General features: G+C 69.3%; 109 protein-coding genes, 2 tRNA genes and 2 riboswitches (1 of these 113 running past the window's edge). Of the genes, 61 read left to right on the top strand and 50 right to left on the bottom strand.

All coding sequences use genetic code 11. The features are described 5' to 3' along the window. On the bottom strand, positions 1-698 hold the 5' portion of the coding sequence (locus CRT23_RS15740) for a polysaccharide biosynthesis C-terminal domain-containing protein (RefSeq protein WP_103710440.1). It extends 607 nt beyond the left edge of the window; only the first 698 of its 1,305 coding nucleotides appear in the window; its start codon is at positions 696-698; the stop codon falls past the left edge of the window. A 22-nt stretch (positions 699-720) separates the two neighbouring features. Further along, on the bottom strand, positions 721-1,722 hold the full coding sequence (locus tag CRT23_RS15735; RefSeq protein WP_103710439.1) for a GNAT family N-acetyltransferase: 1,002 nt from the start codon (positions 1,720-1,722) through the stop codon (positions 721-723). Between the two features lie 200 nt (positions 1,723-1,922). On the opposite strand from CRT23_RS15735, the gene CRT23_RS15730 reads away from it, so the two are divergent. Both CRT23_RS15730 and CRT23_RS15725 read left to right on the top strand, forming a co-directional pair. After that, positions 1,923-2,702 (top strand): polysaccharide deacetylase family protein, encoded by a 780-nt coding sequence (locus tag CRT23_RS15730; RefSeq protein WP_055948425.1) that lies wholly within the window; start codon positions 1,923-1,925, stop codon positions 2,700-2,702. Beyond that, positions 2,699-3,823, top strand: coding sequence for a glycosyltransferase family 4 protein (locus tag CRT23_RS15725; RefSeq protein ID WP_103710438.1), 1,125 nt, complete (start codon positions 2,699-2,701; stop codon positions 3,821-3,823). The genes CRT23_RS15730 and CRT23_RS15725 overlap by 4 nt, the downstream gene beginning before the upstream one ends. A gap of 13 nt (positions 3,824-3,836) precedes the next feature. Here the strand turns inward: CRT23_RS15725 and CRT23_RS15720 are convergent, their stop codons facing one another. After that, on the bottom strand, positions 3,837-4,661 hold the full coding sequence (locus CRT23_RS15720; RefSeq protein WP_181017362.1) for a WecB/TagA/CpsF family glycosyltransferase: 825 nt from the start codon (positions 4,659-4,661) through the stop codon (positions 3,837-3,839). Between the two features lie 26 nt (positions 4,662-4,687). Further along, complete coding sequence (locus CRT23_RS15715) at positions 4,688-5,953, bottom strand: glycosyltransferase family 4 protein (RefSeq protein ID WP_103710436.1); 1,266 nt, start codon at positions 5,951-5,953, stop codon at positions 4,688-4,690. 715 nt (positions 5,954-6,668) lie between these two features. On the opposite strand from CRT23_RS15715, the gene dps reads away from it, so the two are divergent. Continuing rightward, positions 6,669-7,223: a DNA starvation/stationary phase protection protein Dps gene (gene dps, locus CRT23_RS15710; protein WP_055948435.1), complete on the top strand. Its 555-nt coding sequence runs from the start codon at positions 6,669-6,671 to the stop codon at positions 7,221-7,223. Between the two features lie 311 nt (positions 7,224-7,534). On the opposite strand, the gene CRT23_RS15705 is transcribed toward dps, so the two are convergent. The 3 genes from CRT23_RS15705 to arsH all read right to left on the bottom strand — a co-directional run bounded on the left by CRT23_RS15705 (position 7,535) and on the right by arsH (position 9,737). Further along, positions 7,535-8,416 (bottom strand): hypothetical protein, encoded by an 882-nt coding sequence (locus tag CRT23_RS15705; protein WP_103710435.1) that lies wholly within the window; start codon positions 8,414-8,416, stop codon positions 7,535-7,537. Positions 8,417-8,559: 143 nt separating this feature from the next. Continuing rightward, positions 8,560-8,766, bottom strand: coding sequence for a DUF2171 domain-containing protein (locus tag CRT23_RS15700; RefSeq protein WP_055948942.1), 207 nt, complete (start codon positions 8,764-8,766; stop codon positions 8,560-8,562). Positions 8,767-8,954: 188 nt separating this feature from the next. Continuing rightward, the gene (gene arsH, locus CRT23_RS15695; RefSeq protein ID WP_103710465.1) at positions 8,955-9,737 is read right to left on the bottom strand and encodes an arsenical resistance protein ArsH; all 783 of its coding nucleotides are present in this window, start codon (positions 9,735-9,737) and stop codon (positions 8,955-8,957) included. A gap of 77 nt (positions 9,738-9,814) precedes the next feature. Here arsH and CRT23_RS15690 point away from each other — a divergent pair, with 77 nt between their 5' ends. From CRT23_RS15690 to CRT23_RS15675, 4 genes are all read left to right on the top strand, one after another. Then, positions 9,815-10,162 (top strand): metalloregulator ArsR/SmtB family transcription factor, encoded by a 348-nt coding sequence (locus CRT23_RS15690; RefSeq protein ID WP_103710434.1) that lies wholly within the window; start codon positions 9,815-9,817, stop codon positions 10,160-10,162. Then, positions 10,162-10,587, top strand: a complete 426-nt coding sequence (gene arsC / locus CRT23_RS15685) for an arsenate reductase (glutaredoxin) (protein ID WP_055948441.1) — start codon at positions 10,162-10,164, stop codon at positions 10,585-10,587. Before CRT23_RS15690 ends, arsC begins: the two co-directional genes overlap by 1 nt. 111 nt (positions 10,588-10,698) lie before the next feature. Beyond that, entirely contained in the window at positions 10,699-11,994 is a 1,296-nt protein-coding gene (locus CRT23_RS15680) for an arsenic transporter (RefSeq protein WP_103710433.1), read from the top strand. Between the two features lie 113 nt (positions 11,995-12,107). Then, complete coding sequence (locus CRT23_RS15675; RefSeq protein ID WP_146056403.1) at positions 12,108-12,404, top strand: hypothetical protein; 297 nt, start codon at positions 12,108-12,110, stop codon at positions 12,402-12,404. 2 nt (positions 12,405-12,406) lie between these two features. On the opposite strand, the gene CRT23_RS15670 is transcribed toward CRT23_RS15675, so the two are convergent. Then, positions 12,407-12,787 (bottom strand): TonB family protein, encoded by a 381-nt coding sequence (locus CRT23_RS15670; RefSeq protein WP_103710431.1) that lies wholly within the window; start codon positions 12,785-12,787, stop codon positions 12,407-12,409. A gap of 1,094 nt (positions 12,788-13,881) precedes the next feature. On the opposite strand from CRT23_RS15670, the gene CRT23_RS29125 reads away from it, so the two are divergent. Next, complete coding sequence (locus tag CRT23_RS29125) at positions 13,882-14,040, top strand: hypothetical protein (protein WP_245436273.1); 159 nt, start codon at positions 13,882-13,884, stop codon at positions 14,038-14,040. A gap of 279 nt (positions 14,041-14,319) precedes the next feature. Further along, complete coding sequence (msrA, locus tag CRT23_RS15660) at positions 14,320-14,838, top strand: peptide-methionine (S)-S-oxide reductase MsrA (protein ID WP_055948458.1); 519 nt, start codon at positions 14,320-14,322, stop codon at positions 14,836-14,838. A gap of 395 nt (positions 14,839-15,233) precedes the next feature. Here the strand turns inward: msrA and CRT23_RS15655 are convergent. After that, positions 15,234-15,309: transfer RNA gene (locus CRT23_RS15655), tRNA-Thr, on the bottom strand. A gap of 225 nt (positions 15,310-15,534) precedes the next feature. Here CRT23_RS15655 and CRT23_RS15650 point away from each other — a divergent pair. Genes CRT23_RS15650 through CRT23_RS15640 form a run of 3 tightly spaced genes read left to right on the top strand, consistent with a single transcriptional unit; the run spans position 15,535 to position 17,133 of the window. Next, a complete protein-coding gene (locus CRT23_RS15650; RefSeq protein WP_055956520.1) occupies positions 15,535-16,008 on the top strand; it encodes a TerB family tellurite resistance protein in 474 nt (157 codons plus the stop codon). Positions 16,009-16,021: 13 nt separating this feature from the next. Then, complete coding sequence (locus CRT23_RS15645) at positions 16,022-16,420, top strand: CidA/LrgA family protein (RefSeq protein ID WP_103710430.1); 399 nt, start codon at positions 16,022-16,024, stop codon at positions 16,418-16,420. Beyond that, positions 16,417-17,133 (top strand): LrgB family protein, encoded by a 717-nt coding sequence (locus tag CRT23_RS15640; RefSeq protein ID WP_103710429.1) that lies wholly within the window; start codon positions 16,417-16,419, stop codon positions 17,131-17,133. Before CRT23_RS15645 ends, CRT23_RS15640 begins: the two co-directional genes overlap by 4 nt. Before the next feature lie 3 nt (positions 17,134-17,136). Here the strand turns inward: CRT23_RS15640 and CRT23_RS15635 are convergent, their stop codons facing one another. Further along, positions 17,137-19,248 (bottom strand): ABC transporter ATP-binding protein/permease, encoded by a 2,112-nt coding sequence (locus CRT23_RS15635; RefSeq protein WP_103710428.1) that lies wholly within the window; start codon positions 19,246-19,248, stop codon positions 17,137-17,139. Between the two features lie 135 nt (positions 19,249-19,383). Beyond that, positions 19,384-19,677 (bottom strand): hypothetical protein, encoded by a 294-nt coding sequence (locus tag CRT23_RS15630; protein WP_103710463.1) that lies wholly within the window; start codon positions 19,675-19,677, stop codon positions 19,384-19,386. A gap of 195 nt (positions 19,678-19,872) precedes the next feature. Between CRT23_RS15630 and CRT23_RS15625 the strand changes: the two genes are divergently transcribed. The 3 genes from CRT23_RS15625 (at position 19,873) to CRT23_RS15615 (ending at position 22,401) form a co-directional block, all read left to right on the top strand. Next, positions 19,873-20,505: a 2OG-Fe(II) oxygenase gene (locus tag CRT23_RS15625; protein WP_055956504.1), complete on the top strand. Its 633-nt coding sequence runs from the start codon at positions 19,873-19,875 to the stop codon at positions 20,503-20,505. A gap of 467 nt (positions 20,506-20,972) precedes the next feature. Beyond that, the gene (locus CRT23_RS15620) at positions 20,973-21,896 is read left to right on the top strand and encodes an AAA family ATPase (protein WP_103710427.1); all 924 of its coding nucleotides are present in this window, start codon (positions 20,973-20,975) and stop codon (positions 21,894-21,896) included. Continuing rightward, a complete protein-coding gene (locus tag CRT23_RS15615) occupies positions 21,886-22,401 on the top strand; it encodes a hypothetical protein (RefSeq protein WP_103710426.1) in 516 nt (171 codons plus the stop codon). Before CRT23_RS15620 ends, CRT23_RS15615 begins: the two co-directional genes overlap by 11 nt. 108 nt (positions 22,402-22,509) lie before the next feature. On the opposite strand, the gene groL is transcribed toward CRT23_RS15615, so the two are convergent. Then, positions 22,510-24,153 carry a chaperonin GroEL gene (groL, locus tag CRT23_RS15610; RefSeq protein ID WP_056273599.1) on the bottom strand — a complete coding sequence of 548 codons (1,644 nt, stop codon included), beginning with the start codon at positions 24,151-24,153 and terminating at the stop codon, positions 22,510-22,512. 85 nt (positions 24,154-24,238) lie between these two features. After that, positions 24,239-24,526 carry a co-chaperone GroES gene (gene groES / locus CRT23_RS15605; protein WP_056094907.1) on the bottom strand — a complete coding sequence of 96 codons (288 nt, stop codon included), beginning with the start codon at positions 24,524-24,526 and terminating at the stop codon, positions 24,239-24,241. 213 nt (positions 24,527-24,739) lie between these two features. Between groES and CRT23_RS15600 the strand changes: the two genes are divergently transcribed. From CRT23_RS15600 to CRT23_RS15585, 4 genes are all read left to right on the top strand, one after another. Continuing rightward, positions 24,740-25,750 carry a magnesium transporter CorA family protein gene (locus CRT23_RS15600; RefSeq protein ID WP_103710425.1) on the top strand — a complete coding sequence of 337 codons (1,011 nt, stop codon included), beginning with the start codon at positions 24,740-24,742 and terminating at the stop codon, positions 25,748-25,750. A gap of 89 nt (positions 25,751-25,839) precedes the next feature. Next, a complete protein-coding gene (locus tag CRT23_RS15595) occupies positions 25,840-27,294 on the top strand; it encodes a lipopolysaccharide biosynthesis protein (RefSeq protein ID WP_103710424.1) in 1,455 nt (484 codons plus the stop codon). Between the two features lie 101 nt (positions 27,295-27,395). Beyond that, positions 27,396-28,583, top strand: a complete 1,188-nt coding sequence (locus tag CRT23_RS15590) for an FAD-binding protein (RefSeq protein ID WP_103710423.1) — start codon at positions 27,396-27,398, stop codon at positions 28,581-28,583. A gap of 161 nt (positions 28,584-28,744) precedes the next feature. Next, positions 28,745-30,127, top strand: a complete 1,383-nt coding sequence (locus CRT23_RS15585; protein WP_103710422.1) for a heterodisulfide reductase-related iron-sulfur binding cluster — start codon at positions 28,745-28,747, stop codon at positions 30,125-30,127. 7 nt (positions 30,128-30,134) lie between these two features. On the opposite strand, the gene CRT23_RS15580 is transcribed toward CRT23_RS15585, so the two are convergent. Next, on the bottom strand, positions 30,135-31,151 hold the full coding sequence (locus CRT23_RS15580) for an MBL fold metallo-hydrolase (RefSeq protein WP_103710421.1): 1,017 nt from the start codon (positions 31,149-31,151) through the stop codon (positions 30,135-30,137). A gap of 88 nt (positions 31,152-31,239) precedes the next feature. On the opposite strand from CRT23_RS15580, the gene CRT23_RS15575 reads away from it, so the two are divergent. After that, a complete protein-coding gene (locus CRT23_RS15575) occupies positions 31,240-32,079 on the top strand; it encodes an AraC family transcriptional regulator (RefSeq protein WP_103710420.1) in 840 nt (279 codons plus the stop codon). Here the strand turns inward: CRT23_RS15575 and CRT23_RS15570 are convergent. Genes CRT23_RS15570 through fumC form a run of 3 tightly spaced genes read right to left on the bottom strand, consistent with a single transcriptional unit; the run spans position 32,029 to position 33,924 of the window. Further along, positions 32,029-32,247, bottom strand: coding sequence for a ribbon-helix-helix domain-containing protein (locus CRT23_RS15570; protein ID WP_055956479.1), 219 nt, complete (start codon positions 32,245-32,247; stop codon positions 32,029-32,031). The two genes, CRT23_RS15575 and CRT23_RS15570, sit on opposite strands and share 51 nt — an antisense overlap. Positions 32,248-32,305: 58 nt before the next feature. Continuing rightward, on the bottom strand, positions 32,306-32,497 hold the full coding sequence (locus CRT23_RS15565; RefSeq protein WP_103710419.1) for a DUF4169 family protein: 192 nt from the start codon (positions 32,495-32,497) through the stop codon (positions 32,306-32,308). Positions 32,498-32,511: 14 nt separating this feature from the next. Further along, entirely contained in the window at positions 32,512-33,924 is a 1,413-nt protein-coding gene (gene fumC / locus CRT23_RS15560) for a class II fumarate hydratase (protein ID WP_055956474.1), read from the bottom strand. Between the two features lie 142 nt (positions 33,925-34,066). Here fumC and CRT23_RS15555 point away from each other — a divergent pair, with 142 nt between their 5' ends. After that, positions 34,067-35,521: a cytochrome P450 gene (locus tag CRT23_RS15555; protein ID WP_103710418.1), complete on the top strand. Its 1,455-nt coding sequence runs from the start codon at positions 34,067-34,069 to the stop codon at positions 35,519-35,521. Between the two features lie 255 nt (positions 35,522-35,776). Here CRT23_RS15555 and CRT23_RS15550 read toward each other — a convergent pair whose 3' ends face one another. Further along, positions 35,777-36,430, bottom strand: a complete 654-nt coding sequence (locus CRT23_RS15550; RefSeq protein WP_055956470.1) for a ClpXP protease specificity-enhancing factor SspB — start codon at positions 36,428-36,430, stop codon at positions 35,777-35,779. A 405-nt stretch (positions 36,431-36,835) separates the two neighbouring features. Between CRT23_RS15550 and CRT23_RS15545 the strand changes: the two genes are divergently transcribed. The 6 genes from CRT23_RS15545 to CRT23_RS15520 all read left to right on the top strand — a co-directional run bounded on the left by CRT23_RS15545 (position 36,836) and on the right by CRT23_RS15520 (position 43,114). Continuing rightward, positions 36,836-37,687, top strand: a complete 852-nt coding sequence (locus CRT23_RS15545; protein ID WP_245436271.1) for a CPBP family intramembrane glutamic endopeptidase — start codon at positions 36,836-36,838, stop codon at positions 37,685-37,687. 108 nt (positions 37,688-37,795) lie between these two features. Then, on the top strand, positions 37,796-38,590 hold the full coding sequence (locus CRT23_RS15540) for a thymidylate synthase (protein ID WP_103710416.1): 795 nt from the start codon (positions 37,796-37,798) through the stop codon (positions 38,588-38,590). Then, complete coding sequence (locus tag CRT23_RS15535) at positions 38,590-39,087, top strand: dihydrofolate reductase (RefSeq protein ID WP_055956465.1); 498 nt, start codon at positions 38,590-38,592, stop codon at positions 39,085-39,087. The genes CRT23_RS15540 and CRT23_RS15535 overlap by 1 nt, the downstream gene beginning before the upstream one ends. 259 nt (positions 39,088-39,346) lie before the next feature. Then, positions 39,347-40,519 (top strand): FtsH protease activity modulator HflK, encoded by a 1,173-nt coding sequence (gene hflK, locus CRT23_RS15530; RefSeq protein WP_055956462.1) that lies wholly within the window; start codon positions 39,347-39,349, stop codon positions 40,517-40,519. Next, entirely contained in the window at positions 40,516-41,469 is a 954-nt protein-coding gene (hflC, locus tag CRT23_RS15525) for a protease modulator HflC (RefSeq protein ID WP_055956460.1), read from the top strand. The genes hflK and hflC overlap by 4 nt, the downstream gene beginning before the upstream one ends. Before the next feature lie 106 nt (positions 41,470-41,575). Then, positions 41,576-43,114 (top strand): DegQ family serine endoprotease, encoded by a 1,539-nt coding sequence (locus CRT23_RS15520; protein ID WP_103710415.1) that lies wholly within the window; start codon positions 41,576-41,578, stop codon positions 43,112-43,114. Between the two features lie 143 nt (positions 43,115-43,257). On the opposite strand, the gene serB is transcribed toward CRT23_RS15520, so the two are convergent. Further along, the gene (gene serB / locus CRT23_RS15515) at positions 43,258-44,154 is read right to left on the bottom strand and encodes a phosphoserine phosphatase SerB (RefSeq protein ID WP_103710462.1); all 897 of its coding nucleotides are present in this window, start codon (positions 44,152-44,154) and stop codon (positions 43,258-43,260) included. 19 nt (positions 44,155-44,173) lie between these two features. Here serB and miaA point away from each other — a divergent pair, with 19 nt between their 5' ends. Next, positions 44,174-45,166, top strand: coding sequence for a tRNA (adenosine(37)-N6)-dimethylallyltransferase MiaA (gene miaA, locus CRT23_RS15510; protein ID WP_245436269.1), 993 nt, complete (start codon positions 44,174-44,176; stop codon positions 45,164-45,166). Here the strand turns inward: miaA and CRT23_RS15505 are convergent. Beyond that, complete coding sequence (locus CRT23_RS15505; protein ID WP_103710461.1) at positions 45,144-46,010, bottom strand: NAD(P)-dependent oxidoreductase; 867 nt, start codon at positions 46,008-46,010, stop codon at positions 45,144-45,146. The two genes, miaA and CRT23_RS15505, sit on opposite strands and share 23 nt — an antisense overlap. Positions 46,011-46,086: 76 nt before the next feature. Then, a complete protein-coding gene (gene moaA / locus CRT23_RS15500) occupies positions 46,087-47,124 on the bottom strand; it encodes a GTP 3',8-cyclase MoaA (protein WP_055956447.1) in 1,038 nt (345 codons plus the stop codon). Positions 47,125-47,349: 225 nt separating this feature from the next. On the opposite strand from moaA, the gene CRT23_RS15495 reads away from it, so the two are divergent. From CRT23_RS15495 to CRT23_RS15460, 8 genes are all read left to right on the top strand, one after another. Beyond that, positions 47,350-47,823 (top strand): DUF971 domain-containing protein, encoded by a 474-nt coding sequence (locus CRT23_RS15495; protein WP_055956443.1) that lies wholly within the window; start codon positions 47,350-47,352, stop codon positions 47,821-47,823. 87 nt (positions 47,824-47,910) lie between these two features. Next, complete coding sequence (locus tag CRT23_RS15490) at positions 47,911-49,284, top strand: MATE family efflux transporter (RefSeq protein ID WP_103710413.1); 1,374 nt, start codon at positions 47,911-47,913, stop codon at positions 49,282-49,284. Between the two features lie 186 nt (positions 49,285-49,470). Beyond that, positions 49,471-50,034, top strand: a complete 564-nt coding sequence (locus tag CRT23_RS15485) for an iron transporter (protein WP_055956604.1) — start codon at positions 49,471-49,473, stop codon at positions 50,032-50,034. Positions 50,035-50,039: 5 nt separating this feature from the next. After that, positions 50,040-50,381 (top strand): cupredoxin domain-containing protein, encoded by a 342-nt coding sequence (locus CRT23_RS15480; protein ID WP_103710412.1) that lies wholly within the window; start codon positions 50,040-50,042, stop codon positions 50,379-50,381. 34 nt (positions 50,382-50,415) lie between these two features. Next, positions 50,416-51,882 carry a 4Fe-4S binding protein gene (locus CRT23_RS15475; RefSeq protein ID WP_103710411.1) on the top strand — a complete coding sequence of 489 codons (1,467 nt, stop codon included), beginning with the start codon at positions 50,416-50,418 and terminating at the stop codon, positions 51,880-51,882. A 49-nt stretch (positions 51,883-51,931) separates the two neighbouring features. Continuing rightward, positions 51,932-52,756, top strand: coding sequence for an FTR1 family protein (locus CRT23_RS15470; protein WP_055956433.1), 825 nt, complete (start codon positions 51,932-51,934; stop codon positions 52,754-52,756). Positions 52,757-52,762: 6 nt separating this feature from the next. Beyond that, the gene (locus CRT23_RS15465) at positions 52,763-53,134 is read left to right on the top strand and encodes a tRNA-binding protein (protein WP_103710410.1); all 372 of its coding nucleotides are present in this window, start codon (positions 52,763-52,765) and stop codon (positions 53,132-53,134) included. Between the two features lie 44 nt (positions 53,135-53,178). Further along, positions 53,179-53,517 (top strand): hypothetical protein, encoded by a 339-nt coding sequence (locus CRT23_RS15460; RefSeq protein WP_055956428.1) that lies wholly within the window; start codon positions 53,179-53,181, stop codon positions 53,515-53,517. Between the two features lie 26 nt (positions 53,518-53,543). On the opposite strand, the gene CRT23_RS15455 is transcribed toward CRT23_RS15460, so the two are convergent. Next, the gene (locus CRT23_RS15455) at positions 53,544-53,873 is read right to left on the bottom strand and encodes a DUF167 family protein (RefSeq protein WP_055956425.1); all 330 of its coding nucleotides are present in this window, start codon (positions 53,871-53,873) and stop codon (positions 53,544-53,546) included. A gap of 206 nt (positions 53,874-54,079) precedes the next feature. On the opposite strand from CRT23_RS15455, the gene CRT23_RS15450 reads away from it, so the two are divergent. Together CRT23_RS15450 and CRT23_RS15445 are read left to right on the top strand one after the other, a co-directional pair. Next, a complete protein-coding gene (locus tag CRT23_RS15450; protein WP_103710409.1) occupies positions 54,080-54,964 on the top strand; it encodes a CoA ester lyase in 885 nt (294 codons plus the stop codon). Positions 54,965-55,071: 107 nt separating this feature from the next. Beyond that, complete coding sequence (locus tag CRT23_RS15445; RefSeq protein WP_055956416.1) at positions 55,072-56,178, top strand: alkene reductase; 1,107 nt, start codon at positions 55,072-55,074, stop codon at positions 56,176-56,178. Positions 56,179-56,521: 343 nt separating this feature from the next. Here the strand turns inward: CRT23_RS15445 and CRT23_RS15440 are convergent, their stop codons facing one another. Together CRT23_RS15440 and CRT23_RS15435 are read right to left on the bottom strand one after the other, a co-directional pair. Next, complete coding sequence (locus CRT23_RS15440; RefSeq protein WP_103710408.1) at positions 56,522-56,827, bottom strand: hypothetical protein; 306 nt, start codon at positions 56,825-56,827, stop codon at positions 56,522-56,524. Continuing rightward, the gene (locus tag CRT23_RS15435; RefSeq protein ID WP_103710407.1) at positions 56,824-59,121 is read right to left on the bottom strand and encodes an FdhF/YdeP family oxidoreductase; all 2,298 of its coding nucleotides are present in this window, start codon (positions 59,119-59,121) and stop codon (positions 56,824-56,826) included. Before CRT23_RS15435 ends, CRT23_RS15440 begins: the two co-directional genes overlap by 4 nt. Before the next feature lie 306 nt (positions 59,122-59,427). Between CRT23_RS15435 and CRT23_RS15430 the strand changes: the two genes are divergently transcribed. Further along, a complete protein-coding gene (locus tag CRT23_RS15430) occupies positions 59,428-59,739 on the top strand; it encodes a hypothetical protein (protein ID WP_103710406.1) in 312 nt (103 codons plus the stop codon). A gap of 76 nt (positions 59,740-59,815) precedes the next feature. After that, positions 59,816-60,017, top strand: a riboswitch (cobalamin riboswitch). Positions 60,018-60,310: 293 nt separating this feature from the next. Beyond that, positions 60,311-62,329, top strand: coding sequence for a TonB-dependent receptor (locus CRT23_RS15425; protein ID WP_103710460.1), 2,019 nt, complete (start codon positions 60,311-60,313; stop codon positions 62,327-62,329). Positions 62,330-62,343: 14 nt separating this feature from the next. Here CRT23_RS15425 and CRT23_RS15420 read toward each other — a convergent pair whose 3' ends face one another. Beyond that, positions 62,344-63,423, bottom strand: a complete 1,080-nt coding sequence (locus CRT23_RS15420; protein WP_103710405.1) for a quinone-dependent dihydroorotate dehydrogenase — start codon at positions 63,421-63,423, stop codon at positions 62,344-62,346. After that, entirely contained in the window at positions 63,420-63,794 is a 375-nt protein-coding gene (locus CRT23_RS15415; protein WP_103710404.1) for a DUF952 domain-containing protein, read from the bottom strand. Before CRT23_RS15415 ends, CRT23_RS15420 begins: the two co-directional genes overlap by 4 nt. Before the next feature lie 218 nt (positions 63,795-64,012). Here CRT23_RS15415 and CRT23_RS15410 point away from each other — a divergent pair, with 218 nt between their 5' ends. From CRT23_RS15410 to CRT23_RS15400, 3 genes are all read left to right on the top strand, one after another. After that, the gene (locus tag CRT23_RS15410; protein WP_055956401.1) at positions 64,013-64,645 is read left to right on the top strand and encodes a helix-turn-helix transcriptional regulator; all 633 of its coding nucleotides are present in this window, start codon (positions 64,013-64,015) and stop codon (positions 64,643-64,645) included. Between the two features lie 87 nt (positions 64,646-64,732). After that, positions 64,733-65,848 carry an ATP-binding protein gene (locus tag CRT23_RS15405; protein ID WP_103710403.1) on the top strand — a complete coding sequence of 372 codons (1,116 nt, stop codon included), beginning with the start codon at positions 64,733-64,735 and terminating at the stop codon, positions 65,846-65,848. Positions 65,849-65,963: 115 nt separating this feature from the next. Then, positions 65,964-66,974 carry a TIM44-like domain-containing protein gene (locus CRT23_RS15400; RefSeq protein ID WP_055956395.1) on the top strand — a complete coding sequence of 337 codons (1,011 nt, stop codon included), beginning with the start codon at positions 65,964-65,966 and terminating at the stop codon, positions 66,972-66,974. A 98-nt stretch (positions 66,975-67,072) separates the two neighbouring features. On the opposite strand, the gene rsmA is transcribed toward CRT23_RS15400, so the two are convergent. From rsmA to lptF, 5 genes are read right to left on the bottom strand one after another with little or no spacing between them, the layout of a single operon-like run. After that, complete coding sequence (gene rsmA, locus CRT23_RS15395; protein WP_103710402.1) at positions 67,073-67,933, bottom strand: 16S rRNA (adenine(1518)-N(6)/adenine(1519)-N(6))-dimethyltransferase RsmA; 861 nt, start codon at positions 67,931-67,933, stop codon at positions 67,073-67,075. Next, a complete protein-coding gene (pdxA, locus tag CRT23_RS15390; protein WP_055956389.1) occupies positions 67,930-68,952 on the bottom strand; it encodes a 4-hydroxythreonine-4-phosphate dehydrogenase PdxA in 1,023 nt (340 codons plus the stop codon). The genes rsmA and pdxA overlap by 4 nt, the downstream gene beginning before the upstream one ends. 35 nt (positions 68,953-68,987) lie before the next feature. Continuing rightward, the gene (locus tag CRT23_RS15385; protein WP_103710401.1) at positions 68,988-71,669 is read right to left on the bottom strand and encodes an LPS-assembly protein LptD; all 2,682 of its coding nucleotides are present in this window, start codon (positions 71,667-71,669) and stop codon (positions 68,988-68,990) included. Beyond that, positions 71,669-72,757 (bottom strand): LPS export ABC transporter permease LptG, encoded by a 1,089-nt coding sequence (gene lptG, locus CRT23_RS15380; protein WP_103710400.1) that lies wholly within the window; start codon positions 72,755-72,757, stop codon positions 71,669-71,671. Before lptG ends, CRT23_RS15385 begins: the two co-directional genes overlap by 1 nt. 15 nt (positions 72,758-72,772) lie before the next feature. Beyond that, positions 72,773-73,942: an LPS export ABC transporter permease LptF gene (gene lptF / locus CRT23_RS15375; RefSeq protein ID WP_103710399.1), complete on the bottom strand. Its 1,170-nt coding sequence runs from the start codon at positions 73,940-73,942 to the stop codon at positions 72,773-72,775. A gap of 282 nt (positions 73,943-74,224) precedes the next feature. Here lptF and CRT23_RS15370 point away from each other — a divergent pair, with 282 nt between their 5' ends. The 4 genes from CRT23_RS15370 to msrP all read left to right on the top strand — a co-directional run bounded on the left by CRT23_RS15370 (position 74,225) and on the right by msrP (position 79,291). Beyond that, positions 74,225-75,718 carry a leucyl aminopeptidase gene (locus CRT23_RS15370; RefSeq protein ID WP_103710398.1) on the top strand — a complete coding sequence of 498 codons (1,494 nt, stop codon included), beginning with the start codon at positions 74,225-74,227 and terminating at the stop codon, positions 75,716-75,718. A 5-nt stretch (positions 75,719-75,723) separates the two neighbouring features. Beyond that, positions 75,724-76,419 carry a hypothetical protein gene (locus CRT23_RS15365; protein ID WP_103710397.1) on the top strand — a complete coding sequence of 232 codons (696 nt, stop codon included), beginning with the start codon at positions 75,724-75,726 and terminating at the stop codon, positions 76,417-76,419. An 85-nt stretch (positions 76,420-76,504) separates the two neighbouring features. Then, on the top strand, positions 76,505-78,199 hold the full coding sequence (locus CRT23_RS15360; RefSeq protein WP_103710396.1) for an AMP-binding protein: 1,695 nt from the start codon (positions 76,505-76,507) through the stop codon (positions 78,197-78,199). Between the two features lie 135 nt (positions 78,200-78,334). Beyond that, complete coding sequence (gene msrP / locus CRT23_RS15355; protein WP_103710395.1) at positions 78,335-79,291, top strand: protein-methionine-sulfoxide reductase catalytic subunit MsrP; 957 nt, start codon at positions 78,335-78,337, stop codon at positions 79,289-79,291. A gap of 58 nt (positions 79,292-79,349) precedes the next feature. Here msrP and CRT23_RS15350 read toward each other — a convergent pair whose 3' ends face one another. The 8 genes from CRT23_RS15350 to carA all read right to left on the bottom strand — a co-directional run bounded on the left by CRT23_RS15350 (position 79,350) and on the right by carA (position 89,229). Further along, positions 79,350-80,240 carry a LysR family transcriptional regulator gene (locus tag CRT23_RS15350; RefSeq protein ID WP_055956592.1) on the bottom strand — a complete coding sequence of 297 codons (891 nt, stop codon included), beginning with the start codon at positions 80,238-80,240 and terminating at the stop codon, positions 79,350-79,352. A 251-nt stretch (positions 80,241-80,491) separates the two neighbouring features. Then, positions 80,492-81,466 carry a thioredoxin-disulfide reductase gene (trxB, locus tag CRT23_RS15345; protein ID WP_103710459.1) on the bottom strand — a complete coding sequence of 325 codons (975 nt, stop codon included), beginning with the start codon at positions 81,464-81,466 and terminating at the stop codon, positions 80,492-80,494. A gap of 14 nt (positions 81,467-81,480) precedes the next feature. Continuing rightward, entirely contained in the window at positions 81,481-82,506 is a 1,026-nt protein-coding gene (locus tag CRT23_RS15340; RefSeq protein ID WP_103710394.1) for a mitochondrial fission ELM1 family protein, read from the bottom strand. A gap of 50 nt (positions 82,507-82,556) precedes the next feature. After that, a complete protein-coding gene (locus CRT23_RS15335; RefSeq protein ID WP_103710393.1) occupies positions 82,557-83,105 on the bottom strand; it encodes a hypothetical protein in 549 nt (182 codons plus the stop codon). 7 nt (positions 83,106-83,112) lie between these two features. After that, positions 83,113-83,589, bottom strand: coding sequence for a transcription elongation factor GreA (greA, locus tag CRT23_RS15330; RefSeq protein ID WP_181017364.1), 477 nt, complete (start codon positions 83,587-83,589; stop codon positions 83,113-83,115). A gap of 126 nt (positions 83,590-83,715) precedes the next feature. Further along, on the bottom strand, positions 83,716-87,201 hold the full coding sequence (gene carB / locus CRT23_RS15325) for a carbamoyl-phosphate synthase large subunit (protein WP_103710392.1): 3,486 nt from the start codon (positions 87,199-87,201) through the stop codon (positions 83,716-83,718). 182 nt (positions 87,202-87,383) lie between these two features. Next, on the bottom strand, positions 87,384-87,761 hold the full coding sequence (locus CRT23_RS15320; RefSeq protein WP_055956358.1) for a hypothetical protein: 378 nt from the start codon (positions 87,759-87,761) through the stop codon (positions 87,384-87,386). 226 nt (positions 87,762-87,987) lie between these two features. Beyond that, positions 87,988-89,229, bottom strand: a complete 1,242-nt coding sequence (carA, locus tag CRT23_RS15315; protein ID WP_103710391.1) for a glutamine-hydrolyzing carbamoyl-phosphate synthase small subunit — start codon at positions 89,227-89,229, stop codon at positions 87,988-87,990. 224 nt (positions 89,230-89,453) lie between these two features. Between carA and CRT23_RS15310 the strand changes: the two genes are divergently transcribed. The 9 genes from CRT23_RS15310 to CRT23_RS15270 all read left to right on the top strand — a co-directional run bounded on the left by CRT23_RS15310 (position 89,454) and on the right by CRT23_RS15270 (position 99,904). Then, entirely contained in the window at positions 89,454-89,915 is a 462-nt protein-coding gene (locus CRT23_RS15310) for a GatB/YqeY domain-containing protein (protein ID WP_103710390.1), read from the top strand. A gap of 114 nt (positions 89,916-90,029) precedes the next feature. Then, positions 90,030-91,952: a DNA primase gene (gene dnaG, locus CRT23_RS15305; protein WP_181017361.1), complete on the top strand. Its 1,923-nt coding sequence runs from the start codon at positions 90,030-90,032 to the stop codon at positions 91,950-91,952. Between the two features lie 200 nt (positions 91,953-92,152). Further along, a complete protein-coding gene (rpoD, locus tag CRT23_RS15300; RefSeq protein ID WP_055956346.1) occupies positions 92,153-94,147 on the top strand; it encodes an RNA polymerase sigma factor RpoD in 1,995 nt (664 codons plus the stop codon). A 198-nt stretch (positions 94,148-94,345) separates the two neighbouring features. Beyond that, on the top strand, positions 94,346-95,593 hold the full coding sequence (locus CRT23_RS15295; protein WP_055956343.1) for an adenylate/guanylate cyclase domain-containing protein: 1,248 nt from the start codon (positions 94,346-94,348) through the stop codon (positions 95,591-95,593). 45 nt (positions 95,594-95,638) lie between these two features. Then, positions 95,639-95,767, top strand: a riboswitch (TPP riboswitch). Between the two features lie 101 nt (positions 95,768-95,868). Next, complete coding sequence (gene thiO / locus CRT23_RS15290; protein ID WP_245436275.1) at positions 95,869-97,050, top strand: glycine oxidase ThiO; 1,182 nt, start codon at positions 95,869-95,871, stop codon at positions 97,048-97,050. Next, the gene (gene thiS, locus CRT23_RS15285; RefSeq protein WP_103710387.1) at positions 97,047-97,259 is read left to right on the top strand and encodes a sulfur carrier protein ThiS; all 213 of its coding nucleotides are present in this window, start codon (positions 97,047-97,049) and stop codon (positions 97,257-97,259) included. The genes thiO and thiS overlap by 4 nt, the downstream gene beginning before the upstream one ends. A 34-nt stretch (positions 97,260-97,293) precedes the next feature. Further along, the gene (locus tag CRT23_RS15280) at positions 97,294-98,079 is read left to right on the top strand and encodes a thiazole synthase (protein ID WP_103710386.1); all 786 of its coding nucleotides are present in this window, start codon (positions 97,294-97,296) and stop codon (positions 98,077-98,079) included. Between the two features lie 37 nt (positions 98,080-98,116). Next, on the top strand, positions 98,117-98,758 hold the full coding sequence (locus CRT23_RS15275) for a thiamine phosphate synthase (RefSeq protein WP_103710385.1): 642 nt from the start codon (positions 98,117-98,119) through the stop codon (positions 98,756-98,758). 72 nt (positions 98,759-98,830) lie between these two features. Further along, complete coding sequence (locus CRT23_RS15270; protein WP_103710384.1) at positions 98,831-99,904, top strand: nitronate monooxygenase; 1,074 nt, start codon at positions 98,831-98,833, stop codon at positions 99,902-99,904. On the opposite strand, the gene CRT23_RS15265 is transcribed toward CRT23_RS15270, so the two are convergent. The 6 genes from CRT23_RS15265 to map form a co-directional block, all read right to left on the bottom strand. Continuing rightward, positions 99,905-100,657 (bottom strand): hypothetical protein, encoded by a 753-nt coding sequence (locus CRT23_RS15265; protein ID WP_056218845.1) that lies wholly within the window; start codon positions 100,655-100,657, stop codon positions 99,905-99,907. It abuts the gene before it with no gap. 31 nt (positions 100,658-100,688) lie between these two features. Beyond that, positions 100,689-101,516: a transglutaminase family protein gene (locus tag CRT23_RS15260; RefSeq protein ID WP_055956319.1), complete on the bottom strand. Its 828-nt coding sequence runs from the start codon at positions 101,514-101,516 to the stop codon at positions 100,689-100,691. Between the two features lie 37 nt (positions 101,517-101,553). Next, positions 101,554-102,498 carry an alpha-E domain-containing protein gene (locus tag CRT23_RS15255; protein WP_055956317.1) on the bottom strand — a complete coding sequence of 315 codons (945 nt, stop codon included), beginning with the start codon at positions 102,496-102,498 and terminating at the stop codon, positions 101,554-101,556. A 128-nt stretch (positions 102,499-102,626) separates the two neighbouring features. Beyond that, the gene (locus tag CRT23_RS15250; protein WP_103710383.1) at positions 102,627-104,066 is read right to left on the bottom strand and encodes a circularly permuted type 2 ATP-grasp protein; all 1,440 of its coding nucleotides are present in this window, start codon (positions 104,064-104,066) and stop codon (positions 102,627-102,629) included. 102 nt (positions 104,067-104,168) lie between these two features. Continuing rightward, positions 104,169-104,882: a DNA repair protein RadC gene (gene radC, locus CRT23_RS15245; protein WP_103710382.1), complete on the bottom strand. Its 714-nt coding sequence runs from the start codon at positions 104,880-104,882 to the stop codon at positions 104,169-104,171. 9 nt (positions 104,883-104,891) lie between these two features. Continuing rightward, entirely contained in the window at positions 104,892-105,722 is an 831-nt protein-coding gene (map, locus tag CRT23_RS15240) for a type I methionyl aminopeptidase (RefSeq protein WP_055956307.1), read from the bottom strand. Between the two features lie 213 nt (positions 105,723-105,935). Here map and CRT23_RS15235 point away from each other — a divergent pair, with 213 nt between their 5' ends. The 3 genes from CRT23_RS15235 (at position 105,936) to CRT23_RS15225 (ending at position 107,515) form a co-directional block, all read left to right on the top strand. Next, positions 105,936-106,190: a zinc-finger domain-containing protein gene (locus CRT23_RS15235; protein ID WP_055956304.1), complete on the top strand. Its 255-nt coding sequence runs from the start codon at positions 105,936-105,938 to the stop codon at positions 106,188-106,190. Between the two features lie 17 nt (positions 106,191-106,207). After that, the gene (locus CRT23_RS15230) at positions 106,208-107,392 is read left to right on the top strand and encodes an FAD-dependent monooxygenase (RefSeq protein ID WP_103710381.1); all 1,185 of its coding nucleotides are present in this window, start codon (positions 106,208-106,210) and stop codon (positions 107,390-107,392) included. A gap of 37 nt (positions 107,393-107,429) precedes the next feature. Beyond that, a tRNA-Leu gene (locus CRT23_RS15225) sits at positions 107,430-107,515 on the top strand. 96 nt (positions 107,516-107,611) lie between these two features. Here the strand turns inward: CRT23_RS15225 and CRT23_RS27835 are convergent. Genes CRT23_RS27835 through CRT23_RS15205 form a run of 5 tightly spaced genes read right to left on the bottom strand, consistent with a single transcriptional unit; the run spans position 107,612 to position 109,101 of the window. Further along, entirely contained in the window at positions 107,612-107,791 is a 180-nt protein-coding gene (locus tag CRT23_RS27835; protein ID WP_146056402.1) for a hypothetical protein, read from the bottom strand. Continuing rightward, the gene (locus CRT23_RS15220; protein ID WP_103710380.1) at positions 107,791-108,000 is read right to left on the bottom strand and encodes a hypothetical protein; all 210 of its coding nucleotides are present in this window, start codon (positions 107,998-108,000) and stop codon (positions 107,791-107,793) included. The genes CRT23_RS27835 and CRT23_RS15220 overlap by 1 nt, the downstream gene beginning before the upstream one ends. Then, positions 107,997-108,353 (bottom strand): hypothetical protein, encoded by a 357-nt coding sequence (locus CRT23_RS15215; RefSeq protein WP_103710379.1) that lies wholly within the window; start codon positions 108,351-108,353, stop codon positions 107,997-107,999. The genes CRT23_RS15220 and CRT23_RS15215 overlap by 4 nt, the downstream gene beginning before the upstream one ends. Next, the gene (locus CRT23_RS15210) at positions 108,350-108,580 is read right to left on the bottom strand and encodes a hypothetical protein (protein WP_103710378.1); all 231 of its coding nucleotides are present in this window, start codon (positions 108,578-108,580) and stop codon (positions 108,350-108,352) included. Before CRT23_RS15210 ends, CRT23_RS15215 begins: the two co-directional genes overlap by 4 nt. Then, a complete protein-coding gene (locus CRT23_RS15205; RefSeq protein ID WP_146056401.1) occupies positions 108,577-109,101 on the bottom strand; it encodes a hypothetical protein in 525 nt (174 codons plus the stop codon). Before CRT23_RS15205 ends, CRT23_RS15210 begins: the two co-directional genes overlap by 4 nt. A 151-nt stretch (positions 109,102-109,252) precedes the next feature. On the opposite strand from CRT23_RS15205, the gene CRT23_RS15200 reads away from it, so the two are divergent. Further along, entirely contained in the window at positions 109,253-109,471 is a 219-nt protein-coding gene (locus tag CRT23_RS15200; RefSeq protein ID WP_103710376.1) for a helix-turn-helix transcriptional regulator, read from the top strand. A 174-nt stretch (positions 109,472-109,645) separates the two neighbouring features. Continuing rightward, complete coding sequence (locus CRT23_RS15195) at positions 109,646-109,942, top strand: hypothetical protein (RefSeq protein WP_103710375.1); 297 nt, start codon at positions 109,646-109,648, stop codon at positions 109,940-109,942. Positions 109,943-110,189: the final 247 nt, after the last annotated feature.

Below are 110,189 nucleotides of genomic sequence, written 5' to 3'. Positions count from 1 at the left end.
CAGTGCCGACGCACCACGGGCTTCAGGCGCAGGGCGCGCCGGGGCGCGCGCCAGATGCCGTAGGCGACGGGGGCGGCGGTGACGAGGGCGGTCCCCGCCAGGGCCGCGGTGGCGAGGGCGGCGTCGAGGCGCAGGCCCGCCCACCAGGCGGCCCCGAGCACCAGGGGAAAGGCGACGGCCCGGGCGGTGTCCATCGCCACGGCGACGAGGCCGCGCCCCCGGGCGAACAGCGTCCGGCGCACGGTGAGCTGGAGGTTCTGCGCCACGGTGAGCCCGGCCCCCGCGACGACCACGCCGATCTCCACGGCATGGTGGCGCAGGGCGAAGATGCCCACGAGGGCGAGGGCCACCCCGGCGGCGGCGATGAGGGCGGCGAGCAGTGCGGCGGCCAGGACGGTGGCGTCGTAGGTCGCGGCCGACCGGCGCCCCTGCGCCGCGAGCGTCATCATCGGGGCCGTCACCAGGGCATTGTGCAGCCCCTGCGCGAAGGCCGTGACGATCAGGATCAGGACGAAGAGGCCGAATTCCTCGATGCCGACGAGGCGTGCGGTGACGATGCCGCTGACGAAGCCGAAGCCGCTGACCGCGGCCTGGTCGAGGAGCGAGGCCAGGGCCGGACGCCGGGCGAAGCGCCGCGCGCGGGCGAGGAGCCCGGCCTCGTCGCCGAGGGGCTGGATCACGGGGGCTTGCGGGACCATCGATCTCCGGGGGATGCGCCGGTCAGCGATAGGACAGGAACGCCGCCGCCGCATCCCGCAGGCGGGGGGTGCGGCCATAGATCCAGCGCGGGCCGCTGATGGCCGGCCTCTTGCTCAGGCCGTGCTTGAACTCGAACACGCCGCGATTGTTGGCCGGGTCGATGCCGCCGAAATCGAAGGTCTCGCGTCCCTCCGCATGGGCCTGCTCGACGAAGCGCCAGACCGCCAGGGTGGGCGCGGCGCAGGCGCGGGCCCGGTCGTTCGAGGCCGTGTAGAAATCGGTGAAGCGCCGGCCCGAGACGTGGGCGATCCGGATCAGCACGCGCTCGCCCTTCTCCCGCACCTCCAGGATGCGGTGATGGGGATCGCGCGCGACGAGGTCGCGGAACTGCGGCCCGTTGAGGCTGTCGCGGAAGCCCTTCTGGGCCTGCAGCGCGCCGTACATCTCCCAGAACGCGTCGAAGGCGGCCAGGCGCTCGTCGAGGTCGGTGAGGAAGCGGGTGGTGAGATCCGGGTTGCGCTCGGCCTTGCGCAGGGCCTTGCGCCAGCGCTGGTCCATCGCCTGCAGGATCGGCTCGGTGCCGCCCGTCAGGTCGAGCTCCAGGGTGAAGTACTTGGCCGATTGCGCCGGCACGAAGCCGTGGCCCAGCAGGGCGAGGACGATCGCGTCGGACTGGAAGTGCTCGAAGCTCACCGCCAGGAGATCGAGGCGCCCGAGGGCGAGGTGCTCCAGCAGCAGGGCGACCACCGCCTCGGCGTGCTTGTCGCCCTTCTCGGTGAGGAGCGGGCAGCCCTGGAGCAGGACGAACCGCACGAAGCCGCGGCGCTTCACCTGGTACTGGATCAGCGCCACCGGCGCCTCGCTGGCGTCGCGCACGATCAGGCGGGTCACGTCCCAGCCGACCTTTGCCTTGTAGGTGCCCCACATCCACGAGGCGAAGACGTTGCCGCGGGGCAGAGCCCAGACGGCCTCGTCCCAGACGGCGGACTCCAGGCAGGGACGGATGCTCAGTGCCGCGCTCATCGGAGCTTCCTGTCTCGTATCCTCGACGCATCCCTCGCGGGACGGGCCTTCCTACGGCGAAACGCTTGTCATCCCTCCCTGCGCACCGGAGATCTCCCGCCCAGACTGTGAAGATCCTTAATTTAACGCTGTTCGCGAATGCTGCCGGGGATCATCCACGGAGCCCGGCCGCTCGGGCGCGAAGCTGCTAACGTCCCGGCATGCCGAGGACGCTCGAACACTTTATCCGCGACACGCCCGTCCTGCGCGAGGCGGCCCTGCGGGTGCGGGCGCTGTCCCGCTCGCTGGCGGCCGCGCCGCCCGGGCTCTACACCCTCTGCTACCACCACGTCGCGCCGCGCGAGCAGGCGCGCTTCGCCCGGCAACTGCGCTTCCTCGGCCGCCACGGCACGTTCGTCTCGGCCGACCGGGCCGCCGACCTCCTCGCCGACGGCACGGCCGGGCAGGGGCGCCACTTCCTGGTCAGCTTCGACGACGGCTACGCCGACAACCACGCGGTGGCGCTTCCCGTGCTGCGGGCGCTCGCGATCCCCGCGATCCTGTTCCTCGTCAGCGACTGGGTGGACGCGCCCCCCGGCGGGGACCGGGCCGGTTACATGGACCGCGCCGCCGTGGCCGACTGGCTGGCCGCCGGGCTCGATGTCGGGTCGCACTCGACGCGCCACCGCAACCTCGGGCGCCTCACCGCGACGGAGGTCGCCGAGGAGCTGACCCGGTCGCGCCGGGACCTCGAGGCCCTGACGGGCCGGCCGGTCCGGCACTTCGCCTGCCCCTGGGGCGTGGCCGGCACCGACTTTGACCCGGGCCGCGACCCGGAGCTGGCCCGCGAAGCCGGCTATCGCAGCTTCCACACCACCCGCCGGGGCGTGGCCCGGGGCCCGGAGGACCTCCTGCTGATGCCCCGCCACGTCCTCGAACCCGCCTGGGGGCTCTACCAGATCGATGCCCTGGTGGGCGGGCCGACGCGCGCCGCCCGATGAGCCGCCTTGCAACCGGGCGCGGCGACGGACCCGTCGTGATCGTGATCGGCGCCCGCGCGCCCTACATGCACCGCCTCTACGAGCGCCTGGGGGCGGCCCTGGACCGGCCCCTCCACGTCCTCGCCTGCAGCGCCCGGGAGGCGGCGCGGCACTGGGAACTGCCCGAGCCCGAGGCCTACCGCTTCGCCGTGGTGCCGGGCCTGCGCTGGTACCGCAGCGCGGTGAGCAACCTCTACATCAACCCCGCCATCGTGCCGCGCCTCGCGGCCCTGCGTCCGAGCGTCGTCGTCGTCAACGACTTCGCCCCCACCATGCTGATGGCCGCCGCCGCGGCCCGTTGGCTCGGCGTGCCCTACGGCCTGCGCACCGACGGGGTGCCCGAGACCGATCCGGGCCGGCGCTCGCGGCCGCACCGGGCGATGCGGCGCCTGCTGGTGCCGGGGGCGCGCTTCGGCCTCGGGCCGAGCGCCGGCAGCCTCGCCCTCCTCGAAGGCTACGGCCTCCCCGCCGACCGCCTCGCCCTGGCGCCGCTCTTCCCCGCCTGGGAGCCCGGCCCGGCGGCGGCGACGCCGGAGGCGGAGCGTCCCTACGACCTGCTGTTCTGCGGCATCCTGAACGAGGACGTGAAGGGCGCGCGCTTCTTCACCGACGTCGTCCTCGCCTGCCAGGCCCGGGGCCGGAGCCTGCGGGTCCGGGTCGCGGGCGACGGTCCCCTGCGGGCGGAGATGGAGGATCGGCTGGCGGCGGCCGGGATCGCGGCGCAGTTCGACGGCTTCGTGCAGCAGGCCGAGCTCGGAGCGGTCTACGCCTCGGCCCGCCTCTTCCTGTTCCCGAGCCGGGGCGACGTCTGGGGCATCGTGCTGCAGGAAGCCCTGCAGAGCGGCGCGGCGGTGCTGGCCTCGCCGCATTCGGGTGCGGCGCGCGAGCTCGTCGCCGCCGGAGAGTGCGGCGCGGTCGAGCCGATGACGGTGGAAGGCTGGGCCGAGGCGGCCCTGGCCCTCCTCGACGACCCCGCCCGGCGGGCGACGTACCGCGCCCGCGCCGTCCCGGCCCTGGCGCGGTTCTCCCTCGAGGCCGCGACGCGGGCCTACCGCGCGGCGCTGGCCCCCGCCGCCGGCTGAGGCGCGCCCGGTCTCAGACCGAGCGCACCCCCTCCGGGGCCGGGACATGCTTGGCCCGCCGGGCCCGGTCGAAGGCCACGATGGCGAGGAAGCGCGGCACCACCTGGGCGTAGCGGGCGCGCAGGCGCCGGGGCTCCTGGATCAGCCGGTAGAGCCATTCGAGGCCGCACCGGGTCATCAGCCGCGGCGCGCGCGGGATCGTGCCGATGTTCACGTCGAAGGCGGCCCCGACCCCCATGGCGATGACGCCGGGCAGGGACGGGGTGTGCGCCTGCATGAAGAGCTCCTGCTTGGGCGTGCTCAGGCCGATCCAGAGGATCTGGGTGCCGTTGGCGCGCAGGCGCGCGTAGAGGTCCTGGGCCTCGGGCTCCGTCAGCGGACGATACGGGAGGGTCTCGGCCCCGGCCACGACGAGGCCCGGCGCCCGCCGGGCCATCTCGGCGGAGAGCTTGTCCGCGACGCCGGGACCGCCCCCGAGGAAGAAGTGGCGCCAGCCGGCCTCGACCCCGGCGCGGCACACCGCCTCGACGGATTCGATGCCCGGCACCTGCGCGATGGCCTTGTGGCCGCGCAGGCGCCCGACCCAGGCCAGCGGCCGCCCGTCGGCGCAGACCAGCAGGGCGGCGTCGTGGGCGGCCCGCACCTCGGGCTCGTCCTGCGCCCGCACGATGCCGTGGGCGTCGCGGAAGACCACGAAGGTCCCGGGACCCGGAACCGCCCGGCTCAGGCGGCGCCGAAGCGCGGCCACCAGGCCTCCCATGTCGGTGATCGAGACCGGGACGCCACCGAGAAGGAAGTGGGGGACGTCCGGGTCGTGGCCCCAGGCGCGCACGGGCATGGCAGGATCCGGAGTGAGGGGGCGCGTCATGCGGCAGCCCGGGGGGTGGCGGAGGAACGGGTGGCGATGGCTTCGCGGTAGATCGTGAGCGCGCGTGCGGTGACGGCGTCCTCGGTCCAGTCGCGCTCGTAGGCGAGGCGGGCGTGGCGCCCCATCGCCCGCGCGGCCTCGGGATCGTCGACGATCCGGTCGAGGGCCTGGGCGAGGGCGTGGGGATCGCGGGGCGGGACGAGGAGGCCGGTGCGGCCCTCCGTCACGAGGTCGGCGAGGGCGCCGATGCGCGCGGCGACCACCGGCGTCCCGAGGCTGAACGCCTCGGCGATCACCATCGGCAGGCCCTCGTACCAGTGCGAGGGCACCACCAGGGCGGCCGCCCGCGCCATCGCGGCCTGCACGGCCGCGGGGTCCTGCGGGCCGAGCAGGGTCAGGCCGGGCGCGCGGCCGAGGGCGTCGGCCTCGGGGCCCTCGCCGATGACGGTGATCGGCGCGCGCGTCAGGCGCGCGGCCGCCATCAGGGTGCCGACGCCCTTCTCGGGCACGAGACGCCCGACGAACAGGATGCCGGCCCGGGGGCCGTTTGCATCGAGGCTCGGATCGGCCAACCCGTTGGGCTTGATGCGGATGCGGCTGTCCGGAAGCCCGGCGGCGAGGAAGCGGGTGCGGGCGAAGGGCGTCAGCGCGATGAAGCGGTCGACGTCCCGTCCCCAGGTTCCGGCCCGCCGGTGCACGTCGATCATCCGCGCCACGGCCAGGGAGCCGAGCCGGGACCCGCGATAGCAGGCATGCCGCACCGCCCGGTAGGGCGAGCCGGTCACGCAGTCCTCGCAGGGGCGGGACTCGCGCATGAGGATGCCGTTGGCGCAGGTCACGCGGAAATTATGCAGGGTCTGCACGGTGGCGACCCCCTCGGCTTGGACCGCGGCGTGCATGCCCGGCGACACCTGCGGGAAGACGTTGTGCGCGTGCACCACGTCCGGGCGGAAGGCGCGGACGGCCTCCACCACGGCGGCGATCCCGCGCGGAGCGTGCGGCGCCTCGTAGGCCGTGCGCAGCCGGTCCCAGCCCGTCCGGATCGTGGCGTTGTCGAAGAACAGGGTCTCCACGACCTGTCCGGCGCGGCGCAGGCTCGCCACCTCCTGGGTCACCACCGAATCCTCGCCACCGCGCACCTGATAGCGATTGTGGACCACGAGGATGCGGAGCGGCGCGGCCGCGAAGGGGCCCGCGGGCGCCTCCTGCCGAGCCGGATCGCCTCCGGGCGGACGACGCTGTGCGACCTCTGGTTTTGTCATCGCAGCATGCCAAGCCTGGACGAATGGCAGCGGGGCTGCCGGCGAAGAGCGAGACGATCGTGACCCGACCGTCGACATTTTGCAAGAATAAGCGCGTGTCCTTTAAGATTTGACATCGCCTCTGGACAAGCATTGTGCACTGCCGTTCACCAACATCTTACCAAGTTCGTTTCCGTTGCCGCAGAACCCGTCGTCATTCAGGCATCGCCCCGCATACGGGCCGCGAGCGCCAGACGTTTCAAGGTCGGTGGAGCGACAAAGAGTCATCGTTAAGGAATAGTCAGGTGCCCTGGACTGTGGGCCGGGCGAGTCCGGGACCAACGCAGTTTAAGCGCGGCCGTTCGCGTCGGCATCGTCCAAGCCAATTTATGGTTGACGGTCGCCTGCCCGCGCCGCCTCGACTCCGATCTCGGGGATTTTCAGTCACGGGGAATGCGGTCCGGCCGGGACGGAAGCGGCCGGCGGCCATGACGGGCCGCGGGTTGCTGTCCACGCAGATCAGGCGCGCGCGACCACCGGGTCTGGAACACACGGGATCAGGAACATGGGCCGGGGCCTGTCGTTGATGGGGCAGACTGATCGCAGGGGCGGCGCACGCCGCCCGGGCGAGATCATGTTCCGCCGGCATCGAAGGCTCGGCGCCGCGACCGCGCAGGCTGCGGGATGAGCGACGCGCCTTCCGTGAGACTTGCCTGAGACTTGAAGGACGAACTGAATGGCCGATTCCAAGACCCAAGCCGGAAACCAGCGTCTCCACGAGACCCAGAACGGCACCAAGTCCAACGCGAAGAAGGTTTCGATCGAGGTGCTCAACGCGCGCCTGTCGGACGGGATCGACCTCGCCCTCGACGTGAAGCAGGCGCACTGGAACCTGAAGGGACCGCAGTTCATCGGCATCCACGAGATGCTCGACGGATTCCGGACCGAGCTCGACGACTACAATGACAAGGTCGCGGAGCGCATCACCCAGCTCGGCGGCACCGCCCGCGGCACCGCCCAGGCGGTCGCGTCGGCCTCGCAGCTCAAGCCCTATCCCCTCGATGCCTACGCGATCGCCGACCACCTGGCCGCGCTGATCGACCGCTACGGCGTCTACGCCAACGCGGTGCGCCAGAACATCGACGACACCGATGAGGCCGGCGATGCCGGAACCGCCGACCTCCTCACCGAGGTCTCGCGCGGCGTCGACAAGCAGCTCTGGTTCCTCGAGGCCCACGTGCAGGAGCCGACCGGCACCCTGCGCGACGGCGACCACGCCGGCCAGCGCTGAGCGCCCGCCAAGGTTTGACGGATCAGGGGACGCCGCGAGGCGTCCCCTTTTTCGTGGGCGGACGGCCCGTGACCGTCGATCGCTTCACTGCGGTCGTGACGAGATCGCTCCACCACCGTCACGGGACCTGTCGCATCTCACCGCGACCCGGCTGGGGCGGTCACACCGCCGCCGGAGGCGTCTCACGTCGCACCGGCTGTCGCCGTCACGCTGGCAGCGCGGGTCCCCCATCGGCAAGGCGAGGAACAGGGTGGGGTGTGGAGGGTGTCCGGAGAGGGAGCACCCCTCGCGACAGGGGATCGCGTGGCCGATCACGACCGTTCCTCGGGCGCCCCCGTCTCCAGGAACCCGCGCGCGATCCGCGAAAACTCCGGCGTGCGCAGGTAGCCGTAGGACTTGTGGTGGTTGGCCTCGCCCGTGGGCCGCCGGTAATCGTTCACCACCCTGTGGTCGTCGAGAACGACCCCGGTGTCGCTGGGTGCGTAATCGTCCGCGAGGGTGCCGGTCACCGTGACGATGTCGTTGCCGTCGGCGAGGTTGGTCCAATTCTTCACGTTGTTCGGCACCCGGGTGGCGCCGAATTCACTCTCGATCTTCATCTTCACTTTCGCGAGACCGAGGGGCGAGCCGACCGTGACCAGGTGGTCGACCCGGAGGTCCGGGGCGTCGCGCTCCAGCAGCCGCAGAACGTCGTAGGCGATCACCGAGCCCATGGAATGCGCCACGAGCAGGATACGGTGCCCGCGACATTCGGCGAGGCGCTCGCTCAGGCGCGCCCGGACCTCCGCCGCGAAGGCGCGCTCGCCGTGGTAGTGCCAGAGATCGTCGAAGCGATGCTCCAGGATCAGGTCGTCGACGAGGGTGATCCCCGTCATCTCCTCGACGCGGTCGATCCCGGCATAGAGGGTGGCCAGCACGTCCTGTCCCGTCAGGCTCGGCGCATCCTCCGCGCCGTGCAGGGGTTCGGAGGCCGGCTGGGGGCGATACGGCTCGGTGACGGCATCGCCGGCGAGGGGCGTCTCGTAGCGCAGGTCGGCCCAGTAGACGAAGCCGAATGTGAACGTGGCGCCGTCGAGTCCTTCGTTGCGCGACAGACCCTCGGTGATCGCGTCCCGCCACCAGCGCGTCTTCTCATCGACCGGCGGCTTGTTGGCCAAGCCGTGGATGCCGATGATGACGCTGGGCCGTTCCATGGAGTCCGAAGGTATCCTGTACGCGGGTGGCGCGGCTGCGCGCACTCAGTGCCGAATGGCTACGCTGCCGCGCCGACCGGGAATCTAGGGTCGGTGGCGACGGCGGCGACCGGGCGAAAGGTCGCCTGGAGGCGGAAGACTGCTCAGCCGGCATCTTCCCAGTAGCCCCGGACATCGGCGGCCGTGGCCGTGAGGTGGACGTGCTCGTCCACCCGCTCGACCCAGGAGAGCGGCAGCAGGTGGTGGCGACCGTGGGCCGCCGGATCGGTCCGTGTCAGCTTGATGAGGGTGTCGCCCTCCATGTGGTCGACCGTCCCGACATGCAGTCCATCCGACGACCGCACCTCCATGTGCGGCACGATCTGCTGCGGCGCGATCTCTTCGGCCACGACCTGTTGCGCCACAACCTCTTGCGCCACGAGCTGTTGCGCCTTGATATCCGATGGCTCTGCCATGTGGCCTTTCCGCTTGGGACCCTTCTGCCTCAACGGCCCTGCGCCGCCCTGGTTCGACGCCGCGGGCGCTTCGCCACGGGGCGTCAGGCGGGGCGCGGGGTGAAACCGATATCCGCCGCCACCGCCCGGAGCCGTTCCGGCTCCCGCTCCTTGCGCTCCGAGTACCGGTCGACGAGGTGGTCGGCCCGCTCGCGGGTCAGGAGCGTGAACTTCACCAGCTCCTCGCAGACATCGACCACCCGGTCGTAGAGCGGACCCGGGTTCATCCGGCCGCCTTCGTCGAACTCCCGATACGCCATCGGCACCGAGGACTGGTTCGGAATGGTGATCATCCGCATCCAGCGGCCCAGCACCCGCAGGCCGTTGACCGCGTTGAAGGACTGCGAGCCGCCGGAGACCTGCATCACCGCCAGGGTCCGCCCCTGGGTCGGGCGCACCGAACCCTCCGACAGGGGCAGCCAGTCGACCTGGGCCTTCATCACCCCGGTCATCGCCCCGTGGCGCTCGGGGCTGACCCAGACCTGGCCCTCGGACCAGATCGAGAGGGCGCGCAACTCCTGCACCTTGGGATGGTCGGCGGTGGCATCGTCCGGCAGCGGCAGCCCGTGCGCATGGTAGATCCGCACCTCGCCGCCCATGGCCTCCAGGAGGCGCGCCGCCTCGTAGGCCAGGAAGCGGCTGAACGAGCGCTCCCGCAGGGAGCCGTAGAGGATCAGGAAGCGCGGGGCGTGGCTGAAGGTTTGCGGTACCCCGAGCGCGGCGGAGGTCGGGACCGTGAAATGCGCTTCGCTCAGGGCCGGCAGGCTGTCGGCGAAGGGCTGCCGGGGCCGCTCGCGATCGGTCTGGTTCGGAGCGGTCTTGTCCAGATCGGTCTTGTCCGAATTTGTCTTGTCCAAGGCGTCGGCATCCTCTACGTTTCAATGATGTTTGAAATATTGACACCATGATGGACGAGGGGCAAGCCGTCGCCGCCTTCGCGGCCCTCGGCCAGGAGCACCGCCTGCGCATCGTGCGCCGTCTCGTCACCGCCGGGCCGGAGGGCTTGGCGGCCGGCCTGCTGGCGGAGGCGGTCGGCGTCTCCGCGACCAACCTGTCGTTCCACCTCAAGGAACTGAGCCGCGCCGGCCTCGTCACCGCGCAGCGCGAAGGCCGCTCGATCCGCTACCGCGCCGCCTATCCGGACCTCTCGGCGCTGATCCAGTTCCTGATGCGCGATTGCTGCCAGGGGCGGCCCGAGGTCTGCGCCCCCGCCGTCGCCGCCCTCGCGACCTGCTGCCCGGAGCCCGCCTGATGGACGTCGTCATCTACCACAACCCGGCCTGCGGCACCTCCCGCAACACCCTCGGCCTGATCCGCAATGCCGGCCTCGAGCCGCACGTCGTCGAGTACCTCAAATCGCCCCCCAGCGGCGCGCTGCTGCGCCGTCTGGCGGAGCGGGCTGGCCTCACCCTCCGCGATCTCCTGCGCGAGAAGGGCACGCCCTATGCCGAGCTCGGCCTCGACGACCCAGCCCTCGGCGACGAGCAGCTCCTCGACGCCATCGCGGCGCATCCGATCCTCCTCAACCGGCCCCTGGTGGTGACCCCCCTGGGCGTCGCCCTGTGCCGGCCCTCCGAGACCGTGCTCGCCCTGCTGCCGCCCCAGCAGGGGGCCTTCGCCAAGGAGGACGGTGCGCCGGTGGTCGATGCGCAGGGGCGGCCGGTCGCGGAGTCCTGAGGTCGCCCGGACGCGCGATCCCGCCTGAGAGCAAGCTCTCGCCCACGCCCGAGATTTCACCCGCGAACAAGATCTCGCAAGGTTTCGTCGCGACACGAACAGAAAAAGTCGATGCTTGCCCTCGCCATCTTCGTCGTCACCCTGGTCCTCGTCATCGTCCAGCCGCGGGGGCTCGGAATCGGATGGAGCGCCCTCGCGGGGGCCGCCGTCGCCCTGGCCACCGGCGTGATCCAGCCCGGCGACATCCCGGTGGTCTGGCACATCGTCTGGGACGCCACCTTCACCTTCGTGGCGCTGATCGTGATCTCCCTCCTCCTCGGCGGGGCGGGCTTCTTCCAGTGGGCCGCCCTGCACGTCGCCCGCTGGGGCGGCGGTCGCGGTCGCCGACTGTTCCCCCTGGTGATCCTGCTGGGCGCCGCCATCGCAGCGGTCTTCGCCAATGACGGTGCCGCCCTGCTGCTCACCCCGATCGTGCTGGCGATCCTGATCCGGCTCGACGTCCGCCCGGCCACCGCGATGGCCTTCATCGTCGCCTGCGGGTTCGTTGCCGATTCGACCAGCCTGCCGCTGGTCATCTCGAATCTCGTCAACATCGTTTCGGCGAACGTCTTCGGCATTTCCTTCAGCCGCTACGCCGCCGTGATGGGACCGGTGAACCTCGTCTCGCTGGCCGCGACCCTCGTGGTGCTGTGGCTGGTCTACCGGCGTGACCTCGACACGACCTACGCGGTATACCGTCTGGACCCGCCGCCCAGCGCCATCCGCGACATGGCCGTGTTCCGCGCGGCCTTCCCGCTCCTCGCCGTGCTGCTCGGCGCCTACTTCGTCACCGCCCCGTTCGGCGTCCCGGTCTCCGCCGTCACCGGCGCCGGCGCCCTCATCCTGCTCGCCCTGGCCGGTCGCAGCGGGGTGATTCCCCTGCGCAAGGTCCTGGCCGGCGCTCCCTGGCAAATCGTGCTGTTCAGCCTCGGCATGTACCTCGTGGTCTACGGCCTGAAGAATGCCGGCCTCACCGAGCTCCTCGCCCAGGGCCTGATCCGGCTCGCCCAGGCGGGCCCGGTGGTCGCCACCCTCGGCACGGGCCTCGCTGCCGCCCTTCTGTCCTCCGTCATGAACAACATGCCGAGCGTCCTGGTGGGAGCGCTGGCGATCCAGCAGGCCCCCGACCTGTCTCCCCTGACGCGCGAATTGATGATCTACGCCAACGTCATAGGCTGCGACCTCGGCCCGAAATTCACGCCGATCGGCAGTCTCGCGACCCTGCTGTGGCTGCACGTCCTCGCCGCCAAGGGCCACCGCATCACCTGGGGCCAGTACATGACGGTGGGCCTCCTCGTGACGCCGCCGGTCCTGCTGGCGAGCCTCCTCGCCCTGGCCCTCTGGCTCCCGCATCTCGGCCCGCCGTAAGCCGGCCACGACCCCCGCCGCCGCGCGAAATCGCCCGGCGATCAACAATCGTGAATGCGCACTTCGGTGCAATGCCGGACCCTGTCCGCCCACCGAGGCTCCGAGGGGGTCCCATGAGAGCGGCATTGGAGGAAGGGCTCGCGGCCCTGGAGCGGATCATCGCCGCGGCCGAGGAGCGCCGGATCGAGCAGATGATCCGGATCGCCGTTCTCCTGGCCGAGGAGCAGGACCCGAGTGACGCGCAGGAGGCCCTGCGGCGGACCGAACGCCTCCTCAAGATCATGCAAACACAGAGGATTCTGCTGATCGGCGTCCATCCGGCGCCCTCCGACACCGTCGGGACGCGCGAGACCTCCCCCGTGGCGGCGTCCCTCTCCGGCGCGGCGACGGCGCACGCTGCGCCGCTGTGAGCTCATCGGTCCAGCTGGAGTGGGAAGCTGAGATCCGTGGTGCCGGCCGGGGTCAGAAGCGGCGCCGGCGGCGGGCCGAAGGGGCCGGCCGCCCGGACCAGGCCCCGTGCCCGCTCATCGAGATCCGGCAGGCCGGAACTCCGCTCGATATCCACCCGATTGACGAAGCCGTCGGCCGCGATCTGGACCCGGACCACCACCGTGCGGCGCCCGCGCTTGCGCCCGGCAGCGGCCGGAGCGCCCTCGGCCGGATCGATCTTCGCGATCACCGCCGACACCCAGCCTGTCACGTCCCGGGAGGGTCGCTCCCGTGCCTGCAGCCCCGCCCCGCTCCAGAGCGTCGCGCCAACGCTGATCCAGCGGACGACCGAGCGCAGTCTCATCGGTGGTACTCCAGCACGCTGCCGTCACGAGGATCGACCGGTCCAGCCCGCCGGTCGATCCACCCCGCGGCGCCGAAAAACACAAACGGCGCAGGGCCTTGAGGCCACTGCGCCGCTGGTTCTGGCCGCCGAGGGGGCGATGGCGGCCGTTGATGTGATGCGCCTGGATCGCCGGCGCGGATGTGCGCCGAACACCGCCCAATGCGAAGAAGCCGATTGCGCCTGCCTCCAGGGAGGCTTCTCGGCCTGCCATTACGGGCCCCTGGGTGTGGTCGGACCGCTCCGCGTCGGGCGCGGCGGACGGTCGTTTAACGTTGCGTGCTGCGGACTGGGGTGTCGAACCTTGGACGGGCGTCCGTCCGCGCGCCTCCGCTGATCCGCCTCGGCCCGGGATGGTGGCGCGGCACCGGGTCGGGTCCAGTGAACGTCGGAGGCTTCGTCACACCAGCGGACCAGCTTCGGTATCGCCTGCCGGTGGGCACCGGCCAGGATGTACCGGCGCATGGCCGCTTCGTCGTCCCACAGCGGCATGGTCCAGAGGGTCCAGGCCCGATCGACCAGGATCGCCCCCGATCGGAGCGCTGCCGCCTTCCGCGCCTGCCTCTCTGTGCGAAGGGCTCTCTGTGCGAAGGGCATGGACGGCGAAGCCCGGCAGGAACCGAACCGACCGGATCCTGAGGCGCGTGATACCGACGAAAGGCACGTCATGCCGCCGCTGGCCACCTCCTGTGAGGGGCTCCGCAACCGCATGAGACCATCATCCGTTCGAGCCGGCGTTCGCATGCCGCACGGTCCACGTCTCAGGTTGCGAACCAACACGCTCTGCTTCGTCGGTCTCGATCCCTGCGCGCCAGTGATCAAGCTCTGACGACGTGCCAAACGGCACCGAGTTTCCGATTGTGGGATCCTAGATCAGCGTTACGCAACAAGTCACGGCCAGCCGCCACTCGACGGAGACCGCGCAAACCTAAGTGGATTGTGCCCTGAATACGCGTGTTGCTTCTATTGTTGCTGCAATTGTTTTCACCGCGAGCGCGTCTGCTACGCCCGTCCTGGCCCAGAGCAACACGGCACCGGCTGGCATCACCGCCGACGTGGCGTCCGGTGGGCATGGAACCCACGGCTACGACGACATCACCACCGGCTCCATCGGCTATGGCCGCCAGCCCTCCTCTGCACAGGAGGGCAATGCCGAGCAGAACAGCTTCCCCGTCTGGCAGTACGGCCGCACCTCCGGGGGGACGGCTCGGTAAAGTGCGATCGCCGGACAGGAGATACCGAGCGGCGGGGTGAAAGCCCCGCCGTTGCCTTCTCCAACACCGAGGTCCAGGGCGCCTTGGCCGGCCTTCGTTCAGAGGTCATGGGCGGGATGGGTCGAAACGCCCGGAACGACACCCGCCGGTGAGACCCGGCGGCAGGTGCAAACCCACCGCGAAGGCGTCCCGCGACATCATCGAACGGCGGCAAAAGGCGGTTCGGCTCCCTATCTATCGGGCAACGGCGTCACGCCTCGCTTCGGGAGAGATGGAACCATGAGTCATGAACGTGCAGTCCTCGCAGGGGGATGCTTCTGGGGAATGCAGGACCTCATCCGGCGGCAAGAGGGCGTCGTGTCGACCCGTGTCGGCTACACGGGAGGCGATGTACCGAATGCCACCTACCCCAACCACGGCACGCATGCAGAGGCGATCGAGATCATTTTCGATCCCGAGCGGACGAGCTATCGCCGGGTGCTGGAGTTCTTTTTTCAGATCCACGATCCGACAACGCTGAATCGGCAGGGGAACGATCGCGGCCTGAGCTATCGCTCGGCGATCTACTACACCGATGACGCGCAGCGGCAGGTCGCCGAGGAGACCATTGCCGACGTCGATGCATCCGGTCTCTGGCCCGGAAAGGTCATCACGGAATTGGCCCCCGCCGGGCCGTTCTGGGAGGCTGAGCCTGAGCACCAGGATTATCTCGAGCGCCGTCCCGACGGTTACACGTGCCACTTCATCCGCCCCAACTGGCGGCTTCCTGTACGGACCGCAGCCTCGCAAAGCGCCTGAGTGCCGCGATTCCCACGTTGCCCTGGCGGAAGTGGTCGGATCGATTAGTGGGATGTCTGGCCGTTTGTCGGATCGTAAGGTTCTCAAGGTGCCCAGCCTGACCCGTCAGGTAAGCACGACGATCCGTGAGATTGCGGCAGTTGCGAGCGCTCTCGTGGCCCAAGGACAGGCCAAGCTCGTCCTCAGGGTCTGAGATCGTCTCGCTGCCGCGCGGACGATCCTCTCGATCTCGGGGACGAGCGTCCCTTTGCGTTGTGGTGCGCTATCGGGTCTATCGCACCATCGATGGAAATGACCGTGCTCGGCCAATGCTCTCTTCCGAGCAGCCTCGAGCCATCACTCGGCGGTGCCGATCGACCGCGCGGCGTGGTTCTGAGGCTGTTTGGAAAACGGAATGGTGCCGCAAGAGGGATTCGAACCCCCGACCCCCTCATTACGAATGAGGTGCTCTACCAGCTGAGCTATTGCGGCGCGGTTCCGAAATGGACGCTGCTGTCCGACGGGACCGTTCGGGGGAGGGTCATATCGGTCGTGGCGCGGAATGGCAAGCTTCGACCGGCGTTTCGGGCGGTGGAATGCGCTCGGAAAAGCGATGCAGCACGGCCACGGTGCCGGGGCATCGTGACTGCGATGCGGCCGGTTGCTTGACGGCCCGGTGGTCGACCCCGAAGGATTCCGGGCGTTCCAAGGATCATCATGTCGCTGCTCGCTCGCCTTCGCGCCTATGCCGCTGAATCCTTTGGTCTCGGAGGCCATCCCTCGGTGGTCGAAGAGGCCGATGAGCGCCTGGCAGCGATCGCGCTCCTGGTGCACGTGGCGCGAGCCGACGGTATCCTCGCACCGGAGGAAACCGAGCGTCTCAGCCGTCTGGTCGAGGGCCGGTTCACCGAGACGAGGGCGGAAGCGGAGGCGCTGATCGCGCGGGCCGCCGCGTTCGACGCACAGACCCGCGACATGGCACAACTGGTCGAGATGATCGGGCACGAGGTCGGTCCGGATCGGCGCGCCCGCCTCCTTGCCATGGCTTGGTCGGTGGCCGGCGCGGATGGCAGCGTCCACGAGTTTGAGGAGGCCCTGGTCTGGCGCCTCGGCGGACTCCTCGGCCTCGACGAGGCTGCCATCGGTGAGGCCCGGCGCAGCGCCGCGGATGGGCAGGTTTCCCTGAGCTGAGCACGCTGCCACGATGATCCTCAGCCTCACCCTGATCCTCCTGGCACAGCTCATCGGCGAGGCGCTGGCGCGAGCGAGCAACCTGCCGGTGCCAGGTCCCCTGATCGGTATGGCGTTGCTGCTGCTGTTCCTGGTCGTGCGGGATCGGGCCTCCCGCTTGGCACCCCGCGTGTTGGCGCCGCCCCTGGTGGACGGCCGCCTGGAAAGCACCGGCAAGGGCCTTCTCGCCAATCTGTCGTTGATGTTCGTGCCGGCGGGGGCCGGCATCGTCGGACGCCTCGACGTTCTAGCGGTGCACGGAATCGCGTTAGCGGTGGTGGTCTTGGTCTCGACGGTCACGACCCTGGCCGCCACGGCGTTGACGTTCGTCGTGGTTTCGCGCTGGCTCGCCAAGCCGAAGGCACGGCCGTGACCGGCGACTTTGCCGTCTGGGTCTATCTCTCGCGGACACCGCTGCTGTGGCTGACCGTGACGCTGCTCGCTTACGTAATCGCCGACCGGATCGCTCTCGCGACCCGGCGCCATCCGCTCGCGAACCCGGTGCTCATCGCCATCGCGCTCACCGCCGCCGTCCTGGAACTCACGAAGACTCCCTACGCGACCTATTTCGAGGGCGCCCAATTCGTGCATTTCCTGCTGGGGCCCGCCACCGTGGCCCTGGCGATTCCGCTCTACGAGTATCGCGCCACGGTGCTGCGCTCTCTTGCACCGATGTTGGCAGCCCTCGGGGTCGGTTCGGTGGTGGCGCTGAGCTCGGCCCTGCTGTTGGGGCAAGCGTTCGGCATTCCCCGTGACGTCATCATCTCGCTGGCCCCGAAATCCGTGACCACCGGCGTCGCGATGGGCATCGCTCAGTCACTTGGTGGAGACCCGACGCTGGCCGCCGTCATCGTCATGCTCACCGGCATGACCGGCGGTATCCTCGTCACACCGTTGATGAATGCCCTGCGCATCCGGGATATGCGGGCCCGCGGCTTTGCGGCGGGTCTGGCCGCTCACGGCGTGGGCACAGCGCGGGCCTTCCAGGTGAACGAGGTAGCGGGCGCCTTCGCGGGCATCGCGCTCGGCTTCAACGCCTTCCTCACTGCGATCCTGGCGCCCATTGCGGTGACGTTCCTGCGCTGAGCTCTACTCGGCAGCCACGGGCGCCGGTACCTCACGCGGCACGAACCGACCATCATTGGCGGGCTGCATGTCGAGACGGCGTTCGTGCAGGGCATGCAGGGTCGACCGATGGCCGATGGAGACGATGGTGGTGCCGGGCAGGCGCTCGCGCAGCATCCGGTAGATCGCGGCCTCGCTCGGCTCGTCAAGCGCGGCGGTGGATTCATCGAGGAACAGCCAGTCGGGCTTGGCGAGAACAGCGCGGGCCACCGCCAGGCGCTGCTGTTCGCCGCCTGAGAGGCGCTGATCCCAGGCGTCCACCTCGTCGAGACGATCAACCAGCCCCGGCAGCTGGGCGGCCATCAGAGCGTCACGGATCGCCTCGTCCGGGAACATGTCCGTGGTGCTCGGGTAGACGACGGCGCCACGCAGCGTCCCCAGGGGGATGTAGGGGCGCTGCGGCAGGACCAGGGCCGACTGTCCCTTCGGCAGATCGATCCGTCCCTTGGCGAAGGGCCAGATGCCCGCAATGGCACGGAACAGGGTCGACTTACCGGAACCGGAGGGACCCGTCAGCAGCGTGGCGCCGCCCTTTGCAATCGTCAGGGCGTCTGCAGCCACGATCTCGCGTCCGTCGGGTAGGCCGAGGCTGAGCTTCGAGGCGGTGACGTCGCCCTTGGTGTCGTTGCCCTGGAACAAGCCTTCCCCGGTCCCTCCGATTGCCTCCGCCTTCGTCATTGCCTGCTTGAACGAGGAGAGTCGGTTGGTATTGGCGCGGTAGGCCGCGATGGTGACGTAGGAATTGATGAAGAACGACAGCGAGGATTGCACGCTGCTGAAGGCATCTCCGGTCTGCTGAAACTGCCCAAGTGTGATTTTCTTCAGGAAGTAGGACGGCGCAGCAAGGATATAGGGAAACACCACGCTGATCTGGCTGTAGGACAGCGTGAAGCTACCGAGCTTGATCCGCCGGACGATGATGTCGAGGTAGTTGCCGACGATCGCGTGGAACAGGCTGCTAAGGCGGACCGTCTCGGCGCGCTCGCCGCGCAGCAGCGCGATCTGCTCGCCGTAGATGCGGGTCCGGGCCAGGGAGAAGCGGAAATCGGCCTCCACTTTCTCCTGGCGGAAGTCGAGCCCGATGAGGGGGCGGCCGATGACGTGCGTCAGCCAAGTTCCAATGACCGCGTAGCCGACCACCAGCCAAACCAGGAAGCCCGGTACTACCGTATCGGTGAAGGGCAGCACGAAGTCGCGAGACAGGCCCCATAGGATGACCATGAAGGACACCAGGGTCGCGGCCTGAGACAGGAGCCGGATGGAGAGCGTCGTGGTCTGGGAGATGAAGAGATTGATATCGCTCTGAATGCGCTGATCCGGGTTGTCTGCGCTCTCCCCGGTGAAGGGGACCCGGTAATGCGTTCCGGCATCCAGCCAGCGACCGTAGAAGCTGCGGGTCAGCCAGGTGCGCCAGCGGATGTGAAGCGTGGCATCCACGAAGGTGTCGAACATGCCGACCACGACCCAGATGGTCGCGAGCGGCGTGAACACCCAGACCAACTGGTACCAGAAGGCGTCGGCGTTGTATTCCTGGAGGGCGTTGAACAGGTCGCGGAACCAAAAGTTCAGCCGCAACTGTAGGGCGACCTGCGCAAAGGTGATGAAGATCGACAGGGCAACGAGGCGTTGGCCGACCTTACCCTCGGTGCTGCCGAACAGGCGGAAAGGTCCAATCTCCCGTGTCGGCTTATCGGTGGTGGCGAAGTAGGGGTCGGCGATCAACGTGATCGCCCGGATCGGCTCGAGGTACGAGATCGCCAGGACGATGCCGGCAAACACCACGGCCCCCGTGGCCGCGAAGCTCGGCGGCAGGAGGGCGGCGAGCGTCGGGGGCAGGAAACCCATGACTGCCAGTTGCTTGGCCCCAGCCAGGAACAGGTAGCCGATGCCGTAGACCGAGACGAAGACCTTCAGGTAGGACGAGAGGCGCCCTGATGCGAGCAGAATGCCCGCCATGGCAAGGCCGCTGAGACTGACGTAGAGCGGCGCGCTAACGCCGGGTAAAAGCAGGAGGGCGAGGGCGAAGAGTGCCGTGACGGCGGCTTGCAGGCCGAGGCCTGTCCTCAATACGGCCACGCGCGTCTCCCCTCAGTTCTTGACTTCGTTCGGCGTCGCGCCCCGGGGGGCCGCCCATGCATCGGCATTGCAGGCGGGTCGTGGCGAGATCGTGGCGCACTCCTGCGGCCGACTATCCTCGCGCCGTTACGCGTCTCACCAGTCCCAGTCTCCGAATTCCGGCTCGCGACAGCGATAGCCGATCGGGCATTCCGGGTTGTCGCGCGTGGGCACGAAGCGGAGCTCGGCGATTTCCGTGAGATTGCATTGACCGCGGTCGCGAACGAAGCGCTCGGGCGCTCCGCCAGAACTGATCGAGACGGAGCCCCGGCTCTTCACCAGAGCCATCGCGTCGGCACAGGTCATGCGCTGGGTCGTCGAGAGGGGGCTCTGGGCACCGGCCGGCGTCGCCAGGGCGACACAGAAGGCGAGTGCGAGGCGTCTCGTCACGATACTCGGCGCCACTTCTCAGTTTCGATACGGTCAAGCATGGCAGTTTCCGCGTGGCGCGGAAAGGGCTTGCCGTCCGCTTGCCGCAATCGGGCGCTCTATCCACCGGGATTGCGCCCTCGCAGCGGCGCTGCAACCCAGTGCGTACCTGCTCGAACCCAGGCCGGTGCGCCCGAATGGACGAACGTCGAAGCCATGACGGGATTGTCGATCCTCAACCTTGATGCCGTGCGAGCCGCCCCTGTCTCGCGCGAGCCCTACAGCTTCTTTCTCGGCAACGACGTGCTCAAGCCCGAGGCCGTCGACGAGATCCGCCAGGATTTCCCTGCGATCGCCAAGCCCGGCTATCTCACGGTCGACGAAGTCGCCCTCAAGGGCCGCTTCAAGGCGCTGATCGACGAACTGGAGAGCGACGCGTTCTCGCGCATCATGGGCGAGAAGTTCGGCATCGACCTCGTCTCCTGCCCGCGCCTGACCACCATCATGAAGCGCAGTCAGCTCAAATACGGCTCGATCCACACCGATGGCCCGTCCAAGGTGATGACGATGCTCATCTACATGAACGACGCCTGGGATGCCCCAGCCGCCGGGCGCCTGCGGGTGCTCTACGACGGCAAGAATTACGAACCCTTCGCCGTCGAAGTGCCTCCCACCATGGGCACGATGTTCGCCTTCCTGCGCGCCGACAATTCCTGGCATGGCCACGAGCCGTTCGAGGGCGAGCGCCGCGTCGTGCAGGTGGCGTGGGTCAAGGACGCGAATGAACTGGAGCGCAAGAAGAAGCGCAATCGCACCGCCCAATTCCTCAAAGGCATCTTCGGGCGTTAAGTTCGCGCCGAAGCCCCGTTTGGCCCTGGTCCCAAGGGACCGGGGCCCGCCGCACGATCGACAGTGCCCCGACGGACCGATCGCGCGCCGAATATCCTCTCAGTCCGGGTCTGTTTCCCGTCGCCCACGCCCGGTTCTGTCGAATCGGTCTGCAGCGGAGTAGGGCCGGCTTTTTGCGGACCACCTCGGCCGTCCCTTCATGCGCGGCGAAGATTACAGGTGACGCAAGCGCGAGCCTGTCGACGCGGCCAGCGCGCACACGCTCTTCACGCGTCTTAGTCGATATTTCCAAGTCCTGACAACCGTGCATTGTTGTGACCGGCAGGGGATGCCTACCGGGCACTGACGTGCGACGCATCACGCTGAGCCGATCGCTTGATTCGCGCGTCCGGTTCGTCCGATCCCCGGTTCGCGGCTCGCCGTCCCGACCGACAGCGAGGGGAAACGACGTTGTGGGGGGAACGGGCATGAGCGAAGCCGCGCGCCGGCCACGGGGGAGCGGCCGGCTGATTGCCGTCGCGAATATGAAGGGCGGTGTGGGCAAGACCACAACGGTCGTCATGCTGGCTGAGGCTCTGGCCGCAGACGGAGCTTCGGTGCTGGTCGTCGATCTTGATCCGCAGGCCAGCGTCTCGGTCTGCCTCGCCGGGGAGACAGCGTTGGCCGAGATGATCGCCCGGGGTCGCACCCTCGAGGCTTATCTCGCGCTCAAGCTCGTGAGCCGCGAGAAGCCACTCTTGGCACCCCGCATCCAGAGTCAGACCGGCGTCACCATGCACCGGAACGCGCCGCTGCCACTCGCGCTGCTGCCGGCCGGTCCCTACCTTCGGCTGGTCGAGCGCGAGATCCTCTACGAACTCACCGCGCGCAACTTCTCGATGCGCGCCATCGACGGAAAGCTCCGAACGATCTTCGAGGACGAGTTCGTCCCGCTCGCGGAGCGCTTCGACTACATTCTTTTCGACTGCGCACCTGGCATCTCTCCGATGACCGAAGTTGCGATCCGCGGTGCTGACCTCGTCATTGTCACGTCGATCCCAGACTATCTCTCGACCTACGGGCTCGATGCTTTCATCCAAACGGTATGGGGCGACAAGGATCGACGGCACGACGCGGTCGTACCCGCGCGACAGCCCCATGTGCTGGTGACGCGGTATCAGCCACAGGTCCGCCAGCACCAGCACACGCTGGCGCGGCTCCAGGCGGAAGCGAATGCAGAGGATCCGGGGTTCCGCCTCTTCGCAACGCGCATACCCCAGGCAGCGGCGCTGGCTGGAGCGCTCATGCCACGTCGGGATTTGCCCACGTTCTCGGGCAAGTACGGCATCCATGTCTCCACGATCCTCATCCCGCTGGTCGCAGAAGTGAAAGGGGTCTTCGATGGCGCTTGACGTGGATGGTTTCGTTGCCCTCGGGGCGATCGCGCGTTCACCGGAGGTTTTTCCGGATATTCGGGCGGACCTCGCCAGGACCGTCCGGTCCCTGGTGCTAAAGCAGTTGAAGGTCAAGAATCTGACGCTCGATGGCCTACGCCGGGTGCGCAGATGTTTGGGCACCGAAACCTACGCTCTCATCATCGACGGCCTGACCGAGGCCGAGGCGCGGGCGTTGATCGGACGTCTCGACAAGCATCACGCAGAGGCGAAGCGCGCCAAAGCTGACTGGCTTCGATGCCGCTTGGCCGATCTTGCGGGTGGTGCCGAGCCCGCGGTCAGGACGGAAGCCTCTCCGCAGCGACGGGCCGGATCCGCCGCTGGGGCTCCGAGCCTCACGCGTGCCCTCGGAAGCCCTGCCTTTACCGCATCCTGGGACCGCAAGGATCATGATCGGACTGGGAAGGCCGGATCACAAGCGGTTGGTGCGAAGGCGGTGCGCGTCAAGAAAAAAGGCGCCTGATGCGCCGCCTGCGATCCTGACTGTTGCACTGCGATCGGCTGTCGCGCAGACGAAAAAGGGGTCGCCTTACGGCGACCCCCCATTCCGATTTGGTCCGGTTCGGACTTCTTAGAAGTCCATGCCGCCCATGCCGCCGCCGCCCGGCATCGCCGGGGCGCCGCTGTCCTTCTTCGGAGCATCAGCGATCATGGCTTCGGTGGTGACGAGGAGGCCGGCGATGGAGGCGGCGTCCTGCAGGGCGGTCCGTACGACCTTGGCCGGGTCGACAATGCCGGCCTGGATCATGTCGACGTACTCTTCGGTCTGGGCGTTGAAGCCGAAAGTGATCGAAGAGGTGTTGTCGGTGATCTTGCCGACCACGATCGAGCCTTCGACGCCGGAGTTGGCAGCGATCTGGCGGATCGGGGCCTCAAGGGCCTTCAGCACGATCTTGATACCAGCCTGGACGTCCGGGTTGTCGCTCTTGAGAGCACGGACAGCTTCACGGGCACGGAGGAGGGCAGTACCACCGCCGGGAACGATGCCCTCTTCCACCGCAGCGCGAGTGGCGTTGAGCGCGTCGTCGACGCGGTCCTTCTTCTCCTTGACCTCGACCTCGGTCGCGCCACCGACGCGGATGACCGCGACGCCGCCGGCGAGCTTGGCCAGACGCTCCTGAAGCTTTTCACGGTCGTAGTCCGAGGTGGTCTCCTCGATCTGCGCCTTGATCTGGCCGACGCGGGCCTCGATGTCCGCCTTCTCACCGAGACCGTCGATGATCGTGGTGGTCTCCTTCTCGATGCGGATGCGCTTGGCGCGGCCGAGCATCGGGAGGGTGACGTTCTCGAGCTTGATGCCGAGATCCTCAGCGATCATCTGACCCTGGGTCAGGATCGCGATGTCCTCGAGCATGGCCTTGCGGCGATCGCCGAAGCCCGGAGCCTTGACGGCCGCGACCTTGAGGCCGCCGCGCAGCTTGTTCACGACGAGCGTGGCAAGCGCCTCACCCTCGATGTCCTCGGCGATGATGACGAGCGGCTTACCGGTCTGCACCACGGCCTCGAGAACCGGCAGCATCGCCTGGAGCGACGAGAGCTTCTTCTCGTGGATGAGGATGTAGGGGTCCTCGAGCTCGGCGACCATCTTCTCCGCGTTCGTGATGAAGTACGGGGAGAGGTAGCCGCGGTCGAACTGCATACCCTCGACGACATCGAGCTCGGTCTCGGCCGTCTTGGCCTCCTCGACGGTGATGACACCCTCGTTGCCGACCTTCTGCATGGCGTGGGCGATCATCTCGCCGATTTCCTTGTCGCCATTGGCCGAGATGGTGCCGACCTGGGCGACTTCCTCGGAGGAGGCGACCTTCTTCGCGCGGCTGGTGATATCCTTCACGGCGGCGGTGGTGGCGAGATCGATGCCGCGCTTCAGGTCCATCGGGTTCATGCCGGCGGCGACGTACTTGGCGCCTTCACGAACGATGGCCTGGGCCAGCACGGTGGCGGTGGTGGTGCCGTCACCCGCGATGTCGTTGGTCTTCGAGGCCACTTCGCGCACCATCTGGGCGCCCATGTTCTCGAACTTGTCGGCGAGCTCGATCTCCTTGGCGACGGTGACGCCGTCCTTGGTGATGCGCGGCGCACCGAACGACTTCTCGATGACGACGTTCCGGCCCTTGGGGCCGAGCGTCACCTTCACCGCGTCAGCGAGGATATCGACGCCACGGAGCATCTTCTCGCGGGCGTCGGAGGCGAAGCGGACTTCTTTCGCTGCCATGTCAGATCCTTATCAGTGATGGGCCCCGAGGCGCCGGATGGCGCCCTCGAAGGGCTCGTGAAAGGGAGGAGAACCGAAAGCCGACTTAGGCGACGACGCCCATAATGTCGGATTCCTTCATGATCAGGAGGTCCTGACCGTCGATCTTGACCTCGGTGCCGGACCACTTGCCGAACAGGACGCGATCACCCGCCTTGACGTCCAGCGGGTTGATGCGACCGGCTTCGTCACGGGCGCCGGGGCCGACGGCGACGATCTCGCCCTCTTGCGGCTTCTCCTTGGCGGTGTCCGGGATGATGATGCCGCCCTTGGTCTTCTCTTCGCCTTCAATGCGGCGGACGACGACACGGTCGTGCAGCGGACGGAACTTCATGAGCTGCCCTCTTGCTTCAAATTCGTGGATGGCGTTGATGCGGCGCGGCAGCGCGCTCAACCCAGGTCGTTAGCACTCTCCTTGAGTGAGTGCTAACGATGGCGCCGAGTTAGGCGCGGGCGTTCCTTAAGTCAAGACTGTCGCAGGTTCGGACGACGATCCAGCGACAGGATCATCCCCCAATTCCACAACCCGACGGAAAGTCCTTCGCGGATGATCAAGCTTCATGGTCCGCAAGGCGCGGTCGAGCCCGCGGCGCAAGCAGCCGCGGAAGCATACCCAGTGGAAGTCGTGTGGATCGATCTCGATGATCCGAGCGCCGAGGAGGCCGAGCGGGTCGAGGCCTGCACCGGCATCCGGGTCCCATCGCGCAAGGCCCTCAGCGAGGTCGAGAATTCGAGTCGGCTGCGGCGCTTGAAGACCGGGTTCTCGCTCTCGACCCCGATGGTCACCTTCGACAAACTTGATACGCAGTTGAAGCCGTTGGGCTTCGTGCTCACCCGGGATCGCCTCGTCACGGTGCGCTTCCACGAGCTGCGGGCCTTCGCGGAGGTGAAGAAGCGCATCGATACCGGCGACGGGCCGGGCACCACCTCCACCGAGATCTTCCTTCTCCTGATGGAGGAGCTCGTCGACAGTCTCGCAGATTCCCTCGAGGACATGGGCGCGGACCTCGACGAGTTGTCCACGCGGATCTTCGATTTCGATGTCCGCGGCGGTGCACCGGCCGGGGACGCCAAGCCGCGCAGCCAGACGCCGCGTCGGCGCGACCTGGCACTGCGCCGGATCCTGCGCGGCATCGGACGCCGCGGGAAGACCCTCGGCAAGATCCGTTCGAGCCTCCTCGGACTGGAGCGGATCGTCCCCTTCGTGGCCAACGAGTGCGAGCACATCCTCGGCGAGGAACAGGTGCCGCGCTTCGAAGCCGTGCGGCGCGACATCGCCTCCCTCGACGAGTTCGAAATCCGCCTCTCGGAGAACGTCCAGTTCCTTCTCGATGCGACCCTCGGTCTGATCAGCATCGAGCAGAACAACACCTTCCGGGTTCTCACCGTGGCATCGGTGGTCGGCATCCCCCCGACCCTGATCGCCTCGATGTACGGCATGAACTTCAAGCATATGCCCGAACTCGAATGGGCCTATGGCTATCCCTACGGCTTGGCACTCATCCTCGTGAGCGCCATCATTCCGATCGTTTTCTTCCGCATCCGGGGGTGGTTGTGACTGGTTGACGGAATGTTTGGCTGCCCGCGCTAGAGCGTGGCGCGGCGATGCCCCGTCCAGCCGGCATCCGAGGATGACCCGTCCACACCATGGCCGTGATCGCTGCCTTCGTCCTGAATGCCGGCCTGAACTTCGTCCTCGGCCTCCTGATCGCCAAGCTGCTGGGACCGGCGGAGTTCGGTCTGTTCGCGCTGGCGACGGCCGGTGCGATCGTGGCCAACACCGTCCTGTTCGAGTGGCTGCGTCTCTCGGCGACGCGATTCTACTCAGCCCGGGTCCGTGTCGATGAACCTTGGATCCGTCAGGGCCTCGACCGGGCTTACATGGCCCTCACGCTCAGCCTCTTCGTGGCGGCCTTGTTCTGCGCAGGACTGGGATTCACGCTCGAGCCCAGCGCGGAAAGTCGTCTCGCGATCACAGCCGGCGCGGCGGTCGCTGCCTTGGGTATCGGCGTCTTCGACTATCATGCGGCGCTCGCCCGGGCGCGCTTCGACGGCCGGCTCTACTTCAACCTCGTAGCAGTCAAGAACGGCCTCGCCTTCGTGCTGATGGCCGGGGCCGCCTGGTTCTTCCCCCAGCCCGTCTGGGTCCTGACGGCGGCCGGGATCAGCCAGGGTTTCGCGATCCTGCTGCTGTATCGGCCGCTGCGCGATCCGGTCGCCCCGCGCGTGCGGCTGAAGCTGCGGGAAGCCTGGCAACTCTTCGTTGCCTACGGCCTTCCTCTCATTGCCGCCAATGCGATCTACCAGCTCCTGCCGTTCCTGAATCGGGGCAGTATCGCGTCGCATGCAGGACTCGCCGAGGCGGGCTACTTCGCCCTCGCCGCCGATGTGACCACTCGGAGCATCGGCACCCTCGGGACCGCCCTCGACCTGCTGCTCTTCCAACTTGCGGTCCGGGTCGAGGAGGAGCAGGGGCGCGCCGCGGCCGAGCGCCAGGTCGGGCTCAACATCGGCGTGGTGGTGGCCCTGCTGCTGCCCTGCGCCGTCGGGTTCTGGGCCGTGCTGCCGGCCCTCGAGGCGCTGGTGGTGCCGGAGGCCTATCGCGGCCCCTTCGCCGCCTATGCGGGGCTGATGGTACCGGGCTTCTTCTGCCTCGCGATGACCAATTTTGCCCTCAACCCGATCTTCCAGATCCGCCGGCGCACGCGCCCGGTGATCGCCGCCGCGCTGGTTGGGCTCGCCTTGAACGGGCTCGGGTTATGGCTCCTGCCGTCCCGGTACGGTCCCGAGGGCGTCGCGATCGCCCAGACCGTCGGCCTCGGGGCCGCCACCCTCGTCCTGGCTTGGCGGGCACTCACCGGACCCCAGCGGCTGCACCTGCCCTGGTGGGAGATCCTGGCCGCCAGTATCGCCTCCCTTGCCATGGCGCTCTGCCTGCTGCCCCTGCGCCATATCGAGCCGACCCGAGCGCTGCTGCTTTCCGTTCCCCTCGGCATGGTGGTCTACGGCGTGCTCGTCTGGCTCTTCGACATCGCGGGTCTGCGCGGCCACGTGGCGGCGCGTTTCACCCGTTCCCCACCCGGGACCGCACCGGCTGAATAGCCGATCCGAACCGGATGCCATCGGCACGAACCTCCTCTAAGGTGGCTTCACAGGAACAGGATCGAGGGCGCCGCAGAGTGCCCCGGATCGGGTAGGAAACGATGCGTACATATGAGCCTCAGGACGAGGGCGCCGCGGCCGAGATCGTCCGCGCGGCGGTCGGAAGCCCGGAGCGGCTCCGCCTCGTCGGTGGAGCGACCAAGGCCGGGATCGGACGTCCGGCCCAGGACGAAGCGACGCTCTCCAGCGTGGGCCTGAGCGGCATCACGCTCTACGAGCCCGCGGAGATGGTGGTCGCCGCCCGGGCCGGGACGCCCCTGGCCGAGGTTCAGGCCCTTCTCGCGGCCCGCGGGCAGATGCTGCCCTTCGAACCCATGGACCACCGCTCCCTGATGGGCACAACCGGAGAACCAACCTTCGGCGCCGTGGCGGCGGCCAACACTTCCGGACCGCGCCGGATCAACGCGGGCGCCGCTCGCGACAGCCTCATCGGGGTGCGCTTCATCAACGGGCGCGGCGAGGCGATCAAGTCGGGCGGGCGGGTCATGAAGAACGTCACCGGGCTCGACCTGGTGAAGCTGATGGCCGGGTCCTGGGGCACCCTCGGTCTCCTGACGGAGGTGACCTTCAAGGTGCTCCCTGTTCAGGAACGGGTCGCCACGCTCGCATTCCCGGACCTCGACGATGCCCGCGCCATCACGGCCCTGAGCGCCGCCCTCGGCTCACCCTTCGAGCTGACTGGCGCCGCCCACCTGCCGGCCGGGATCGAAGGCGGCGCGGCGCGGACGCTGATGCGGATCGAGGGTTTCTCGGAGTCGATCGATTACCGCCTCGGCGAATTGCGTCGTCTGCTCAAGCGCTTCGGCCAACCCGAGATCGTCGAGGGCGAGGCGGGAACGGCGCTCTGGACGCGTATTCGCGACGCTGCCGCCTTCGCCGAGCCGCGGAGTTCCGCGGTGTGGCGCATCTCCGTCGCGCCGACCCGCGGCCCCGCCGTCACCGCCGCGATCGCCGCCCGGCGCGACGCCTGCTGGTTCTACGACTGGGGTGGTGGGCTGATCTGGCTCGCGACCGATGCGGCCGGCGATGCCGGTGCCGAAGGCGTCCGCGCCGCCGTACGGGCGCAGGGTGGGCACGCGAGCCTTGTGCGGGCACCCGACGCCGTCCGGGCGGCCGTGCCGGTCTTCGAGCCGCTGGCCGAGCCCCTCATGCGGATCACCGCGGGCATCAAGGCGGCGCATGATCCGCATGGCCTGTTCAATCCGGGGCGGATGTACGCCGGTCTCTGAGCGGGGGCGGTGCGGGACGAGGTCGCGCCGCCCGCGCTGTTCGGAGCGATTCCAAGGCTCGGCAACCGGCGCGAGACCCTCTAAACAGGTGGGACCAAGAAGACGATGCCGACGCGGGCCGGACCCGATGGACGGCACGAGGGTGGACCCGAGGACTCACCGTGCAGACCAATTTCAGCCTGACGCAACTCGCCGATCCGGCCATGGCGGCGTCCGAGAAGATCCTCCGGACGTGCGTGCATTGCGGGTTCTGCACCGCGACCTGCCCGACATATCTTCTGCTCGGCGATGAACTCGATTCGCCGCGCGGGCGGATCTACCTGATCAAGGACATGCTCGAAGGCGGAAAGCCGGCGGTGCCGGAAGTCGTCAAGCATGTCGACCGCTGCCTGTCGTGCCTGTCCTGCATGACGACCTGTCCCTCGGGTGTGCACTACATGCACCTCGTCGACCATGCGCGGAGCTATATCGAGGAAACCTATCGGCGTCCGTTGAGCGACCGGCTCCTCCGCAGCGTGCTGGCCTTCGTGCTGCCCTACCCGAACCGCTTCCGCCTGGCCCTTCTGGGCGCGAAGATCGGGGCCCCGTTCCGGCCCCTGGTGGCGCGCTTGCCGCGGGTCGGCAACCGCCTGGCGGCCATGCTCGACCTCGCCCCGGCCCACCTGCCGAACCGCAACCCGACCGACCGGCCCGGCACCTTCCCGGCCGAGACGCGCGCCCTGGAAGCGAGCGCGGCGTTGCATGGGTATACCGCACCGTCGCGTCGAGGTCGCGTGGCCCTGCTGCGCGGTTGCGCCCAGAGCGTGCTCCGTCCCGATTTCAACGAGGCGGCGATCCGGCTCCTGACCCGGCACGGGGTCGAGGTGGTCCAGGCCGCGGGGGAGGGCTGCTGCGGCGCGCTCACCCATCACATGGGCAAGGCGGATTCGTCGCATGCCCAGGCCCAGCGCACCATTGACGCCTGGATCGCCGAGATGGACGGCGCCGGTCTCGACGCGATTCTCGTCACCGCCTCCGGTTGCGGCACGACGATCAAGGATTACGGCTTCATGTTCCGCGAGGACCCGGCCTATGCGGAGAAGGCGAAGCGGGTCTCCGCCATCGCCAAGGACGTCACCGAGTACATGGCCACCATCGGGTTGATGCCGCCGATCGTCGAGACCGACCTCGTGGTCGCCTACCACTCGGCCTGCTCGATGCAGCACGGCCAGGGCATCCGCACCGAGCCGAAGAACCTCCTGAAGACGGCGGGCTTCACCGTGAAGGACGTGCCCGAGGGCCACATCTGCTGCGGCTCGGCCGGCACCTACAACATCCTCCAGCCCGAGATCGCCAACCGGCTGCGGGACCGGAAGGTCGCCAACATCGAGCGGATGCGCCCCGACGTCATCGCCACCGGCAACATCGGCTGCGCCACCCAGATCGGGAAGGGCACGGCGATCCCGATCGTCCACACGGCGGAACTGCTGGACTGGGCGACCGGCGGCCCGAAGCCGGCGGCGTTGGCGGGATTGCCCGAGCGGGCGATGCTGGCGGCGGAGTAGGGACGCATCAGCGCCGGGGCCGCTCCGCCATCGGGCGCCAGCGGTACCCCAGTCCGTCGCGGATGACGTACCCCAGCGACGGGAAGGCGGTGTGGTAGCCGGCGACGAGGACGCGATCGGTGGCGGCCATGTCGTAGATCGTCCGCCGGGTGGCAGCGCCGGCCGCTTTGTCCATGTCGAACAGGGCGTGCCAGTTGGGCCTGGCCAGCGAGGCCACCTCGTGATGGGCGCAATCGCCCCAGACCAGCAGGCGCTGGCCCGCGCTCTCCACGTGGAAGGCGAGGTGCCCCGGCGTGTGGCCGAAGGCCGCCACGGCATCGATGCCCGGAACCACCGTCTGGCCCGGGGATACGAGGCGGATCCGGTCGGCGAGGGGAAGCAGGTGGCTGCGGAAGACGCGGGCCGACCGGTACGCGTTGCCCTCGGGCGCAGCCGCGAGGCGATCGTCATCCGTCCAGAAGGCGAATTCCCGTTCGCCCACGACGTAACGGGCGTTCGGGAAGAGCGGGCGCCCGTCCTCGAGGAGGCCGCCGATATGGTCGGTGTGGCAGTGCGTCAGGACCACGAGGTCGATGTCCTCCGGTGACAGCCCGGCCTGCCGAACCCGCTGCGCCAGCTGCCCGCCGGCCGGGCGCGGGATGAAGCCCACCGCACCGTTCCCGGTGTCGAAGAGAACGGTCTCGCGGCCGGTCCGGACCAGGATCGGCGTGAAGCCGGGGCTGAAACGGTCCGCCGAACGATGGTTCTCGCGCATCAAAGCCTCGACCTCCGCCTTCGGACGGTCCTCGCCCACGATCGGCCAGGGCCCGTCGATGACCGCGTCGGCATCGCGCAGGGCCGTGACGGTGAAGGTCCCGAGGCGTATCGGCTGCAGCCCATCGACCGGGACGTTTGGGGGCAGGACGTGCGGGGCCAAGACGTTTGGGGCCAGGTTCGGCGTGGACGTGCCAGCCAGGGCCGACCTCGGCAGGGAGAAGCCGGCGACCAGGGTCGTGGCGAGATGACGGCGGGTGAGTTCGGTCATCGCTGGGAGTTTCCCGAGAGGGCCGGTTCCGTCAGGATGGGTGTGGGACCGGTCGCCAACGGTCTATCGCGGCGGGAGGGCGCTCAGCTTGAACGAACGTGCTGCGCCGCCCGGCACCTCGCCCGTCCCGCTCTGGCATGTCGAGGGCGCGCATACGCTCTACGCGGGGCCGCTGACCAACCATGCCAGCCACCAGCACGGGGCCCCGGTCTACCTCGCCGGGCTCTACGAGGCCTTCCGCATCCGCTTCGCGCCGGGGGCGTGGATCACCTGCCGCACGGCCTTCATCCCGGCCGGGATGCCGCATGAGCTGGATTGCGCCGGTGCGCCCATCGGCGTCCTCTATCGCGAGCCCGATGCCGGAGCCTGGGCCCTGACCGGCCTGATGGGTCCGGCCGAGACGGTCGGCACCGCCCTCGTGGGCATGAGCGGGGAGATCGGCGCGCTGCGTTCGCTGTTCGAGCACCGCGACGCCTGCGATTGGGCCGGCGCGGCCGTCGCCGACCTGTCCGGCTTCGCGGCCCAGCGGGTCGATCGACCGGTCGATCCCCGGATCGCGGACATCCTCGTCGACCTGCGGGCCCGGCCGGAGGCCCGGATGAGCGCGGGACGGCTGGCCATGGCGGCGTCCCTGTCCTCGTCGCGGATGCAGCACCTCTTCAGCGCGACCATGGGCGTCCCCTTCCGGCGCTATCGCGGCTGGCTGCGCATGCGCCGCGCCATCGAGGCCGTCATGCGCGGTGCCAACTTCACCGGGGCCGCCCATGAGGCGGCGTTCGCCGACCAGGCGCATTTCGCCAACGCCTTCCGCCGGACCTTCGGTGCGCCGGCCTCCTACAGCCTGCAGGACATCCGCCGCCCGATCCCGTCGCGACGCTCAGGCGCGATCGCGCAGGCTGGTCAGGACGAACACCCGCAGGGCCGATGAGAGGTTCTGGCCCTCCCGGCCGGCATCGATGGCGCCGATCAGGGCCTGGACGGACTGGTCGCGGGCCGCCGCGATCTCCCGCAGGACCTCCCAGAACGGGTCCTCCAGGGAGACGCTGGTCCGGTGGCCGGCGATCATGACCGAGCGCTTGGTGATGCCGGTGGTCATTCCGATGCCCGACCCTCTGCCGCAGGAGGGAGAGGGAGATGCGCACCCGCCATCCCCATCACCCCTCGGAATCAGGCCCCACCAGCTTGTGGCCCTCGTGGCGGGCGAACGCGATCGCCTTCTTGGCCTCCGCCAGGGTCCTGGCCTTCTTCGGGCGGCCGAAGGCGATGCGGTTGTCCGCCGCCTGCGCCTCCTTGACGTCGCGGGCCTTGGCCTTGCGGGCCTGACGCAGGTTGATGATCTCCGCCATGCCGGTCGGCTCCCTCACTCGGCGCTGGGCGCCAGCATCGTCTCCGGGCGGACCACCCGCTCGAACTCCTCGGCCGTGACGTAGCCGAGGCGCAGGGCCTCTTCCTTGAGGGTGGTGCCGTTCTTGTGCGCGGTCTTGGCGATCTCGGCGGCCTTGTCGTAGCCGATCGAGGGGGCGAGCGCGGTCACCAGCATGAGCGAACGGCTCATCAGGTCGGCGATCTTGTCCTCGTTGGCCTTGATGCCGACGACGCAGTTGTCGGTGAAGCTCACGGCCGCGTCGGCCAGGATGCGGATCGACTGCAGCACCGCGTTGGCGATCACCGGCTTGAACACGTTCAGCTCGAAATTGCCCTGGCTGCCGGCGAAGCTCACGGTGGTGCCGTTGCCGATCACCTGGGCGCAGACCATCGTCAGGGCCTCGCACTGGGTCGGGTTGACCTTGCCGGGCATGATCGACGAACCGGGCTCGTTCTCCGGCAGCGAGAGCTCGCCGAGGCCCGAGCGCGGGCCCGAGCCGAGGAAGCGGATGTCCTGGGCGATCTTGAACAGGCCGGAGGCGAGCGCCGTGAGTGCGCCTTGCGTGAAGACCAGGGCGTCATGGGTGGCCAGGGCCTCGAACTTGTTGGCGGCCGAGGTGAAGGGCAGGCCGGTCAGCTCCGCGACCTTGGCGGCGAACTTCTCCGCGAAGGCGGGATGGGCGTTGAGGCCGGTGCCCACCGCCGTGCCGCCCTGGGCCAGCGCCAGCACGCCCGGCAGGGTTGCCTTCACGCGCTCGGTGCCGAGGGCGACCTGCGCCACGTAGCCGGAGAACTCCTGGCCGAGGGAGACCGGGGTCGCATCCTGCAGGTGGGTTCGGCCGATCTTGACGATGCTGGCGAACGCCTCGGACTTGGCCTGGAGCGCGTGCTGCAGGTGCTGGAGGGCGGGCAGCAGCCGGTCGTTGATCTCGCGCGAGACCGCGATGTGCATCGCGGTCGGGAAGACGTCGTTCGAGGACTGGCCGCGGTTGACGTGGTCGTTGGGATGGACCGGGGACTTGCCGCCGCGCTTGCCGCCGAGCAGCTCGTTGGCGAGGCTGGCGATCACCTCGTTGGCGTTCATGTTCGACTGGGTGCCGGAGCCCGTCTGCCAGACCGCCAGGGGAAACTCCTGGTCGTGCTCGCCCGAGACCACCTCGGCCGCGGAGGCCGCGACGGCCTGGGCCACCTTCGGGTCGAGGGCGCCGAGATCCTGGTTCACCAGGGCGGCGGCCTGCTTGACCATGCCGAGGGCGTGGACGAGGGGCGCCGGCATCTTCTCCGTGCCGATCTTGAAGTTCTGGATCGAGCGCTGCGTCTGCGCGCCCCAGTAGCGATGCGCCGGGACCTCGATCGGGCCGAAGGTGTCGGACTCGGTGCGGGTGGCGGGCGTCTCGGTGGGCGACATCGTGGCCTCTTCGTCTGGTTCAAGCGGACCCTACTTAAACCGCACGTGGTCGGAGCGCGATGGCGCAGGTCCAGCGGGCCGTGTGCCCGGCGCCGAATTGTCATGGTTTATCAGCCCGGAGCCCGGGCCCGGAGTGTCGTCGATGTCGAGTGCCGCCGCCCGCGTTGAAGCCCCGATCGACGAAACCCGGAGGGGCGACGTCCAGACCGGCCACGCCGGGGTCGACCCGGCCGCGCCGGTCCGCTTCCGGCCCGCGGTCCCGAAGCCCCTGCGCGAGCAGCCGGGCCTGTTCGGCTTCCTCAAGGCCGCCCGCGCCAACCCGCTGACGACCTGGCTCGACGTGCATTTCGAGAAGCCGGTGGTGGCCGCCGACGGCGCCCTCGGGCGCGTCACCGTGGTGAGCGACCCGGCCCTGATCCGCTACCTCTACGTCGAGAACGCCGCCAATTATCGCAAGGACGACCTGCAGCGGCGGGTCCTGGCGCCCGGCCTCGGCAACGGCCTGCTCACCGCCGAGGGCGAGGAGTGGAAGCTGCAGCGCCGGACCCTGGCGCCGATCTTCTCGGCCCGGCACGTGCTCGGTTTCAACGGAGCCATGAACGCCGCCGGTGCCCGCATCGCGCGCCGGCTGGCCCGCCGCGACGGCACCCGCATCGACGTCGCCCTGGAGATGACCCGCGTCACCCTCGACGTGCTGGAGCGGACGATCTTCACCAACGGCCTCGCCAGCGACCCCGACGCCCTGGGCCGCGCGATCACCCGCTTCCTCGAATCGGTCGGTCCGATCGACCCCCTCGACGTGTTCGGGGTGCCGGGCTTCGTGCCGCGCATCGGCCGCCTGCGGGCGCGGCCTGCCCTCCGCTTCTTCGCCGAGGTGGTGGACGAACTGATCGAGCGCCGACGCGCCCTGATCGCGCAGGGGACCGCGCCCGCCGACCTGCTGACGCTCCTCCTGAAGGCGCAGGACCCCGAAACCGGCAAGGGCCTCACCGACCTCGAGGTGAAGGCCAACATCGTCACCTTCATCGCCGCCGGCCACGAGACCACGGCCAACGCCCTGACCTGGGCGCTCTACTGCCTGTCGCAGGACCCCGCCGCCCAGGCGCGGATCGAGGCGGAGGTCGATGCCGTGCCGGCGGGCCAGGACTTCGACGCGGATGCGCTGCCCTACACCAAGGCCGTGATGGAGGAGACCATGCGGCTGTTCCCGCCGGTGCCCTTCCTGAGCCGGCAAGCCATCGCGGAGGACCGGATCGGCCGCATCAAGATCCCCAAGGGCTCCCTGGTGATGGTGGCGCCCTACGTGCTCCATCGCCACAAGACCCTGTGGCAGGAGCCCGGCGTCTTCATGCCCGAGCGCTTCCTGCCCGAGGCCCGGGCCGCGATCCCGCGCTTCGCCTACCTGCCGTTCGGGGCCGGCCCCCGCGTCTGCATCGGCCAGAGCTTCTCGCTGCAGGAGGCGGTGGTGGTGCTCGCCCACATCGCCCGCGCGGCGCGCTTCACCCTGGCCGACGACCACGCCCCGGTGGTCCCGCTCCACCGCGTCACGCTGCGGCCGGAGCACGGGCTGCACATGACGGTGCATCCGCGGGGGTGAGGGACGCGCTGTCCTGTCCGAAGGGCCGTCGTCTCGATCCAGGCGGTGTTGGGGGCAGTACCCGCGCGGCACCGCGTCAGCCCGGGGGCGCACGGCGCCGGGGATTCAGACCCGCACGGGGTGCAGGACTTGAAGCCCTCGGCGGTTCGGGCCTGCACGCCTCCGGCGCGCGCCTGCAGGTCCGGGCCCGCCTGCGGCGACCCGGACCGACGGTTCGGTTTTCCCGGTGAGCGTCCGCGTCGACGCTGCCTTCGGTCAGCTCTTCTTGCGGAAGGCGTCGAGGCTGACGACCTCGGCGCTGGTCTCGCTGCCGTCCTCGGCCTTCTTGGCCGCCGGCTTCGATTCGGACCCGTCCTCCGACTTCGCGGCCTGGGCGGCGGGGGCCGGTGCGGTGCCGGAGCCGATCTTGGGGACGGCGCTGCCGATGGTGGCGAGGCCCGTGCTCTTCGGCTTGATCTCGGTGGGCTCCGAGGCGGCGCCGCGGGGCGGGGTCTTGCCGGCCAGGGCCGGCGCCTCCTCCGAATCCTCCTCGGAGGCGGCCGTCTCCGTGCCCTCGCTGAGGTCGAACTTCAGGCCGAACTGGACGGAGGGGTCGAAGAAGCCCGTCAGGGCGTCGAAGGGCACCAGCAGGCGCTCGGGCACCCCGGAGAAGGACAGCCCGACCTCGAAGGTGTGCTCGTTGACGCCGAGGTCCCAGAACTGGTGCTGGAGCACGATCGTCATGTCCTGCGGGTATTTTTCGCGCAGGCGCTGCGACATGCGCACGCCCGGCGCCTCGGTGCGGAACGAGACGTAGAAGTGGTGCTCGCCCGCGAGCCCCTCGCGGGCCGCGTCGGTCAGCACCTTGCGCACCACGCCGCGCAGCGCGTCCTGCACCAGAAGATCGTAGCGGATCAGGTCGTCTGCCATCTGCGGTCGCTTATGCCCGGTCACTGCCCGCCGTCACACGCCGCGATGGCGCTCCGGGTCGGATGAAAATCGAATGGGAACGCCGATGCCCGGCCCTCCCAGAACCCTGCCTGAACAGCCGTCGCGGCCATCCGGGCTTCCGCCCCATCGGGGACGCCCGCCCCGAACGATCCGCGACGCGGCGGCTGCCCGGCGCGGCACTGACCGAGATCCCTGCAACGGACCGAGCTTCCGCCAAAACCCGGGGCCTGTCGAGCCTCGGACCCTTGCGTCCAAAAGCCCGTGGTCCGGAGAGGGGCTGCCGGGTTACCGTTCGGGTCTCGAAGCCGTTCCGGCACCGCCAGATCCCCGTCCTCGCCGAGCATTTCGGTCAACGCCTTGATTATAGTGGGAGTGCCGCAGCATTTGAAGCCCGATGATGGGGCGCCGATGCCCGAGGTGCCGGCAGGCGGGTCCGCCCCCGCACGGCCGCGGCCGTCCCGGGTCCGCACCGGCCTCGGCGCCGCGGCGGCGCTGGTCGGGCTGGCCTTCGCGGCGTTCCTGGCCCTGGCGGTGGCGACCCTCCTCGCCCTGGTGATCGTGCGGGTGGGCGGCGACTGGATCGACGGCGTCGCCGTCCTGGGCGGGGACCGTCCGCGCCTGCATCCCCGCCAGCTCGCCCTGCGGGAACTCTCCGTGGACGTGGTGCGGCAGCTGGTCCTCGCCCTCCTGGTCGTGGGGGCGGTGCGCTGGCGCGACGGCGCGGCCTGGCGCCGGACCCTGGCCCTGGTCCCGCCGGTGCCCCCGCCCTGGGGGCCCGGCGCCCCGGGCCTGTCGGTGCGCCGCTTCGCCGTGATCCTGCTGGTCTGGCCCGTGCTCCACATCACCTGGGTGACCGGCAGCGCCGAGCTGTTCCGGATGCCGATCGGCCGGCACACCGCCCTGTCGCCGGGCCTCACTCCGGCCGCGGCGGCCCTGTGGTTCGCCTACGTGCTCGTCCTGGCCCCGGTGGCGGAGGAGCTGCTGATGCGCGGGGTCCTGTTCGCCCGGGCGCGGGAGGCCTTCACGGCGCCGGGGGCGATCCTGGCGACGGCCCTGCTCTTCGCCGGCGCGCACCTCACCCCCGCGGGCTTCGCCCGGCCGGTCTCGCTCATCCCCCTGGCGCTCATCCTCGGCTGGGTGCGCTGGCGCAGCGGCCGGCTCTGGCCGGGTATCCTGCTCCACGCCTGGAGCAACCTCGCGATGATCGCCTACGTGCTGGGGCCGGCCGTCGGCTGAGGCCGGCGCGGAGGCGGGGCGATGGCACGACCTGTTGACGCCCCAGCCCGCCACCTCGCCAGCCAACGCGCTTCGGGGTATTCCGGGGACCCCCGCCTCGGAGCCGCGATGCACGCCTATCACCAGCTTCTCGAACGCATCCTGCAGGACGGGGTGCGCAAGGACGACCGGACCGGCACCGGCACCCTCTCGGTGTTCGGGCATCAGATGCGCTTCGACCTCGCGGAGGGCTTTCCCCTCGTCACCACGAAGCAGCTGCACCTGCGCTCGATCATCCACGAGCTGCTGTGGTTCCTCACGGGCGACACCAACGTGCGCGCCCTCCAGGCCAACGGCGTCAGCATCTGGGACGAGTGGGCGGATGCGAACGGCGACCTCGGGCCGGTCTACGGCCACCAGTGGCGCTCCTGGGCCAAGCCCGACGGCGGCAGCGTCGACCAGATCGCCTGGGTGCTCGACGAGATCCGGCGCAACCCGGATTCCCGGCGCCTCATCGTCTCGGCCTGGAACCCGGCCGACCTCGACCGGATGGCGCTGGCGCCCTGCCACTGCCTGTTCCAGTTCTACGTCGCCGAGGGGCGGCTCTCGTGCCAGCTCTACCAGCGCTCGGCGGACGTCTTCCTCGGCGTGCCCTTCAACATCGCGAGCTACGCCCTCCTGACCGCGATGATCGCCCAGGTGACAGGCCTGACGCCCGGCGACTTCATCCATACCCTCGGGGACGCCCACCTCTACGTGAACCACCTCGAACAGGCCCGGCTGCAGCTGACGCGGGCGCAGCGGCCGCTGCCGCGCCTCGTGCTCAACCCCGGCGTGACCTCGCTGTTCGACTTCCGTTTCGAGGACGTCGCGATCGAGGGCTACGCCCCCCATCCGGCGATCCACGCCCCGGTGGCCGTCTGATGCCGGCCCCCCGCATCACGATCATCGCGGCGGTCGCCCGCAACGGCGTCATCGGCCGCGACAATGACCTGATCTGGCGCCTGCGCAGCGACCTGCGCCGGTTCAAGGCCCTGACCATGGGCAAGCCCCTGCTGATGGGGCGCAAGACCTTCGCGTCGATCGGCAAGCCGCTGCCCGGCCGGCGCACCATCGTGCTCACCCGCGATCCCGGCTTCGCGGTGCCCGAGGTCGCGGTGGCGCATGACTGGGCGGGCGCCCTCGCGGCGGCCGAGGGCGCCGACGAGCTGATGGTGGCAGGCGGCGGCGAGATCTACGCCCTGGCGCTGCCCCAGGCCGAGCGCATCCACCTCACCGAGGTCGATCTGGCGCCCGAGGGCGACACGGTGTTCCCGCCGTTCGACCGCGGCCTCTACCGGGAGACGCACCGCGAGGCGCATCCCCCCGGCGAGCACGATGCCTGCGCGTTCAGCTTCGTCGATCTGGCGCGCACGGCGTGATGGCGCCGTAAACCATGGAAGCGCGACCCATTGCGCAATGGGCGCCGGTGCGGTTGTCTTTCCCGCGCCCGATGCCCAAGTGGCAATCTTGACAGGATCCCGGGCGCCCACGCAGGTGCCAGGGTCGGGTCACGACGAGATCAACACTCTTGTCCACGCGGGGGAGTTCCGGCCCGCCTCCTGAGGAGGCCGGGGCGGAGAGCGCGGGTGGGCTTCGTGCGCGGCGCAGACGCTGCTGGAACAGGAGAGATCGGCGAGCATGCCTTGGAGCAATCAGAGCGGCGGCGGTAGCGGCAACGGGGGAGGGCCCTGGGGCCGAGGCGGCGGCGGCAATGGCGGCGGGGGTGGCCCGTGGGGCGGTGGCGGCGGCGGTGGCGGCAAGACCCCGCCGGACCTCGAGGAACTCCTGCGACGCAGCCAGGACCGCCTGCGCGGCGTGCTCCCGGGCGGCTCCTTCGGCGGCGGCCGCGGCCTCCTGATCGCCGGCGGCATCGTGGTCGCCGTCTGGCTCGCGACCGGCTTCTACACCGTGGCGCCGCAGCAGGTCGGCATCGAGACGGTCTTCGGCCGCTACCTCAGCACCACCGGCCAGGGCCTCAACTACAACTTCCCGGCTCCCATCGGCGCCGTGACCAAGCCGAATGTCGGCCAGGTCAACAGCGTGCAGATCGGCTACCGCGCCGGGCTCGGCAACCAGAGCCGCACCGTCGACAAGCCCGAGGAGAGCCTGATGCTCACGGGCGACGAGAACATCGTCGACCTCGACTTCGAGGTGCAGTGGCGCATCAATCCCCTGAAGGCGTCCGACTTCGTCTTCAACCTCGAGAATCCCGAGGGCACGATCAAGGCCATCGCCGAGAGCGCGATGCGTGAGGTCGTCGGTCGTCGCAACATCCAGCCGATCCTCACCAACGAGCAGTCGAGCGTCGCCCAGGAGGTCCGCGAGATCACCCAGAAGGCCCTCGACGAGTACGGCGCCGGCGTGCGCATCGAGCTGGTCCAGCTCGTCAGCGTGCAGCCTCCGCCGGAGGTGCGGCCCGCCTTCTTCGACGTGAACGCGGCGCAGCAGGATGCCGAGCGCGCCAAGAACGACGCGCGCACCTACGAGAGCCAGAAGGTGCCGCTCGCCAAGGGTGAGGCCCAGAAGATCATCCAGGCGGCGGAAGCCTACAAGACGCAGTCGACGGCCGACGCGACCGGCCAGGCCGCCCGCTTCAGCCAGGTCTACGAATCCTACAAGGTCGCCCCGGTCATCAGCCGCGAGCGCATCTTCCTCGAAACGATGGAGCGGGTCCTGGGCTCGGTCAACAAGGTGATCATCGATCAGAACGGAGCCGGTGCCGGCCCGGGCGCCAGCGCGGCCGGCGTGCTGCCGGTGCTGCCGCTGACCGAGTTCGGTCCCCGCAACGCTGCCGGTGGAGTGGCCCGATGAACAACCAAGCCCTCCGCACCGGCCTGATGATCGTGGCCGCGGCCGTGGTCGTCGGCCTCTACGCCTCGGTCTTCACCGTCGGCCAGATGCAGCAGGCCCTGGTGCTCCGCTTCGGCGGCGTCCGCGCCGTCCTGAACCAGACCGGCACCGACAAGCCCGGCCTCTACTTCAAGCTGCCGTTCTTCGAGAACGTCGTCCTGTTCGACAAGCGGGTGCTCGACCTCGACCTGCCGGTCCAGACCCTGCTGACCACCGACCGCCAGAACCTCGAGGTGGATGCCTTCGCGCGCTACCGGATCATCGATCCGCTGAAGTTCTACCAGTCGGCCAACAACATCGCCCGCGCCAACACCCTGCTGGCCAGCTTCACCAATTCGGCCCTGCGCAACCTGCTCGCCCGCTCCACCCGCGACGCCATCGTCCGGACCCAGCGCGCCGAGCTGATGAACCAGATCCAGGCCGACGTGAACCGGCAGGCCAAGGAGCTCGGCGTCGAGATCGTCGACCTGCGCATGACCCGCGTCGACCTGCCGGCCCAGAACAGCTCGGCGGTCTACAAGCGCATGACGACGGAGCGCCAGCGCGAGGCGGCCGACATCCGGGCCACCGGCGAGCAGGCCGCGGTCACGATCAAGGCCAAGGCCGACCGCGACGTCACCGTGCTGCTCTCGGAAGCCAACCAGACGGCCGAGACCCTGCGCGGCCAGGGCGACGCCGACAAGAACCGGATCCTGGCGGAAGCCTACGGCAAGGACGCGGACTTCTTCAGCTTCTACCGCTCCATGCAGGCCTACGAGACCGGGCTGAAGGGCTCCGACACGCGGCTCGTGATCAGCCCGTCCTCGGACTTCTTCCGCTACTTCAGCGATCCGCAGGGCCGGACCCCGGCGACGCCGGCCGCCCGCACCCGGGCTCCGGCCGAGCCCGGGACGACGGGCAGCACCCGCTGACGAGACCCGATGACACGCCGGCGGCGGACCCTGGTTCGCCGCCGGACTCTTGATCGGGGACCGGCGCGGACGATCTAAGACCGTCCAGACACACATGAGGTCGACCATGCTTCCCGTTGCGAGCGCCGTCCGGGCGCCCCGTTCCCGAGCGCTCCAGCGCAGCCTGCGCTCCGCCCTCGCCGCCGCGGCGCTGGCGACCTCCCTCGCGGTGGCGGGCGTCCCGGCTCCGGCCTTCGCCAAGGGCCCCGAATCCCTCGCCGACCTCGCCGATCAGGTCACCGATGCGGTGGTGAACATCTCGGCCTCCACCACCGTCGATGCGCGCCCGAACACGCGCTCCGGCCCGCAGCTGCCGCAGGGGACGCCCTTCGAGGACCTGTTCGAGGAGTTCTTCAACAAGCGCGGCCAGCGCGGCGGCGGCGACCGCAGCGAAGCCGACCGGCCGAAGCCGCAGCAGCGCAAGTCGAACTCGCTCGGATCGGGCTTCATCATCGACGCCTCCGGCATCGTGGTGACGAACAACCACGTCATCGGCGACGCCAACGACATCCAGGTCATCCTGCACAACGGCACCAAGCTGAAGGCGGAGATCATCGGCAAGGATGCCAAGATCGATCTCGCGGTGCTGCGGGTGAAGCCCGAGGCGGGCAAGCCCCTGAAGGCCGTGCCGTTCGGCGATTCCGAGAAGATGCGCCCGGGCGACTGGGTCATTGCCATCGGCAACCCGTTCGGCCTCGGCGGCTCGGTCTCGGCCGGTATCGTCTCGGCACGGGGCCGCAACATCGAGTCCGGTCCGTACGACAACTACATCCAGACCGACGCGGCCATCAACAAGGGCAATTCCGGCGGTCCGCTGTTCAACATGAACGGCGAGGTCATCGGCATCAACACCGCGATCCTGTCGCCCACCGGCGGCTCGGTCGGCATCGGCTTCGCGGTCCCGTCGAACAACGCCTCCCAGGTCATCGACCAGCTGCGCGAGTTCGGTGAGGTCCGCCGCGGCTGGCTCGGCGTGCGCATCCAGAACGTCGACGAGACCACCGCCGAGGCCCTCGACATGAAGGATGGGGTCAAGGGCGCGCTGGTGGCCGGCGTCGACGAGAAGGGCCCGGCCAAGGCCGCCGGCCTCGAGATCGGCGACGTCATCGTCAAGTTCAACGGCACGGCGGTGAAGTCGTCCAGCGACCTGCCCCGGATCGTCGCCTCGACGCCGGTCGGCAAGACGGTGGACGTGCTGGTGATCCGCAAGGGTGCCGAGACCACGAAATCGGTCACCCTCGGCCGCCTCGAGGACACCGACAAGCCGACGCTCGCCAGCGTCAAGCAGCCGGAGCCCGAGAGCGCCGTGCGCCAGGTGCTCGGCCTCAACCTGTCGGGCATCACCGACGAGGCCCGCAAGCGCTACAGCCTCAAGGACGGCCTCAAGGGCGTCCTCGTCACCCGCGTCGATCCGAACTCCACGGCGGCCGACAAGCAGATCAAGCCGGGCGAGGTCATCGTCGAGGTCGGGCAGGAGGCGGTGAACGCCCCGGCCGATGTCAGCAAGCGCATCGACCAGCTCAAGAAGGACGGTCGCAAGTCGGTCCTGCTCCTCGTCGCCGGCGCCAGCGGCGACGTCCGCTTCGTGGCCCTCGGGATCGACTGATCCTGCCGAGCCGCGAGACGCTCTGAAGCCGCCGCCCCAGAGGGCGGCGGTTTCGTTTCGGCGGGTGGGACGCTGTCCCCCCGCACCGCCTGCGTGGCGGGGCGATCCGGCGGGATTGGTCTTCGTGCGGGGCGAGGCGCCGCTCAGCCCACGAATTCGGCCGAGGCATAGCCTTGGAGGTAGAGCAGGGCGGTCAGGTCGCCGTGGTCGATCCGCACCTGTGCGGCCGCCGCCACCTTGGGCTTGGCCCGGAAGGCGACGCCGAGGCCGGCCTCGCCGAGCATGTCGAGGTCGTTGGCGCCGTCGCCCACCGCCAGGGTCTCCGGGGCCTCGAGCCCGAAGCGGCTGCGCAGGGCGATCAGGGTGGCGCGCTTCGTCGCCTTGTCGACGATCGGCTCGATGACCTCGCCGGTGAGGCGACCGTCCCGGACTCCGAGGGTGGTGGCCTGGGCCTCGTCGAAGCCGATCCGGGCCGAGACCGGCCCGGTGAACAGGGTGAAGCCCCCCGAGATCAGGCAGGTATGGCTGCCGTGCGCCTTCATGGTCTGCACCAGGGTGCGGCCGCCCGGCGTCAGGGTGATCCGCTCGGCGATCAGCGCGTCGATCTTGTCCACCGGCACGTCGCGCAGGAGGGCGACGCGCTCGCGCAGGGCCGGGCCGAAGGCGATCTCGCCCCGCATGGCGCGCTCGGTGATCGCCGCGACGTGGTCCTTCAGGCCGATCGTGTCGGCGAGCTCGTCGATGCATTCCTGCTCGATCATGGTCGAATCCATGTCGGCCAGGAACAGGCGCTTGCGCCGGTGCGGCCCGGCGTCGAGGACGGCCACGTCGATCGGCTCGGAGGCCAGCGCCGCGCGCAGGCGGCGCGCCAGGGACGGCGCATCCGCCTCCGCGCCCGGGACCAGGACTTCGGCCGCGACCTCCCCGTGCAGGATGCGGGGCTGATGCTCGGTGCGCATCACCGCGCGGGTCTCGGCCAGGACCGCATCGGTGATGGCGGGGCGGCTCTCGTTTGCTATCAGGATCGCGACGAGGGTCATCCGGGAGCTTTCCACGCCAGTGCCGCCGGTCACGCAACGCACGCACGCGCCTCTTCTGCCGGCGGGCATCCTCATCGCAGGGCCGACCGCCTCGGGCAAGTCGGGCCTGGCCCTGGCGCTGGCCCGCGCCTTCGGCGGGGTGGTAATCAACACCGACTCGATGCAGGTCTATGCCGACCTGCGCCGGCTCTCCGCCCGGCCGAGCGCGGCCGAGGAGGGGCTCGCGCCCCACCGCCTCTACGGCCATGTCGACGGCGCGGTGAACTACTCCGCCGGGCACTTCGCCCGCGAGGCGGAGCCGCTGATCGCCGCGCTGCGCGACGCGGGCCGCTTGCCGATCTTCGTCGGCGGCACGGGCCTGTACTTCCGGGCCCTGGAGGAGGGGCTCTCCGAGCTGCCGCCGGTGCCGGACGACGTCCGGTCCGCCCTGCGCGCGCGGGCCGAGGGGCGGGCGACGGAGGACCTTCACGCCGACCTGGCCCGACGCGACCCCGCCGGGGCGGCGGCCCTGCGCCCGAGCGACCGGGCGCGGGTGATGCGCGCCCTCGAGGTGTTCGCGGCCACCGGCCGGCCGATCGCGGACTTCCACGGGGCGCGCACGCCCGGACCTCTGTCCGGCCTGCCGCTCCTGAAGCTGTTCCTGGCGCCCGAGCGCGAGGCCCTGCGCCGGGCCATCGATGCCCGCTTCGAGGCGATGATCGCCGAAGGGGCGCTCGGCGAGGTCGAGGCCCTGCGCGACCGGCGCCTCGACCCGCTGCTGCCGATCATGCGCGCCCACGGGGTTCCGGGCCTGATCGCCCATCTCGACGGGACGCTGTCCCGGGCGGAGGCGATCCGGCGTGGGCAGGGCGACACCCGGCGCTACGCCAAGCGCCAGTTCACCTGGTTCCGGCACCAGATGGGCACCGACTGGCTCTGGACGCCGCCCGAGGACGCCCTCCGGCGGGCGCGGGCGGCGCTGACGTCTCCGGGCCTGACGTCCCCGGGCCTTACTTCTCCAGGCGGGCGATGAGGGACGAGGTGTCCCAGCGCTTGCCGCCCATGCCCTGCACGTCGGCGTAGAACTGGTCGACCAGGGCGGTGACGGGGAGCTGGGCGCCGTTGCGCCGGGCCTCGGCGAGCAGGATGCCGAGATCCTTGCGCATCCAGTCCACGGCGAAGCCGAAGTCGAACCTGCCCGCGTTCATGGTCTTGCCGCGGTTCTCCATCTGCCAGGAGCCGGCGGCGCCCTTGGAGATCACCTCCAGCACGGCCTCGACGTCGAGGTTCGCCCGCTTGGCGAAGTGCACCGCCTCGGACAGGCCCTGGACCAGGCCCGCGATGGCGATCTGGTTGACCATCTTGGTGAGCTGGCCGGAGCCGGCCGGGCCCATCAGGCGGCTGGCGCGGGCAAAGCACAGGATGGCGGGCTCGACGGCCGCGTAGGTCTCGGTCTCGCCGCCGCACATCACGGTGAGCGCCGCGTTCTCGGCGCCCGCCTGTCCGCCGGAGACGGGGGCGTCGATGAAGCCGAGGCCGGCGGTCTTGGCGGCATCGGCGAGTTCGCGGGCGACCTCGGCCGAGGCGGTGGTGTGGTCGACGAAGACCGCGCCCTTCTCCATGCCCGCGAAGGCGCCGTCCGCGCCGAGGGTGACGCTGCGCAGGTCGTCGTCGTTGCCGACGCAGGCGAAGACGATGGCCTGACCCGTCGCGGCCTCGCGCGGGGTGGCCGCGAAGGCGCCGCCATGGGCCGAGACCCAAGCCTCGGCCTTGGCGCTCGTGCGGTTGTAGACCGTGACCTCGTGACCCTTGGCGGCGAGGTGGCGGGCCATCGGGCCGCCCATCACGCCGAGGCCCAGAAACGCGACCTTCGCCATCATCATCTCCGCTCGTATCCTGAATACGAACGGGGTCTAGGAGCGATACTTCCGAGCGTCAAACCGATGCGGAGACTTATCCGCCGGTGACGCTCATGTGGCGCGGCACCGCGGCCGGGCGCGCCCGCTCGATGACGAAGTCGTGGCCCTTGGGCTTGCGCGCGATGGCGTCGATCACCGCCTGGGTCACCAGGGCGTCGTCCGGGGAGGCGCGCAGGGCCGCGCGCAGGTCGGCGGCGTCCTCCTGGCCGAGGCACATGTAGAGCTTGCCCGTGCAGGTCAGGCGCACCCGGTTGCAGCTCTCGCAGAAGTTGTGGGTGAGCGGCGTGATGAAGCCCAGGCGCCCGCCGGTCTCGGCGATGCGGACGTAGCGGGCCGGGCCGCCGGTGCGGTCGGGCAGGGGGGTCATGGTGTAGCGCTGCTCGAGCCGGGCGCGGGCAACCGACAGAGGCAGGAACTGGTCGGTCCGGTCACCCTCAATCTCGCCGAGCGGCATGACCTCGATGAGGGTCATGTCCATCCCGTCGCCGTGGGCCCAGGCGATCATGTCGGCGATCTCGTCCTCGTTGACGCCCTTCAGCGCCACGGCGTTGATCTTGACCTTGATGCCGGCCTTGCGCGCCGTCTCGATGCCGTCGAGCACGACCTTGAGGTCGCCCCGTCGGGTCACGGCGCGGAACTTGTCCGGGTCGAGGGTATCGAGCGAGACGTTGACGCGACGCACGCCGAGTTCGGCCAGCTCCGGTGCGAAGCGGCCGAGCTGGGTGCCGTTGGTGGTCATCGTCAGCTCTTCGAGGGCGCCCGTGTCGAGGTGACGGGACAGGCGCCGGAACAGGTGCATGATGTCGCGGCGGACCAGCGGCTCGCCGCCGGTGATGCGCAGCTTGCGCACGCCGCGCTGGATGAACACGGCGCAGAGCCGGTCCAGTTCTTCCAAGGAGAGCAGGTCGCGCTTGGGCAAGAACTGCATGTCGTCGGACATGCAGTAGACGCAACGCAGGTCGCAGCGATCGGTCACCGAGATGCGCAGATAGGTAATCGCCCGCTGGAACGGGTCGATCAGCGGCGCAGGTGCGACCGGGGCAGCGTCGTTGGTGGCGCGGGGACCCCACATGCGGGATTCTATGCTCTGTTGGGGTGAGGAAACGTTGGGGCGGTCGCGTGACGAACCTAGCATGGCACGTCATATGAGGTCTCGCACCCTCGCGGGCAAGTTTGCGTCGGTCGCAGAGGTCATGCAAGGCCGGTCTCCTGCAAGGTCAGTCTCCTGCAAGGCCGGTGTGCTGCAAGGCCGGTCTCCTGCGATCCACGCGGCCGACGCGGCCGGAAGGAAGCCACCATGACTCAACAGGCTGTCGATCCGCACGCGGCCCCGGCCGCATCCGAGCGCTGGCCCACCGAGATCCGTCTCGCGGGCGACAAGCGCACGCTCAACGTCGCCTTCGAGGATGGCGGCCGCTTCGCCCTGCCGGCGGAGTATCTCCGGGTCTCGAGCCCCTCGGCCGAGGTCCAGGGGCACTCGCCCTCCGAGCGCAAGGTCGTCGGCGGCAAGCGCGACGTAGCGATCCTCAAGGTCGAGCCGATCGGCAACTACGCCGTCAAGCTGACCTTCGACGACATGCACGATACCGGGCTGTTCGGCTGGGGCTACCTCTACGATCTCGGGCGCGAGTACCGGAACCGCTGGGCGACCTACCTGTCCGAGCTGGAGGATCGGGGCCTGAGCCGCGATCCCGTCCGCCGGGCCGCGAAGCCGGCTCCCGCCCCGAGCGAGGGCGGCGGAAGCTGCGGCAGCGGCTGCGGCTGCCACTGAACCCATCGACCGCCGCCCGGAAGGCCGCCGCAGGACCCCATCGCCATGACGCCCTCGCCATGACTCCTTCGCCATGACTCCCTCGCCATGACGCCCTCGACCAGCCCGGCGACGAGCCGGCGCGTCCTCGCGCTCGCGCTGCCGATGACGCTCGCCAACGTGACGACGCCGCTCCTCGGCTTCGTCGGCGCCACCGTGATCGGCCGGCTCGGCGATGCCGCGCTCCTCGGCGCGATGGCGCTGGGTGCGGTGATCTTCGACGCGATCTTCTGGTCGTTCGGCTCGCTGCGCATGGCCACCGCCGGGCTCACCGCGCAAGCGGTGGGCGCCGACGACCCGGCCGAGGTCGACCGGACCCTGGCCCGGGCCCTCGCGGCCGCCGTCGTGGTCGGGCTGGTGATCGTGGGGCTGCAGGGGCCGATCGGCCGGGCGGCCTTCTCCCTCAGCGGCGCGAGCCCCGCGGTGATCGCCGCCCTGGCGGCCTATTTCCACATCCGCATCTTCGCCGCCCCCTTCACCCTGGCGAACTACGCCATCCTCGGCTCGGTGCTGGGGCGCGGGCGCACCGATCTCGGGCTGATCCTGCAGGTCGCCATCAACCTCACCAACATCGTCCTGACCCTGGCCCTGGTCCTCGGGGCGGACATGAGCGTCGCCGGAGCCGGGCTCGCCACCCTGATCGCGGAGGCGGCCGGTGCGGGCCTCGGCCTGGTCCTGCTGGCGCGGCTGGGCTCGCGGCCCTTCGCGGTGCCGTTCCGGGTGGTGCGCGATCCCCTGGCCCTCGCCCGGATGCTCAGCGTCAATGCCGACGTGATGATCCGGACCCTGCTGCTGGTGGGCTGCATCACCCTGTTCTCGGCGCTCGGCGCCCGCTCCGGCGACGTGGTGCTGGCGGCCAACGCCGTCCTGTGGAATCTCTTCATGATCGGCGGGTTCTTCCTCGACGGCTTCGCCACCGCCGCCGAGACCCTGTGCGGTCAGGCGGTCGGGGCCCGGGACGAGGCCCGCTTCCGTCGCGCCGCGCGCCTCAGCCTGCTCTGGTGCCTCGCCTTCGGCGGCGCCATCGCGGGCGGGTTTCTCCTGGCCGGAAACGCCTTCATCGACGCCGTGACCACGAGCCCGGAGGTGCGGGCCATGGCCCGGCTCTACCTGCTGCCGGCGGCCCTGGCGCCCTTCATGGCGGCGCTGCCCTTCGCCTTCGACGGCATCTATATCGGCGCCACCTGGACCCGGGCGATGCGCAACCTGATGCTGGTGGCGAGCGCGATTTACGGCGTGGCCCTCTTCGCCGCCCACGCGGCCGGCCTCGGCAATGGCGGTCTCTGGCTCTCGTTCCTGATTCTGCTGGCCGGGCGCGGGATCAGCCAGGCCCTGGCCTATCCCGGTTTGACGCGCCGGACCTTCGCACGAGCGGGCCAGATCCCTCTGGATAAGCGTGCGGGCGAATTCACGCCTGCGTGACGCGGCTCCGGCGCGATGCGCGCCGGCATTTGGCTTTTCGGAGACGTATAAGATCAGCGCCCTCGACCGCGCCGCAGATTTACTTGAAAGGTCAGGTAGAAGCTTAGTTTGGAATTGTTCTGATTAAGGAACGTGACGAAAAAGCCTCTTTGCTTGTTTTATCGTCTGGTCTACGCGCTAGCGACGATGCGCAAGAATCTCCGCTCCTCCCTCGCCCTGGCCCTCCTGTTCGCCGGCGCCGTCTCCCTCGGGAGCGGGGCCCAGGCGAAAGAGACGCCCATCGGCCCGCACGTGACCCAGAACGGGATCGAGGTGGGGGCGGTCTACCTGCAGCCGATCGAGATGGATCCGCCGGACATGATGCGCGCCGCAGCGGCGTCCGACATCCATCTGGAGGCCGACATCCACGCCGCGAAGGACAACCGCAACGGCTTCGCCGAGGGCGACTGGGTGCCGTCCCTGACGGTCAGCTTCGAGATCACCAAGCTGGAGGGCGAGGCGGCCACCGGGCCGAAGGTCACCGGTTCGCTGATGCCGATGGTGGCCAATGACGGCCCGCATTACGGCGACAACGTCAAGCTGTCCGGTCCCGGCCGCTATCGTCTCAAGCTCACCGTCGCACCGCCCGGTCCGCACAGCCATTTCGGCCGCCACGTCGACAAGGAAACCGGCGTCGCCGAGTGGTTCAAGCCCTTCGACCTGATTCAGGACTTCACCTTCGCGGGTATCGGCAAGAAGGGAGCCTACTGAGCCCCATGGCCGTGCTCCGCCGAACCCTGACCGCCGCCCTCGCGGCCGGTCTCCTCGCCGCCACCGGTCCGGCGCGCGCCGAGGATCTGCCGGTCATCAAGGTCGAGATGAAGGACGGGACCATCACCCCGAACGTCATCGAGGTGCCGGCCAACACCCGGTTCAAGCTCGAGATCACCAACACGGGCACCAGCCCGGTGGAGTTCGAGAGCCTGGAACTGAAGCGCGAGAAGGCGCTTGCCGCGGGCGCGACCTCCTCCATCGTGTTCCGCACCGTCGATCCCGGCAGCTACGACGTGTTCGACGATTTCCACCCCAACTCCAAGGCCACCCTGGTGGCGAAGTGAAGCGGCACCCGTAACCCTGGCGAACCCAACCGGAATGGCAGCCTCGACGTCCCTCAAGCCGCACGACGTCCGCCCGCCGCGCGAAACCCGCGTGCCGGGTGGCGCCCGGGACGCCTGGATCGACGCGAAGCTCGCGGATCTCGGGCAGTGGATGCAGCGCCATGGCGGTGCGATCCGCACCATCCAGTGGGGCGTGGTCGCCGTGTACCTGGTGCTGGTCGCCGTGCCGGCCTTCCTGCCGCTGCCCGACCGCAGTGCACACCTGTGGAACAACCTGACGGTCTTCGCCCAGTTCGCCTTCTGGGGCATCTGGTGGCCCTTCGTGCTGGTGAGCATGGTGGTGGTCGGCCGGGCCTGGTGCGGCATCCTCTGCCCCGAGGGGGCGCTGACCGAGTTTGCCAGCCGCTGGAGCCTGGGCCGCGCCGTGCCGCGCTGGATCACCTGGGGCGGCTGGCCCTTCGTGGCCTTCGCCGGGACCACGGTCTACGGCCAGATGGTCAGCGTCTACGGCTACCCCAAGCCCGTGCTGGCGGTGCTGGGCGGCTCCACCGTGGCGGCGGTCATCGTCGGGCTGCTCTACGGCCGCAACAAGCGGGTCTGGTGCCGCTATCTCTGCCCCGTGAACGGCGTCTTCGCAGTGCTCGCCAAGCTCGCGCCGGTGAGCTTCCAGGTCGATCACGCCGCCTGGGCGACGTCGGCCAAGCCCCGCGGGGCCACGGCGTCCAAGCCCCGTGGGGACGCCTTCAACTGCGCGCCGCTGGTGCCGGTGAAGACCATGAACGGCGCCGGCGCCTGCCACATGTGCGGGCGCTGCTCCGGCTATCGGGGCTCCGTGCGCCTCGCCCGGCGCTCCCCCACCCACGAGATCGTCCACGTGGCCGGCACCGAGCCGAGCCTCGACCAGACCATGCTGATCCTGTTCGGCATGATGGGTCTGGCCGTCGGCGCCTTCCAGTGGTCGTCGAGCCCCTGGTTCATCGACGTCAAGCAGGCCCTGGCCACCTGGCTGATCGAGCGCGGCACGACCTGGCCCCTTGAGACCACGCTGCCCTGGTACATCCTGACGAACTACCCCGAGCACAACGACGTGCTCAGCGTGCTCGATGGCGGGCTCCTGCTCGGTTACATCGCCGCCGCCGCGATCGTCCTCGGCCTCTCCCTCTCGGGCCTCGTGGCCCTGGCCACCCTGGCCCTCGGCTGGTCGCGTGCCCGCTTCCACCACCTGACCCAGACCCTGATCCCGGTGGCGGGCTGCGGCGTCTTCCTCGGCCTCTCGGCCCTCACCGTCACCTTCCTGCGCGGCGACGGCATCCTCATTCCCTACGTCTCGGAGATGCGCGCCGCGCTCCTCCTCGGCACCAGCCTTTGGAGCGTCTGGCTCGCCTGGTCGGTGGCCGGCCTCTCGGCGCGGGGCCTGCGCCGCATCGGCGCGACCCTCGGCATCGCCGCCGCCTGCGCCCTCTCGGTCTCCGGCTGGGTGCTGCTGTTCTGGATCTGGTAGGGCGGCTCCCAGGGCCGCGACCGCGAACCCACGAAAAGGAATCCTCCGCATGATCGGAGCCTTCGTCATCGCCTTCCGCGAAGTCATCGAGGCGGGCCTCATCATCGGCATCGTGCTCGCCGCCACCCGCGGCATCGCCGGGCGCGGCCGCTGGATCGCCCTCGGCGTCCTCGGCGGTCTCGCCGGCGCGGCCCTGGTGGCGCTCTTCGCCGAGCGCATCTCCGACGCCTTCGAGGGCGCGGGGCAGGAGATCCTCAACGCCGCCGTGCTCATCGTCGCGGTGCTGATGCTGATCTGGCACAACACCTGGATGGCCAAGCACGGACGCGAGCTCGCGGGCGAATTGCGGGCCGCCGGCGAGGCGGTGCGCACCGGCCAGAGCACGGCCGCCGGTCTCGCGCTGGTGGTCGGCGCCGCGATCCTGCGGGAGGGCGCGGAGCTGGTGCTGTTCCTCTACGGCCTCGTGGCCTCCGGCACGTCCGGGCCGGACATCCAGTTCGGCGCCCTGGCCGGCGTCGCCGTCGGCGCGGCAACCTCCTCGGTCAGCTATTTCGGCCTCGCCGCGATCCCGACCCGCTACGTCTTCTCGGTGACGAGCGGCCTCATCGTCCTGCTGGCGGCGGGCCTGGCGGCGCAGGCTGCTCAGTTCCTCACCAATGCGGGCCTGATCACCGTGCTCGACCGGCCCCTGTGGAATACCTCCGCCGTCCTGCGGGAGGACAGCCTCGTCGGCCGCGTGCTCCACGCCCTGGTGGGGTACACCGACCGCCCCAGCGCCATGCAAGTGCTGGTCTATCTCGGCACCATCCTGGTCATGGTCGCGCTGATGCAGGTCTCGTCGGCCGGCAAGCGCCGCCAGCTCCGCACGGCCTGAGCGCCCATGCACGTCACCCACGCCGCCGACGCGCCGGCCGCCCCGGCCATCACCTTCGACGACTTCCTGGCGGTGGACATCCGCGTCGGGACCGTCGTCTCGGCCGAGCCGTTCCCCGAGGCGCGCAAGCCGGCCCTGAAGCTGGTGATCGATTTCGGGCCGGCGATCGGCACCCGGCGCTCGAGCGCACAGATCACCGAGCATTACCGGGCCGAGGACTTGCCCGGCCGGCAGGTCGCCGCCGTGGTGAACTTCCCGCCGCGCCAGATCGGCAAGTTCCTGTCGGAGGTGCTCACCCTGGGATTTGCCGATCCGCATGGCGCCGTGGTGCTCTTCCGCCCCGATCAGGCCGTGCCGAACGGCAGCCGCCTGTTCTGAGGAGCGGGTTGCCGGACGGTCGGTTTTTCGCCATCCCTGTCCGCATGAGCGACCTCGGGCACGACGAATCCGGCATCGAGTGGGACGATGGGTTCGCCGATCAGCTGATCGGCGCGACGCTCTTCGTCGGCATCACCTATCTCGACCATGACGGAACCCTGATCCGTCGCGAGCAGGTCTTCGGCCGGGTCGAGACGGTGGATGCCGAGGCCGGGATCACGATCCGGCCGTTCGACGGCGCCGCGCCCTTCACCATGGTGCCGATCCTCGAGGCCATCGAGGCGGCCGACCCGGGATCGTATCAGCTCTCGCCCGACGACCCGGTTGTCGAGAACCCCGACTACACGGTGGTGTTCAGCCTCACTGCCCCGCTCCGCCACTAGGGGCGTCCGGCTCAGCGGCGTCCCGCTCAGCGGCGCAAGGGGGCACCCCGGGTCCAGTCGGCCAGTCGGGCGACCAGAGCCGGGCCGTCGCCGGACAGGGCGACGATCTTGAGGCGGGCGGTCTCGCCCGAGACGATCCGGATCTCGGACCGTCGGAGTTTCAGGGTCTTGGCGAGATAGGCGATCAGCGCCGCGTTGGCGGCGCCCTCGACGGGCGGCGCGGCCACGCGGACCTGCAGGGCGACCCGCCCCTCCGCATCCACCACCAGACCATCCAGCCCATCACGGCTCGCCCGCGGTGTCAGCCGCAGGGCGAGGCGCACACCGTCCGGGGTCACCTGGTAAGGCGCACTCATCCGTTTCCCATCCCCGCGGATTCGATCCGGGATCGCGTCCGATCCTCCGGCCCCCAGCCCGAGATCCGTGTCGAGGGACCGGGGCGAGCCGCTTGCGCCGCGTGCGTCGCAACAAAATCGCTGGAATGCCACGCCATTCCGGCCGTATCGGGGTGTCCCGCCCAGCGTGTTGCACTAAGCTTCAGTGAAAATCACGGGAACGCCAGATGTCCGACCTCCGCTTGCGCCGCAGCGTGCTCTATATGCCCGGTTCGAACCAGAGGGCGCTCGACAAAGCAAAGACCCTGGCGGCCGATTCGCTGATCCTCGACCTCGAGGATGCCGTGGCGCCCGACGCCAAGGACGTCGCCCGCGAGCAGGTCTGTGCCGCGGTGAAGGCCGGCGGCTACGGCGAGCGCGAGATCATCATCCGCGTCAACGCTCCCCAGACGCCCTGGGGCGAGGCCGACCTCAAGGCGGCGATCCAGGCCCGCCCCGACGCGATCCTGATGCCCAAGGTGTCCTCGCCGGCCGTGCTGGAGAGCATCGCCAACCACCTCGAAGCCCTCGATGCGCCCGAGAGCATCGCCGTCTGGGCGATGATCGAGACCCCGGCCGCGATCCTCAACATCCAGGACATCGCCAAGGCGCAGCGCGACCGGCGCACCCGCCTGACCTGCTTCGTGCTGGGCACCAACGATCTCGCCAAGGACACCTGGGCCCAGCTCGTGCCCGGCCGCGTGCCGATGCTGCCCTGGATGATGTTCACCCTGGCGGCCGCCCGGGCCGAGGGCCTGACCATCCTCGACGGCGTCTGGAACGACATCGAGGATGTGGCGGGCTGCCGGGCCGAGTGCCAGCAGGCCCGCGACCTCGGCTTCGACGGCAAGACCCTGATCCATCCCAACCAGCTGGAGCCGGCCAACACCTGCTTCGCCCCCTCCGATGAGGAGGTGCGCCGCGCCCGCCTCGTCATCGAGGCCTTCGACCGCGCCGAGAATGCCAAGCGCGGCGCGATCAAGATCGAGGGTCGCATGTACGAGCGCCAGCACATCGGCATGGCCCGCCGGGCCGTGAACTGGCGGGAGGCGATCGCCGCCAAGGGATATTGAAACCGCGTCCGGACCCCGGGGCGGAACACCGTCCGGCGCTGCTGCTTGTTCCGGCTGAAGCCCGGCGCCGCTGTGCGCCCGGTCCCATCCAGGACATTGACGACCGCATGAGCCCGATCCTCGCGCCCTTCACCCTGGGCGATCTCACCCTGAAGAACCGCGTCGTGATGGCGCCGCTCACCCGCAGCCGCTCCTCCACCGAAGGGGTGCCGCCCGACTTCGCGGTGGACTACTACGCGCAGCGTGCCAATGCCGGCCTCATCATCAGCGAGGCCACCAACATCTCGCCCCAGGCCGTCGGCTACGCCTACACCCCCGGCATCTGGAGCGACGCGCAGGTCGAGGCCTGGAAGCCGGTCACCGCCGGCGTCCACGCCAACGGGGGCCTGATCTTCCTGCAGCTCTGGCACACCGGCCGGATCTCGCATCCCGACGTGCAGCCGGACGGACAGCTGCCGGTGGCGCCCTCGGCGCTCAAGCCCGAGGGCACGGCCTTCACGGAATCCGGCATGCAGCCCCACGTCACGCCGCGGGCGCTGGAGACGGACGAGATCCCGGGCATCGTCGAGGATTACCGCCGGGCGGCCGAGAACGCCAAGCGGGCCGGCTTCGACGGCGTCGAGATCCACTCGGCCAACAACTACCTGCTCGAGCAGTTCGTGCGCGATTCCACCAACCACCGCACCGACCCGTACGGCGGCTCGATCGAGAACCGCCTGCGCTTCCCGCTGGCCGTGGTGAAGGCGGTGACGGAGGTCTGGGGCGGCGGTCACCGCGTCGGCATCCGCCTGTCGCCCGCGACCACCGAGCCCGGCAAGACCCCCCTCGACAGCGACCCGAAGGCGACCTTCGGCGCCTACGTGGAGGCCCTGAACGCCTTCGGCCTGCTCTACGTCCACACCATCGAAGGGGTGACGCAGCAGACCCGCGACGTGCCGGACTCGGTGGATTTCGGCCAGATCCGCGAGCGCTTCAAGGGCGCCTATATCGGCAACAACCAGTACACCCTGGAGCTGGCCGAGAAGGACCTCGCGGCCGGCCGCGCCGACCTCTTCAGCTTCGGTCGCCCCTACATCGCCAACCCGGATCTCGTGCAGCGGATGGCGAGCGGAGCGCCCCTGGCCGAGGCGCCCAAGCCCTACTGGTACGGCGGCGGCGCCAACGGCTACTCGGACTGGCCGGGCATGAACGGCCCGGTGGCGATCAAGCGCTGAGCGGGGCGTTCACCGCCCCTCGCGGGGGGAGCCGGGCTGGGCGTGATCGGGTGCCCCTCCGGTCGTGAGACCGGCGGTCGCGCCGACACGCCGCTCTGCCCCCGACACGGTCACGCGCAACGCTGCCGGCGCCACCGCCTCATTCCGCGGCGCCGCCGGCGAGGCTCGACACGAAGGCGCGCGCCCGCGGCGTGCAATCCAGGGCCGCGGGCAGCGCAGGATCTTACCCGGTCCGCGGTCCTGGATTCCGGGCTCCGCTGCGCGGCCCCGGGATGACGGAGGGTTGAGCCGAGCCTTTCGGCAGGCCTCTTGGCGCGTGTCGATACGCCTGGCGCGAGGGCGCTTACCGGTGCAGGTGCGCCAGCACCGCATCCCCGGCCGCGCTGGCGGCGTAGCGGGTGCGCTGGGTCCGCGGATTGCGGTCCTGCAGGGCGAGGAGGCCGGCATCGCCCGCCAGCGTCTCGACGGCGCGCAGCACCAGCGCGTGCTCCAGGCCGAAGACGCGGGCGAAGCTGCGGCTGTCGCGGGCAAGGTCGAGGTGGAGGGCGGCGAGGATGCCGGCCTCCAGGGCCGAGAGGCCGGGCTGGAGGGCGGCCACCGAGTCGGTGACGGCCAGGAAGGTCTCCGCGTCGGCCGGCGGTTCGCTCATGCGGCGGCCGGGGCGCGCAGGCGCACCAGCACCGACTTCGAGGTCGGCGTGTCGCTGCCCTCGCCGAAGGTGGACAGCGGCACGAGGACGTTGAGCTCCGGGTAGTAGCCAGCCAGCGATCCGCGCGGCATGTCGAAGGGCACGAGGCGGAAGTCCTCGGCCACCCGGGTCACGCCGTCGGCATGGGTGCCGACGATATCGACCCGGTCGCCGGTCCGGGCCCGGATCTCGGCCAGATCGTCCGGATGGGCGAACACCACGCGGCGCTCGCCGTAGACGCCACGGTAGCGGTCGTCGAGGCCGTAGATCGTGGTGTTGTACTGGTCGTGGCTGCGGAAGGTCTGGAGCACGAAGGTGTCCCCCGCGCGCTTCGCCTGCTGGTGCTCCGTCGCCTCCGGAAGCGGATCGGCGGAGAAGTTGGCGCGGCCGGTCGGCGTCTCGAAGCTGCGCTCGGCGGCGAGATTCCGCAGCATGAAGCCGCGCGGGCGCCGGACACGCAGGTTGTAGCCGGTGAAGCCCGGGATCGTGCGCTCGATCAGGTCGCGGATCCGATCGTAATCGTCGGAGAGGGCGGCCCAGTCGACCCGCACGGAGCCGACCGTCGCCGCCGCCATGCCGGCGATGATGCCGATCTCGGAGCGCAGCTCGGCGGAGGCCGGCTTGTTGATGCCGCCCGAGCCGTGGACCATGCTCATGGAATCCTCGACCGTGACGATCTGGGTCTTGCCCTTCGAATTCCGGTCGATCTCGGTGCGGCCGAGGCAGGGCAGCAGGTAGGCCACGCGGCCCGGGACGAGGTGCGAGTGGTTGAGCTTCGTCGCGATGTGGACGGTGAGTTCGCAGGAGGCCAGGGCCTTGGCCACCAGGGTGGTGTCCGGGGTCGCGCGGGCGAAGTTGCCCCCGAGCCCGATGAAGGCCTTCGAAGACCCGTCGAGCATGGCCCGGATGGCGGCGAGCACGTTGTGGCCGTGGGTGCGCGGGGCGGTGAAGCCGAATTCGTGCTCCAGGGCGTCGAGGAGGGCGGCTGGCGGCTTCTCGTTGATGCCGACGGTGCGATCCCCCTGCACGTTGGAATGGCCGCGCACGGGGCACAGGCCGGTGCCGGGGCGGCCGACATGGCCGCGCAGGAGCATGACGTTGGCGAGTTCGCGGATGGTGGCCACCGAGTGGCGGTGCTGGGTCACGCCCATCGCCCAGGTGCAGATCACCTTGTCGGCGGCGAGGTAGACCTCGGCCGCGACCTCGAGATCGGCCCGGGTCAGGCCGGACTGATCCTCGATGGTGTCCCAGCCCGTGGCGTCCACGGCGGCCCGGTAGGCCTCGTAATCCGCGGTGTGGTTGCGCAGGAACGTACGGTCGAGCAGCGACGGCTTTCCGGCCGCGCGCGCCGCATCGTCGGCCGCGAACACCGCCTTGGCGATGCCGCGGAACGCCGCCATGTCGCCGCCGAGGCGCGGCTGGTAGTAGTGGCTCGCCACCGGCGCGCTGGCGCCGCGCAGCATCTCCACGGTGTTCTGGGGGTCGGCGAAGCGCTCCAGCCCGCGCTCGCGCACGGGGTTGAACACCACGACCTTCGCGCCGCGCTGGGCCGCGCGCCGCAGGTCGCCGAGCATGCGCGGATGGTTGGTGCCGGGGTTCTGCCCGACCACGAAGATCGCGTCGGCCTTCTCGAAATCCTCCAGCAGCACGGTGCCCTTGCCGACGCCGATGGCCGCCTGGAGGGCGATGCCGCTGGCCTCGTGGCACATGTTTGAGCAGTCGGGGAAATTGTTGGTGCCGTAGTGCCGGGCGAAGAGCTGGTAGAGGTAGGCGGCCTCGTTGGAGGCGCGGCCCGAGGTGTAGAACTCGGCCTGGTCCGGGTGATCGAGGCCGCGCAGGGTGGCGCCGATCTCCGCGAAGGCGGCGTCCCAGGTGGTGACGACGTAGCAGTCGCTCGCCGCGTCGTAGCGCATCGGATGCGTGAGGCGGCCCTCGCCCTCCAGGGCGTAGTCGGTCCAGCCGCGCAGCTCGGTCACGGTATGCCTGGCGAAGAATTTCGGCGGGGTGCGCTTGTCCGTGGCTTCCCAGGACACCGCCTTCACGCCGTTCTCGCAGAACTCGAAGGAGGAGCCGTGCGCCGGATCCCCCCAGGCGCAGCCTGGGCAGTCGAAGCCGTCGGGCTGGTTGGCCTTCAGCATGGCACGGGCGCCCGACAGCGGCGCCCGGCTTCCCAGCAGGTGCTTGCCGCAGCTTTTCAGGGCCCCCCAGCCGCCAGCCGCGGAGGAGCGCTTCGGGGACGCGACCGGATGATCCATGAAGGGGTCCTGAGGGGCAGGGCTCGCGCGGCCGACGATCGGTCGCGAAGCGGAGCAGTCTCGCTTCAGCGATATCGCGATGCACCGTGCGCGCTCAATCGCGTGAAAACGCAGGCCAGTCATGCCGTTAGGGGTACCATGCGTTTTTTGCAGAGCCGATGAAGAGTGGGTTAAAACCGTTCCAGGCCGCGATGCGAAACATCAGGTGCTCGATCCCGAGGGCCGCGCTCTGGCGGAGGGCCGGCCGATCGCCTAACCCTCGCCCCGGATCGCGGCGGGGACGCGCGGCAGGCGGGAGCGCGGGAGATGAAGACGCCGGTGAGGATCTTCGCGGCGGCGGCCGTCGCCCTCGCGGTCGGCCTCGCGGTGATGGCGCATGATCGGCAGATGGGGGCCGAATGGGCCGTGTCCGCCGAGCAGATCGCCGACGCTCGGGCCTACGGAAAGCCCGGCGTGGAACTACCGCCGGGTCACATGGTGACCGAGCCCCAGCGCAGCGAGGGCGCGGACCGGCTTCCCCTGAAGTGGATCCTCCTCGGCCTGGTGGCCGGCGGCGCCGTGCTGGCCGGGACGGGCCACCGGCGCGAGCCGGCCCGGAAACCGGAGGGACGGCGCTGACGCCCGGCCCCTGTCGCCTGCCGGGCACACCGGCCTGAAAAGCCGCCGCGGCCATTGACGCCGTAGCCGCCGATCGGGCCTCCTGACCCCCGACGGTTCCTCAGGATCGAGGATCAAAAGGGAACGCGGTGAGGGCGAGCGCCCGAGGCCGCGGCTGCCCCCGCAACTGTAAGCGGCGAGCTCCTCATCAGCACGTCACTGGGTTCTCGGACCTGGGAAGACGATGGGAGGGCGGTGACCCGCGAGCCAGGAGACCTGCCGTCAGTCGTGGTCACACGCGAAACGCATCGGGCGGGGTGTCCTGATGGGTGTCGGGGTGGATGCCGCGTGGCATCCGTGCCGGCCTCGTTCGCGGTGACGTGCCACAGACGTCGCCCGAGGTCCCATGTCGTCCTCTGATTTTTGTTCGCCCTCTCGTTCTCGATCATCTCGGCGTTCTCGCGCGTTTCGCCGTTCACGGCTTTCCCGCCGATCCTGGCTCCTCGCCGCCTGCGCCGGTCTCGCCCCCTACGGCGCTGGGATTCCTGACGCCGTCGCCCAGAGCGCGCAGGCGGATCTCGCCGAGTTGTCCGTGACCGCGGAGGCACCGGCGGGCGGCGGGCGTGGACCGACCGCCAATGCGGGGTACGTCGGCGGCGTCACCGGCATCGGCGGCGGCCTCCGGACCGTCGATGCGGCGAGCGCCGGCGTGATCTCGGGCGCGGCGCTGAACAGCCGGCCGATCACCCGGCCCGGCGAGGTGCTGGAGAGCGTGCCCGGCCTCATCGTCACCCAGCATTCCGGGGAGGGGAAGGCCAACCAGTTCTTCCTGCGCGGGTTCAACCTCGACCACGGCACCGACATCGCCATCGCGGTGGACGGCATGCCAGTGAACATGCGCACCCACGCCCACGGCCAGGGCTATGCCGACCTCAACTTCCTGATTCCCGAGCTCGTCGGCGCGGTGGCGTTCCACAAGGGGCCGTACTTCGTCCGCGACGGCGACTTCGCCTCGGCCGGCTCGGTGCGGATCGACTATCTCGACACGGTGGAGCGCAACCTCGCGCTGACCTCGCTCGGCAGCTTCGGCTACAAGCGCGCCCTCAGCATCGCCTCCGCGGCCCTCGGCGAAGGCCGCCTGCTCGTGGCCGGCGAGGCCCAGACCTATGAGGGCCCCTGGGACGTGCCGGACCGCCTCGCCAAGCTCAACGCCGTCGTCCGCTACAGCCAGGGGACGGCCCTCGACGGCTTCGCGCTGACGGGAATGGCCTACTGGGCCAAGTGGAACGCCACCAACCAGATCCCCGAGCGGGCGGTGGCGGAAGGCCTGATCGGACGCTTCGGCTCCCTGGATCCCACCGATGGCGGCGACACCGGCCGCTTCTCCCTCTCGGGCCGCTGGAGCCGGACGAGCGACGCCGGGATCACCCGGGCGAGCGCCTACGTCATCCGCTACGGCATGAACCTGTTCAACGACTTCACCTACTTCCTCAACGATCCGGTGAACGGCGACCAGTTCCGTCAGCGCGACAGCCGCGTGCTCGGCGGCGGGGAGGTCAGCCATACCGTCCAGGGCAGCCTGTTCGGCGTGGCCATGGAGAACGAGATCGGCCTCCAGACCCGCACCGACAGCATCCGGGTCGGCCTGTTCAACACCACGAACCGGCAGTACCGCTCGACGGTCCTGGACGACCGGGTGCTGGAGGCAAGTGGAGCGTTCTACTACGAGAACCGCCTGCGCTGGACCGACTGGCTGCGCACCAGCGTCGGCTTCCGCGCCGATACCTATTACGCCGACGTGGTGTCCGATACGGCGGCGAATTCCGGCACGGCGCGCGACAGCATCGTCAACCCGAAGCTTGGCCTCGTGCTGGGCCCGTGGTTCGACACCGAGCTGTTCGTGAACTACGGCGGCGGCTTCCACTCGAACGACGCCCGCGGCGTCACCGCCACGGTGGATCCGACCAGCCCCCTGTTCACCATCAGCCGGTCGCCCTTCCTGGTGCCCTCGACGGGATCGGAGATCGGTCTGCGCAACCGCAGCATCGCCAGGCTGGAGACGGCCGTGACGCTGTTCCAGCTCGATTTCGCGTCCGAGAACCTGTTCCAGGGCGACAGCGGCACCACCGAGCCGAGCCGTCCCACCCGCCGCTTCGGCATCGAGTGGACCAACCGCTACGCGGTGACGCCCTGGCTCTCCCTCGAGGGGGACCTGACGGTGACCCATGCGCGCTTCGCCGACCGCGACCCCGTCGGCGACCGGGTCCCGGAGGCGCCGACCACCATCGCCTCGGCCGGGTTCACCGTCGGCGAGGGGCCGGGCTGGTTCGGATCGATGCGCCTGCGCTACTTCGGGCCGCGGCCGCTGATCGAGGACAATTCCGTGCGCTCGCGCCCGACCGCACTCGTGAACGGCCGGGTTGGCTACAATTTCGACAATGGGGTCAGCCTGTCCCTCGACGTGCTGAACCTGACCAACGCCAAGGCCGACCAGATCACCTACTTCTACGCCTCGCGCCTGCCCGGCGAGGCGGCGGACGGCGTCGCGGATCGGCACATCCACCCCGTCGAGCCGACCGCTCTGCGCCTGACCCTGGCGGGGCGGTTCTAGGCCCCGCGCACCCGTCAGCCCGTCAGCTTCGCCAGCGCGATGGCATCGCGCCCGACCAGGGGCGCGAGCTGCGGCTCGCCCTCGGCCTTCATCCGCTGCACCAGCCCGGCCTTGATCGCGGGGATCAGGCCGGGGCCTGCGTAGACGAGGCTCGAGTAGAGCTGCAGCAGGCTGGCGCCGGCCCGGATCTTGGTCCAGGCGGCCTCCGCCGAGTCGATGCCGCCGACGCCGACCAGGGGGAGCTTTCCGCCGACCCGGAGGTAGGTCTCCGCGAGGAGACGGGTCGCCGCGGCGAAGAGCGGCCGGCCGGAGAGCCCGCCGGTCTCGCGGGCGAGGCTCGCCTCGCGCAGGGTCTCGGGGCGGGCGATGGTGGTGTTGGACACGACCAGACCCTGGACGCCGCGCCGCAGGGCCGTGGCCGTCATCGCGTCGAGGGCGTCGAGGGTGATGTCGGGCGCGATCTTCAGCAGGATGGCGGTGGCCGGATGGGTCGCGTCCCGCGCCTCGACCACACGGGCGAGCAGTTCGTCGAGGAAGGCCTCGCCCTGGAGGTCGCGCAGGCCGGGCGTGTTCGGCGAGGACACGTTGACGGTGACGAAATCCACCAGCGGCGCCAGGGCACGGGTGCAGGTCACGTAGTCGGCGAGGCGGTTGGTCGACTCCTTGTTGGCGCCGATGTTGACCCCGACGCGTCCGGGCCGGCCCTGGCGGGCGGCGAGACGCCCACGCACCACCTCGAGGCCCTCGCTGTTCAGGCCAAAGCGGTTGATGACCGCCCGGTCCTGCGCCAGCCGGAAGACCCGGGGGCGGGGATTGCCCGGCTGGGCCTTGGGAACGACGCCGCCGACCTCGACGAAGCCGAAGCCGAGCCCGAGCAGGGCGTCGGGAACCTCGGCGCCCTTGTCGAAGCCCGCCGCGAGGCCGACCGGATTGGGGAAGCGGCGGCCCAGGACATCCACGGCCAGGCGGGCATCGTCGGCCGGCGGACGGCGCGGGGGCAGGGCGGCGAGGCCGCGCAGCGTGAGATTGTGCGCCGTCTCGGCATCGAGGCGATGCAGCAGGGGCTTGGCCAGGGGGAAGAGGGCGCCGATCATGCCGGGCGTCCTTCGACGATCGCTGCTGCGCCGAGATCACCCGGGAAGACGTGGCGTCCGTCGGCCCCGAGGGGCAGGTCGCTGACGGACCGGACGGCCTTCAGGTCCAGGTCGGCGTAGAGATGCGGGAACAGATCGCCCCCCCGCGACGGTTCGTATCGCAGGGCCGGTCCGAGATCTTCGGCCTCCACGGCGACGAGAACGAGGTCCTCGGCACCGGCGAAGTGACGGGCCGCGGTCTCCGCCACCTGGGCGGCGGTGGAGAAATGGATGTAGCCGTCGCTGCGGTCGATCGGGGCACCCTCGAAGCGGCCGATATCCTCGGCCCTGCACCAGAGGGCCCGGGGGGAGATCTTGTAGATGAGCGCCATGCCCGCTCCGTACCGGGTTTCGCGGGGCCGATCAAACACCGCCGGAGCGTCGGAAATCGCAACCTGAGGGACTAAGTTGACATCATGAGTTGCCAGGACCTCACGATGACCCGGCGGGCCGGATTGGCAGCCTTCGCACCATTGCTATCCGAGAAGAATAGTTCTACTTTCCTAACTCTAGGCTGGACGTCTTAACCGAAATACGCTTTGAGCTTTCGATGCTGTCTCATGAACAGATTTGGACCGCAATCGACCGCTTAGCGGAACGTCATGGATTCTCCGCGTCCGGTCTCGCGCGCCGCGCTGGACTGGATGCGACGAGCTTCAATCGCTCGAAGCGCATCGGCCCCGATGGTCGCAAGCGCTGGCCCTCCACCGAATCAGTCTCCAAGGTGCTCGCCGCCACCGGGGCGAGCCTCGACGAGTTTCTCCGGCTGATCGAGGCGCGCGACGGCCCGCCGCGCACGATGATCCCGCTGATCGGCATGACCCAGGCCGGCGCCGGGCGCCTCTTCACCGACGAGGGCATGCCCACCGGCGGCCCAGGCTGGGAGGAGATCGAGTTTCCGGATCTCGCCGACGATCGCGCCTTCGCCCTAGAGGTGCAGGGCGATTCGATGGCGCCGCTCTACCGCGACGGCGACGTGCTCATCGTCTCGCCGACGGCCGGGGTCCGAAAAGGCGACCGGGTGGTGGTGCGGCTGGTGGCCGGCGAGGTGCTGGCCAAGGAACTCAAGCGCAAGACCGCGCGCACCATCGAGCTCGCCTCGCTCAACCCGGAGCACGAGGACCGGGTCGTCAACGTCAGCGATATCGCCTGGATCGGCCGGGTGATGTGGGTGCGCCAGTAGCATCTCCGGCGCAGCTTTGCCGTTCCCCCGGTTGCGGCTATGCCTTGTGGCCGGAGGGGCCGCGCGCCCCGGATCGGCGGACAGGCCATGGCATTGCCCCGGACGGACGATCACGCTGCGGAAAGCGCACCTGAGGCCGGGCTCGCCCGACTGCTGAGCGCTTCGGCCGTGCCGGCCGCGCTGCTGGCGCCGGACGCACCTGGCGGCCGTCTCCTCCTCGCCAACCGCGCCCTCCGCGACCTCGTCCAGCGCCCTCCCGATGCGCCCTCCGACGGCGACCTGCACGACTGGCTCGGCCTCGGCGGCGACCGGGATTCCGGCTCCACCTTCGCGGCGGCCCTGGCCGACGGGGCGCCCGAGGGCGTCGAGGTGCTGGCACGTCCGGGCGGCGGCGCGGCCTTCTGGGCGCAGGTCTTCATCGTCCCGGTTCCGGAGACCCACTACCGGCTCGCGCAGGTCGTGGACGTCACCCGCCGCCACGACGCGGAGGGAGCCCTCGCGCTCTCCCGCCAGCGCGAGGCGCTGGGCCTGCTGACCAACAGCGTGGCGCACGAGTTCAACAACTTTCTCCAGATCCTCATCGGCTATATCGACGGGCTGAAGCGCCGTCTGGGCGACCGCGACGAGCCCTTCATCCAGCGCGCCATCGTCCGCTCCACGGATGCGGCCGAGCGAGCCACCACGCTGACCCGTCAACTCCTCGCCTTCTCGCGCCGCATCGCGCCCGATGTCCGCCCCGTCGACCTGAACCAGCTCATCGAAGCGTTCGGTGCGCGGATCGGCCCGACACTGCCGGCGCGGATCACCCTGGAGACCCGGACCATGCCGGGGCTCGCCTGCGGCCTCAGCAACCCGACGCAGATCGAACTCGCCCTGAACCACATCGTGGCCAATGCCTGCGAGGCCATGCCGGCCCCCGGGCGCATCGTGATCGCGACCTTCGCGGTGCCCCCGGGGGACCGCGCCCTTCAGCGGCCCGGGGACGGCGCCGTCGGCATCACGGTGACCGACGAGGGCCAGGGCATGTCCCCCGAGATGGCGGCCCGCGCCCTCGCGCCCTTCGTCACCAGCCGCGAGGCCGGCCGCGGTGCCGGGCTCGCCATCGTCCACGGCCTGGTGAAACGTCAGAACGGCACGGTGTCGATCGACTCGAAGCCCGGGGAGGGCGCCACGGTCCGGATGGTCTTCCCCGCGGCGCTTTGAGGAGAATCCAACAGGATTCTGTCAAGAACAGCGGACTAAAACTCCGGCGCGAACGTCACCATATCAGGAGCGGCGTCATCGCCGGACTTCCCAGTTGTTCACCAGAGGCGTTTTCATGCTCACCTCCACCACTCGCCGGAAGCGCGCGGCGTCCATCCTCGCGCTCGCCGCGACGCTGGTTCTCGCCGCGCCCGTCGTCGAGGCGCGTCCCGGTAGCGGCAGCAGCGGTGGCATGGGTTCGCGCGGCTCGCGCACCTACGCGCCGCCCTCGGCCACCACCACGGCGCCCGGCGCCCCGGCCCCGATCCAGCGCTCGCAGACTCAGCCCGGCCCGGCCATGGGCAATCCCGGCATGAACACGGCCGCACAGCCCGGCCGACGCTTCGGCGGCGGCTTCATGGCCGGCCTGCTCGGTGCCGGCCTGCTCGGCGCGCTCCTGGGCGGCGGCTTCTTCGGCGGCCTCGGCGGGATCGCCTCGTTCCTCGGCCTGATCCTGCAGGTCGGCCTCGTCGTCCTGCTGGTATCCTTCGCCGTCCGCTGGTTCCGCCGGCGCCAGGGCCAGCCGGCCGCGGCCGGCCTGTCGCGCTCGACCCTCGACGGCGCCGGTGCCAACCCGGGCCCGATGGGTGGCGCGCCGCTGGGTGGTGCGCCCGGCGGCGCCCCGATGGGCGGCGGCTACGGCAACGGCCAGCGCGGTCCCGCCCCGGTCCAGCCGGTGCAGGCGCGTCCGGTCCAGATCGGACCGGGCGATTTCCAGAGCTTCGAGATCGCGCTCAACGACGTGCAGGCGGCCTATGGCCGTGAGGACGTCGCGGCGCTGCGCAACCTCGCGACCCCGGAGATGGCCGGCTACTTCATCGAGGAGCTGCGGGCCAACGAGGCACGCGGCGTCGTCAACCGGATCTCCGACGTGAAGCTGCTGCAGGGCGACCTGTCCGAGTCCTGGGGCGAGGGCAATGCCGAGTACGCCACGGTGGCGATGCGCTACGCCATCAAGGACGTGACCCTCGACCGCCGCACCGACCGCGTCGTCGAGACCGGCGAGCCGGAGGCCGTGGAGCTCTGGACCTTCGTGCGGGAGCGTGGCGGCCGCTGGGTCCTCTCGGCGATCCAGCAGGGTCGCTGACGGTCGGCTTCACCCGGTATCGATCGAAAAGACAGGGCCGCGCGGAGAGATCCGCGCGGCCCTTTTCACGTCGTGAGAGGCTGAGGCGAGCCGGGGGCTCAGACGGGGCGGTAGGCCTGGGCCATCGCCACGAAGGCGGAGACCGGGACCTCCTCGGCCCGGGCGGTCTCGGGAATGCCGGCGGCCTCCAGGAGCCGGGCGGGATCCGGGACCGCCGCCTTGAGGCTCTGGCGCAGCATCTTGCGGCGCTGCCCGAAGGCCGCCCGGGTGATCGCTTCGAGGGCCTGGACCGAGCAGGGCAGGGGCGCGCGCCGGGGCGTCAATCGGACGACGGAGGACGTCACCTTCGGCGGCGGCACGAAGGCCGAGGGCGCGACGTCGAACAGGATGTGGGCCTCCGTGCGCCAGCCGCAGAGGACGCCGAGGCGGCCGTAATTCGCCCGGTCGTCCTCGTCCGCGACGATGCGCTCGGCGACCTCGCGCTGGAACATCAGTGTCAGGGAATCCCACCAGGGCGGCCAGGCCCCGCCGGTGAGCCAGCCGACGAGGAGGGGCGTGCCGATGTTGTAGGGTAGGTTCGCGACGATCCGCGCCGGTCCCATGCCGATCAGCGGCACCGGGTCGAAGTTCAGGGCGTCGGCATCGACCACCTCGAGGCGTCCCGGATGATGCGCGGCGATCTCGGCGAGCGCCGGCAGGGCTCGGGGATCGCGCTCGATGGCGATGACCCGTGCGGCGCCCTCGGCCAGCAGCGCGCGGGTCAGGCCGCCGGGGCCCGGTCCGATCTCCACGACGGTGACGCCCGCGAGCGGTCCGGCCGACCGGGCGATCCGCCCCGTCAGGTTGAGGTCGAACAGGAAGTTCTGTCCGAGCGCCTTCTTGGGCTCCAGGCCGTGCCGGCGCACCACCTCCCGCAGGGGCGGCAACCCGTCGATGCTGACGCTCCCGTCCTCGCTCACGCGCCGGCCTTCACGAGACGGGCGGCGAGGCGGAGCGCCGCCATCAGGCTGTCGGGCCGTGCGATGCCCTTGCCGGCGATGTCGAAGGCGGTGCCGTGGTCCGGCGAGGTGCGGATGAAGGGCAACCCGAGGGTGACGTTCACGCCCTCGTCGAAGGCCAGGGTCTTGATCGGGATCAGGGCCTGGTCGTGGGTCGGCGTCAGGGCCACGTCGTAGGTCTCCCGCGCCCGCGCATGGAACAGGGTGTCGGCGGGCAGGGGCCCGCGGATGTCGATGCCCTCGCTCTGCAATCGCAGCACCGCGGGCTCCAGCACGTCGCGATCCTCCGTGCCCATGGTGGCGTTCTCCCCCGCATGCGGGTTGAGGCCGGACAGCACCAGGCGCGGCCGGGCGATGCCGAAGCGCCGGCGCAGGTCCTCGGCCACGATGCGGGCGGTGCGCAGGACGAGATCCTGCGTCAGCAGGTCGGGCACCCGCCGCAGGGCGACGTGGATCGTCACCGGCACCACCGCCAGGGTCTCGCTCCACAGCATCATCACGGGGAGCGGCGGGGTCTCGCCGGGCTCCACCGCGCAGGCGGCCAGGAACTCGGTGTGGCCCGGATGCGCGAAGCCGACCTGCGTCAGGACGTACTTGGCGATCGGGTTGGTGACGAGGGCGGTCGCCGCCCCGGAACGGACGAGGGTCACCGCCGTGGTGATCGATTCCAGCGTCGCACCGGCATTGGCGGAATCGGGCCGACCCGCCACCGCGTGGATCGCGGCGCCGCTCGGCAGGGCCATCACCGGCAGGGCGCGCCCGAAGACTTCGGTTGCGAGGTCCGGGCCGACATCCGCGATGGGAACCTGAAGGTTCAAGTCGCTCGCCCGCCGCTCGATGAAGGCGGGATCGCCGATCAGGAAGAACGGCGGCAGGCCGGGCCCGGCATCCCGCAGGCGCCAGGCCATGAGGGCGAGTTCCGGCCCGATGCCGGCCGGATCTCCGAGCGTGAGGGCGATCGGCCCGTGCAGGCTGCTCACCGCATCACTCCGCGTCGTTCGAGGGGTGGGCCGCCTCAGCGGACCGTCGAGATGCCGTCGGCCGTGATGGCCGTGTTCAGGTTCTGGCGGAAATCCGCCTCGCCCAGGGTCTTCAGTTCGAGCCGGAGCAGGACGGTCCGGTTGCGCTCGCTGGTGCCGAGCGCGGCCGCCACCGGCGAGACGATGTAGTTGACCGACACCGTCGTGCACTCGTCCTGGTAGCCGCCGCCGATGCTCATGCCCGACAGGTAGGCGCGCCCCGGGTTGCGGTAGACGGGGGCGTCCCCGACGGGGTTCGCCAGGTAGGAGGCGTAGGCGGTCTGGAAGTTGTCGCGCACGTCGAGGTAGTGCGACAGGTCCACCAGGGCCGAGCCCGTGACGAACCAGTTCGGGGTCACGTGATAGGTGGCCGAGGCGGTGATGCCCTCGCGGCGGTTGGCGAAGCCGAGGGCCGGCTGGGCCTTGTAGTAGGAGTAGAACGCCGAGAGATCGATCGGCGCGAAGGGGGCGAGGCGGGCGATCACGCCGGTCTCGACCCGGTTCACCCCGAGGTCGGCGTGATCGAAGCGTCCGCGGGTGATGAAGGTGATGTGCTGGTTCGGCGAGAGCTGGAACCGGCCGACAAAGTCCGAGGCCCGGGTGTCGAGGCCGGAATCGAGGCCCACATTGGCGATGTCGCCGCGGCGGAACGAGTTCACGCCGGCGATCTGGATCGACTCGCCGAACATGACGTTCGCGTACCAGCCGGCCGGGGTCACGACGGAGTACTGCGCGCCGAGATTGGTGCGCACGCCGCCCTCGACCCGGTCGTAGCCCGAGAACTTGTCCCACTCGAACAGCGAGGTGTCGTCGAAGATCAGGCTCTGGGCATCCTCGTTCGGCAGGCGGCCGATATGGGTCTCGCTCGGCCGCGCGATGACCTGCGCGATCGGCTCGATCGTGTGCACGCCGAGCGGTCCGAAATTGCTGACGAACGGGTAGCGGTAGTCGATGCCGACGGCGGGCAGCACCCGGCCCGAGAAGTCCGCGTCCTGCGTCGCGATGTTGGCGGACAGGGCGTTCTGGTAGCCGGAGGTGCGCGGGTCGACGAAGAAGGCGTCCGTGCGCAGGTAGGCGAAGGGCGTGAAGACCTGGCCGACGTCGTCGATGAAGCTGCGGCGCCAGGAGAGCTGGGCCGAGGCGCGGGTGTTCGTGCCGGCGAGGCCCCGGATCACGCACTGGCCGCGCGAGAAGGACGTGCAGGTCTCGTAGAGGTAGTAGGTCCTGCCGTTGATCGTCGGCGTCTGCAGATAGGCCGTCGGGCTCTGGACCGCCTGGAAATCCGTCGCCTGACGGGTCAGGCTGGTGATGTTGGCCTCGAACCGGACCTCGCCGCCGAGGAAGCCCGGCCCGTTGATGCGCTTGTCGTAGTCGATCACCGGCGCGACGAAGGGCTGCTCCTTCTGCCAGTCGAAGCTCGACAGGCCCTTGAAGTAGTAGCCCCGCGCCTCGAACCACGAGCGATCGCCCTGACCGATCAGGTAGGCCGTCGAGACGGCCTCACGGAAGTAGTCCGTCGTGATGCTCTGGTTGCGGATGCGGTAGTTGTCGAGGAACCACTTGTCGGTGACGCCGACGATGTCCCAGCCCGTGCGCCAGCGGTCGTTGATGTAGAACTGGCCCTTGGACTCCACCGAGCCGCGGAAGTCGCGGTCGCCTGCGCCGAGCGGGCCGGGCAGGAAGGCGCTCGGCGTGGTCTGGAAGATTCCGGAGAGGCGCAGGTTGTAGGAGCCCGTTTCCAGGCGATGGCGGAACTCCGCCTGGCCGAGGACGCCCTGGTTGCTGAGGAAGGCCGGCGACAGCGTCAGGTCGTAGTTCGGCGCCAGGTTGACGAAGAACGGGGTCGCGAGGCCGGAGCCCAGGGCCGTCGAGGTGAGGAAGCGCGGCGTCAGGAAGCCGGTCTTGCGCTTCACCGTCGGGTCGGCGGTCTCGAAATAGGGCAGGTAGGCGACCGGGATGCCGCCGATCTCGAGGGTCGATTCCTCGAACGCGACGGTGTGGGTCTGGTTGTTGTGGATGATCTTGGTGGCGCGGATCTGCCAGAGCGGCGGCGTCTCCGGATTGTTCTTGCACGGCTCGCAGGCGGTGTAGGTGCCGTATTCGAAGCTGGTGCTGTCGCCCTCGATCCGCTCGGCGCGGGGCGCCGAGAAGCGGGTGCGGACGGTCTGCCCGTTGAGCTCGACGCTCTGCTGCACCCGGAGCGCGTCGATGAAGCCGTTCTTGAAATCGTCGGTGAGCTCCATCTTGGAGCCCGTGACCACGGCGCCCGACGCCTCCGTCAGGCGGACGTTGCCCTCGGCGAAGACGCGGCTCACCTTGCGGTCGTAGATCACCCGATCGGCCTGCAGGGTGCGCGGGCCGTAATGCAGCTCGGCATTGCCGCGGGCCGTCACCGTGTTGCGGTCGTTGTCGTAGACGAGCTCGGAGGCTTCCACGAGGAGGCGCTCGGCCGGCTTGGCCGAATCCAGTTTGCCCGAATCCGGCTTGCCTGCCGCCGACTTCGCCGCAGCCGTCTTGGGGACACCCTGGGCGAGCGCCTGCCCGCCGGGCGCCGCGGGGGCGACGGCCGTGAGCAGCACCACGAACCCCGTGGCCAACGTGATGTCGGCGACCTTACGCAACGCCAGTCCCAACTCCTGCCAAGGCTTGCGCCCCTTCGCCACCACCGAGTCCGACATCAGCCGTCCTCCTGATAGAGAAGCGTGAGCGTACCAAGGAGACTCCCTACCACGGCCGGGAACCACGCCGCCACAGCCGGCGTCACGATTCCCGAGGCACCGAGGCCTTCCAGCACCTGTCGGGCGACGTACAGCACGAACCCCGCCGCAACGCCGCCCAGCACCAGTTTGCCGACACCACCAAAGCGGAAGAACCTTAAGGAAACGCTGGCCGCCACCAGCACCATGGCCAGGAACAGGACAGGCCGGGCCAGCAGCACGTCGTATTGCAGGCGGTACCGCGTGGCATCGAGGCCGGCCCGCTCGGAGCGCGAAATGGTCTCCGGCAGTTGCCAGAAAGGCACGGATTCCGGCGGCGTGAAGCGCTGGCGCACCTGGGACGGCACCAGCGTCGAGGCGATCAGGTAGGTGTCGAAGCTTTCGGCCGGCTGGCCCTTGGCCATCACCCGGGCCTGGCTCAATTCCCAGTAGCCGTCGTGGAGGCTGGCCTTGGCCGCCTCGATCTGCGCGGTGAAGATGCCGGCCTCGTCGAAGGTGAAGACCGAGACGCCGGCCAGCGTGGTGGTGCCCTCCACCGCGGTGTCGGCCCGGATGATCGCCTGCCCGTCGAGGCTGCGCTGGCGGATCCAGAGGTCCTTGCCCGAATTGGCCTTGGTCGAGCGCGAGAAGATCTTCGCCTCGATCTCGGTGGAGCGCTGCTTCATCAGCGCCGAGACCGGATTGTAGACCCCCACGGTGAAGGCCCCAATGGCGAGGGCGACGAACACGCCCGGCTGCAGGAACTGCCAGGCCGAGATGCCGGCGGCCCGGGCCACCACCAGTTCGAGCTTGCGTGAGAGCTGGAGCAGGGCGGCCATCGAGCCGAACAGGATGGCGAAGGGCAGCACGCCCTCGGCCACCGCCGGGGTGCGGTAGAGCGAGAGCTGCGCCATCAAACCTGTGGACGCGCCCTCGGCATCGCCGGCGCGGCGCAGGAGCTCGACGAAGTCCAGGGTGTAGACAAGCGTGAAGACCGTGAGGAACACGCCCAGGATCGTGCGCACGAAGCGCATCGCGAAGTAGCGGCCGAGGGTGGCGCCGATCAGCATGGCGTCAGCTCCGCCTCACCGCACGCCGAGGCGCGGACGCCGGCCGAAGCGGCCGACGAACCCGGTCGCGGCCCGAGCGACCCGGGCGTTCCAGTCCCGCATCACCCCGCCATTGAAGATCACCATCGCGGAGATCAGGATGGCGAGGAGGGGCACGGCGTAGACCGCAACGACCGCGCCCTGGCTGCGCGCCGCGGCGCTGGAGGCCGCGAAGCCCCCGATGCGCACCACCACCACCGCGAGGACGGCGCCGGCCACCGCGAGGCCGCGCCCCTGGCGGGTGGTGCGCGGGTCGCCGAGCGCCGCGAAGGCGATGAAGGTGAGCGCCAGCGGGTAGAGCCAGGACGAGAGCCGGTCGTGCAGCTCGGCCCGGAAGCGGCCCTTCTGCTGCTTGTAGTAGGTCTCGCTGGTATCGGGGAACAGCAGCTGCGCCGTGGCGCGCTCGCGCGGCTTGTAGACCAGTTCCGCATCGGGGGGCGTGAAGGCGGCGAGGTCGACGGTGTAGCGCTCGAAGGTGATGATCGAGGCGTCGCGGGACTCCTTCTGCTGCCGGTGGATGCTCCCCTTCTCGAGGGCGAGGTAGCTCTGGCCGCCGTATTCCAGCGCCTGTCCGCGCTCGGCGAGATAGACCACCGACTTGCCGGCCTCGCGCTTGTCCTGGATGAACAGGCCGAGCAGGGCGCCGCCCGGGCCGCGCTCGCGGAAGTGGAAGGTGATGCCGCTGTCGAGGCTGGTGAACTGGCCCTCCTTGACCACGTTCGCGATGAAGTCGCCGCGCACCCGGGTCAGTACGTCGCGCAGTTCCTGGAACGACGACGGCATCACCTGGATCGTCAGGAAGGCCACCGCGAGGCTGACCGCGAGGCCGAGGCTGAGGAAGGGGCGCAGGATCTGCCGCGGCCGCATCCCGGCCGCCGACATCACGATGAGCTCGGAATCCCCGTTGAGCTTGTTCAGGGCGTAGACGACGGCGATGAACAGGGCCACCGGGGCGATCACGGTGATCAGCGTCGGCAGCGACAGGCCGGTGATGAGGAAGAAGATCACCAGGGTCTGGCCCTTGGCGGTGATGAGGTCGAGCTCGCGCAGGGCCTGCGTCACCCAGATCGTGCCGGTCAGGCCGACGAGGCAGGCGAAGAAGGCCCCGAGCGCGATTTTGAAGATGTAGCGCTCGATCTGCGTCATGGGTTCTCGTGGATCGGCGTCTCGCGGATCGCCCCCCGCATCGCCCGGCGAGGCCTCGGCCCCGCCCGTTTCTACCCGTCCCGCCCCCCGGCCGTCGACTCCGATCGGGGCGCGCCGATTCGGGCGCTTTCACGGCCGTCCGGTCGCGTTGCGTTCTGTGCCTCAACAGGTACACAGAAGCGCCGGGGGTGGCACGTCCAATGCCGTGCCGCTCCGCACATCCTGCACGCACCACTTCGAACGCATGGTTCGTTCGAGCCCAATCCTCGGAAAGCTAGCGTCATGGCGGACGGAATCACGATCGCGTTCGGGCCCCTCGGCCCGGTGGGCCAGGGCGACGTCGTCCTCTTCGTCGGCGACGACCTCGCCGTGGCTCCGGCCGTGGCCCAGGCGATCGGCGGCGTGGCCGATCTAGTGGCGCGCGCGGCCGCCAGCGAGCGCTTCAAGGGCAAGTCCCTGTCGGCCCTGGCGCTGCCCGCGCCCGCCGGCCTCGACGCGGACCGCCTCGTGGTGATCGGCCTCGGCTCGGAGAAGGACCGCGCCAAGCTCGATTGGCCGGCGCTCGGCGGCTTCACCGCCAGCAAGGTCTCGGGCCGGAGCGCCCGGGCCGCGCTGATCCTCGCCGGCCTCGACGTCACCGCGGCGAACGCCGCCGACTTCGCCCTCGGGGCCCGCCTGCGCCACTACAGCTTCGACCGCTACAAGACCAAGAAGAAGCCCGAGGGCGAGGAGGCCAAGGGGACCGCGCTGACCCTGATGGTGGCCGATGTCGCCGCCGCCGAGGCCGCGGCGAAGGTTTCGGAGGCAGTCTCCGACGGCGTCATCCTGGCGCGCGAGCTCATCAACGAGCCACCGAACGTCCTCTACCCGGAGGAGTTCGCCCGGCGCGCCGAGGCCCTGACGCAGCTCGGCGTCGAGGTCGAGGTTCTCGGCCCCGGCAAGCTGGAGGCGCTCGGCATGCGCGCCCTCCTGGCCGTGGCGCAGGGCTCGACGAAGGAGGCCCGCGTCGTGGTGATGCGCTGGAACGGCGCCGCCGACCCGGCCGAGGCCCCCCTGGCCTTCATCGGCAAGGGCGTCTGCTTCGATTCCGGCGGCGTCTCGATCAAGTCCGCCGGCGGCATGGAGGACATGAAGGGCGACATGGGGGGCGCCGCCTGCGTCGTCGGCACGATGCACGCGCTCGCCAGCCGCAAGGCGAAGGTGAACGTAGTCGGCGCCATCGGCATCGTCGAGAACATGCCGGACGGCAACGCCATGCGCCCGAGTGACATCATCACCTCGATGTCGGGCCAGACCATCGAGATCATCAACACCGACGCCGAGGGCCGCCTCGTCCTCGCCGACGTGCTCTGGCACATCCAGAGCGCCTACAAGCCGAAGTTCATGATCGACCTCGCGACCCTGACGGGGGCGATCATCGTCGCCCTCGGCCAGGACATCGCCGGGATGTTCTCCAACGACGATGCCCTCTCGGCCAAGATCACCGCGGCCGGCGAGGCGACGGGGGAGGCCGTGTGGCGGATGCCGCTGATCCCGGCCTACGACAAGGCGATCGACTCGAAGTTCGCCGACATGAAGAACTCCGGCGGCCGCCATGGTGGCGCGGCCACGGCGGCGTCCTTCCTGAAGCGCTACGTCAACGACGTGCCGTGGGCGCATCTCGACATCGCCGGCGTGGCGATGTCCTCGTCGGCGAGCGAGATCAACCGGAGCTGGGGTGCGGGCTGGGGCGTGCGCCTGCTCGACCGTCTGGTGCGCGACAACTACGAGGCCTGAGCCGCGTGCTGCCGGCTTTGCTTCCGCTGGCAGCAGCGCTCCTGGCGATCGCGCTCACCTTCGCCACAGGCTTCGACCAACGGGTGGCCCTGCCGCCCGAACTCGACGCCCGCTTCTACGGCTTCTTCCTCGATCGCTACCCGCTCTTCGCGGTGGCGATCGTCTACGGGCTCGCCTGCCTCGCCCTGCGGATCCTGCGACCGGGTCCCGCCGGCTGGTTCCGCCGGCTCATCGGCGGGGCCCTGGCCCTGGCGCTGTTCTTGGCGGCCTGCCTCTATCCCACCTTCGGCGGCGTGGCCCTGCGCCTAGCCTTCGCCAGCGGTGGTACCGCCTTCATCACGCAGCAGCCGATGCCGGCGGCCTACGCCCTCGGATCGGCACTGGCCGCGACGGTGTTCGGGAGCGTCCTGGCGATCGGCGCCCTGCTCATCGGCAACGGTCCTTCCCGCCGATCCCAGTCCCGGCGCTGGCTGCGGGCCGCTGCCGACGTCCTGGTTCGTTGCCTCGCCCTCTGGTTCGCCCTCGCCGTACTCGGCCTCGCCCATACGGCGGGTTTCGGCCTCTGGCCGCGGCGATCGATGACGATCGGGGATGCCCTGTTAGCCTGCTCCCTGGCCGGCATCGCGTTTCTGCCGCACCTGAGTTGCAACGGTCTCACGACGGGGCCGGATCGTCGGCGCCCGTCCCGCGCCGCCGCTTGATCCCGCCGCCGGGATGGCCGAGGATGGTTTAGATGTGAACTAAGGAGGCAGGAAGCCGCCGGGTCGCATCGCAGGGAGGATCGACATGCCCGAAACCCGGAGCGCCGCGCGCCCGTGGCTGTCCGCATATCCGCCGGGCATCCCGGCCGAGCTCGACATCGACGGCCTCGGGACGCTGGTCGACCTGTTCGAGGAGTGCATGACGCGCTCGGCCATGCGGCCCGCGCTGGAGAGCTTCGGCGCCCGCATCTCCTACGCGGCGCTCGGGGCGTCGTCGGAGGCGATCGCCGCGTGGCTGGTGGCGCAGGGCCTGACCAAGGGTGACCGCGTCGCGATCATGATGCCGAACGTCGCGGCCTATCCGGCGGCCATCTTCGGCGTGCTGCTCGCCGGCTGCACCGTCGTCAACGTCAACCCGCTCTACACGCCGCGCGAATTGACGGCGCAGCTGAACGACTCGGGCGCGCGCATCCTCTTCGTCCTCGAGAACTTCGCCCACACGGTGGTGCGCGCCCTGCCGGACCTGACCCTCGACCGCGTGGTCCTGGCCGGACCCGGCGACGGCCTCGGACTGAAGGGGCGCCTGATCACCCTGGCGTCGCGCCATCTGAAGAAGGCGGTTCCGGCCTACCGCTTCCCGAACGGAGTCGCGGTCCGCTTCGACGCGGTGATCCGCGCGGGCACCGGCAAGCCCAAGGTTCGGGTTCCCATCGGGCAGGACGACCTGGCCTTCCTGCAATATACCGGCGGGACCACGGGGGTCGCCAAGGCCGCGATGCTGACCCATCGCAACATCATGGCCAATGTCGAGCAGAGCCGGATCTGGTTCCGCGTCTCGGCCGAAGACGGCGCGGCGCGCGTCATGGTCACGGCGCTGCCGCTGTATCACATCTTCGCCCTGACCTGCTGTTTCTTCTTCTTCATGAAGGTCGGGGGCTGCTGCCTGCTGATCGCCAACCCGCGCGACGCGGACGGCTTCATCAAGACCCTCAAGGGCACGCCCTTCACCCACTTCTCGGGGGTGAACACCCTGTTCAACCTGCTCATCAACCACCCGAAGATCCGCGAGGTCGACTTCTCGAAGCTCGACTTCGTCATCGCCGGCGGCATGGCGGTGCAGGCGGCCGTCGCCGAGAAGTGGAAGGCGATCACCGGTCGCGCCATCGTCGAGGGCTACGGCCTGTCCGAGACCTCCCCGGTGGTCTGCGTCAACCCGCCGGACCTCGCCGCGTGGAGCGGCACCATCGGCTATCCCTTGCCCTCGACCGACGTCTCGATCCGGGGACTCGACGGCCGCGAGGTCGACACCGGCGAGCCCGGCGAACTCTGCGTCCGTGGCCCCCAGGTCATGGCCGGCTACTGGAAGCGCCCGGACGAGACCGCCCGCGCCACCACCGCCGACGGCTACTTCCGCACCGGCGATGTGGCGGTGCTGAACCCCGATGGGCAGGTCCGCATCGTCGACCGGATGAAGGACATGATCCTGGTCTCCGGCTTCAACGTCTACCCGAACGAGATCGAGGACGTGCTCGCGAGCCATCCGGGCGTGCTCGAATGCGCGGTGGTCGGCGCCGTCAACGACGAGACCGGCGAGATGGTCGTCGCGCACGTGGTGCGCAAGGACGGCGCGATGACCACCGACGCCCTGCGGACCTTCGCCCGTTCGCAGCTCACCGGTTACAAGGTCCCCCGCCGGGTCGTCTTCCACGACACCCTGCCCAAGACCAACGTGGGCAAGGTGCTGCGCCGGGCCCTGCGCGACGATCCGCCCCCTCCGTGATTGCGGTCCCACCGTAACCTGCGGCCGCCCATCGACGAAGGGTGACATCGAGACGGCTTGCGCGCTCGCCGCGTCCGGCCAATGTCAGGGCAACAGGCTGGCGTGCCGCGATTCGCGCCGAACGGAGGGAACGACATGCACATCAAACGCACCCATTCTTGGGAGATCCCGGAGCATCTCGCGACGCCGGAGGGCATCTTCCTGGATCGTCGGCGCCTGCTTGGAGGCGCCGCGGGCTTGGCGGCCGCCTCGCTGATCGGGACGGAGAGCGCCCGGGCGGCGTCCGACCCCACCGGCGACCTCTATCCGGCCAAGCGCAACGAGGCCTACACCCTCGACCGCCCGCTGACCCCGGAGAAGTTCAGCGCCGACTACAACAACTTCTACGAATACGGCACCTCGAAGTCGGTGCTCCCGGCCGCCAACGCCCTGAAGACGCGGCCCTGGACGGTGGCCATCGACGGCCTCGTCGAGAAGCCGATGACCCTCGGAATCGACGACCTCATCCGCAAGATGCCGCTGGAGGAGCGCCTCTACCGGCACCGTTGCGTCGAGGCCTGGTCGATGTCGGTGCCCTGGACGGGCTTTCCCCTGGCGAAGCTCGTGGCCCTGGCCAAGCCGACCTCGGGCGCGAAGTACATCCAGATGCAGACCTTCCTCGACCGGTCGATGGCACCGGGACAGAAGTCGTTTCTGTATCCCTGGCCCTACACCGAGGGGCTGACCCTCGAGGAGGCGGGCAACGACCTCGCTTTCGTCGCCACCGGTGTCTACGGCAAGCCGCTCGCCAACCAGTTCGGCGCACCGATCCGCCTCGTGGCGCCGTGGAAGTACGGCTTCAAGTCGGTGAAATCGATCACCAAGATCTCGTTCGTGGCCGAGCGTCCGAAGACCTTCTGGGAAGGGCTGCAATCGGCCGAGTACGGCTTCTGGGCCAATGTCAACCCGGCGGTCTCGCATCCGCGCTGGAGCCAGGCCACGGAACGGGTCCTGGGCAGCGAACAGCGCGTGCCGACCCTGATCTACAACGGCTACGGCGAACAGGTGGCCGGCCTCTACAAGGGGCTGGAGAAGGAGCGCCTGTTCGTCTGACGGGACGCGCGGCGGGGCAGGAGGCTGCCCCGTCCGCTCCGCGAGGCCGGCGCGGGTCCTAGTAGGTCCAGCGCTGGGCCTTGGCGACGAGGAAATCGCGAAAGGCCTGCACGCGGGCGACGGAGCGCATCTCCTCGGCATAGACGAGGTAGCTCTCCATGTGCGGCATCTCGGTCTCGCGCATGACCTGCACCAGGCCCGCCTGACCCTCCGCCGCGTAGTCGGGCAGGATGCCGATGCCGGCGCCGGTGTCGATGGCCTGCTGCAGGGCCGTGATGTTGTTGACCGTGAAATGGATCGTCCGCCGCTCCTGGCCTTCGCGGCCAACGGTGGAGAGCCAGTGCGTCGCAAGCAGGTAGGACGGCTCGTTGCCGCCGAACGAGACCAGGCGGTGATTGTCGAGGTCGGCGATGGATTTCGGCTCGCCGAAGCGCTTCACGTAATCCTGCGACGCGAAGGCGTGATAGTGGACCGTGAACAGGCGCCGCTGGATCAGGTCCGGCTGAGCCGGGCGCCGCATCCGGATCGCCACGTCGGCCTCGCGCATCGCCAGGTCGAGTTCCTCGTTGGTGAGGATGAGCTCGACCCGCACGTCCGGATAGAGGTCGAGGAATTCGGCGACGCGCTGGGCGAGCCAGGCCGTGCCGAGGCCGACCGTGGTGGTCACCTTGAGGTCGCCGGTCGGCCGCTCGCTCGTCTCGACGAGGCGGGCCTTGGTGTTCTCCAGGCGCAGCTTCATGTCGCGCGCGGCGCGGAACAGCAGGTCGCCCTGCTCGGTCAGGATCAGGCCGCGGGCGTGGCGGTGGAACAGTGGCGCCTTCAACTCGCGCTCGAGGGCGCTGATCTGACGGCTGACGGCCGATTGGCTCAGGCCGATGTCGTCGCCCGCGCGCGTGAAGCTGCCGGCCTCCGCCACGTTGAGGAAGATGCGGATCTTGTCCCAGTCCAAGGCGTCCACTCCCGTACGCAACCCGACGCCGGTGACCAGGCCTCCCGTCTCACGGCGTGCGAGGCGGATCTCCGTGCCAGGCCCGATCGACCCGGGCCTTCCGACGCACGCAGCACGTGGAGCGGAGAGATTCGAGTCATGCGGGTGACGCCGACGGCTCATGCCGTCAGCGCTTAGGTTAGTGGGTCGACCTTGCGATTGTCTTGACGCCGTGCGCAAGACGCAGAGCGCCGTCGTCCGCCGGAATCTTCCTATTCTGCGGCGGCTTGCTGGGGTGTTTCGCCGACTTCGAGGGCGGCCAGGTACTTCTCGGCGTCGAGGGCAGCCATGCAGCCCATGCCGGCAGCGGTGATCGCCTGACGGTAGACGTCGTCGGTGACGTCGCCTGCGGCGTAGACGCCGGGGATGGCCGTATGCGTCGTGCCCGGCGCGGTCTCGATGTAGCCGCCGTCGCGCATGGCGAGCTGGCCCTCGAAGATCCCCGTCGCCGGCTGGTGGCCGATGGCGATGAACACGCCATCCGTCCGGCGCTCCGTGATCACGCCCGTGCGCGTGTCCTTGAGCCGGACATGGGTCACCGACGGCGGCTTCTCGCTGCCGCAGATCTCCTCCACCGCGTGATGCCAGACGACCTCGACGTTGGGGTGCTTGAACAGGCGCTCCTGCAGGATGCGCTCGGCCCGGAACTCGCCCCGGCGATGAACCACGATGACCTTGGCGGCGAGGTTGGCGAGATAGAGCGCCTCCTCCACGGCGGTGTTGCCGCCGCCCACCACCACGACCTCCTTGCCGCGGAAGAAGAAGCCGTCACAGGTGGCGCAGGCCGAGACGCCGAAGCCCTGGTACTTGGCTTCCGACGGCAGGCCGAGCCACTTGGCCTGGGCCCCGGTGGCGATGATGACCGCGTCGGCCGAGTAGGTCTCGCCGGAATCGGCTTCCAGCCGGAAGGGACGGACCTGGAAATCGACCTGGGTGATGTACTCGGAGACGATCTTGGTCCCGACATGCTCGGCCTGGGCCCGCATCTGCTCCATCAGCCAGGGACCCTGGATCGCCTCGGCGAAGCCCGGATAGTTCTCGACGTCGGTGGTGATCATGAGCTGGCCGCCGGGCTGGAAGCCCGAGATCATCAGCGGTTCGACCATGGCGCGGGCGGCGTAGATCGCGGCGGTGTAGCCGGCCGGACCGGAGCCGATGATGATGAGTTTGGAATGGGTGTGCGCCATCGCTCTCGTCTCCTTCAGGCCCATCGCGCGCGGTGTTCGGCATAGGCCTTGGCCATCGCGCCTGCGATGACGGGGGTCGCATCCAGGGGCCGGTAGTGCAGTTCCTCCAGGCGGCCGACGAAGGGCTTCAGGGCCCCGGCCATCGCGAGTCCCGCGAAGAGCCGCCTGTGACGGATATAGGTCTTGGGCAGGTCGAACAGCAGGACGGGAGCCCCGGTGCTCACGGCCTCGCCGACCATGTTGGCCGAGTCCGACGTGACGACGATCGAATCGGCGATCGCCAGCATCGGAATATAGGGATTTGGGCTGCCGCCGTCCCAGAAGAAACCACCCTTGGTCGCCACCATGGTCCGCAGGGCCTCCCGCAGGTTCTGCGGCGTGCGTCGCGACACGGTGACCATCAGCGAACAGCCGCCGTCGGTCAGCTTGTCGAGGTCGCGCAGGAGCCGGCGCATGTCCGCCGGGCGATAGCTGAGATGCCGGCTATCGCCGCCGATCAGCACCGCGATACGGGGCCAGGGCAGGGCCGACAGGCGCGGGTCCGGCTGGGCGCGGGCCTTGGCGAGGCGCTCCGGCGTGACCTGATGCGGCGGCGTCAGGGTGGTGAAGACGTTGGGACCGCGCAGGTCGTCGTAATCCGGGACCCAGACGAAGTTCGCCGCATCGTGTCCGATGCGGGGATCCTTCAGGAAGGCCGTGAAGGTGCGGCCCCCGGATGCCGCGCGCACCGCCCGGAGGTACGGGACGGAGCGGCGCCCCGAAGCGATCAGCAGGTCGGGGAGGGGGCCGGACAGGATGCCGCGTGGGTTGCCCGGCTGGTCCCGCGGGTCGGTCGGTCCCCAGGGGGCCATCCAGCCGAAGGGGGGGCGGGGCGCGATCCGACGAACCTCGAATGGCAGGCCGAGGGTCTCGGCCAGGCCGACACACTGGTTCTCGTCGCCTGCCTTACCGTCGGTGACGATCCAGGTCCGGGCCTGCGCGAGTTCGGGAAGCGGCGCAGCGGCGCCGGTGGGGAAGGGCATCGCGGACGCTGCCGACATCAGGTGATCCAGGTCAATCCTCGCGCGGACTCATCCGCCGTGCCGTCCACTCAATCCTGGGGCAGGGCGCGCCGGAGCCAACCCGCGTAGTGTTGGGCGATGGCGGTTACCCGGCGTCGCTCGGAGGCCGGGTCATACCAGGCCCCGCCCGAACTCGACGGCACCGCGGAGAGCTGCGGATGGCGGGCGAGGACCTCGCCCCGACGTCCGATGAGCAGGGCCTCGCCGTCGAGATAATCGCTCTGCGTGCCGCCCCCGAGGCGACCGCGTCCGCCATCGCCGCCGGCGTAGGGATTGATCGAGAGGCCCTTGATCCGCACCAGCAGCACGGGCCCCCGGCCGCCGAGCCGGTCGGCGAATTCGGCCTTCAGGGCGGCGAGCAGATCTTCACGCAGCGCCAGGGCCGGAACGCCGCCGCCAAGCGCGAGCAGGGGTCGGACATCCACGTCAACGCCGGCGAGGCGCTCGCCTCCGAGGCTCGGCAGATCCTTGAGACTCGGCAGGTCCTTGAGACCCGGCAGACCCTCGGCGCGGGCCGATCCGTACAGCGCAACGAGGCCGAGCAGCGGAGCCGCTGCCCGGAGGAGTCCCGACCGCATGCGCGGCTCAGCCGCCGTACTGGACGGCAACGACCTCGTAGGACTTTCCGCCGCCCGGCGTCGTCACCTCGACGGTGTCGCCGACGCCCTTGCCGATCAGCGCGCGGGCGATCGGAGAGGTGATGGAGACCAGGCCGGAACGCACGTCCGCCTCGGGTTCGCCGACGAGCTGGTAGGTCTTCTCTTCCTCGGTGTCCTCGTCGAGGAGCTTCACCGTGGCGCCGAACTTGATCTTCGTACCCGAAAGCTTCGACACGTCGATCACCTCGGCGCGCGAGATCATGCTTTCCAGCTCCAGGACGCGGCCCTCATTGTGGGACTGCGCCTCCTTGGCGGCATGGTACTCGGCATTCTCCGACAGGTCACCGAGGGCGCGGGCCTCGGCGATGGCCTGGATGATCCGCTGGCGCTCCACCTGCTGGCGGTGCTTCAACTCCTCTTCCAACGCTGCGTAACCGCGCACCGTCATCGGAACCTTGTCTATCGTCATCGTCTCGCGCCACAATGAATAAGCCCGGCCAGGAGCATGCCGCTCCTTCCGGGCCAGAGTAAGTTACTCCTGAACCGCCAACAACACGGCTTCCGTTAAACACGGAAGCCGCGCGAGAATTCAGGCCGCGAAGTATTCCTGCAAGGCGCGGACCTTGAGATCGCCTCCGAGATAGGCCTTGATCCCTTCGGCCGCCGCCATCGCTCCTGCAAGAGTGGTGTAGTACGGCACTTTATGCAAGAGGGCCGCGCGCCGGAGGGAGCGCGAGTCCGAGAGCGCGCCGGCACCCTCCGTGGTGTTGAAGACGAGCTGGATATCGCCGTTCTTGATCGAGTCGACGACGTGCGGCCGGCCCTCCAGAACCTTGTTCACCCGCTCCGTCGGGACGCCCTCGTCGGCGAGGTAGCGCTGCGTGCCGCCGGTCGCGACGATCGAGAAGCCGAGTTCCGACAGCAGGCGGATCGCCGGCAGGATGCGCTCCTTGTCGGCGTCGCGCACCGAGACGAAGACCGCGCCGCCCTTCGGCACCAGGGTCCCCGAGCCGAGCTGGCTCTTGGCGAAGGCGACGCCGAAGCTCGAATCGAGGCCGATCACCTCGCCGGTGGACCGCATCTCCGGCCCAAGCAGAACATCGACGCCGGGGAAGCGGGCGAAGGGGAACACCGCTTCCTTGACGGCGATGTGATCCAGAACCTTCGGCTTCAGGTCGAAGCTCGCCAGCGACTCGCCGGCCATCACGCGGGCGGCGATCTTGGCGATCGGGTCGCCGATCACCTTGGCGACGAAGGGCACCGTCCGCGAGGCGCGGGGGTTCACTTCGAGCACGTAGATCGTGCCGTCCTTGATGGCGTACTGGACGTTCATCAGGCCACCGACCTTCAGCGCCAGGGCCATGGCCCGGGTCTGCCGCTCCAGTTCCGCGATGATCTCCGGCGAGAGCGAACGCGAGGGCAGCGAGCAGGCGGAATCGCCCGAGTGGATGCCCGCCTCCTCGATGTGCTCCATGATGCCGGCGATGAAGACGTCCTTGCCGTCGCAGATGGCGTCGACGTCGATCTCGGTGGCATCCGACAGGTAGCGGTCGAACAGGAGCGGGTTCTTGCCCAGCACCGTGTTGATCTGTCCGGTCTTGTCGTTGGGATAGCGCGCCTTGACGTCCGACGGGATCAGGCTCGGCAGGGTGTCGAGGAGGTAGTCGGCGAACTGCGCCTCGTCGCGGATGATCGCCATCGCGCGGCCGCCCAGCACGTAGCTCGGGCGGACCACGAAGGGCAGGCCGAGATCCGAGGCGATGAGCCGGCTCTGCTCCACCGAGTAGGCGATGCCGTTCTTCGGCTGTTTCATGCCGAGCTTGTCGAGGAGCCGCTTGAACTGGTCGCGGTCCTCGGCAAGGTCGATGGCATCCGGCGAGGTGCCGAGGATCGGCACCCCGGCGGCCTCGAGGGCGCGAGCGAGCTTCAGCGGGGTCTGGCCGCCGAACTGGACGATGACGCCGCGCAGCGTTCCGGCCTGGCGCTCGGTCTCGATGATCTCGAGGACATCCTCCTGGGTGAGGGGCTCGAAATAGAGCCGGTCGGAGGTGTCGTAGTCGGTCGAGACCGTCTCCGGGTTGCAGTTGACCATGATGGTCTCGTAGCCGGCCTCGGAGAGCGCGAAGCAGGCATGGCAGCAGCAATAGTCGAACTCGATGCCCTGTCCGATCCGGTTCGGGCCGCCGCCGAGGATGATGATCTTCCTGGCGTCGGTCGGACGCGCCTCGTCCACCACCGTGCCGGCGAAGGGCGCCACGTAGGTCGAGTACATGTAGGCGGTGGGCGCCTGGAACTCGGCGGCGCAGGTGTCGATGCGCTTGAACACCGGGCGTACGCCCAGGGCCCGGCGCGCCGCCCGCACGCTGTCCTCGTCGGTCTTGGCGAGCACGGCGAGGCGCGCATCGGAGAAGCCGGCGGCCTTGAGCTGGCGCAACGCCCCGGGGGTGTTCGGGATGCCGTGGGCCTTGACCCGATTCTCCAGGTCGATGATCGCCTGGAGCTGCTCCAGGAACCACGGGTCGATCTTGCAGGAGGCATAGACCTCCTCGTGGCTCACGCCGAGGCGCAGGGCCTGACCGACTTTCAGGAGGCGATCCGGCGTCGGGGTGCCGAGGGCGGCCTTGATGGCGTTGTGATCGTCGCCCTTGCCCAGGCCTTCGATCTCGATCTCGTCGAGACCGGTGAGCCCGGTCTCCAGGGAGCGCAGGGCCTTCTGGAGCGATTCGGCAAAGCAGCGCCCGATCGCCATCGCTTCCCCCACCGACTTCATGGCGGTGGTGAGGGTCGGCTCGGCGCCGGGGAACTTCTCGAAGGCGAAGCGCGGGATCTTGGTGACGACGTAGTCGATCGAGGGCTCGAACGAGGCCGGGGTCGCACCGCCCGTGATGTCGTTGGCGATCTCGTCGAGGGTGTAGCCGACGGCCAGCTTGGCGGCGACCTTGGCGATCGGGAAGCCGGTGGCCTTCGAGGCGAGCGCCGACGAGCGCGACACCCGCGGATTCATCTCGATGACGATCATCCGGCCCGTGGCCGGGTCGATGGCGAACTGCACGTTCGAGCCGCCCGTCTCGACGCCGATCTCGCGCAGCACCGCCAGGGATGCGTCGCGCATCACCTGGTATTCCTTGTCCGTCAGCGTCAGGGCCGGCGCGACGGTGATGGAATCACCGGTGTGGACGCCCATCGGGTCGATGTTCTCGATGGAGCAGACGATGATGCAGTTGTCGTTCTTATCGCGAACGACCTCCATCTCGTATTCCTTCCAGCCGAGGACGCTCTCCTCGATCAGGACCTCGTTCGTCGGCGAGGCGTCGATGCCGCGCTCGACGATGTCCAGGAATTCCTCGCGATTATAGGCGATGCCGCCGCCGGTCCCGCCCATGGTGAAGGAGGGGCGGATGATCGCCGGCAGGCCGACCTCGGCGAGCGCGATCAGCGCCTGCCCGATGGCGTGCTCGCCGTAGCGCTTGCGGCGCTCGGACTCGCCCCGGTGCCAGGTCTTCTCGAAGGCCACGAGGGCCGCCGCGCGGGCTTCGCCCTCGTTCGCCGCCTCGATGCGGGCGACCTCGGCGAGGTACTTCTGACGATCGGCCTTCTTGGCCGCGGAGGCATTGGCCAGCGCCGATTTCGGCGTCTCCAGGCCGATCTTGGTCATCGCATCGCGGAAGAGGTGACGGTCCTCCGCCTTGTCGATCGCCTCGGTTGTGGCGCCGATCATCTGGACGTCGAACTTCTCCAGCACGCCCATCTTCTTGAGGGACAGCGCGCAGTTCAGCGCCGTCTGGCCGCCCATCGTCGGGAGAAGAGCGAAGCCGCCCGGAATGGCGTGACGCTCCTTCTCGATGATCTTGGCGACGATCTCGGGCGTGATCGGCTCGACATAGGTCGCATCCGCCATATCCGGGTCGGTCATGATCGTGGCCGGATTCGAATTCACCAGCACGATCCGGTAGCCCTCCTCGCGGAGGGCTTTGCAGGCCTGGGTCCCGGAATAATCGAACTCGCAGGCCTGACCGATGACGATCGGCCCCGCACCGATGATCAGGATCGAGGAAATGTCGGTGCGTTTCGGCATCGGGCGCCCTGGCTGCAGGCACGCGCGCCCGGCCATGCGCGGTGCCGGAAGAGCGGCACGGGCCTGGGGGCGCTAGCGGCGTGGATTGTCGTTGATCTTGGCACTTACACGCAGCCCGCCGCCATTGGAAGGGCACGGGCCGAAGGTGAAGCGCTGAAGCGTCTCAGAAGCCCAGGTAAGTCTCAGAAGCCCAGGTAAAGAGCCGAGACCGCGCGGTCGATGGACAGGTAGAACACTCCGAAGGCGACCACGGCCGCGGCGGCGAATTCGAGCGCCGCATTCGACAGGGTCTGGCTCCGGCGCAGCATTTCGCGACCGAAATACAGTCCGATCCAGGCCAGCGTCATCACCACCGGCATTGCGAACAGGAAGGACCAGGTGCTCTCGACGCGGTCGAGGCTCGCGGCCGGGTCGATCAAGGCGCGGATGTTGCGGACCCACGGCGCGTAGCAGGCCGAGTAGAGGGCGGTCATCCAGGCAAGGCTGACGGCCACGCCGAGATGGAACGTGAAGAGGCGATGCAGGCGCGAGAAGTCGTCGCGCGCGTCGTCGAACGTCATGTGGAATCCCCGGCAAGCGTCGGAATCGACCCGGCGACGATCTTCGAACGCCGTCCTTAGCGGGTCGTTAACGATGCCGAGATGCCCCGGAATGCCGGATTTTTTGTGACCGGACGGGAACTATTTCGCGGTTCGCATCGCCTGCGTGCAGGGCTGGCCTGCAGCCGCCGCGGCGGCCGGACGGGGCGTCGCCTCCATCCGGCCGTTCAGATCCGTCGACCGCAGATCAGTCGACCGTGGTGACCAGCGTCTCGGGCTTGCCGGCCTTCATCAGGGCGACGAAGCGCTCGAACAGGTAGTGGCTGTCGCGCGGGCCGGGCGAGGCCTCGGGGTGGTGCTGAACCGAGAAGGCCGGCCGGTCGGTGAGGGTGAGCCCGCAATTGGAGCCGTCGAACAACGAGACATGCGTCTCCAGGGCGGTGTCGGGCAAGCTGGCCGGATCCACGGCGAAGCCATGGTTCATCGAGACGATCTCGACCTTGCCAGTGGTCTTGTCCTTCACCGGGTGGTTCGCGCCGTGGTGGCCCTGCGCCATCTTCACGGTGCGCCCGCCGAGCGCGAGACCCATCAGCTGATGTCCCAGGCAGATGCCGAAGGTCGGCACCTTCTCCTGCAGCAGGGCTCGGATCACAGGAACCGCATACGTGCCGGTGGCGGCCGGATCCCCGGGACCGTTCGACAGGAACACCCCGTCCGGCTTCATCGCCATGATCTCTTCCGCGGTCGTCGTGGCGGGCACCACGGTCACGTCGCAGCCGGCCTCGGCGAGGAGACGCAGGATGTTGCGCTTCACGCCGTAGTCGATCGCCACCACCTTCAGGCCGGTGCCGGCCTTGCGGTCGCCGTAGCCGGTCTTCACGCCCCAGGTGGTCTGGGACCATTCCGAGCGCTCGCGGCTGGTGACCGGCGGGACCAAGTCGAGGCCTTCCATCGGCGCCAGGGCCGCGGCGCGGGCCTTCAGGGCCTCGCGGTCGAAGCGTCCCTCCGGATCGTTGGCGATGATGGCGTTCGGCATGCCGTTGTCGCGAATCAGCGCGGTGAGCGCGCGGGTGTCGACGCCGGTGATGCCGACGATGCCCCGGGCCTTGAGCCAGGCGTCGAGGTGGCTCGACGAGCGCCAGCTCGAGGGCTTGGTCACCGCCGACGCGATGACCGTGCCGCGGACGCCGGAGGCCGGCGCCGTAGCGAGGCTCTCCAGGTCTTCGTCGTTGGTGCCGGTGTTGCCGATATGCGGGAAGGTGAAGGTGACGATCTGGCCGGCATAGGACGGATCCGTCAGGATCTCCTGGTATCCGGTCATGGCGGTGTTGAAGCAGACCTCGCCGTCGGCGATTCCGGTCTGGCCGATGCCGAATCCCTCCAGCACGGTCCCGTCCGCCAGGACCAGGAGAGCGGTGGCCAGGGGCTCGGCCCAGGGAGCGGGGGGCGCGGGCACGGCAGGCGTATGGACGCCTTCATCTTGCAGCATCGGCGTGATCTCGCTTATGTCCGGCCGATCCCGGCGCCGTGAGCGGCGCATGCGGGCGGCTTGTCGTGCGGCGCTCATAGCGAGCGTGCCGCGTTAGGGTCAATGTGGCCCCGGCGTCGGCACGTCTCAAGAACCCCGGTTCGCGCAGCAATTCGCAGACCACGCCATCGACCCGCCGTCCGAGTCCCGCTTTTCCGGGGTCCCGCTTTTTCAGGAGTCACACGATGCTGCGCGCCCGTCTCACCACCGAGATGAAGGAGGCCATGAAGGCCGGCGACAAGGCGAAGCTCGCCACCGTCCGGATGATTCAGGCTGCCCTGAAGGACAAGGACATCGAGGCGCGCGGCCTCGGCAAGGAGCCCGCCTCCGAGGAGGAAATCCTCGCGCTGCTCCAGAAGATGATCAAGCAGCGCAACGAATCGGCCGCCGTCTACGACCAGGGTGGCCGGCCCGAGCTCGCCGAGAACGAGCGCAACGAGGTCGCGATCATCGCCGGCTTCCTGCCGCAGCAGATGGACGAGGCCGAGACCCGCGCGGCGATCGACAAGGCCCTGGCCGAGACCGGCGCCGCCGGTCCCAAGGACATGGGCAAGGTCATCGCCGCCCTGAAGGGCGCCTATGCCGGCCGCATGGACTTCGCCAAGGCGAGCGGCCTCGTGAAAGAGGCGCTGAACGCCAAGGGCTGAACGCCGAGCGTTGAACGCCGAGGCATGAGGGCGTCCCCATGCCCTGCATCGGCGTTGGGGACTCTTTAAGCCCGTGCCGCTAGTATGGGCGGCCGCAGAGGTCCGGTTCTTGCCGTGCGTTACCCGCCCCACATCCTCGAAGAGATCCGTGCGCGCCTGCCCGCATCCGATATTGTGGGGCGGCGCGTCCGGCTGAAGAAAGCGGGCCGCGAGTGGCGCGGCCTGTCGCCGTTCAATGCCGAGAAGTCACCCTCGTTCTACGTGAACGACCAGAAGCAGTTCTATCACTGCTTCTCCTCGGGCAAGCATGGGGACGTCTTCACCTTCCTGATGGAGACGGAGGGCCTGAGCTTTCCCGAGGCGGTTGAGCGCCTGGCGGCGGAGGCCGGCGTAACCCTGCCCGCGCCGAGCGCCGACGCCCGCGAGCAGGAGACCAAGCGGGCCGGAGCGATCGAGGTCATGGAGATGGCCGCCGCTTTCTTCGAGGAGCAACTGCGGGGCCGCGCCGGCGTGGAGGCCCGCGCCTATCTCGACCGACGCCAACTCGGCCCGGAGATCCGGAGCCGTTTCCGCCTCGGCTACGCCCCGGGCGACCGCTACACCCTGCGCGACTACCTCGCCGCCAAGGATGTCGACCGGGACCTGATGGTCGAGCTCGGCCTCATCGTGGCCGGCGAGGACATCCGTGTCCCCTACGACAAATTCCGGGACCGGGTGATGTTTCCGATCGCCGATTCGCGCGGGCGCGTTATCGCCTTCGGCGGCCGGGCGATGCAGAAGGACGCCAAGGCGAAATACATGAATTCGCCGGAGACGCCTCTCTTCCACAAGGGCCAACTGCTCTACAACCTGCATCAGGCGCGCAAGCCGGCGCATGATCGCGGCGTCATCATCGCGGTCGAGGGCTACGTCGACGTCATCGCCATGACCCTGGCGGGCCATCCCAACGCGGTGGCGGGCCTCGGTACGGCACTTACCGAGGAGCAGATCGGCCTCCTCTGGCGCAACGCCGACGAGCCGATCCTGTGCTTCGACGGCGACGGGGCAGGCCAGCGTGCTGCCTTCAAAGCCCTCGATGTGGCGCTGCCCGGGCTGACCCCGGGCAAGTCCCTGCGCTTCGCCATGCTGCCCGAGGGGCAGGACCCCGACGACCTCCTGCGCGCCGAGGGCAAGTCCGCCATCGACCGCGTGCTCGACGCGGCCCGCCCCCTCGTCGAGGTTCTGTGGTCGCGTGCCACCGACGGGGCGCCGCTCGATACCCCCGAACGGCGGGCCGGCCTCGCCAAATCGTTGCGCGAGATGGTTGCTTCCATCCGCGACGAGACGGTTCGGGGATTCTATCGGGACGAGATCGAGGGCCGCCTGCGCGCCCTGTCCCCGCAAGCCTCCTCGGGGCGCCGTGGACCGTGGGAGCCGCGGGCCGGCTCGGCACGCCCGGCCTTCCAGCGCAATCCCCGGCCCGGCGATCCGCCGCCGTCACCGCGAATCACCACGAAATTCAATCCCCTCTACGCCGGCGAGACCAGCGCCTCCGGCCCGGTGGCCTTTCGCGACCGGGAGGCGATGATCGTCTCCAGCCTCCTCGTCCACCCCGAACTGCTCGGGATCGAGGCGGAGGATCTCGCCGAGCTGGAACTCGGCGATCCGGATGCGCAGGCGTTGCGCTCCCTCCTGCTCGACAGCCATGCCGACGTGGATCAGCCCGGCGTCGAGGTCCTGGAGAGTCGTTTGAAGCGCGCTGGGCTCACGGATGCGGCGGCTCGGCTGGCCAGTCATGTGCGTCCGGGCGATCGATGGACACTTGACGCGCATGCCGATCCTGTGCGTCTCGAAGACGCATTGCGTCAGGCCGTGATCTTGCACCGCAAGTCTGGCGCGCTAAATAGCGAACTCCGCTTGGCTGAGCGGGCCCTGGTCGAGGACGAGACGGAGGCGAACTTCGCTTGGCTGTGCGACGTGAAGGCCCGCATGGCCGTCATCGCTGGCGCGGAGGCGGACGAAGCGGTGCCGGATGCGGATGAGGCATCGACACCCTGAAACGCGCGCCGCGAACGAATTCGGCCGCCATTGGCGGCGCATGGTTAACAATCGGTCAAGCGTCTCGCTTGCATACCGGGATCTGACATCGACGCGGCTGTCACTTCGGCGGTCCGCACATCACATGCATTTCAGCGTCGACGACGCGGAGTGAGCGACACGCTTCCGCGCGACGCTGACACGACAACCATAGGCGGACCATGGCGACGAAGGCAACGGAACGGGACGAGACGGATGCTGCTCCGGAGCAACAGACCGACGGGCCGCTCCTCGATCTGACGGATGCCTCCGTCAAGCGGATGGTGAAGCTCGCCAAGAAGCGGGGCTACATCACCTACGAGGAGATCAACGAGGTTCTGCCCGACGGCCAATCCGACCCCGACCAGATCGAGGACGTGCTGTCGCAGCTCTCTGAGATGGGCATCAACGTCGTCGAGGCGGAGGAGACCGAGGAGACGACGGAGGCCAAGGCCAACGGCGAGGCCGACGACGAGGACGGGGCGGAGGGGACCGAGGTCGCCGAGATCGCGCCGACCAAGCCTGTCGCCCTGCGTGCCGAGACGACCAAGGAGCCGACCGACCGCACGGATGACCCCGTGCGCATGTACCTGCGCGAGATGGGCTCCGTGGAGCTCCTGTCCCGCGAGGGCGAGATCGCGATCGCCAAGCGCATCGAGGCGGGTCGCGAGGCGATGATCGCCGGGCTGTGCGAGAGCCCGCTGACCTTCCAGGCCATCATCATCTGGCGCGACGAGCTCGTCGACGGCCGGGTGCTGCTGCGCGAGATCATCGACCTCGAAGCCACCTATGCGGGCCCCGACGCCAAGAACGCGATGCAGATCGCCGAGGGCGCGGAGGAGAGCGAGGAGAGCGAGGGGGATACGCCGACGCCGCCCGACGGCGACGACGAGGACGACATGGAGAACAACGTCTCCCTGGCGGCCATGGAGACCGAGATCAAGCCGCGCGTCCTCGAGACGTTCGACAACATCGCCAACAACTACCGCAAGCTGCGCAAGCTGCAGATCGAGCATGCCGAGCTCAAAGCCTCCGGCGGCACCCGCACCGATGCCCAGGAGCGCAAGCAGGACGAGCTGAAGGACGCCGTCGTCACCGACGTGAAGTCGCTCTCCCTCAATGCCAATCGCATCGAGGCCCTGGTCGAGCAGCTCTACGACATCAACAAGCGCCTCATCTCCCATGAGGGCCGACTGATGCGCTACGCCGAGAGCCACGGCGTCGCCCGCGACGAGTTCCTGCGCCACTACCAGGGCTGGGAACTCGATCCGAACTGGATGGAGCGCGTCGGCAGCCTCGGCGGCCGTGGCTGGAAGAACCTCGTCGAGAAGGGCTCGAACGAGGTCGCCCGCCTGCGCGAGCAGATCCTGACCCTCGCCTCCGAGACGGGCCTCGAGATCGGCGAGTACCGCAAGATCGTCAACATGGTCCAGAAGGGCGAACGCGAAGCCCGTCAGGCCAAGAAGGAGATGATTGAGGCCAACCTGCGCCTCGTGATCTCGATCGCCAAGAAGTACACCAACCGCGGCCTGCAGTTCCTGGATCTGATCCAGGAGGGCAACATCGGCCTGATGAAGGCTGTCGACAAGTTCGAGTACCGCCGCGGCTACAAGTTCTCGACTTACGCCACCTGGTGGATCCGGCAGGCAATCACCCGCTCGATCGCCGATCAGGCCCGCACGATCCGCATTCCGGTGCACATGATCGAGACGATCAACAAGATCGTTCGGACCTCGCGCCAGATGCTTCACGAGATCGGCCGCGAGCCGACCCCGGAGGAACTGGCCGAGAAGCTGGCCATGCCGCTGGAGAAGGTGCGCAAGGTTCTCAAGATCGCCAAGGAGCCGATCTCGCTCGAGACCCCGATCGGCGACGAGGAGGATTCGCACCTCGGCGACTTCATCGAGGACAAGAACGTCGTCCTGCCCATCGACGCGGCGATCCAGTCGAACCTGCGCGAGACCACGACGCGCGTGCTCGCCTCGCTCACGCCCCGCGAGGAGCGGGTGCTCCGCATGCGCTTCGGCATCGGCATGAATACCGACCACACCCTCGAAGAGGTCGGCCAGCAGTTCTCGGTGACGCGCGAGCGTATCCGTCAGATCGAGGCGAAGGCCCTGCGCAAGCTCAAGCACCCGAGCCGGTCGCGTAAGCTGCGCAGCTTCCTCGACAACTGATGCACGCGGTGAGGCCGGCCTTTTCCGGCGGACCTTTCACCTGAAAGAGCCGGCTCCTCATGGGGCCGGCTCTTTCGTTTCGATGGCGCCGAGCCCCTGAAGCGCTCTACGCTGTTGAAGCGGAGAGGCCCGCACGATACGCACAAAACCCGAGGCGTGGCCGTTGCCGGACGCCGTCTCCCAACCCACCTTGGCCATATGCTCGATCGAGGCCCGCCCCAGCCTTCCCCCACCGCTGAAGCCGACGGCTCGGAGGCGGCCGACGTCCCCTTCGGCGCCCTCCAGCAATGCGTGGCCCTGCGCGACTGGCTGCTGAGCGAGGGCGCGCGCATGCCGAAGGCCGAGGACCTGCTGTCCGGCCTGGCCGAGCGCCTGATCAAGCTCGACGTGCCGGTGGACCGGGCCACCACGGCCATCGATGCCCTGCATTCCGAGTATTCGGGTGTCGGGCGGTTCTGGACCCGCGAGATGGGCTCGACGGTTCGTCTGTTCCCGCACGGGGAAGCATCGGACCGGGCTTATCGCGCGAGCCCGTTCTTCCGCGTTCATGAGACCGGCGAGTGGTTGATCCTCGATCTCGCCGAGACCCCGGATGAGGCCTTCGCGGTCATTCCGGACCTGAAGGCCGAGGGCTACCGGCACTACATCGTCGCGCCGCTGTTCTTCACCAACGGCACGCGCAACGGCATCTCCTTTGCCACCCGGTCCCCGGCGGGGTTCCGCGACGAGGACGTGGCGATCCTGCGCTTCGTCATGCCGACGCTGGCCGCGGTGATGGAGATGCGCAGCATCAACAAGCAGCTCGACCACGTTCTGCGGATCTATGTCGGAGACGAGCCGCACAAGGCGATCCTCGGGGGCTCCATCCGTCGCGGTCACGTTCAGCGCATCCGCTCCGCGATCCTGTTTGCCGACATGCGCGATTATACGCGTATCTCCGCCGACATGACGCCGGAGGAGGCTGTCGACCTCCTGAACATCTTCTTCGACTGCCTGGTGCCAGCCATCGAGCGCGAGGGCGGCGAGGTCCTGAAGTATCTCGGCGACGGGCTGCTGGCGATCTTCCGTGAGCCGGGCGACGACCTGGGCGGTGCCGCCAAGGGGGCGCTCACGGCGTCCCAGAGCGCCATGGCGGCCTTGGCCGAGGCCAATGCCCTGGGCCGGTTCGCCAATCCAGTGGCCGCCGGCATCGCCCTGCATCACGGCGAGGCCGCCTACGGCAATGTCGGCTCCGGCGCGCGGCTGGACTTCACCGTGATCGGGCGCGACGTGAACCTGGCGAGCCGGGTCGCCCGCCTCAACCGGACGCTGGCCGAGCCGATCCTGATGACGAAGCCCTTCGTCGACTTCCTCTGGGACATGCCGGAGCCCCTCGGCGAGCACGCGCTCGACGGGTTTGCCGAACCCATGGGCGTCTATCGACCGGCGCGTCCGTCTGCCGCCTGAGGCCCGCCCGGGGATTGACCCCGGCGCAGGGACGGCCCACATCTGGGGTGTTCCAGGGAGATCCCCGGCAAGGGGCTGAGAAACCGATGGCCGTCCGTTCGCGGATGGCGGCGCGGAAATCCTTCGAACCTGACCCGGTTCATACCGGCGTAGGGATTGGACCGCGGGTTTCTGTTCAAGCCCGGCACGCTTCACCGCTCGAAGCTGCAGCCCCACCAATCTCGACGCCGGTCGCGGAGATTGTGTTGGACGTGAGCCCGAACGCCTTTCTCAACCTGCGACGGACGCACGGCGATGCTCCGCCGGCCGTCGTCGCTCCCGCCCACAGTGACGTCGTCGTCGTCGGCGCCGGCTTGATCGGCCTGTCGGCGGCCTGGCGCCTGGCGCAGGCCGGGCGGTCCGTGACCGTTCTGGAGCGCGACACCGTCGGCGCCGGGGCGAGCCTCGCCGCAACCGGCATGCTGGCCCCGGCCGCCGAGCACGAGCCGGGTTCCGACACGCTCCTGCCCCTGGCCCTGGAAAGCCTGTCCCGCTGGCCGGCTTTTCGCGATGACCTTCAGGCCGCGGCCGGCCTCGACATCGACTATCGGGAGGAGGGCACCCTGGTGCTCGCCATCGGCCGCGACGAGGTCGAGCGCCTGCGCTTCCGGCACGACCTGCAGAAGCGCTCAGGCCTCGACGCCCGCTGGCTGACCGGCCCCGAGGTTCGGGCCCGCGAGCCGCGCCTGCGTCCCGCCGTCACCGCCGGCCTGTTCTGCCCGCACGACCACCAAGTCGATCCGAGCCGGGTGATGGCCGCCCTCGTCCGGGCCTGCCTCGCTGCCGGAGTCGCCATCGTGGAAGGCTGCGGTGTCGACGCCTTGGATTGGAGCGCCGGCCGGGTCACGGGCGTGCGTACGGCCCAGGGCATCCGTCAGGCCGACACCGTCGTGCTCGCCTCCGGCGCTTGGAGCGGTGAGGCAGGGCTCCTGCCCGACCATCTCGCCCTGCCGGTGCGGCCCCTGCGCGGCCAGTCCCTCGCGCTGCGGACCACCGCCCGCACCGGCACCCTCGCCCACATGGTCTGGACCGAGCAGGTCCACATGGCGCCGAAGAGCGACGGCCATCTCATCGTCGGCGCAACGGTGGAGGATTGCGGCTTCGTTCCCGGCGTCACGGCCGGCGGGCTCTACGCCCTGCTGGAGGGCGCACGTCGCGTCCTGCCCGGCATCGAGGAGATGGCGGTGGAAGCGATCTGGAGCGGCTTCCGGCCGACTTCGGACGACGATGCCCCGATCATCGATGCCCTGGCGCCCGGCCTCGTGGTCGCCACCGGCCATCATCGCAACGGCTACCTGCTGGCCCCGGCCACGGCCGACGCGGTCGCGGCCCTGGTCGCCGGGGGAGCGCTGCCGGATTACGCCCGGGACTTCGGCCGGGCCCGCTTCGCGTCGCCGCCGCGGAGGGCCTTCGCATGAAGCTCCGAGTCAACGGCGAGGTCCGCGAGAGCGTGGCCGCCGACCTCGACGCCCTGTTCCGGGAAGAGGCCGAGGAGACCGGCCTCGAGAGCCCGCAGGGTATCGCCATCGCGCTCAACGGCGCCGTGATCCGACGCCGGGACTGGGCTGCCACCGCGCTCAGCGACGGCGACCGCGTCGAGATCGTGCGCGCGATGCAGGGCGGCTGATCGGGAGGGAGAACACCATGGCAGGAGGCCCGGAATGACCGAGATCGCGAACGACACGGATACGCTGGTGATCGGCGGTGTGAGCCTAGGCTCGCGTCTGTTCATCGGGACCGCCGGCTACCCCACGCAAAGCATCCTGTTCGATGCGGTCGCGGCCTCGGGCGCCGAGGTGGTCACGGCTTCGATCCGCCGGGTTTCGCTGCAGGGGCATAACTCGGATACGCTGCGCCGGCTCAAGGGGCACCGCTTCCTGCCGAACACCGCCGGCTGCGAGACGGCGCGCGACGCGATCATGACGGCCGAACTCGCCCGCGAGGCCCTCGACACGAACTGGATCAAGGTCGAGGTCATCGGCGACCGCGAAACGCTGTACCCCGACGTCGCCGAGCTGCTGGAGGCCTGTCGCCACCTCGTCGACGATGGATTCACCGTGCTGCCCTATTGCAACGACGATCCGGTGGTCTGCCAGCGCCTCGCCGATCTCGGCTGCGCCGCCGTGATGCCCATGGGCTCGCTGATCGGCTCCGGCATGGGTGTCGCCAACCCGGCCAACCTGGAGCTGATCTGTCGGCGCTCGCCCGTGCCGGTCATCGTCGATGCCGGTATCGGCACCGCCTCCGACGCGGTCATCGCCATGGAGCTCGGCGCCGCCGGCTGCCTGCTCAACACCGCGGTCGCCAAGGCCGACGATCCGGTGCGGATGGCCCGCGCCATGCGCAACGCGGTCCACGCGGGTCGCGACGCGTATCTCGCGGGACGGATCCCGAAGCGGGGACGGGCCGAACCGTCGAGCCCGCAACTGGGCCTCGTGGGTTCGTGAGCCGGGTTTCGACCGGCGCGCCGGCCGGCGCGCGACGATGAGCGGCCTGCCCGCGCGGCTGCTGGTGGTGACGGACAGGTCGGCGAGCGATGCGCCGAAGGTCGCTGCCCGGCACCTCTGCGCCACGCTCGAACGCCTCCTGCGGGCCGGCGCCCGCTGGGTCTGGTTTCGCGAGCGCGACCTGGCACCGGAGGCGCGGCGCGCACTCGCCCGGGACATCGCCCGCCTCGTGCAGGCCGAGGGCGGTTCGCTGACCATCGGCGCGGATGCGGCGCTCGCCGCTGAACTCGGTGCCGACGGTGTCCATCTGCCCGGCGGGAGTACCGCGACCGGGATTGCCGAAGCCCGCCGGCACCTGCCCGTTGGCCGTATCGGCGTGTCCGCGCATACGCCGGATGAGGTTGCGGCCGCCGCCCGAGCCGGCGCCGACTACGCGACCCTGAGCCCGATCTTTCCGACATCGAGCAAGCCGGGCTACGGTCCCGCCCTCGGAGCGGAGGCGCTGAGAACCGCGGCTGGGTTCGGCATGCCGGTGATTGCCCTCGGGGGAATGACGGTTGATCGCGTGGACCTATGCCGCGCGGCCGGCGCTGCGGGCGTCGCGGTGATGGGCGCGCTGATGCGCAGCGTGGATCCGGCCGCCGAGGTGCGTGCCTATCGCGCCCGCCTCGAGACGTGATCTGATTGGCGATTCAGACCTGCGATCCAGACTTGCGATTCAAACTTGCGATGATGGGCAAGGAGCCGGCGCATGTGGGGCAAGAACCGATTTCTCGACCGCGTGCCGATGCAGCACCCGATCGTCCAGGCGCCGATGATCGGGCCGAAGCCGGCCCTTGCCGCCAGCGTCAGCGCCGCTGGCGGCCTCGGCTCCCTCGCCTGCGCGGCGATGAACCCGGACGCGGTGCGCAGCGAGGCCGCGGCGATCCGGGCGCGGACGGACGCTCCGTTCAACCTGAACTTCTTCTGCCACCTGCCGGAAGCGCCGGACGACGAGCGCGAGGCCGCCTGGCGCAGCCGGCTCGCATCCTACTACGCGGAACTCGGCCTGGATCCGGCAGCTCCCATCGCCATGGCGCAGCGGTCTCCGTTCGATGCCGCGATGCTCGCGGTCCTCGCCGAGGTCCGGCCCGCGGTGGTAAGCTTCCATTTCGGCCTGCCGGAGACGTCGCTTCTCGACCGCGTCCGGGCGCTCGGCTGCACCATTCTCTCGTCCGCCACCACCGTGCGCGAAGCGCGCTGGCTCGCCGAGCGCGGGGTCGACGCGATCATCGCGCAGGGGGCCGAGGCTGGCGGGCATCGTGGACTGTTCCTCGGCAGCGATCCCGCGACCCAGGTCGGCACGATGGCGCTGGTGCCCCAGGTGGTCGACGCGGTGGACGTGCCCGTGATCGCAGCCGGGGGGATCGCCGATGCCCGCGGGATCGCCGCGGCCTTCATGCTCGGTGCCTCGGCCGTCCAGCTGGGAACGGCCTACCTGCGCTGCACGGAAGCCGGTCTCTCGGTGCCGCACCGCGAAGCCCTGCGCCGGGCGCGCGACGAGGACACGACGATCACCAACGTGCTCACGGGTAAGCCCGCCCGGGGACTCGTGAATCGCGTCATCCGCGAACTCGGGCCGCTATGCGCGGATGCGCCGGTGTTCCCCACGGCCGCCATCGGCCTTCAACCCTTGCGGATCGAGGCCGAGCGGCGCGGCTCGGGGGATTTCTCGCCCCTCTGGGCCGGGCAGGGGGCACCCCTTGCCCGCGAGACGGAGGCGGGTCGCCTGACCGTCGAGCTCGCGGAGGGCGCGCTCAGGCTCCTGGGTGGCCCAAGGGCCTGATCACTTCGCCGTCGCCGGGCCGTAGGGCGGCCGGGGGATCGCCCGGTGGGCGGCACGCAAAGCCGCCGACCAGCGTTCACGCAGATCGTGGAAGTAGCTCTCGCCGGCTTCGATCCGGTGATTCACCTCGAGGTCGAGGGCGTTGCGGCGGGCGACCGCAATGTCGATGGGCAACCCGACGCCGAGATTCGAGCGCATCGTCGAATCCATCGAGACGAGGCCGACCTTGAGGGCGTCGTAGAGGTCGGTCTCGTACTTCACCGCGCGGTCGAGGATCGGCTTACCGTACTTGTGCTCCCCGATCTGCAGGAAGGGCGCGTCGCCGCTGCACTCGATGAAGTTGCCGGCCGAGTAGATCAGGTAGAGCTTCATCGGGTCGGAGCCGATCTGTCCGCCGAACAGCAGCGAGACCGAGAAGCGCAGGTTGGCCGCCTCGAATCCCGCCTTCTCGATCTCGCGGACACGCCGGATGGCGCGGCCGACGAGCTGGGCCGCCTGGAACATCGTCGGCGCCTCGACGAGCTTCATCTTCGGCTCGCCGGCATCGCCCTCCACGCCCTCGGCCAGAAGGCTGAGGACCGACTGGGTGATCGAGAGGTTGCCGGCGGAGGCCAGCATCATCACGCGCTCGCCCGGCACGTTGAAGTGGTGGAGCTTGCGGTAGGTCGAGATGTCGTCGAGCCCGGCATTGGTCCGGGTGTCGGCGATCATCACCAGCCCCTCCTCGACGAGGACACCAACGCAGTAGGTCATGGTGCGGTCTTTCTCGCGCGTCCGTCCGCGATCAGGACTGGACGGAAGCCTGTGCCTGCTCGACGCGAAGCGTCACGTCGAGTGTTTCTGTCCCGCCGCCCATGCGGCTGCCGCGAATTGGCGCCGCCCCGAGATAGTCGAGGGCAACGGCCACACGGATATGGGCCTCGGTGGTGGCGATGCCGTGGGCGGCGTCGAAGCCGATCCAGCCGAGCCCCGGCACCAGCGCTTCGGCCCAGGCATGGCCGGAGCCCTGATCCGCGTCCCGGTCGGCGTGGTGGTAGTACCCTGAGACGTAGCGCGTGGGAATCTCAAGGTGGCGGGCCGCCGCGATGAAGAGATGGGTGATGTCCTGGCAGACGCCCTTCTCCTGGGTGAAGGCCTGCGCGGCGTTCGTGCTGGCGCTGGCCGGGCCGGGAACGAAGGCGACCCGCTGGTGCACGGCGGCGAGCAGCCGGTGCAGGCAGGGCAGGGGCGCCGGGTCGCCGGCCGCCGCGACCTCCTGGGCGAAGGCCTGGATGGCGTCGTTGGCCAGGGCGAGGTCCGAATCCCGCAGATAGAACACGTCCGGCAGGCGCTCGATCGTGCCGCGGACGATGCCGTGCATCTCCAAGGTGTCGACCTCTCCGGTGACCCGGATCGACAGGGCCTCGGCCGGCTCGTCCGCGGTGAACCAGTGCACGACGTTGCCGAAGCCGTCCTCGCGCTCGCTGACGCGGCCGTCGACGGAGGGTTCGATGCGCCAGCGCCGGACATACTGGCCGTCATGGTCGCGCGGACGCAGACGCAGGACCTGGATCAGCCCGCGCGCGGGCTGCTCGTAGGTGTAGTTGGTCTCGTGGAAGACGCGGATTCGCATGCGGCGACCTTTGCGCGGCGTCGGGCCGGGGCCGGCCCTATACCAGATATTGCTCGATGACCGCTGCGCCGAGGCGATTGTTCTCGACGATGAACTCCGTCACGAACTCATGCAGGCCGGATGAGAAGATGCGATTGATGTTCTCGCCCTCGAGCCGCGCGAGGGTGTTGCTGGCCAGGCGCTGACTCGCGCCGCGCCGCCCGTAGGCGTCGGCGATCAGGTCGAGGTGCTCCACCAGCATGCCGTAGCAGTTGCTGAAGGAGCGCGGCATCTGCCGGTTCAGGATGAGGAGATCGGCCACCAGGAGCGGCTTCACGCTCTCGCGGTAGACCCAGTGATAGGCGTTGAAGGCCGAAACCTCACGCAGGATCGTGGTCCATTGGAAATAGTCGAGGCTGCCGCCGACCTTCTCCGAGGCGGGCAGCAGGATGCGGTATTTCACGTCGAGGATGCGGGCCGTGTTGTCCGCCCGCTCGATGGCCGTGCCGAGGCGCGTGAACCAGTAGGCGTCGTTGCGCAGCATGGTGCGGTAGGCCGAGCCGTCGAAGGCGAGGGAGACGCCCTTCACCCAGTCGAGGAAGCGGGTGAACTCGTCGCGGTTGAGATCGCGTCCCTCGTAGTTGCGCAGTTCGAGCCAGGCGCCGTTGATGGCATCCCACATCTCGGTGGTGAGCGCCGTGCGGACGCTGCGGGCGTTCTCGCGCGCGGTCTCGATGCAGGAGCGGATCGACGAGGGATTGTGGGGGCTGAAGGCGAGGAAGTCGCAGACGGTGGCTTCGGTGACGCTGTCGTAGAGCGGCTTGAACACCTCCGGATCGCCCGCCGAGGCCAGGGCGGAGGCCCACTCGTTGGTCTCGCCGCCGCCGTAGCTCGACGGCAGGGCGGCCAGACGCAAGGCGGCATCGAGGATGCGGGCGACGAACTCCGCTCGCTCGGCGTAGCGCGAGAGCCAATACAGGTTGTCGGCGGTCCGGGACAGCATGGGGTTCCATCGGGACGTCGGCCGGCATCGGGCATGCAGGCCGCAGGGCGGAAAGGACTATGCCGGAGCCGGCACGGGCTTGGAAAGGCACCCGGCACGGAACGCCGGGCCGGATGCCGCGCGATGTCTCAGGCGTCGAGGACCCAGGTGTCCTTGGTGCCGCCGCCCTGGCTCGAGTTCACGACGAGCGACCCTTCCTTCAGGGCGACCCGGGTCAGGCCGCCGGGGACGATGCGGATCTCGTCCGAGCCGCACAGCACGAAGGGGCGCAGGTCCACGTGCCGGGGGGCGACGCCGGATGCGACGAAGGTCGGGCAGGTGGAGAGCGCCAGGGTCGGCTGGGCGATGAACCCGTCCGGCGCGTGCTTCAGCTTGCGTCCGAACTCCTCGATCTCGCGCTTGGTGGCGTGCGGGCCGACCAGCATGCCGTAGCCGCCGGAGCCATTGACCTCCTTCACCACGAGCTCGCCGAGATTGTCCATGACGTAGGCGAAGGCCTCCTTCTCGCGGCAGCGATAGGTCGGCACGTTGTGGAGGATCGGCTCCTCGCCGGTGAAGAATTTCACGATCTCCGGCATGTAGCTGTAGACCGCCTTGTCGTCGGCGATGCCGGTGCCAACCGCGTTGGCCAGGGTCACGGTCCCGCGCTCGTAGGCATTCATGATGCCGGGGACGCCGAGGACGGAGTCCGGGCGGAAGACCAGCGGATCGAGGAAATCGTCGTCGAGACGGCGGTACAGCACGTCGACCCGGCGCGGCCCCTCGGTCGTCCGCATGTAGACGACGTCGTCCTTGGTGAAGAGGTCGGAGGCCTCGACGAGGTCGACGCCGAGCTTGTCGGCCAGGAACGAGTGCTCGTAGAAGGCCGAGTTGTAGCGGCCCGGCGTGAGCAGCGCGACGGTGGGGTCGCGGGTCGCCGTGGACGGCGCGAGGCTGCGCAGGGTCGCCAGCAGGGCATCGGGATAATTCTCGACCGGCGCGACGCGGTGGCGGGAGAACAGCTCCGGGAACAGCCGCAGCATGACCTCGCGGTTCTCCAGCATGTAGGAGACGCCCGACGGGGTCCGGGCATTGTCCTCGAGCACGAAGAAGTCGTTCTCACCGGTGCGGACGATATCGATGCCGGCGATGTGGACGTAGAGGTCGTGCGGCACCCGGAAGGCCCGCATCTCCATCCGGTAATGCGGGTTGCGGTAGACGAGGTCGGCCGGGATCACGCCGGCCTTGATGCATTCCTGCGCCCCGTAGATGTCCTTCAGGAACGCGTTGATGGCGGTGACGCGCTGCTTGAGGCCCCGCTCCAGGAACCCCCATTCGGGCTTGGTGATGACCCGCGGGATGATGTCGAAGGGGATCAGCCGCTCGGTGGACTCGTTCGCGCCGTAGACCGCGAAGGTGATGCCGATGCGCCGGAAGAGCATCTCGGCCTGGCTGCGGCGGGTGTTGAAATGCTCGGGCGGCGTGGTGTCGAGCCAGTGCTTCAGGCTGTCGTAGGCTTCGCGCACGGCGGGGTTGCTCAGCGCCCCATCGGGCAGCCCGGTCATCTCGTCGAATGCAGCGAGCGCCATTCGCGTCTCCCCCTTGAACACCGTTCTTCTCTAGGCAAGAGGCGCGCCAGCGACCTGAGATCGGAGTCCGCGCCCACCGCCCTTGCGTGTACGGTAGCACGTTCAGATCAACTTCAAGCCCTTGAAGCTGGCGTGACCCTCCCGACCCAGGATGATGTGATCGTGGATCAGGATGCCGAGGGGGTCCAGGACGCCGATGAGCTCGCGGGTCATCCGGATATCGGTAGCCGAGGGGGTGGGGTCGCCCGAGGGATGATTGTGGGCCAGGATGATGGCGGTGGCCGAGAGCTCGAGGGCGCGGCGCGCCACCTCGCGCGGATAGACCGGCGTGTGGTCGACGGTTCCCCGCCCCTGGACCTCGTCGGCGATTAGGTGGTTGCGCCGGTCGAGGAACAGCACGCGAAACTGCTCGCGCGCCGCGAAGGCCATGGTGGCGCGGCAATATTCGAGCACGGCGCTCCAGGAGGAGAGCAGGGGCCGCTCGGCGATCGCCCCGCGCGCCAGGCGATGTCCTGCCGCTTCGATGAGCTTCAGGTCGGCGATGACCCCGGGACCAATGCCTTCAATTTCAGCAAGGCGCGCGGGCTCGGCGCTCACCACCTCGGCAAAGCTTCCGAAGCGCCGGATCAGAGCCTTGGCCAGGGGCTTCACGTCCCGGCGGGGAATGGCCCGGAAGAGGGCGAGTTCGAGCAGCTCGTAGTCCGGAAGCGCGTCGGCTCCGCCCTGGGCGAACCGGGCGCGGAGGCGATCGCGATGGCCGAGGTAATGCGGCTCGCCGTCCGACGGGGCAGGCGTGGACGGCGACCGCGCGGTCACGGTTCGACGTCAGCCGGCCGTCGGCGCGGGCTGGTGCAGGCCCTTCGGCGAGAGGGTGAAGATCTCCGCCCCCGTCTCCGTCACCGCCACGGTATGCTCGAACTGCGCCGAGAGCGAGCGGTCGCGGGTCACCGCGGTCCAGCCGTCGGAGAGGACCTTCACCGCCGGACGGCCGAGATTGATCATGGGCTCGACGGTGAAGAACTGGCCGGGTTGGAACTTCACGTCGTAGCTCGGCTCGACGTAGTGCAGGATGGTCGGGGCATCGTGGTAGGTGCGCCCGAGGCCGTGGCCGCAGAAGTCGCGCACGACCGAGCAGCGCTCCGCCTCGGCATAGGCCTGGATGGCGCGGCCGATATCCGTGGTGGAGCCGCCCGGCTTGATCGCCGCGATGCCGCGCATCAAGCACTCGTGGGTGATTTCGCACAGGCGCTGGGCCTTGCGCGGCACCTCGCCGACATAGGCCATCCGGCTCGAATCGCCGTGCCAGCCGTCGACGATGAGGCAGATGTCGAGGTTGACGATGTCGCCGTCCCGCAGGGGCTTGTCGTTCGGGATGCCGTGGCAGACCACGTGGTTGATCGAGGTGCAGATCGACTTCGGGTAGCCGCGGTAGAGCAGCGAGGCCGGGTAGGCGCCATGGTCCATCGCGAAGGTGTAGGCGAGCTTGTCGAGATGGTCCGTCGTGACGCCGGGGGCGGTGGCCTCCATCAGCAGATCCAGGGCCTCCGCGGTCAGACGGCCGGCCTTGCGCATGCCCTCGAAGGCCTCCGGTCCATGGATCGGCGGTTGGGGTGCGCGGCGTCCGCTCTCGGAGACGGCCTGTTCGTTCTGGGTCATGGGGACGTTTCGCGGAAGGGAACCGGGGCAGGGCCTGCCCCTATGTACGGTGACGTGCGCGCGAGGCCAACCCTTCGCGCGTACCGCACTAGGCTTGCGCCGGGGGAGAGGCTAGAGACGGGTCCCGGCAGACCCCGACAACACGGATGCCCGCACGAGGACGATCCTTCCACGAGGACGGGTCTCCGGCGGGCCGGCAAGCAGGACGAGGCGATGGCTGACAAGGCGGTCCCGCATTTCCACAACGAGCCCGGCGTGGCGGTGATTCACGTCGGCTCGAAAGAGTTCATGTGCATCGGGGCCAAGCCGCCCTTCGATCATCCGCACATCTTCCTCGACATGGGCACGGACGACGAGACCATCTGCCAGTACTGCTCGACGCTGTTCCGCTATCGCCCGACCCTGGCTGCTGGGAACGCCGACCCGGCGATCTGTGTCTGGGACGACCGGACTTCGGCCGCCGCCTGATTCGGCGAAGCGGCTCCGTGCCGGCCCTGAACATCGCCATCGTCGGCGCGGGCATCGGCGGCCTGACGGCCGCGCTCACCCTCGACGCCGCCGGCCATGCCGTCACCCTCATCGAGCGCCGCACAGGCTTCAGCGAAGTCGGTGCCGGGATCCAGCTCTCCCCGAATGCCAGCCGGGTATTGATCGGCCTCGGGCTCGGCGCCGCCCTGCGCCGCGCGGCGAGCGAGCCGCCGGCGGTGGTGGTGCGGGCCCTGACGAGCGGGGCGGTCATCGGCGGCGTTGCGCTCGGCGCCAATCTGCGCGAGCGCTTCGGCGCCCCCTACTACGTCATCCACCGGGCCGACTTGCAGACTCTGCTCCTCGACGCGGTGCGCGGCCGGCCCGGGATCCGCCTCCTGGTGGGACGGGACGTGACCGGTCTGGCGGAGCGCCCGGACGGGATCGACCTGACGCTGGAGAGCGGGACGGGCACGCGGACCGATCGGTTTTCCGCCGACCTCGTCATCGGAGCCGACGGCGTACGCTCCCGCCTGCGCAGCCACCTCGACGGGAAGGAGCTGCGGTCCGGGCGTGCCGCGGCGTGGCGGGCCATCGTTCCGCGGGAAGCCCTGCCGCCCGAACTCTCCGGTGAGACCACGGGCCTGTGGCTCGGACCGGCGCGCCACGTGGTGCATTACCCGATCCGCGGGGGGCAACACGTCAACGTCGTCGCGGTCATCCCGGAGCGGAAGGGCAGCGAGGGATGGGGTCAGCTCGGTGAGCCCGCCGTGCTGCGCGCCCGCTTCCGCGATGCGGCCGCGCCCCTCGCGGCCCTCCTGACCGTGCCGGATTCCTGGCTGGTCTGGTCGCTGGAGGATCGGGGTGCCGCGCGTCCGATGGCGCGCGGACGCCTCGCCCTGATCGGGGACGCCGCCCACCCGATCCTGCCCTTCCTGGCACAGGGAGCCGCCCTTGCGATCGAGGATGCGGCGATCCTCGCCCGGGAACTGGGCGCGAACGGTGCCGACCTCGGTGCCGCCCTTGACCGATACGATGCGGTGCGACGCGCTCGGGTGCGCCGCGTGCGCCGGGCTGCGCGCGCCAATGGCCGCACCTATCATGCGGGTCCCCTCGTCGGGACAATCCGCAACGCCGTCATGCGCCGCCTCGGTCCGGACGGGATGAACCGCCGCTACGCCTGGCTCTACGGCTGGACGCCTTGATCTGCGGAGGCCGCCCCGCTACCGCTGATGCCGGCATGCGGACGTGGCGAAACCGGTAGACGCACGAGACTTAAAATCTTGCGGCCTTTGGCTGTGCGGGTTCGAGTCCCGCCGTCCGCACCAATTGATTTCATTGAGTAATCTGGCTTTGCGGCCAGCCTCTTGAGTTCTGAATTTTTGCTCGTGTCGGCACCATGTCGGCACGAGCGGAAAGAAGCCTCACCGGCTGAGAGTGATTCGCGGCACCACCGCACCCATCGGCAGCGGCAAATTTAGACCCGCAGCCTTCAGCCGATGCTCGGCGCGGCCGACGTAGAAGGCAGCGCTCCGCATGTCGCGGCGGGCGGCTCGGATGAGCCAAGTGTGACGGAGGGATTGGATCAGGCGCATGGGACTCATCACCGAAGCGTCTCCGCTTTGTCGTCGGCCGTGCCCGTTGCCACGCGCAGCTGGCGAACGCAGTCATCGAGGGCATTGCAGATCATGCGAATGGCGAAGGGCGCTACGTCCTCGCGTGAGTCTGATATGACTCCGAGCACCTGAACCCAACCTTCTAGGTCAATGAGGGTGTGGTCTGCGGCAGCGAGGTTGAAGTCGCGGGCTTTCATGCGTCGCCCTCCCGCCAATCACAGCCGACCGTCGCGAGCACGACAGGCGCACGGCCAAGCGCTTCCTGCTCGACACGCTGCCACCAGCCATCATGGCCAAAGCGGTCGGCAAAGTGGAACAGCGCACCCTTGTTATCCAGCGGCACGAACGTCCCCTTGGGGATCTCGGGGTAGAGAGCAGAGTGCACAGCGCGCTTTTCGAAGTGCAGCCACGCGAGGTAGCTTTCCATGCAGAGCCGGGACGGCGCCTCGGCCGCGCCAACGGGCTTCCCGATGAGCGTCACGCTGCCGCCGATCAGCGGGAGTGAGACGAGGCCGGAGAGGAAGCCCCGGCGGTTCGCGGGGCTGGTCATTGCTTGGCCTCCGCAGCGAGCTTGAACGCCAGTTCCCATTGCATTTCGAGCCGGGCGGCTGTTGCCTCCAAAGCCTCAGCGAGAACATAGACGGCCTTTGGGGGGATGCTGATGCTAGAGCCTCCGAACACGCAGAGTGCCTGCGCGAACCCCACGAGGTCGCGCACCTCTTCCTCCATGTCCGAAACGGCTGAGAACACGGCAGCGACGGATGCGGGCGTGCTCATGCGTAGGCTCCGAAACTGGAGTTCAGGAACGGGAACTGCTCGGCGTAGCCTTCACCGTCACCCACGCCGCTGATCTCAGCATCGTCGTGCTGCGGTTCGTCGGCCACGTCCTCTTCAACGTCCACCACGTTAAAGGGGCATCTTGCGAATTGAGCGTCTACCGTGAGGCCACCGAGGCTCGGTTCATCGTCGTCGTACTGCTGACAGACGCCAGCGCTCTCGGGCATTTCGCCAGCGTCCTGCTCAATGTCGGCGTCGCCGTCGATGAGGTTCAAGGCGTTCAGGCACCGGTCCACTCGGTCGAGGTCGGATCGGATCTGCGCTTTGATTCGCTTGCGGAGGCCAGCGAGCGCTACGCGTTCCTCGGCGTTGATCTGCGCCTGTCGGGTTTCCCACGAGGGAGCTTCGTTCTGGCGCATGGCGTGGATGGCAAGCGTGACAGGGCCGGGCTGTAGTTTGCGCAGACGACCATCTGAGGGACGACGCCTGGGCTGAAAAAGGGTGATCGGGTTCGTTGCCATAACCGGTGTGCTCCGGGGCTGAGGTGGTCGGGATGTGAGTGGACGCTATGCGCGAAGCCGCTTCACGCGTTGCTGAAAGGCAGGCGTTGTGCTAACTTCACTTGTGTAGATAGCACAAGGTTTTTGGGTTGTGAAGCCTGCACAAGTCAGAATGGCAAGAGCAGCTTTAAATTGGTCACTTGCCGATCTGGCAGCTGCCGCAGGCGTCCATCGGAACACCATCTCGAATTTTGAAACTGAGAAGTTCGCGGGCGACCCAGCGAAGCTTGCAGCGCTTCAGGCAGCGCTTGAAGGAGCGGGGGTCGAGTTCATCCCCGAGAATGGCGGAGGTCCAGGCGTGCGGCTGAGGAAGTCAGGGGCCCCTAAGTGAAAACCCTCCTGCCTCGCCTCATGGCAATTGCCGCCATGCTGGTGGTCCTGGGAGGCGCTTACCTCCTGAAGCTTACCGGCATTGCGCACCCGGAGCTGGAAGCGTTCACTGCCGCTGGAGTGGCCGCTGTCCTGACAATCGTTGCGGGGCAGTGAAGCGGGAGGGCGGCCGGTAATGAGCGAAGACGCAGTGCCAAATGCCAGCGATCCGGCCGCTCTGGCAAAGCTATCAGAGGCCTTCCGTCTCTCGACGCTTCTCGCAGACCGTGTGCTGGCAGCTCAGGCCGCAGATCGGCCTATTCCCAAGGCGCACATCAACGCCCTGCTCGATGCAGCCATCATCCTAGATAAGTACGAGGTCGACCTACCTGCGCCGCTTGGTCAGATCGTCGATCATATCAGCGACGGGGAGGATGAGGAGGCGGGTCGGCTTGCGTGGCTGTTCCGGCCGATCCAGGGGTCGAAGGGCTGACCAGCATGGACGCCGCTTGGGCAACACTGATGTGACCTTTGGCGAGAAAAAAAATCAGCTTCTATGCTCACCAGAATGTGAGGACCAGAACGCCCCTTCGTGGAAACTCACCGGCGACAATTTAGGTACATCCTGGTGAAGCGCAAAGCTTTGACCAGGAATATTTATTGCCCGATACTAAGCCGAAAGCCCCCGAGACGGAGCAACGCCAGAAACGAACCTATCGCGCTATAACGCGGCACAGCGA

It is taken from the genome of Methylobacterium sp. V23, assembly GCF_002917135.1.
Classification (GTDB): Bacteria; Pseudomonadota; Alphaproteobacteria; order Rhizobiales; family Beijerinckiaceae; genus Methylobacterium.
The sequence above is the reverse complement of the archived record's forward strand: the minus strand, read 5'-3'. Positions and strand labels throughout refer to the sequence as shown.

Bases quoted from the DNA above. Each gene is read 5' to 3' on its own strand.
- CRT23_RS15735 (WP_103710439.1), bottom strand. From the start codon at position 1,722: ATGAGCGCGGCACTGAGCATCCGTCCCTGCCTGGAGTCCGCCGTCTGG.
- CRT23_RS15730 (WP_055948425.1), top strand. From the start codon at position 1,923: ATGCCGAGGACGCTCGAACACTTTATCCGCGACACGCCCGTCCTGCGC.
- CRT23_RS15725 (WP_103710438.1), top strand. From the start codon at position 2,699: ATGAGCCGCCTTGCAACCGGGCGCGGCGACGGACCCGTCGTGATCGTG.
- CRT23_RS15720 (WP_181017362.1), bottom strand. From the start codon at position 4,661: ATGCCCGTGCGCGCCTGGGGCCACGACCCGGACGTCCCCCACTTCCTT.
- CRT23_RS15715 (WP_103710436.1), bottom strand. From the start codon at position 5,953: ATGACAAAACCAGAGGTCGCACAGCGTCGTCCGCCCGGAGGCGATCCG.
- dps (WP_055948435.1), top strand. From the start codon at position 6,669: ATGGCCGATTCCAAGACCCAAGCCGGAAACCAGCGTCTCCACGAGACC.
- CRT23_RS15705 (WP_103710435.1), bottom strand. From the start codon at position 8,416: ATGGAACGGCCCAGCGTCATCATCGGCATCCACGGCTTGGCCAACAAG.
- CRT23_RS15700 (WP_055948942.1), bottom strand. From the start codon at position 8,766: ATGGAGGTGCGGTCGTCGGATGGACTGCATGTCGGGACGGTCGACCAC.
- CRT23_RS15690 (WP_103710434.1), top strand. From the start codon at position 9,815: ATGATGGACGAGGGGCAAGCCGTCGCCGCCTTCGCGGCCCTCGGCCAG.
- arsC (WP_055948441.1), top strand. From the start codon at position 10,162: ATGGACGTCGTCATCTACCACAACCCGGCCTGCGGCACCTCCCGCAAC.
- CRT23_RS15680 (WP_103710433.1), top strand. From the start codon at position 10,699: ATGCTTGCCCTCGCCATCTTCGTCGTCACCCTGGTCCTCGTCATCGTC.
- CRT23_RS15675 (WP_146056403.1), top strand. From the start codon at position 12,108: ATGAGAGCGGCATTGGAGGAAGGGCTCGCGGCCCTGGAGCGGATCATC.
- CRT23_RS15670 (WP_103710431.1), bottom strand. From the start codon at position 12,787: ATGAGACTGCGCTCGGTCGTCCGCTGGATCAGCGTTGGCGCGACGCTC.
- msrA (WP_055948458.1), top strand. From the start codon at position 14,320: ATGAGTCATGAACGTGCAGTCCTCGCAGGGGGATGCTTCTGGGGAATG.
- CRT23_RS15650 (WP_055956520.1), top strand. From the start codon at position 15,535: ATGTCGCTGCTCGCTCGCCTTCGCGCCTATGCCGCTGAATCCTTTGGT.
- CRT23_RS15645 (WP_103710430.1), top strand. From the start codon at position 16,022: ATGATCCTCAGCCTCACCCTGATCCTCCTGGCACAGCTCATCGGCGAG.
- CRT23_RS15625 (WP_055956504.1), top strand. From the start codon at position 19,873: ATGACGGGATTGTCGATCCTCAACCTTGATGCCGTGCGAGCCGCCCCT.
- CRT23_RS15620 (WP_103710427.1), top strand. From the start codon at position 20,973: ATGAGCGAAGCCGCGCGCCGGCCACGGGGGAGCGGCCGGCTGATTGCC.
- CRT23_RS15615 (WP_103710426.1), top strand. From the start codon at position 21,886: ATGGCGCTTGACGTGGATGGTTTCGTTGCCCTCGGGGCGATCGCGCGT.
- groL (WP_056273599.1), bottom strand. From the start codon at position 24,153: ATGGCAGCGAAAGAAGTCCGCTTCGCCTCCGACGCCCGCGAGAAGATG.
- groES (WP_056094907.1), bottom strand. From the start codon at position 24,526: ATGAAGTTCCGTCCGCTGCACGACCGTGTCGTCGTCCGCCGCATTGAA.
- CRT23_RS15600 (WP_103710425.1), top strand. From the start codon at position 24,740: ATGATCAAGCTTCATGGTCCGCAAGGCGCGGTCGAGCCCGCGGCGCAA.
- CRT23_RS15595 (WP_103710424.1), top strand. From the start codon at position 25,840: ATGGCCGTGATCGCTGCCTTCGTCCTGAATGCCGGCCTGAACTTCGTC.
- CRT23_RS15590 (WP_103710423.1), top strand. From the start codon at position 27,396: ATGCGTACATATGAGCCTCAGGACGAGGGCGCCGCGGCCGAGATCGTC.
- CRT23_RS15580 (WP_103710421.1), bottom strand. From the start codon at position 31,151: ATGACCGAACTCACCCGCCGTCATCTCGCCACGACCCTGGTCGCCGGC.
- CRT23_RS15570 (WP_055956479.1), bottom strand. From the start codon at position 32,247: ATGACCACCGGCATCACCAAGCGCTCGGTCATGATCGCCGGCCACCGG.
- CRT23_RS15565 (WP_103710419.1), bottom strand. From the start codon at position 32,497: ATGGCGGAGATCATCAACCTGCGTCAGGCCCGCAAGGCCAAGGCCCGC.
- fumC (WP_055956474.1), bottom strand. From the start codon at position 33,924: ATGTCGCCCACCGAGACGCCCGCCACCCGCACCGAGTCCGACACCTTC.
- CRT23_RS15555 (WP_103710418.1), top strand. From the start codon at position 34,067: ATGTCGAGTGCCGCCGCCCGCGTTGAAGCCCCGATCGACGAAACCCGG.
- CRT23_RS15550 (WP_055956470.1), bottom strand. From the start codon at position 36,430: ATGGCAGACGACCTGATCCGCTACGATCTTCTGGTGCAGGACGCGCTG.
- CRT23_RS15540 (WP_103710416.1), top strand. From the start codon at position 37,796: ATGCACGCCTATCACCAGCTTCTCGAACGCATCCTGCAGGACGGGGTG.
- CRT23_RS15535 (WP_055956465.1), top strand. From the start codon at position 38,590: ATGCCGGCCCCCCGCATCACGATCATCGCGGCGGTCGCCCGCAACGGC.
- hflK (WP_055956462.1), top strand. From the start codon at position 39,347: ATGCCTTGGAGCAATCAGAGCGGCGGCGGTAGCGGCAACGGGGGAGGG.
- hflC (WP_055956460.1), top strand. From the start codon at position 40,516: ATGAACAACCAAGCCCTCCGCACCGGCCTGATGATCGTGGCCGCGGCC.
- CRT23_RS15520 (WP_103710415.1), top strand. From the start codon at position 41,576: ATGCTTCCCGTTGCGAGCGCCGTCCGGGCGCCCCGTTCCCGAGCGCTC.
- serB (WP_103710462.1), bottom strand. From the start codon at position 44,154: ATGACCCTCGTCGCGATCCTGATAGCAAACGAGAGCCGCCCCGCCATC.
- CRT23_RS15505 (WP_103710461.1), bottom strand. From the start codon at position 46,010: ATGGCGAAGGTCGCGTTTCTGGGCCTCGGCGTGATGGGCGGCCCGATG.
- moaA (WP_055956447.1), bottom strand. From the start codon at position 47,124: ATGTGGGGTCCCCGCGCCACCAACGACGCTGCCCCGGTCGCACCTGCG.
- CRT23_RS15495 (WP_055956443.1), top strand. From the start codon at position 47,350: ATGACTCAACAGGCTGTCGATCCGCACGCGGCCCCGGCCGCATCCGAG.
- CRT23_RS15490 (WP_103710413.1), top strand. From the start codon at position 47,911: ATGACGCCCTCGACCAGCCCGGCGACGAGCCGGCGCGTCCTCGCGCTC.
- CRT23_RS15485 (WP_055956604.1), top strand. From the start codon at position 49,471: ATGCGCAAGAATCTCCGCTCCTCCCTCGCCCTGGCCCTCCTGTTCGCC.
- CRT23_RS15480 (WP_103710412.1), top strand. From the start codon at position 50,040: ATGGCCGTGCTCCGCCGAACCCTGACCGCCGCCCTCGCGGCCGGTCTC.
- CRT23_RS15475 (WP_103710411.1), top strand. From the start codon at position 50,416: ATGGCAGCCTCGACGTCCCTCAAGCCGCACGACGTCCGCCCGCCGCGC.
- CRT23_RS15470 (WP_055956433.1), top strand. From the start codon at position 51,932: ATGATCGGAGCCTTCGTCATCGCCTTCCGCGAAGTCATCGAGGCGGGC.
- CRT23_RS15465 (WP_103710410.1), top strand. From the start codon at position 52,763: ATGCACGTCACCCACGCCGCCGACGCGCCGGCCGCCCCGGCCATCACC.
- CRT23_RS15460 (WP_055956428.1), top strand. From the start codon at position 53,179: ATGAGCGACCTCGGGCACGACGAATCCGGCATCGAGTGGGACGATGGG.
- CRT23_RS15455 (WP_055956425.1), bottom strand. From the start codon at position 53,873: ATGAGTGCGCCTTACCAGGTGACCCCGGACGGTGTGCGCCTCGCCCTG.
- CRT23_RS15450 (WP_103710409.1), top strand. From the start codon at position 54,080: ATGTCCGACCTCCGCTTGCGCCGCAGCGTGCTCTATATGCCCGGTTCG.
- CRT23_RS15445 (WP_055956416.1), top strand. From the start codon at position 55,072: ATGAGCCCGATCCTCGCGCCCTTCACCCTGGGCGATCTCACCCTGAAG.
- CRT23_RS15440 (WP_103710408.1), bottom strand. From the start codon at position 56,827: ATGAGCGAACCGCCGGCCGACGCGGAGACCTTCCTGGCCGTCACCGAC.
- CRT23_RS15435 (WP_103710407.1), bottom strand. From the start codon at position 59,121: ATGGATCATCCGGTCGCGTCCCCGAAGCGCTCCTCCGCGGCTGGCGGC.
- CRT23_RS15430 (WP_103710406.1), top strand. From the start codon at position 59,428: ATGAAGACGCCGGTGAGGATCTTCGCGGCGGCGGCCGTCGCCCTCGCG.
- CRT23_RS15420 (WP_103710405.1), bottom strand. From the start codon at position 63,423: ATGATCGGCGCCCTCTTCCCCCTGGCCAAGCCCCTGCTGCATCGCCTC.
- CRT23_RS15415 (WP_103710404.1), bottom strand. From the start codon at position 63,794: ATGGCGCTCATCTACAAGATCTCCCCCCGGGCCCTCTGGTGCAGGGCC.
- CRT23_RS15410 (WP_055956401.1), top strand. From the start codon at position 64,013: ATGCTGTCTCATGAACAGATTTGGACCGCAATCGACCGCTTAGCGGAA.
- CRT23_RS15405 (WP_103710403.1), top strand. From the start codon at position 64,733: ATGGCATTGCCCCGGACGGACGATCACGCTGCGGAAAGCGCACCTGAG.
- CRT23_RS15400 (WP_055956395.1), top strand. From the start codon at position 65,964: ATGCTCACCTCCACCACTCGCCGGAAGCGCGCGGCGTCCATCCTCGCG.
- CRT23_RS15385 (WP_103710401.1), bottom strand. From the start codon at position 71,669: ATGTCGGACTCGGTGGTGGCGAAGGGGCGCAAGCCTTGGCAGGAGTTG.
- lptG (WP_103710400.1), bottom strand. From the start codon at position 72,757: ATGCTGATCGGCGCCACCCTCGGCCGCTACTTCGCGATGCGCTTCGTG.
- lptF (WP_103710399.1), bottom strand. From the start codon at position 73,942: ATGACGCAGATCGAGCGCTACATCTTCAAAATCGCGCTCGGGGCCTTC.
- CRT23_RS15370 (WP_103710398.1), top strand. From the start codon at position 74,225: ATGGCGGACGGAATCACGATCGCGTTCGGGCCCCTCGGCCCGGTGGGC.
- CRT23_RS15360 (WP_103710396.1), top strand. From the start codon at position 76,505: ATGCCCGAAACCCGGAGCGCCGCGCGCCCGTGGCTGTCCGCATATCCG.
- msrP (WP_103710395.1), top strand. From the start codon at position 78,335: ATGCACATCAAACGCACCCATTCTTGGGAGATCCCGGAGCATCTCGCG.
- trxB (WP_103710459.1), bottom strand. From the start codon at position 81,466: ATGGCGCACACCCATTCCAAACTCATCATCATCGGCTCCGGTCCGGCC.
- CRT23_RS15340 (WP_103710394.1), bottom strand. From the start codon at position 82,506: ATGTCGGCAGCGTCCGCGATGCCCTTCCCCACCGGCGCCGCTGCGCCG.
- CRT23_RS15335 (WP_103710393.1), bottom strand. From the start codon at position 83,105: ATGCGGTCGGGACTCCTCCGGGCAGCGGCTCCGCTGCTCGGCCTCGTT.
- carB (WP_103710392.1), bottom strand. From the start codon at position 87,201: ATGCCGAAACGCACCGACATTTCCTCGATCCTGATCATCGGTGCGGGG.
- CRT23_RS15320 (WP_055956358.1), bottom strand. From the start codon at position 87,761: ATGACGTTCGACGACGCGCGCGACGACTTCTCGCGCCTGCATCGCCTC.
- carA (WP_103710391.1), bottom strand. From the start codon at position 89,229: ATGCTGCAAGATGAAGGCGTCCATACGCCTGCCGTGCCCGCGCCCCCC.
- CRT23_RS15310 (WP_103710390.1), top strand. From the start codon at position 89,454: ATGCTGCGCGCCCGTCTCACCACCGAGATGAAGGAGGCCATGAAGGCC.
- rpoD (WP_055956346.1), top strand. From the start codon at position 92,153: ATGGCGACGAAGGCAACGGAACGGGACGAGACGGATGCTGCTCCGGAG.
- CRT23_RS15295 (WP_055956343.1), top strand. From the start codon at position 94,346: ATGCTCGATCGAGGCCCGCCCCAGCCTTCCCCCACCGCTGAAGCCGAC.
- thiS (WP_103710387.1), top strand. From the start codon at position 97,047: ATGAAGCTCCGAGTCAACGGCGAGGTCCGCGAGAGCGTGGCCGCCGAC.
- CRT23_RS15280 (WP_103710386.1), top strand. From the start codon at position 97,294: ATGACCGAGATCGCGAACGACACGGATACGCTGGTGATCGGCGGTGTG.
- CRT23_RS15275 (WP_103710385.1), top strand. From the start codon at position 98,117: ATGAGCGGCCTGCCCGCGCGGCTGCTGGTGGTGACGGACAGGTCGGCG.
- CRT23_RS15270 (WP_103710384.1), top strand. From the start codon at position 98,831: ATGTGGGGCAAGAACCGATTTCTCGACCGCGTGCCGATGCAGCACCCG.
- CRT23_RS15265 (WP_056218845.1), bottom strand. From the start codon at position 100,657: ATGACCTACTGCGTTGGTGTCCTCGTCGAGGAGGGGCTGGTGATGATC.
- CRT23_RS15260 (WP_055956319.1), bottom strand. From the start codon at position 101,516: ATGCGAATCCGCGTCTTCCACGAGACCAACTACACCTACGAGCAGCCC.
- CRT23_RS15255 (WP_055956317.1), bottom strand. From the start codon at position 102,498: ATGCTGTCCCGGACCGCCGACAACCTGTATTGGCTCTCGCGCTACGCC.
- CRT23_RS15250 (WP_103710383.1), bottom strand. From the start codon at position 104,066: ATGGCGCTCGCTGCATTCGACGAGATGACCGGGCTGCCCGATGGGGCG.
- map (WP_055956307.1), bottom strand. From the start codon at position 105,722: ATGACCCAGAACGAACAGGCCGTCTCCGAGAGCGGACGCCGCGCACCC.
- CRT23_RS15235 (WP_055956304.1), top strand. From the start codon at position 105,936: ATGGCTGACAAGGCGGTCCCGCATTTCCACAACGAGCCCGGCGTGGCG.
- CRT23_RS27835 (WP_146056402.1), bottom strand. From the start codon at position 107,791: ATGAGTCCCATGCGCCTGATCCAATCCCTCCGTCACACTTGGCTCATC.
- CRT23_RS15220 (WP_103710380.1), bottom strand. From the start codon at position 108,000: ATGAAAGCCCGCGACTTCAACCTCGCTGCCGCAGACCACACCCTCATT.
- CRT23_RS15215 (WP_103710379.1), bottom strand. From the start codon at position 108,353: ATGACCAGCCCCGCGAACCGCCGGGGCTTCCTCTCCGGCCTCGTCTCA.
- CRT23_RS15210 (WP_103710378.1), bottom strand. From the start codon at position 108,580: ATGAGCACGCCCGCATCCGTCGCTGCCGTGTTCTCAGCCGTTTCGGAC.
- CRT23_RS15205 (WP_146056401.1), bottom strand. From the start codon at position 109,101: ATGGCAACGAACCCGATCACCCTTTTTCAGCCCAGGCGTCGTCCCTCA.
- CRT23_RS15200 (WP_103710376.1), top strand. From the start codon at position 109,253: ATGGCAAGAGCAGCTTTAAATTGGTCACTTGCCGATCTGGCAGCTGCC.
- CRT23_RS15195 (WP_103710375.1), top strand. From the start codon at position 109,646: ATGAGCGAAGACGCAGTGCCAAATGCCAGCGATCCGGCCGCTCTGGCA.